89 protein-coding genes and 2 pseudogenes (1 of these 91 running past the window's edge) are annotated in these 115,343 nt (G+C 65.0%); 50 read left to right on the top strand and 41 right to left on the bottom strand.

The genetic code is table 11. The features are described 5' to 3' along the window. A protein-coding gene (locus I6F21_RS24375; RefSeq protein WP_036006206.1) for a TRAP transporter substrate-binding protein crosses the window boundary here: on the bottom strand, positions 1 to 783 show its 5' portion. 324 nt of this gene lie to the left of the window's left edge; the window shows 783 of its 1,107 coding nt (coding positions 1-783); it begins with the start codon at positions 781 to 783; its stop codon lies off the left edge, out of view. A gap of 1,232 nt (positions 784 to 2,015) precedes the next feature. Here I6F21_RS24375 and ppc point away from each other — a divergent pair. Continuing rightward, positions 2,016 to 4,814, top strand: a complete 2,799-nt coding sequence (gene ppc / locus I6F21_RS24370) for a phosphoenolpyruvate carboxylase (RefSeq protein WP_225183529.1) — start codon at positions 2,016 to 2,018, stop codon at positions 4,812 to 4,814. Between the two features lie 70 nt (positions 4,815 to 4,884). Here ppc and I6F21_RS24365 read toward each other — a convergent pair whose 3' ends face one another. The 3 genes from I6F21_RS24365 to I6F21_RS24355 form a co-directional block, all read right to left on the bottom strand. Next, on the bottom strand, positions 4,885 to 5,799 hold the full coding sequence (locus I6F21_RS24365) for an SDR family NAD(P)-dependent oxidoreductase (protein WP_036023023.1): 915 nt from the start codon (positions 5,797 to 5,799) through the stop codon (positions 4,885 to 4,887). A gap of 187 nt (positions 5,800 to 5,986) precedes the next feature. Next, positions 5,987 to 7,126 carry a thiolase gene (locus tag I6F21_RS24360; RefSeq protein WP_225139539.1) on the bottom strand — a complete coding sequence of 380 codons (1,140 nt, stop codon included), beginning with the start codon at positions 7,124 to 7,126 and terminating at the stop codon, positions 5,987 to 5,989. 4 nt (positions 7,127 to 7,130) lie between these two features. Then, positions 7,131 to 7,544 carry a Zn-ribbon domain-containing OB-fold protein gene (locus I6F21_RS24355; protein ID WP_027558650.1) on the bottom strand — a complete coding sequence of 138 codons (414 nt, stop codon included), beginning with the start codon at positions 7,542 to 7,544 and terminating at the stop codon, positions 7,131 to 7,133. Between the two features lie 176 nt (positions 7,545 to 7,720). Between I6F21_RS24355 and I6F21_RS24350 the strand changes: the two genes are divergently transcribed. The 5 genes from I6F21_RS24350 to I6F21_RS24330 all read left to right on the top strand — a co-directional run bounded on the left by I6F21_RS24350 (position 7,721) and on the right by I6F21_RS24330 (position 12,854). After that, positions 7,721 to 9,070, top strand: coding sequence for an amidase (locus I6F21_RS24350; RefSeq protein WP_225139538.1), 1,350 nt, complete (start codon positions 7,721 to 7,723; stop codon positions 9,068 to 9,070). After that, positions 9,063 to 9,749, top strand: coding sequence for a DUF2848 domain-containing protein (locus tag I6F21_RS24345; protein ID WP_036023028.1), 687 nt, complete (start codon positions 9,063 to 9,065; stop codon positions 9,747 to 9,749). Before I6F21_RS24350 ends, I6F21_RS24345 begins: the two co-directional genes overlap by 8 nt. Positions 9,750 to 10,149: 400 nt before the next feature. Continuing rightward, positions 10,150 to 10,896, top strand: a complete 747-nt coding sequence (locus I6F21_RS24340) for a 2OG-Fe(II) oxygenase (RefSeq protein WP_036023029.1) — start codon at positions 10,150 to 10,152, stop codon at positions 10,894 to 10,896. 9 nt (positions 10,897 to 10,905) lie between these two features. Beyond that, the gene (gene alkB, locus I6F21_RS24335; RefSeq protein ID WP_036023030.1) at positions 10,906 to 11,559 is read left to right on the top strand and encodes a DNA oxidative demethylase AlkB; all 654 of its coding nucleotides are present in this window, start codon (positions 10,906 to 10,908) and stop codon (positions 11,557 to 11,559) included. 53 nt (positions 11,560 to 11,612) lie between these two features. Continuing rightward, entirely contained in the window at positions 11,613 to 12,854 is a 1,242-nt protein-coding gene (locus tag I6F21_RS24330) for an MFS transporter (RefSeq protein WP_225139537.1), read from the top strand. Here the strand turns inward: I6F21_RS24330 and I6F21_RS24325 are convergent. From I6F21_RS24325 to hpaH, 6 genes are all read right to left on the bottom strand, one after another. Continuing rightward, positions 12,832 to 14,457, bottom strand: coding sequence for a thiamine pyrophosphate-dependent enzyme (locus I6F21_RS24325; RefSeq protein WP_225139536.1), 1,626 nt, complete (start codon positions 14,455 to 14,457; stop codon positions 12,832 to 12,834). The genes I6F21_RS24330 and I6F21_RS24325 overlap by 23 nt on opposite strands. Before the next feature lie 25 nt (positions 14,458 to 14,482). Next, positions 14,483 to 15,352 carry a fumarylacetoacetate hydrolase family protein gene (locus I6F21_RS24320; protein WP_225139535.1) on the bottom strand — a complete coding sequence of 290 codons (870 nt, stop codon included), beginning with the start codon at positions 15,350 to 15,352 and terminating at the stop codon, positions 14,483 to 14,485. Then, complete coding sequence (gene hpaD, locus I6F21_RS24315) at positions 15,352 to 16,335, bottom strand: 3,4-dihydroxyphenylacetate 2,3-dioxygenase (RefSeq protein ID WP_109144450.1); 984 nt, start codon at positions 16,333 to 16,335, stop codon at positions 15,352 to 15,354. Before hpaD ends, I6F21_RS24320 begins: the two co-directional genes overlap by 1 nt. A gap of 134 nt (positions 16,336 to 16,469) precedes the next feature. Next, on the bottom strand, positions 16,470 to 18,008 hold the full coding sequence (gene hpaE, locus I6F21_RS24310; protein ID WP_225113529.1) for a 5-carboxymethyl-2-hydroxymuconate semialdehyde dehydrogenase: 1,539 nt from the start codon (positions 18,006 to 18,008) through the stop codon (positions 16,470 to 16,472). Next, complete coding sequence (locus I6F21_RS24305) at positions 18,001 to 18,399, bottom strand: 5-carboxymethyl-2-hydroxymuconate Delta-isomerase (RefSeq protein WP_225139534.1); 399 nt, start codon at positions 18,397 to 18,399, stop codon at positions 18,001 to 18,003. Before I6F21_RS24305 ends, hpaE begins: the two co-directional genes overlap by 8 nt. A gap of 20 nt (positions 18,400 to 18,419) precedes the next feature. Further along, positions 18,420 to 19,226 carry a 2-oxo-hept-4-ene-1,7-dioate hydratase gene (hpaH, locus tag I6F21_RS24300; RefSeq protein WP_225139533.1) on the bottom strand — a complete coding sequence of 269 codons (807 nt, stop codon included), beginning with the start codon at positions 19,224 to 19,226 and terminating at the stop codon, positions 18,420 to 18,422. Between the two features lie 111 nt (positions 19,227 to 19,337). Between hpaH and hpaR the strand changes: the two genes are divergently transcribed. The 8 genes from hpaR (at position 19,338) to I6F21_RS24260 (ending at position 31,392) form a co-directional block, all read left to right on the top strand. Next, positions 19,338 to 19,856, top strand: coding sequence for a homoprotocatechuate degradation operon regulator HpaR (gene hpaR / locus I6F21_RS24295; protein ID WP_057027114.1), 519 nt, complete (start codon positions 19,338 to 19,340; stop codon positions 19,854 to 19,856). A 116-nt stretch (positions 19,857 to 19,972) separates the two neighbouring features. Continuing rightward, complete coding sequence (locus I6F21_RS24290; protein ID WP_100230151.1) at positions 19,973 to 20,749, top strand: aldolase/citrate lyase family protein; 777 nt, start codon at positions 19,973 to 19,975, stop codon at positions 20,747 to 20,749. Positions 20,750 to 20,846: 97 nt separating this feature from the next. Further along, on the top strand, positions 20,847 to 22,370 hold the full coding sequence (locus I6F21_RS24285; RefSeq protein WP_225139532.1) for an altronate dehydratase family protein: 1,524 nt from the start codon (positions 20,847 to 20,849) through the stop codon (positions 22,368 to 22,370). Positions 22,371 to 22,615: 245 nt separating this feature from the next. Further along, positions 22,616 to 23,134 carry a PAS domain-containing protein gene (locus tag I6F21_RS24280; protein ID WP_036006163.1) on the top strand — a complete coding sequence of 173 codons (519 nt, stop codon included), beginning with the start codon at positions 22,616 to 22,618 and terminating at the stop codon, positions 23,132 to 23,134. After that, positions 23,112 to 24,416 (top strand): methyl-accepting chemotaxis protein, encoded by a 1,305-nt coding sequence (locus tag I6F21_RS24275; protein ID WP_225139531.1) that lies wholly within the window; start codon positions 23,112 to 23,114, stop codon positions 24,414 to 24,416. Before I6F21_RS24280 ends, I6F21_RS24275 begins: the two co-directional genes overlap by 23 nt. Before the next feature lie 290 nt (positions 24,417 to 24,706). After that, positions 24,707 to 27,976, top strand: a complete 3,270-nt coding sequence (locus I6F21_RS24270; RefSeq protein ID WP_225139530.1) for a transglutaminase family protein — start codon at positions 24,707 to 24,709, stop codon at positions 27,974 to 27,976. Positions 27,977 to 28,003: 27 nt separating this feature from the next. After that, positions 28,004 to 30,517 (top strand): circularly permuted type 2 ATP-grasp protein, encoded by a 2,514-nt coding sequence (locus I6F21_RS24265; protein WP_036023056.1) that lies wholly within the window; start codon positions 28,004 to 28,006, stop codon positions 30,515 to 30,517. Beyond that, a complete protein-coding gene (locus I6F21_RS24260; protein WP_036023057.1) occupies positions 30,514 to 31,392 on the top strand; it encodes a transglutaminase family protein in 879 nt (292 codons plus the stop codon). Before I6F21_RS24265 ends, I6F21_RS24260 begins: the two co-directional genes overlap by 4 nt. Positions 31,393 to 31,550: 158 nt before the next feature. On the opposite strand, the pseudogene I6F21_RS24255 reads toward I6F21_RS24260, so the two are convergent. Next, positions 31,551 to 31,851 (bottom strand): annotated as a pseudogene (locus I6F21_RS24255) (caspase family protein); the annotation flags it as partial. Between the two features lie 225 nt (positions 31,852 to 32,076). Between I6F21_RS24255 and I6F21_RS24250 the strand changes: the two are divergent. After that, positions 32,077 to 33,306 carry a GTP-binding protein gene (locus I6F21_RS24250; RefSeq protein ID WP_036023058.1) on the top strand — a complete coding sequence of 410 codons (1,230 nt, stop codon included), beginning with the start codon at positions 32,077 to 32,079 and terminating at the stop codon, positions 33,304 to 33,306. 486 nt (positions 33,307 to 33,792) lie between these two features. Continuing rightward, positions 33,793 to 39,336, top strand: a complete 5,544-nt coding sequence (locus tag I6F21_RS24245; RefSeq protein ID WP_225139529.1) for a DUF4082 domain-containing protein — start codon at positions 33,793 to 33,795, stop codon at positions 39,334 to 39,336. A 410-nt stretch (positions 39,337 to 39,746) separates the two neighbouring features. Here the strand turns inward: I6F21_RS24245 and I6F21_RS24240 are convergent, their stop codons facing one another. The 4 genes from I6F21_RS24240 to I6F21_RS24225 are packed head-to-tail and all read right to left on the bottom strand — an operon-like array spanning position 39,747 to position 43,981. Beyond that, positions 39,747 to 41,027 (bottom strand): ABC transporter substrate-binding protein, encoded by a 1,281-nt coding sequence (locus tag I6F21_RS24240; protein WP_036023061.1) that lies wholly within the window; start codon positions 41,025 to 41,027, stop codon positions 39,747 to 39,749. Between the two features lie 29 nt (positions 41,028 to 41,056). Continuing rightward, positions 41,057 to 41,893 (bottom strand): carbohydrate ABC transporter permease, encoded by an 837-nt coding sequence (locus I6F21_RS24235; RefSeq protein WP_036023062.1) that lies wholly within the window; start codon positions 41,891 to 41,893, stop codon positions 41,057 to 41,059. Next, positions 41,890 to 42,837, bottom strand: a complete 948-nt coding sequence (locus I6F21_RS24230) for a sugar ABC transporter permease (protein WP_036006139.1) — start codon at positions 42,835 to 42,837, stop codon at positions 41,890 to 41,892. Before I6F21_RS24230 ends, I6F21_RS24235 begins: the two co-directional genes overlap by 4 nt. Continuing rightward, on the bottom strand, positions 42,830 to 43,981 hold the full coding sequence (locus I6F21_RS24225; protein WP_036023063.1) for an ABC transporter ATP-binding protein: 1,152 nt from the start codon (positions 43,979 to 43,981) through the stop codon (positions 42,830 to 42,832). Before I6F21_RS24225 ends, I6F21_RS24230 begins: the two co-directional genes overlap by 8 nt. A gap of 150 nt (positions 43,982 to 44,131) precedes the next feature. Between I6F21_RS24225 and I6F21_RS24220 the strand changes: the two genes are divergently transcribed. The 8 genes from I6F21_RS24220 (at position 44,132) to I6F21_RS24185 (ending at position 51,938) form a co-directional block, all read left to right on the top strand. Continuing rightward, positions 44,132 to 45,031, top strand: a complete 900-nt coding sequence (locus I6F21_RS24220) for a LysR family transcriptional regulator (RefSeq protein ID WP_225139527.1) — start codon at positions 44,132 to 44,134, stop codon at positions 45,029 to 45,031. A 210-nt stretch (positions 45,032 to 45,241) separates the two neighbouring features. Beyond that, positions 45,242 to 46,069, top strand: a complete 828-nt coding sequence (locus I6F21_RS24215; protein ID WP_036023069.1) for an HD domain-containing protein — start codon at positions 45,242 to 45,244, stop codon at positions 46,067 to 46,069. A 134-nt stretch (positions 46,070 to 46,203) separates the two neighbouring features. Beyond that, the gene (locus I6F21_RS24210) at positions 46,204 to 47,097 is read left to right on the top strand and encodes an alpha/beta hydrolase (protein ID WP_225139526.1); all 894 of its coding nucleotides are present in this window, start codon (positions 46,204 to 46,206) and stop codon (positions 47,095 to 47,097) included. Positions 47,098 to 47,268: 171 nt separating this feature from the next. Further along, positions 47,269 to 47,895, top strand: coding sequence for a GTP cyclohydrolase I FolE (gene folE / locus I6F21_RS24205; protein ID WP_225139525.1), 627 nt, complete (start codon positions 47,269 to 47,271; stop codon positions 47,893 to 47,895). Between the two features lie 144 nt (positions 47,896 to 48,039). Continuing rightward, complete coding sequence (locus I6F21_RS24200; RefSeq protein ID WP_036006124.1) at positions 48,040 to 48,615, top strand: HdeD family acid-resistance protein; 576 nt, start codon at positions 48,040 to 48,042, stop codon at positions 48,613 to 48,615. A gap of 223 nt (positions 48,616 to 48,838) precedes the next feature. After that, on the top strand, positions 48,839 to 50,050 hold the full coding sequence (locus I6F21_RS24195; protein WP_036006122.1) for an ABC transporter substrate-binding protein: 1,212 nt from the start codon (positions 48,839 to 48,841) through the stop codon (positions 50,048 to 50,050). Between the two features lie 223 nt (positions 50,051 to 50,273). Then, positions 50,274 to 51,488, top strand: a complete 1,215-nt coding sequence (locus tag I6F21_RS24190) for an acyl-CoA dehydrogenase family protein (RefSeq protein ID WP_225139524.1) — start codon at positions 50,274 to 50,276, stop codon at positions 51,486 to 51,488. Between the two features lie 177 nt (positions 51,489 to 51,665). Further along, a complete protein-coding gene (locus I6F21_RS24185; RefSeq protein ID WP_036023082.1) occupies positions 51,666 to 51,938 on the top strand; it encodes a hypothetical protein in 273 nt (90 codons plus the stop codon). 214 nt (positions 51,939 to 52,152) lie between these two features. Here I6F21_RS24185 and I6F21_RS24180 read toward each other — a convergent pair whose 3' ends face one another. Further along, positions 52,153 to 53,892 carry a methyl-accepting chemotaxis protein gene (locus I6F21_RS24180; RefSeq protein ID WP_225127280.1) on the bottom strand — a complete coding sequence of 580 codons (1,740 nt, stop codon included), beginning with the start codon at positions 53,890 to 53,892 and terminating at the stop codon, positions 52,153 to 52,155. A gap of 235 nt (positions 53,893 to 54,127) precedes the next feature. Here I6F21_RS24180 and I6F21_RS24175 point away from each other — a divergent pair, with 235 nt between their 5' ends. From I6F21_RS24175 to I6F21_RS24155, 5 genes are all read left to right on the top strand, one after another. Continuing rightward, positions 54,128 to 55,510 carry an ethanolamine ammonia-lyase subunit EutB gene (locus I6F21_RS24175; RefSeq protein ID WP_225133428.1) on the top strand — a complete coding sequence of 461 codons (1,383 nt, stop codon included), beginning with the start codon at positions 54,128 to 54,130 and terminating at the stop codon, positions 55,508 to 55,510. 148 nt (positions 55,511 to 55,658) lie between these two features. Further along, entirely contained in the window at positions 55,659 to 57,245 is a 1,587-nt protein-coding gene (locus tag I6F21_RS24170; protein WP_225139523.1) for a B12-binding domain-containing radical SAM protein, read from the top strand. Positions 57,246 to 57,251: 6 nt separating this feature from the next. Next, entirely contained in the window at positions 57,252 to 58,037 is a 786-nt protein-coding gene (eutC, locus tag I6F21_RS24165) for an ethanolamine ammonia-lyase subunit EutC (protein WP_225139522.1), read from the top strand. A gap of 208 nt (positions 58,038 to 58,245) precedes the next feature. Then, a complete protein-coding gene (locus I6F21_RS24160) occupies positions 58,246 to 60,612 on the top strand; it encodes an MMPL family transporter (RefSeq protein ID WP_036006102.1) in 2,367 nt (788 codons plus the stop codon). Between the two features lie 73 nt (positions 60,613 to 60,685). Further along, positions 60,686 to 61,468 carry a class I SAM-dependent methyltransferase gene (locus tag I6F21_RS24155; protein ID WP_225139521.1) on the top strand — a complete coding sequence of 261 codons (783 nt, stop codon included), beginning with the start codon at positions 60,686 to 60,688 and terminating at the stop codon, positions 61,466 to 61,468. 16 nt (positions 61,469 to 61,484) lie between these two features. Here the strand turns inward: I6F21_RS24155 and I6F21_RS24150 are convergent, their stop codons facing one another. Together I6F21_RS24150 and I6F21_RS24145 are read right to left on the bottom strand one after the other, a co-directional pair. Next, a complete protein-coding gene (locus tag I6F21_RS24150) occupies positions 61,485 to 62,318 on the bottom strand; it encodes a hypothetical protein (RefSeq protein ID WP_225139520.1) in 834 nt (277 codons plus the stop codon). Positions 62,319 to 62,409: 91 nt separating this feature from the next. After that, the gene (locus I6F21_RS24145; protein ID WP_036006098.1) at positions 62,410 to 62,907 is read right to left on the bottom strand and encodes a hypothetical protein; all 498 of its coding nucleotides are present in this window, start codon (positions 62,905 to 62,907) and stop codon (positions 62,410 to 62,412) included. Between the two features lie 458 nt (positions 62,908 to 63,365). Between I6F21_RS24145 and I6F21_RS24140 the strand changes: the two genes are divergently transcribed. The 6 genes from I6F21_RS24140 to I6F21_RS24115 all read left to right on the top strand — a co-directional run bounded on the left by I6F21_RS24140 (position 63,366) and on the right by I6F21_RS24115 (position 69,521). Further along, positions 63,366 to 63,599 carry a hypothetical protein gene (locus tag I6F21_RS24140; protein ID WP_025035011.1) on the top strand — a complete coding sequence of 78 codons (234 nt, stop codon included), beginning with the start codon at positions 63,366 to 63,368 and terminating at the stop codon, positions 63,597 to 63,599. A gap of 189 nt (positions 63,600 to 63,788) precedes the next feature. Further along, entirely contained in the window at positions 63,789 to 64,673 is an 885-nt protein-coding gene (gene hpnC, locus I6F21_RS24135; RefSeq protein ID WP_036023092.1) for a squalene synthase HpnC, read from the top strand. Then, positions 64,663 to 65,502 (top strand): presqualene diphosphate synthase HpnD, encoded by an 840-nt coding sequence (hpnD, locus tag I6F21_RS24130; protein ID WP_057027142.1) that lies wholly within the window; start codon positions 64,663 to 64,665, stop codon positions 65,500 to 65,502. Before hpnC ends, hpnD begins: the two co-directional genes overlap by 11 nt. Further along, complete coding sequence (gene hpnE, locus I6F21_RS24125; RefSeq protein ID WP_225113510.1) at positions 65,502 to 66,758, top strand: hydroxysqualene dehydroxylase HpnE; 1,257 nt, start codon at positions 65,502 to 65,504, stop codon at positions 66,756 to 66,758. Before hpnD ends, hpnE begins: the two co-directional genes overlap by 1 nt. Positions 66,759 to 66,822: 64 nt before the next feature. Beyond that, entirely contained in the window at positions 66,823 to 68,775 is a 1,953-nt protein-coding gene (shc, locus tag I6F21_RS24120) for a squalene--hopene cyclase (RefSeq protein WP_036023097.1), read from the top strand. Continuing rightward, on the top strand, positions 68,772 to 69,521 hold the full coding sequence (locus I6F21_RS24115) for a phosphorylase (RefSeq protein ID WP_225139519.1): 750 nt from the start codon (positions 68,772 to 68,774) through the stop codon (positions 69,519 to 69,521). The genes shc and I6F21_RS24115 overlap by 4 nt, the downstream gene beginning before the upstream one ends. A 165-nt stretch (positions 69,522 to 69,686) precedes the next feature. On the opposite strand, the gene hpnH is transcribed toward I6F21_RS24115, so the two are convergent. Further along, entirely contained in the window at positions 69,687 to 70,847 is a 1,161-nt protein-coding gene (gene hpnH / locus I6F21_RS24110; protein ID WP_036006086.1) for an adenosyl-hopene transferase HpnH, read from the bottom strand. Between the two features lie 36 nt (positions 70,848 to 70,883). Beyond that, on the bottom strand, positions 70,884 to 71,810 hold the full coding sequence (gene ispH / locus I6F21_RS24105; protein WP_036006084.1) for a 4-hydroxy-3-methylbut-2-enyl diphosphate reductase: 927 nt from the start codon (positions 71,808 to 71,810) through the stop codon (positions 70,884 to 70,886). A gap of 456 nt (positions 71,811 to 72,266) precedes the next feature. On the opposite strand from ispH, the gene I6F21_RS24100 reads away from it, so the two are divergent. Continuing rightward, positions 72,267 to 74,855, top strand: coding sequence for an MMPL family transporter (locus I6F21_RS24100; RefSeq protein WP_036006082.1), 2,589 nt, complete (start codon positions 72,267 to 72,269; stop codon positions 74,853 to 74,855). On the opposite strand, the gene I6F21_RS24095 is transcribed toward I6F21_RS24100, so the two are convergent. Beyond that, positions 74,823 to 75,485: a DUF2147 domain-containing protein gene (locus tag I6F21_RS24095; RefSeq protein ID WP_036006080.1), complete on the bottom strand. Its 663-nt coding sequence runs from the start codon at positions 75,483 to 75,485 to the stop codon at positions 74,823 to 74,825. The two genes, I6F21_RS24100 and I6F21_RS24095, sit on opposite strands and share 33 nt — an antisense overlap. 141 nt (positions 75,486 to 75,626) lie before the next feature. On the opposite strand from I6F21_RS24095, the gene hpnO reads away from it, so the two are divergent. After that, positions 75,627 to 77,018, top strand: a complete 1,392-nt coding sequence (hpnO, locus tag I6F21_RS24090) for an aminobacteriohopanetriol synthase HpnO (protein ID WP_036042881.1) — start codon at positions 75,627 to 75,629, stop codon at positions 77,016 to 77,018. Positions 77,019 to 77,056: 38 nt separating this feature from the next. Here the strand turns inward: hpnO and I6F21_RS24085 are convergent, their stop codons facing one another. Continuing rightward, positions 77,057 to 77,938: an alpha/beta hydrolase gene (locus I6F21_RS24085; protein WP_225139719.1), complete on the bottom strand. Its 882-nt coding sequence runs from the start codon at positions 77,936 to 77,938 to the stop codon at positions 77,057 to 77,059. 13 nt (positions 77,939 to 77,951) lie between these two features. After that, positions 77,952 to 79,571, bottom strand: coding sequence for a GMC family oxidoreductase N-terminal domain-containing protein (locus I6F21_RS24080; protein WP_036006074.1), 1,620 nt, complete (start codon positions 79,569 to 79,571; stop codon positions 77,952 to 77,954). A gap of 171 nt (positions 79,572 to 79,742) precedes the next feature. Between I6F21_RS24080 and I6F21_RS24075 the strand changes: the two genes are divergently transcribed. Beyond that, a complete protein-coding gene (locus I6F21_RS24075) occupies positions 79,743 to 80,915 on the top strand; it encodes a M20 aminoacylase family protein (RefSeq protein WP_036006072.1) in 1,173 nt (390 codons plus the stop codon). Positions 80,916 to 81,020: 105 nt separating this feature from the next. Here I6F21_RS24075 and I6F21_RS24070 read toward each other — a convergent pair whose 3' ends face one another. Then, positions 81,021 to 82,463 carry a UdgX family uracil-DNA binding protein gene (locus tag I6F21_RS24070; RefSeq protein WP_225139518.1) on the bottom strand — a complete coding sequence of 481 codons (1,443 nt, stop codon included), beginning with the start codon at positions 82,461 to 82,463 and terminating at the stop codon, positions 81,021 to 81,023. Further along, on the bottom strand, positions 82,463 to 83,698 hold the full coding sequence (locus I6F21_RS24065) for a putative DNA modification/repair radical SAM protein (protein ID WP_036023108.1): 1,236 nt from the start codon (positions 83,696 to 83,698) through the stop codon (positions 82,463 to 82,465). Before I6F21_RS24065 ends, I6F21_RS24070 begins: the two co-directional genes overlap by 1 nt. 162 nt (positions 83,699 to 83,860) lie before the next feature. On the opposite strand from I6F21_RS24065, the gene I6F21_RS24060 reads away from it, so the two are divergent. The 3 genes from I6F21_RS24060 to I6F21_RS24050 are packed head-to-tail and all read left to right on the top strand — an operon-like array spanning position 83,861 to position 89,602. Then, a complete protein-coding gene (locus I6F21_RS24060; protein WP_074447494.1) occupies positions 83,861 to 84,649 on the top strand; it encodes a DNA repair protein in 789 nt (262 codons plus the stop codon). After that, complete coding sequence (locus tag I6F21_RS24055) at positions 84,546 to 86,141, top strand: DNA polymerase Y family protein (RefSeq protein WP_225139517.1); 1,596 nt, start codon at positions 84,546 to 84,548, stop codon at positions 86,139 to 86,141. Before I6F21_RS24060 ends, I6F21_RS24055 begins: the two co-directional genes overlap by 104 nt. Continuing rightward, positions 86,138 to 89,602 (top strand): error-prone DNA polymerase, encoded by a 3,465-nt coding sequence (locus tag I6F21_RS24050; protein ID WP_225139516.1) that lies wholly within the window; start codon positions 86,138 to 86,140, stop codon positions 89,600 to 89,602. The genes I6F21_RS24055 and I6F21_RS24050 overlap by 4 nt, the downstream gene beginning before the upstream one ends. 167 nt (positions 89,603 to 89,769) lie before the next feature. Here the strand turns inward: I6F21_RS24050 and I6F21_RS24045 are convergent, their stop codons facing one another. Both I6F21_RS24045 and I6F21_RS24040 read right to left on the bottom strand, forming a co-directional pair. Continuing rightward, positions 89,770 to 90,540, bottom strand: a complete 771-nt coding sequence (locus tag I6F21_RS24045; RefSeq protein ID WP_225139515.1) for an SDR family oxidoreductase — start codon at positions 90,538 to 90,540, stop codon at positions 89,770 to 89,772. Between the two features lie 200 nt (positions 90,541 to 90,740). After that, positions 90,741 to 91,028: a hypothetical protein gene (locus tag I6F21_RS24040; RefSeq protein WP_036006055.1), complete on the bottom strand. Its 288-nt coding sequence runs from the start codon at positions 91,026 to 91,028 to the stop codon at positions 90,741 to 90,743. A 90-nt stretch (positions 91,029 to 91,118) separates the two neighbouring features. Between I6F21_RS24040 and I6F21_RS24035 the strand changes: the two are divergent. From I6F21_RS24035 to I6F21_RS24025, 3 genes and pseudogenes are all read left to right on the top strand, one after another. Continuing rightward, positions 91,119 to 91,332 (top strand): annotated as a pseudogene (locus I6F21_RS24035) (CoA transferase); the annotation flags it as partial. A 145-nt stretch (positions 91,333 to 91,477) separates the two neighbouring features. After that, the gene (locus I6F21_RS24030) at positions 91,478 to 92,728 is read left to right on the top strand and encodes an efflux RND transporter periplasmic adaptor subunit (protein WP_225139514.1); all 1,251 of its coding nucleotides are present in this window, start codon (positions 91,478 to 91,480) and stop codon (positions 92,726 to 92,728) included. 29 nt (positions 92,729 to 92,757) lie between these two features. After that, a complete protein-coding gene (locus tag I6F21_RS24025) occupies positions 92,758 to 95,874 on the top strand; it encodes a CusA/CzcA family heavy metal efflux RND transporter (RefSeq protein WP_225139513.1) in 3,117 nt (1,038 codons plus the stop codon). A gap of 3 nt (positions 95,875 to 95,877) precedes the next feature. Here I6F21_RS24025 and I6F21_RS24020 read toward each other — a convergent pair whose 3' ends face one another. The 5 genes from I6F21_RS24020 to I6F21_RS24000 form a co-directional block, all read right to left on the bottom strand. Then, the gene (locus I6F21_RS24020; RefSeq protein WP_225139512.1) at positions 95,878 to 96,840 is read right to left on the bottom strand and encodes an amidohydrolase family protein; all 963 of its coding nucleotides are present in this window, start codon (positions 96,838 to 96,840) and stop codon (positions 95,878 to 95,880) included. Positions 96,841 to 96,892: 52 nt separating this feature from the next. Continuing rightward, positions 96,893 to 97,450: a hypothetical protein gene (locus I6F21_RS24015; protein ID WP_225139511.1), complete on the bottom strand. Its 558-nt coding sequence runs from the start codon at positions 97,448 to 97,450 to the stop codon at positions 96,893 to 96,895. A 25-nt stretch (positions 97,451 to 97,475) separates the two neighbouring features. Next, on the bottom strand, positions 97,476 to 98,906 hold the full coding sequence (locus tag I6F21_RS24010) for a TolC family outer membrane protein (RefSeq protein ID WP_085972056.1): 1,431 nt from the start codon (positions 98,904 to 98,906) through the stop codon (positions 97,476 to 97,478). 187 nt (positions 98,907 to 99,093) lie between these two features. Next, positions 99,094 to 99,873, bottom strand: a complete 780-nt coding sequence (locus I6F21_RS24005; protein ID WP_036006037.1) for an enoyl-CoA hydratase — start codon at positions 99,871 to 99,873, stop codon at positions 99,094 to 99,096. Positions 99,874 to 99,982: 109 nt separating this feature from the next. After that, positions 99,983 to 100,639 carry a hypothetical protein gene (locus I6F21_RS24000; RefSeq protein WP_109144412.1) on the bottom strand — a complete coding sequence of 219 codons (657 nt, stop codon included), beginning with the start codon at positions 100,637 to 100,639 and terminating at the stop codon, positions 99,983 to 99,985. Positions 100,640 to 100,929: 290 nt separating this feature from the next. Between I6F21_RS24000 and I6F21_RS23995 the strand changes: the two genes are divergently transcribed. Both I6F21_RS23995 and I6F21_RS23990 read left to right on the top strand, forming a co-directional pair. Continuing rightward, positions 100,930 to 101,475 carry a sigma-70 family RNA polymerase sigma factor gene (locus tag I6F21_RS23995; protein ID WP_036006032.1) on the top strand — a complete coding sequence of 182 codons (546 nt, stop codon included), beginning with the start codon at positions 100,930 to 100,932 and terminating at the stop codon, positions 101,473 to 101,475. 2 nt (positions 101,476 to 101,477) lie between these two features. Further along, positions 101,478 to 102,116 carry a DUF1109 domain-containing protein gene (locus I6F21_RS23990; protein ID WP_036023131.1) on the top strand — a complete coding sequence of 213 codons (639 nt, stop codon included), beginning with the start codon at positions 101,478 to 101,480 and terminating at the stop codon, positions 102,114 to 102,116. Between the two features lie 112 nt (positions 102,117 to 102,228). Here the strand turns inward: I6F21_RS23990 and I6F21_RS23985 are convergent, their stop codons facing one another. Further along, positions 102,229 to 103,332, bottom strand: coding sequence for a DUF2336 domain-containing protein (locus I6F21_RS23985; protein ID WP_225139510.1), 1,104 nt, complete (start codon positions 103,330 to 103,332; stop codon positions 102,229 to 102,231). A gap of 63 nt (positions 103,333 to 103,395) precedes the next feature. Beyond that, positions 103,396 to 104,553 (bottom strand): GGDEF domain-containing protein, encoded by a 1,158-nt coding sequence (locus I6F21_RS23980; RefSeq protein ID WP_225139509.1) that lies wholly within the window; start codon positions 104,551 to 104,553, stop codon positions 103,396 to 103,398. 437 nt (positions 104,554 to 104,990) lie between these two features. Here I6F21_RS23980 and I6F21_RS23975 point away from each other — a divergent pair, with 437 nt between their 5' ends. The 4 genes from I6F21_RS23975 (at position 104,991) to I6F21_RS23960 (ending at position 109,284) form a co-directional block, all read left to right on the top strand. Next, the gene (locus I6F21_RS23975; RefSeq protein WP_036006024.1) at positions 104,991 to 105,560 is read left to right on the top strand and encodes a sigma-70 family RNA polymerase sigma factor; all 570 of its coding nucleotides are present in this window, start codon (positions 104,991 to 104,993) and stop codon (positions 105,558 to 105,560) included. After that, positions 105,557 to 106,252, top strand: coding sequence for a hypothetical protein (locus I6F21_RS23970; protein WP_036023136.1), 696 nt, complete (start codon positions 105,557 to 105,559; stop codon positions 106,250 to 106,252). Before I6F21_RS23975 ends, I6F21_RS23970 begins: the two co-directional genes overlap by 4 nt. Positions 106,253 to 106,268: 16 nt before the next feature. Continuing rightward, complete coding sequence (locus I6F21_RS23965; protein WP_225139508.1) at positions 106,269 to 107,978, top strand: S8 family serine peptidase; 1,710 nt, start codon at positions 106,269 to 106,271, stop codon at positions 107,976 to 107,978. 544 nt (positions 107,979 to 108,522) lie between these two features. Next, a complete protein-coding gene (locus I6F21_RS23960) occupies positions 108,523 to 109,284 on the top strand; it encodes a TIGR03809 family protein (protein WP_225139507.1) in 762 nt (253 codons plus the stop codon). Here I6F21_RS23960 and I6F21_RS23955 read toward each other — a convergent pair. The 7 genes from I6F21_RS23955 to I6F21_RS23925 form a co-directional block, all read right to left on the bottom strand. Then, on the bottom strand, positions 109,281 to 110,651 hold the full coding sequence (locus tag I6F21_RS23955) for a TIGR03808 family TAT-translocated repetitive protein (protein WP_225139506.1): 1,371 nt from the start codon (positions 110,649 to 110,651) through the stop codon (positions 109,281 to 109,283). The genes I6F21_RS23960 and I6F21_RS23955 overlap by 4 nt on opposite strands. 207 nt (positions 110,652 to 110,858) lie before the next feature. Then, the gene (locus I6F21_RS23950) at positions 110,859 to 111,506 is read right to left on the bottom strand and encodes a pyroglutamyl-peptidase I (RefSeq protein ID WP_225139505.1); all 648 of its coding nucleotides are present in this window, start codon (positions 111,504 to 111,506) and stop codon (positions 110,859 to 110,861) included. After that, entirely contained in the window at positions 111,503 to 112,489 is a 987-nt protein-coding gene (gene meaB, locus I6F21_RS23945; protein ID WP_225139718.1) for a methylmalonyl Co-A mutase-associated GTPase MeaB, read from the bottom strand. Before meaB ends, I6F21_RS23950 begins: the two co-directional genes overlap by 4 nt. A gap of 27 nt (positions 112,490 to 112,516) precedes the next feature. Beyond that, entirely contained in the window at positions 112,517 to 112,858 is a 342-nt protein-coding gene (locus I6F21_RS23940; protein ID WP_057027168.1) for a DUF86 domain-containing protein, read from the bottom strand. Further along, positions 112,859 to 113,173, bottom strand: a complete 315-nt coding sequence (locus I6F21_RS23935) for a nucleotidyltransferase domain-containing protein (protein WP_036006010.1) — start codon at positions 113,171 to 113,173, stop codon at positions 112,859 to 112,861. A gap of 94 nt (positions 113,174 to 113,267) precedes the next feature. Next, on the bottom strand, positions 113,268 to 114,779 hold the full coding sequence (locus I6F21_RS23930; RefSeq protein WP_057027170.1) for a tripartite tricarboxylate transporter permease: 1,512 nt from the start codon (positions 114,777 to 114,779) through the stop codon (positions 113,268 to 113,270). A gap of 3 nt (positions 114,780 to 114,782) precedes the next feature. Beyond that, positions 114,783 to 115,274: a tripartite tricarboxylate transporter TctB family protein gene (locus tag I6F21_RS23925; protein WP_074447490.1), complete on the bottom strand. Its 492-nt coding sequence runs from the start codon at positions 115,272 to 115,274 to the stop codon at positions 114,783 to 114,785. Between the last annotated feature and the right edge of the window lie 69 nt (positions 115,275 to 115,343).

Here is a 115,343-nt window from a genome sequence, read left to right as displayed (position 1 = left end):
GCTGAGCTCCTTCCACACATCGCCGTTGATGACGAGCTCGCCGACCGTCACGTTCTCATGCAAGCCGGGTGAATAGTGATACTTCCAGACGTTGTGGAAGCCGAGCTGCATGTCCTCGATGCCGCCGACCCATTCGGCGCAATCGATCACGCCGCGTTGCGCGGAGGGAATGATTTCTCCGCCCGGCATGTTGACCACCGTGAAGCCGAGCGCCTGCCACACTTCGCCGGCCATGCCGGTCTGGCGGCATTTCATGCCCTTCATGTCCTCGACCGTCTGGATCGGCTTCTTGAACCAGCCGAACGCCTGCGGCCCTGCAGGCAGGATTGGAAACACGACGAGGTTGAGCTTGAGCTCCTTCTGATAAAACTCGTTGTAAAGCTCGAGGCCGCCGCCGTGATAGAGCCAACCCATCACGTCCATGAAGTCCATGCCGAAGGTGCCGCCGGGACCGCCGGTGAACAGGATCGCGGTCTTGTTCTTGCCGGTCCAGTAGCCGGCCCACGCATGCGCTCCGTCGAGCACCTTCTTGTTGGTTGCGTCCAGCACCTCGAACGCCGGCACGACCTGGCCGGCGGGCATCGCCTCGATCTTCAGCGCGCCGGCTGACAGCTTGTTCACTCGATCGACGAAATAGGTGAAGTTGTCATAGAGCGTGAGCGACGCCGGCCATGTGGCCTGCATCTTCAACACCTTCGTCTGCGCCATGACTGTTGTGGTGGATACGACAAACGCCGAAGCGATCAGGGCAACGGCGACCAGTCCCAGAAACATGCGTTTCATGAGCCATCTCCTCCCTTGGACAACGTGACCGCGGCGAACTATTCTCTTCGTTGTTCTTGGTCGCCAAGTCTTCAAACCACGTCTGTCATCATTCTGCCACCATCGCCGCAAGTTGTCATCTTGCTTTCTGGCGGTAGCAAGCGCTGGAATTGGACATGGTCGAGACGTCAGCTCTTTGACCCTTCGGCGACGAACCTCCATTCGTTTGTTACGCTGGCTGTCGGTGGCAAACCAGACGCCGGGGGCGCCTTTGGCTGCGGCGGGACGCGGCCAGGCGATGCGGCGCACACCATGCCTCGCGTTGCCCGACGGGCAAAACACGCCAATGCAGGTCAAGTGGCGGGAGTGCAAATATTCTGATTGACCGAATTCGCCGTTTCGGGTAAACCGCAGCACATCCCGGCTCGTCAAAGGGACGTTTCGCGATCGTCACGATACGTAGGCCAGGATGCGATGGACGCGGCAGCGCCGGCGCGTGACGGGATGGCAGGGCGGGCAAACCCGTGAGCCATCGCGATCCGCGGCACGACACGGTGTGGTCACAACGTTGCTTTTCGGCATTGGGGGCGAGCACGCGCGAGCTTCCGACAGTCCGGGAGAGACGTCCGCGGACGGCAAAAGCGTGTGGTCCTGACGCCCGGGGTCTGTGCGTCAAGGCTTGCGGTGGTGAAGCGGCCCGACCGGGTGCGCGCATCAGTGATCCGCAAGGCGACGGGGGCAATAGTGCATCGCTCCCCGGGGAGAGCGCGCCATAAGCCGTAAAACCATTGCGCAGGGAAGGCCGGGATGTTCCGGCATCACCTGTGGTCACCCCGCGTGCGTCTTGTCGCGTGCGGACCTTGGGTGCCGGCTGGCGCCCGGCCTTCCCTGCGCCCTTGCTTCTCGATGAGGGCGAAACGGAAAGCAAAACTTCGGGCGCCTGCGCCGCGAGACCGAGAAGGCATGCTTATTATACGACTAGTATTTTCTCGTGCCCCGGACGCAGCGCAGTGCGCCGCGCCTTCGCGGCGTGGTGCGCTGCAGAGCCGGGGCCCATTGCGGCGATGTGCTCTGAGGCTCCTGGGTCCCGGCTCGGCGCAGCAACGCTCGAAGGCGTTGCTGCTTGTCGGGACACGAGGTCGTCGCACTCCGATCCACGGTGCGTCGCCCCAACTTCATCTTGCACTGCGGTAGAAAAGTATCGCACACTCCGCCGGACCGGGCCGCCAAGGGCGCGAGCAGGGGAGCGAGCCATGTCCCTCCAGACCGTACCATCCGACAGCACTGAGCAGCGCCCCAACCGCCCTGAGGATGTCCAGGCGATGGAGGCCGATGCCCGGCTGCGGGACGATATCCGCCTGCTCGGGCGCATTCTGGGCGACACCGTGCGCGACCAGGAGGGCGCCGACGTGTTCGACCTGGTCGAGCGCATCAGGCAGACCTCGATCAGGTTCCACCGCGACGAGGACCGGCTCGCCCGCCGCGAGCTCGAGCAGATCCTCGACAGCATGTCGACCTCCGAGACGGTGCGGATCGTCCGCGCCTTCAGCTATTTCTCGCACCTCGCCAACATCGCCGAGGACCAGAACAATATTCGACAGATGCGCGCACGCGCGGCGGCCAAGAATGGCAGCTCCGGCGTGCTGGCGGAGACACTGGCGCACGCCAAGGCGGCGGGCATTGGTCCCGATCAGCTCCGCACCTTCTTCAAGACCGCGCTGGTCAGCCCGGTGTTGACCGCGCATCCGACCGAGGTCCGCCGCAAGAGCACCATGGACCGCGAGATGGAGATCGCAGCCCTGCTCGATCGCCGCGAGCGTGTCGCCATGACCGCGGAGGAGGCCGATGCCGGCGACGAGCAGCTCCGCCGCGAGGTGCTGACGCTGTGGCAGACCAATCTGCTCCGCCGGACCAAGCTCACCGTGCTGGACGAGGTCGCCAACGGGCTGTCGTTCTACGACTACACCTTCCTGCGCGAGGTGCCGCGGCTCATCAACGCGCTGGAGGACAGGCTGGAGGAGGGCGGCGAGCAGGCCGCCAGCGAGCTCGCCTCGTTCCTGCGCATGGGCAGCTGGATCGGCGGCGACCGCGACGGCAATCCCTTCGTCACCGCCGACGTGATGCGTGGCACGCTGCGGCTGCAGTCGAGCCGGGTGATGCAGTTCTATCTGAACGAGCTGCACGTGCTCGGCGCGGAGCTGTCGATCGCGGCCCACCTTGCCGACGTCTCCGAAGAGCTGCGCAACTTGGCGGAGCGTTCGCCGGACACCTCGCCGCATCGGAGCGGCGAGCCTTATCGTCTGGCGGTATCAGGCATCTACGCGCGCCTGACCGCGACGGCCGAAAAGCTCGAGGTCGAGATCACGCGCCGGCCGGTCGGCAAAGCGGCGCCTTACGACAGCGTCAGGGAGCTGCAGGCCGATCTCGACGTGCTGCACCGCTCGCTGATCTCCAACAACGCCCGTGTCATCGCGCGCGGCCGGCTGCGGCTCTTGCGCCGCGCGGTGGACTGCTTCGGCTTTCACCTCGCCCGGCTCGACATCCGCCAGAACTCGGCCGTCCATGAGCGCACCATCGCCGAGTTGATCGACGCCGCCAATCCCGGCATGTCCTATCTCGCGCTTGGCGAGGACGCCCGCATCTCGCTGCTGACGAACGAGCTGCGCTCGACGCGCGCGCTGGTCTCGCCCTTCGTCAAATACAGCGACGAGACCATGGGCGAGCTCAACGTGTTCCATGCCGCCGCGGAAGCGCATGCGAAATTCGGCTCGGACGCCATTCCTCAATGCATCATCTCGATGTGCAAGGGCATGTCGGACATGCTCGAGGTCGCCGTGCTCCTGAAGGAGGTCGGCCTCGTCCATCCCTCCGGCCGCAGCGCCATCAACATCGTGCCGCTGTTCGAGACCATCGAGGATTTGCAGGCTTCGAGCAGCATCATGGACCGCATGCTGTCGTTGCACGATTACCGCCGGCTCGTCGACAGCCGCGGCAGCGTGCAGGAGGTCATGCTTGGGTACTCCGACAGCAACAAGGACGGCGGCTTCGTCACCTCGGGCTGGGAGCTCTACAAGGCCGAGATCGGCCTCGTCGAAGTGTTCGAGCGGCACCACGTGCGCTTACGCCTGTTCCACGGCCGCGGCGGCTCGGTGGGGCGCGGCGGCGGGCCGAGCTATGACGCCATCATCGCGCAGCCCGGCGGCGCGGTGAACGGCCAGATCCGCATCACCGAGCAGGGCGAGATCATCTCGTCGAAATATTCCAACACCGAGGTCGGCCGCAACAATCTGGAAATCCTCGCCGCGGCGACGCTGGAGGCAAGTCTGCTGCATCCGCGCCAGAGCGCGCCGCGCCGCGAATATCTGACCGCGATGGACGAACTCTCGAACCTCGCCTTCAAGGCCTATCGCGGCCTCGTCTACGAGACCGAAGGCTTCGTCGAGTACTTCTGGTCGTCCACCGTCATCAACGAGATCGCCACGCTCAACATCGGCAGCCGTCCGGCCTCGCGCAAGAAGACGCGCGCGATCGAGGACCTCCGCGCGATTCCCTGGGTGTTCTCCTGGGCGCAATGCCGACTGATGCTGCCGGGCTGGTACGGCTTCGGCAGCGCGGTCGAACAGTGGATCGCGGAGCATCCAGAGCAGGGCATGCCGTTCCTGAAAGAGCTCTACCAGGAATGGCCGTTCTTCCGCATGCTGCTGTCGAACATGGACATGGTGCTAGCCAAGAGCTCGATCGCGATCGCCTCGCGCTATGCCGAGCTGGTGCCGGACGAGGCCTTGCGCGAAAAAATCTTTGGCCGCATCCGCCGCGAATGGCATTCCTGCATCGAGACGCTGCTCGACATCATGGGTCAGGACCGTCTGCTCCAGGGCAACCCGCTGCTGGAGCGCTCCGTGCGCCACCGCTTCCCCTATCTCGATCCGCTCAACCACGTGCAGGTCGAGCTCTTGAGAGAGCACCGCGCGCAGAACCCCGACGAGCAGGTGCTGCGCGGGATCCAGCTGACGATCAACGGGATTTCGGCGGGCTTGCGGAATACGGGGTAGGGCGAATTGCGAATGGCGAGTGGCGAATAGAAACCCTATTCGCCATTCGCCACTCCCGATTCGCGCTACCTCACACCGGATCCCAGGTGAAGATGTCGGCCGAACGATCGAGCTTGTAGAACGAGCCCTTCAGCGCCGGCATGCCGTGTTCCGCGATCGACTGCGGAGTCCAGCCTTCGTTCCGCTGCACCGACCGGATCGGACGGTTCTGGCTGAACAGGAAGATCTCGTTCATGCGCACGCCAAAGATCTGGCCGGTGACGTCCTTGGCGGAATCGCCGAGCAGGTAGCCGCAGAGCGGCGCGATCTTCTCCGGGCCCATCTGCTTGATCTTCTCGACACGCGCCTTCTCGGCGTCGGTCTCGGTCGGGATGGTGCCGATCATGCGGGTCCAGGCGAACGGCGAGACGCAGTTGGAGCGGACGTTGAAGCGGCCCATGTCGAGCGCGATCGACTTCGACAGCCCGACGATGCCGAGCTTGGCCGCCGCGTAATTGGCTTGTCCGAAATTGCCGATCAGGCCGGAGGTCGAGGTGAAGTGCACGAACGAGCCCGACTCCTGCTCGCGGAAGATGCGCGCCGCGGCGTGGCTGACGTAGAACGAGCCCATCAGATGCACCTTGATGACGGCTTCGAACGCTTCCACGCTCATCTTGTGGAAGATCATGTCGCGCAGGATGCCGGCATTGTTGACGACGCCGTCGAGCCGGCCGAAATGATCGGTCGCGGTCTTCACGATCTTGCTGGCGGGGATCGCTTCCGCGACGCTCTCGAAATTGGCGACCGCCGTGCCGCCGCGCTTCTTGATCTCCTCGACCACCTCCTCGGCGGGCGCCGCGTTCGCGCCGGCGCCGTCGGCGGCTCCGCCGGGATCGTTGACGACGACCTTGGCGCCCTCGGCGGCGCACAGAAGCGCAATCTCGCGCCCGATGCCACGGCCTGCGCCGGTGACGATGATGACCTTGTCTTGCAGTGATTTGCTCATGTGGGTTCTCCGCTATGCGTTCCGGCGTTTCTTACCTCGCCCCGCTTGCGGGGAGAGGTCGGATCGCATCGAAGATGCGATCCGGGTGAGGGGGTACAGGTCTCGCGGCCATCTCATCCGTGGAGAGAGGCCCCTCACCCCAACCCTCTCCCCGTAAGAACGGGGAGAGGGAGAGGCGAGCGGCGCATTACCTCTCGTTCGTAAACACGATCGTGCCACTCGCGGCGAACATGCCGCCGACACCATGGCACACCGAAATCTTCGCGTTCGGCACCTGTGCCGGCGCGATGCCGCGCATCTGGCGCACGCTCTCCTGCAGCGCGTACATGCCGTACATGCCCGAATGCATGTAGGACAGGCCGCCGCCATTGGTGTTGAGCGGCAGTTTCCCGCCGGGACGCGTGTTGCCGTCGGCGATGAACTGGCCGGTCTCCTCATAGGGCATGAAGCCGAGATCGCCGAGGCCGAACAGCGGCAGATGCGCGAACGCGTCGTAGATCATGAGATGGTCGACGTCGCCGTGGGCGATGCCGGCTTCCTTGAACGCCAGCGGCCCGGCGGTCTTGAACGCACGCGAGGAGTTGAACGTCTCCATCTGGCTGACCATCGGCGTCTCGACGCTCTCGCCGGTGCCCATGATGTAGACCGGCTTGCGCGGAAAATCCCTGGCGCGGTCGGCCGAGGTCAGGATCAGCGCGCCGCCGCCGTCGGTGACGAGGCAGCACTGCAGAAGCCGGAAAGGATAGGCGATCATGCGCGAGTTGAGGACGTCGGCGACCGTGATCGGCTCCTTCATCATCGCGCGCGGATTCTTCGTCGCCCATTCCCGCTGCACCACCGCGACCGAAGCCAGCTGCTCGTGGGTGATGCCGTAGGTCTTCATGAAGCGCAGCACGGGAATAGGGAACATGCTGGGCGGGCCGTAGACGCCGAAAGGAGCCTCGAACTGGCCGTTGAGGCTATCGGCCGGCGTCGAGCGCGGCAGTTTGCCGATCATCGACTTGCCGCTCTCGGCGTGGGTGATCAGCACCGTCTTGCACAGACCCGCCTCGATCGCCGCCGCGGCGTGGCGGACATGCAGCATGAAGGAGCAGCCGCCGACCGAGGTGCCGTCCACCCAGGTCGGCTTGATGCCGACATAGTGGCAGACCTGCTGCGGCGTTTCGACCGCGGTGGCAAAGCCGTCGATGTCGGACAGTTTCAGTCCGGCGTCGGCGATGGCGTTGAGCGCGGCATCCGCGTGCAGCTGGAGCTGCGAGGCGTTGGGAATGACACCGAGCTCAGTGGTCTCGGCCGCGCCGACGACGGCAACCTGGTTCTTGCGCATGACCTTACCCCTTCGCCGGGCGGAAGACGGGGAGGGTGATCTTGTCGTCGAGCTCCTGGAACGCGACCTCGAGCTTCATGTCGAGTTCGAGCGCCTCGGGTGTCTGCGGGCAGTCGATGATGTTGCTCATCATCCGCGGGCCCTCGTCGAGCTCGACCACCGCGATGGCGTAAGGCGGCGTGAAGCCCGGCGCGGCCGGACGATGGTTGATCACGTAGCTGTAGAGAAAGCCCTTGCCGCTGGCCTTGAAGATGCTGACCTTGCGCGAGGCGCAGGAGGGGCAGAACGGGCGCGGCGGGAAGTAGACATGGGCGCAGGCATCGCAGCGCTGCAGGCGCAATTCGCCGGCCTTGGTGCCGTCCCAGAAATGCTGGGTCTCCGGCGTCGGTTTCGGTCGCGCGCGCTGCGGTTCGGCCATGTGGGCGGCTCCTCCCAAAAGCAGGCCTCGCGCCCGCCGGTTTCGAACTTGATGCGACAATCGACCATGGCGCGTCAACGGTCCAGCAATGCGCATGCATGCCATCATGCGCACAATGCTTGTGTCGAGCTGAGCCAGCGCTATAGATTGCGCGCGAAATATTCCGTGAGACAGACATGTCTGATTTTCCGACACTGGCGCAGCTTGCCGAAGACCTCGAAAGCGGCCGCATCACCTCCCGCAAATTGGTCGAGGCCTGCCTCGCCAGGATCGCCGACCCCGCGGGCGAGGGCCAGCGCGCCTTCATCCATGTCGACAAGGACGCCGCGCTCGCGGCGGCCGATGCGATGGATGGCTTGCGCAAGGCCAAGGCGGCGCCGTCGCGCTATGCGGGCATCCCGGTCTCGATCAAGGATCTGTTCGACATCAAGGGCCAGGTGACGCGCGCCGGCTCGCGCGCGCTGGATGACTCAGCCCCTGCCGAGCACGATGCCGCGACGGTGGCGCGGCTGCGCAAGGCCGGCTTCGTCGTGATCGGCCGCACCAACATGACCGAGTTCGCCTATTCCGGCATCGGCATCAATCCGCATTATGGCACGCCGAAGGGGGCCTGGAACCGCTCGGAAGGCCACGTGCCCGGTGGCTCGTCCGCCGGCGCGGCGGTGTCCGTGCTCGACGGCATGGCGCATGGCGCGCTCGGCACCGACACCGGCGGCTCCTGCCGGATTCCGGCCGCCTTCAACGGCATCGTCGGCTACAAGCCGACGCAGCGCCGCGTGCCGCTCGACGGCTCGGTGCCGCTGTCGTTCTCGCTCGATAGCATCGGGCCGCTGGCGCGATCGGTCAGTTGCTGTGCCATACTCGATGCCGTGCTCGCGGCCGAGCCGATCGTCGCCTTGAGGCCGCGGCCGACCCAGGGCATGCGCCTCGCGGTGCCCACCACGATCGCGCTCGACGATCTCGACGCAGAGGTGGCCAAGACCTTCGAGCGCGCGCTGAAGACGCTGTCCGATCACGGCGCCATCGTCGAGCGTATCGAGATGGCGGAGTTCCATGACGTCGGTCCGATGAACGCGAAGGGCGGTTTCGCGGCGTCCGAGAGCTATGCCTGGCACCGCTATCTGATCACGGCCAAGGGCGACGTCTACGATCCCAGGGTGGCGGTGCGCATCATGCGCGGCGAGGCGCAGAGCGCGGCCGACTACATCGACCTGCTCAACGAACGCCGCTCGCTGATCGCGCGCGTCAATGCGCGCATCGCGCCCTATGACGCCCTGGTGCTGCCGACCACGCCCAACACACCGCCGAAGATCGCCGACCTCGCCGACGATCAGGCGTTCACCCGCGAGAACATCCGCGCCTTGCGCAATTGCAGCCTGATCAACCTGATCGACGGTTGCGCCATCTCGCTGCCCTGTCATCGCGAGGGCGACGTTCCCGTCGGCCTGATGCTGGCGGGCGCAGGCGGCTCGGACCGCCGTATCTTCGAGCTTGCTGCCGGCATGGAGGCCGTCATTCGTGTTTGATCTCACGTTCACCGTCGATGCCCAGGACACCACCACGCCGCTGACGCTGGCGATCGACCAGCTGGTCATCGCCGGCTGGACCGGCCGCGACACGGTCGCGCGCGACAAGCACATCGCCGAGCTGGAGGAGATGGGCATCGCCCGCCCAGCCTCGACGCCGATCTACTATCGCGCCTCGGCGCGCCGGCTGACCCAGGAGGACAGCATCGAATGCACCGGTGGCGATTCCTCCGGCGAGGTCGAATTCGTGCTCATCGGCTGGCAGGGCCGCATCTTCGTCGGCTGCGGCTCCGATCACACCGACCGCAAGGTCGAGGCCTACAGCGTCACGGTCTCCAAGCAGATGTGCGACAAGCCGATCGCCTCGACGCTGTGGGAGTTCGAGGACGTCATCGGTCATTGGGACAAGATGATCCTGCGCTCCTACGCCACCATCAAAGGCGAGCGCGTGCTCTACCAGGAGGGCACGTTGGATGCGATGCTGCCGGTCGCCGACCTCATCGCGCGCGGCTTTGACGGTGGCAAGTTTCCCGACGGCTGCGCCATGTTCGGCGGCACGTTCGCCGCCAAGGGCGGCATCCGCCCGGCCGACCGCTTCGACTTCGAGCTGGAAGACCCCGTGCTGAAGCGAACGATCAGGCACGGCTACGACGTGGCGACGTTGCCGGTGAGGGGGTAACTCGCGCCACAAGCGACGGCCTTGTAGGGTGGGCAAAGCGAAGCGTGCCCACGTATTGCGAAGACGTGGGCACGGCGCAAGAGCGCCTTTGCCCACCCTACGAAACTGCCGGTGAGGGGCTGATCTCTCTCCGCGTCGGCGAGCGAAGCGAAGCAATCCAGGGTCTCCGCGGAACCAGTCTGGATTGCTTCGTCGCAAGGGCTCCTCGCAATGACGGTGGAGACGATCATCGGAAATCGGGTGGTTGTGGCGCCCGGGATCTGCGACACCCACTCCCGTCATTCCGGGGCGCGCCCACTTGGGCGCGAGCCCGGAATCCATACTCCCGATCGTGGTTATGGATTCCGGGCTCGCGACTTCGTCGCGCCCCGGAATGACGGATGTGAATGGGATGATTGCTATGGCCATCGCGAAACGCGTTTCCGCACCAGACTCCGTTCCCAACCTCGCCGACCATGTCGACGCCCTCGACTGGCCGCAGATCACCGCCGAGCTCGACACCCAGGGCTGCGCCGTCCTGAAGAACCTGCTGACGCCTGACCAATGCCGCGCCATCGCCGCGCTCTACCCGGACGATGCGCACTTCCGCAGCCGCATCGTGATGGGCCGCCACGGCTTCGGCCGCGGCGAGTACAAGTACTTCGCCTATCCGCTGCCCGATCTGATCGCGCAGCTGCGCCCGGCGCTCTACGCGCATCTTCAAGCCGTCGCCAATCGCTGGAACGAGGCGATGGGGATCGACATCCGCTATCCCGCCGCACACGCGGCGTTCCTGAAGCGCTGCCACGATGCCGGGCAGGCGCGGCCGACGCCCCTGCTGCTGCAATATGAGGCCGGTGATTACAATTGCCTGCACCAGGACCTCTATGGCGAGCACGTGTTCCCGCTCCAGGTCGCGATCCTGCTCTCCGAGCCCGGACGCGACTTCACCGGTGGCGAGTTCGTGCTGACCGAGCAGCGCCCGCGCATGCAGTCCCGCGCCGAGGTGGTGCCGCTGGCACAGGGCGATGCGGTCGCCTTCGCTGTGCATCATCGTCCGGTGCAGGGGACACGCGGCACCTACCGCGTTAATCTCCGCCACGGCGTCAGCCGGATCAGGTCCGGCCAGCGCCACACGCTGGGTGTGATTTTTCACGATGCCAAATGAGCGGAGCCGTTGACGGCTGATTTGTTCGATAGCGTCGCAGAAGCCCAACCGTCGCGCGAAAACATCGCCGATGGGGCCGTGCTGCTGCGCGGCTTCGTCAAGCCGATCGAGAGCGGGCTGATCGACGCCGTGCGCGCCATCGTGGCGCAATCGCCGTTCCGGCGGATGACGACGCCGGGCGGCCATCTGATGTCGGTGGCGATGACCAATTGCGGCGAGCGCGGCTGGATCACGGATCACACCGGCTATCGCTATGATCCCATCGATCCGCGCACCGGTGCGCCATGGCCGGCGATGCCGCCGCTGTTGGCCGATCTCGCCCGCGGCGCCGCGGAGCAGGGCGGCTTTGAAGGCTTTGCGCCCGATGCTTGCCTCGTCAACCGCTACGAGCCCGGCACGCGGCTGTCGCTGCACCAGGACAAGGACGAGCTGGACTATTCCGCGCCGATCGTCTCGGTCTCGCTCGGCCTGCCCGCGACCTTCCTGTTCGGCGGCCTCGCGCGCAATGACAAGCCGCGCCGCTTCCGCCTCGTCCATGGCGACGTGGTGGTCTGGGGCGGGGCCAGCAGGCTCGCCTATCACGGCGTCGCGCCGCTCGCCGACGGCGAGCATCCGCTGCTCGGCCGGAAGCGGATCAATCTGACCTTCCGCAGGACGCGCTGACGCGTTTCCTCGCCGCCTTCGCTCGTCTAAGCTTCGGGCGGGGAGGCGGCGACATGACCACCACACAGAACTCGACCGGCACGGGCACGGCGAACCGCACGGGGCTTTATCTCGCAGGCCTGCAATTGGTGTTCACGCTGGGCTGGACGACCTACGTTGTCTACCTGCCAAAGCTGGCCGCAGAGGTCGGCATCGCGCCGTCCGCCGTGATCCTCATCCTGATGCTGGATCAGGCGATCTTCACCATTGCGGACACCGCGATGGGAATCGCCGCCGACAAGCTCGCGCCCCATGTCGGCAGGCTCGGCCTGTTCGTCGCCCTCGTGACCGCGATCTCCTGCGGCGCCTTCGTCGCGCTTCCGTTCGTTGCCGGAGCCGGTGCGGCGGCGCAGGGCTGGTTCATCGCGCTGATCGTGATCTGGTCGATCACGTCCTCTGCGTTGCGGGCGCCGCCTCTGACCTTGCTCGGCAAGTACCGCGCCAAGCCGCAAGTGCCGTTCCTCGCCGCGCTGACCATGCTAGGCTACGGCGTCGCCGGCGCGCTCTCGCCCTATCTCGGCGTGGTGCTGCGCGAGCACGATGCGCGGTTGCCGTTCGTGATCTCCAGCGTGGTGCTGCTCCTGACCGCGCTCGGGCTGTCCAGGATCGAGCACGACGTGGCGCGCGACACCGTGCCGCCCACACCGGACGAAGCGGCAGCACCGCTCGGTCTCGTCCCGATCACCTTCATCGTCGCGATGGTCGCGCTCGCACTCGGCTACCAGCTGCACTTTGCCATGAACAGCGCGCCGTTCTATCTGCGCTTTGCAGCTCCCGGCGACCTGCAATGGCTGATGCCGGTGTTCTGGATCGGCTTCAACATCGCGATGTTTCCGGCAAGCCTCGTCGTCAAGCATCGTGGCGGCCTCGTCGTGATGGGTGCCGCGGGCTTGTTCGGTGCGGTGGCGATTGCGGCGGCCGAGTTCGCCGGCAATCTCAACATGCTGATCGCCGCGCAATTTCTCGCCGGAGCCGCGTGGGGTTGCATGCTGATGAGCGCGGTCTCGGCTGCGCTCGCGATCGGCTCGACCGGCGCTGAAGGCAAGGTCACGGGCCTCGTCTTCTCCGCGCTCGCCCTCGGCACCTTCGCGCGGATGGCGGCGGTTGCCGGCGGCCTGCAGAAGATGCCGGAATACGCGCCGCTGCTGCACTGGGCGCCGGTCGCCTGCTGGTCGGTCGCAGGCGCCGGTCTGCTGGTGATTGCAGCCGCGCGGCTACAGGGAGCGTCCGGCCTCAAGGCTTCGGCGGGTGAATGAAAGCCCACGGGCTGACTTCGGAATCCCTGGGCACCTCGACTGAAATCAGCACCGGCCCGCCGTGGCCGAGCGCCTTCTCCATCGCCGCCTTGAACTGCTCCGGCGCGGTGACGCGCGCCGCGGCGACGCCAAAGGATTCCGCGAGCTTGACGAAATCCGGATTGATGAGGTCGGACGCCACCACGCGGCCATCGAAATGCTGGCGCTGGTCGCGGCGGACATTGCCGTAGGCGTTGTTGTTGAACACCAGCGTCACCACGCCGATGTTGAACTGCACGGCGGTGGCAAGCTCCTGCACGCCGAACATGAAGCCGCCGTCCCCGGTGATGGCCACCACCGGCTTGTCGGGATTGGCGACCTTGGCGCCGAGCGCGGTCGGGAAACCCGAGCCGAGCGTGCCCTGGTAGCCCGAGGTGATGAAGGTGCGCGGCTGGTACACCGGAAAGCCGTACCAGGAGGCGAAGCCGACCTGCGATAGTTCGTCGGTGACGATCGCGTTCGCCGGCAGTACCTCGCGCAGGATGTTGAGATAGGCCATCTGCGGCTGGACCCGCTGGATCTCGGCTTGCGCGGCCGCGGTGGCCTCGCGGATCGTGGCGCGCCGTCCGGAGGTCTTGCTGTAGCCGGCCTTGCCCACGGCGGCAGCGAGATCGCGGGTCGCGGCCCTGGCGTCGGCGACGATCGCAGTGTCGGACGAGAACCGCCGCATCTCGACCGGATCGATGTCGATGCGGATGCACTTCAGGCCAGCGGGCCGATACGGCCAGCGCGACATGGTCGGCAGCTCCAGCCGCGTGCCGATGCCGATCATGAGATCGGTGTTCGGCCACAGCCTGTAGGCCGCGGCCATGGTGAGCCCGAGCTCGTGCGCATTGGAGACGATGCCGCGGCCGCTACGGAAGGCGACCACGGGCGCATCGATCATCTCGGCGAGTTCGAGGATCTCCTCACCCGCTTCGATCGCGCCGCTGCCGACGAAGATCATCGGCGCCTTGCTGGTCCTGATGAGCGCGGCGGCCTGCTTGATCATATCAGGATCGGGCTGCGGCGCCGGCAGCGGCTCCAGCACCTGCGCAGGCACTGTTGCCGCGCGCTGCGTGAAGACGTCCCAGGGCATCTCGACCGAGGCGGGGCCGCGCCGTCCCGACATCATCTCCTGGAACGCGCGTGCCACGATCGTCGGCGCATTGCCGGGATATTCGATGCGCTCGGCCCATTTCACATAGGTGCGCAAGGTTGCGAGCTGGTCCGGCATCTCATGCAGATGGCCGCGACCCTTGCCCAGGAACGAAGTCGGCACCTGGCCGGTGACGCACAGCACCGGCTCGTTGCAGCCGAACGCGGTGAGCAGCGCCGCGCTGGCATTGAGCACGCCCGGGCCGGGTACCACGCTGAACACGCCGGGCCGGCCGCTGGAGCGCGCATAGCCGAATGCCATGTAGCCGCAGGCCTGCTCGTGCCGCGCGCCGATCACCTTGAGCTGGGCCTGGTGGAAGGCGTCGAACAGGCCGTAGACCTGCGCGCCGGGCAGGCCGAACACGGTGTCGACGCCGTGGGCGACAAGCCCGCTTACGATCGCTTCGCCGCCGGTGAGGCTGGTCATTTGGCTATTCCATTTCGCTTGTTGTTCAGGCTTCGTCGACCACGCCGTTGCGCAAGCGTCCGATCCCCTCGGCCTCGACCTCGACGATGTCGCCGGGCTTCAGATATCGCGGCGGATCGAACCGCGCACCCGCGCCGGTCGGCGTGCCCGTGACGATGATATCGCCGGGGACGAGGGTTGCGAAGGTCGAGATATAGTTCAGGAGATAGCGGAACGAAAACATCAGCCGGCTGGTGCGATCATCCTGTCTGAGCTCGCCGTTGACATGCGTGGTGAGCCTGATGTCGGCGACCTGCGATTCCCGCGTGTAGGGCACGAGCCACGGGCCGAGGCTGCCGCTGGAATCGAAGTTCTTGCCTTGCGTCACGTTGAACTTGGCGTGGCGCAGCCAGTCGCGCACCGAGCCCTCGTTGCAGAGCGTCAGCGCGGCGATGTGGTCGAGCGCGCTGCTTTCGGGGATATGCCGGCCTGGCTTGCCGATCACCAGCACGATCTCGCCCTCATAGTCGAGCTGCACCGAGGCGCGCGGGCGCACCAGCGGCGTGTCGTGCCCGACGAAGGAGCGGGGCGAGCGCATGAACATGCTCGGATATTTCGGCGCCTCCTGGCCATCCCTGTATTCGGCGTTGCGGTCCGGATAGTTGACGCCGATGCAGATGATCTTCTCCGGCGCGGGTACCGGCGGCAACGAGGTAATCTCGCTGAGTGCGTGAACCGGCGTGCGACCAGCGGCTTCCTCTGCAAGGCTCACGAGCTTTCCGGACGCGATCACCTCGCGCAGCGTCGGATAGGTCTGGGCATAGCGCGCGGAGAGATCGACGATGCCGCCCTCCAGGACGGCGCCATAGCTGACATCACCCTTGACGGAATAGGTGGCGAGACGAGGCAGCTTCATCAATCCGCCACCAGCACATCGGCCACGAATTTCGGCTCGCGCACGGCCTGCCCCGTGAACGGCGAGCCCTGCTCGAACCAGGAACGCGGGGCAGGGGCGCCCCACAGCGTCTGACGGCGCGGATCGCGCAGCGACCAGCGCAGCGGCTCGTGGTCGTGGTCCCCGGTGAAATAATCGCTGGTGTAGAGCTCGAGGCGGTGTCCGTCGGGATCGCGCACATAGAGGAAGAACGCGTTCGAGATGCCGTGGCGTCCCGGACCGCGTTCGATGTTCTTCACGAAGCCCTGCGAAGCCATGACGTCGCAGAGATGGATGATGTTCATCGCCGTCGGCGTCCAATAGGCGAAATGGTGCAGCCGCGGACCCTTGCCGTTGGTGATGGCGAAATCGTGGACATTGCCCTTGCGATGCATCCAGGCCGCGGCGATGCGCCCGTCCGGCCCGTCCTCCTCGGCATATTCGGTGAGGCGAAAGCCGAGCCGGGCGTAGAATTCCATGGTGTCCTGCACTTCGGCGGCGAAGACGTTGAAATGGTCGAGCCGCTGCGGGTGGCAGCCCCGATAGAGGTCGTAGCGGCGCAAGAGATGCGGCCGCCGCTCCATCGCCGCGTAGAGCTCGATTCTAAAGCCGAAGGGATCGGTGAATTGCAGCGTGCGGCCCTGGAACGGCTGGTCGACGAAGGCGTAGGCGAGGCCGTTCTCGGACAGGAACGCGGCGGCCTTGTCGAGATCTTTGTCGTTGCCGACCTTGAAGCCGAGCCGGGCGCAAGCCGGCGCGGCGGCTTTCCGTAGCACCAGGGAGTGATGCTGGTGCTCCTCGGCCGCGCGCAGGTACACGACCTCGTCGTCCGCGTCCTCGACATGCAGGCCGACCATGCTTTCGTAGAACTCGCGGCTCAGCTTCAAATCGGTGACGTCGAGCACGACGTGGCTCGAGCGAATGATGTTGAACGGCGGCTCGAAGACGTGTTGCGGTACCGGCATGTGCGTTTCCCCTCTCTCGGCTTCGTCATTCCGGGGCGTGCGAAGCACGAACCCGGAATCCATTCATCCACCAACTCTGCTGCTCGATGGATTCCGGGTTCGGCTCTTCGGGCCGCCCCGGAATGACACCGCCGCTAAATTCCCAGCTTCTGAATCTTGTGCGTGCCCCGCGCCAGCGAGACGTGCTTGGTTTCCATGTAGAAGTCGAACGAATAATCGCCGCCGTCGCGCCCGATGCCTGAAGCCTTCATGCCGCCGAACGGCGTCGGCAGGTGGCGGACATTCTCCGAGTTCAGCCAGATCATGCCGGCCTCCAGCGCATCGGCAACGCGCAGCGCGCGTCCCATGTCATTGGTCCAGACATAGCCGGTCAGACCGTAACGGATGTCGTTGGCGATCTCGACCGCGTCCGCCTCGTCGCGGAACGGCAGCACGGTGAGGAACGGCCCGAACACCTCCTCCTGCGCCACCCGCATCTTGCCGTGCGCCCCGGTCACCAGTGTCGGCTCGACATAATGCCCGCCGCCGGGCCCGTCATAGGCCTTGCCGCCGACCGCGATCGTCGCGCCGTCCTGGCGCGCCACGTCGAAATACGAGCAGACCTTTGCCAAGTGCCGCTCGTGGATCAGCGGGCCGATCTCGGTGGCGGGATCGAGGGGATGGCCGACCTTGAGCGCCTTCACCCGCGCCGTCAGCTTCTCCACGAATTCTTTCGCGATGCTCTGCTGGATCAGCAGGCGGCTGGAAGAGGTGCAGCGCTCGCCGTTGAGCGAGTAGATCATGAACACGACGGCATCGAGCGCGCGGTCGAGATCGGCATCGTCGAACACGATCACCGGATTCTTGCCGCCGAGTTCGAAATGCACGCGTTTCAGCGTGGGCGCGCCCTGCATCATGATGGCCGAGCCGGTCGCGCTCTCGCCGACGAAGCCGATTGCCTTGATGGCGGGATGCTCGGTCAGCGCCTTGCCCGCTTCCTCGCCGAAACCGTGCACGGTGTTGAGCACGCCGTCGGGGACGCCGGCTTCCTTGACGAGCCTGGCGAGAATGGAGGCCGTCACCGGCGACCATTCGGCCGGCTTGTGCACGACCGTGCAGCCGGCCGCAAGCGCCGGGGCGATTTTCCAGGTCGAGAGCATGAATGGCGTATTCCATGGCGTGATCACGCCGACCGGGCCGATCGGCACCCGCGTCGAGACGTTCCAATGCTCGTCGCTCGGCGTGTTGAGGCCGTCGCGAGCTTCTGCGCATTTGTCGGCGAAGAAGCGGAAATTCTCGGCGGCGCGGATCGCGGCCTTGGCCATGAAGCGATAGGCCTGCCCGGTATCGATGCATTCGAGTACCGCGATGTCCTCCGCATTGTCCTCGATCGCGTCGGCCACCCGATGCAGCAGCTTCTTCCGCATGGCCGGACCCATGTCGCGCCAGGACTTGAAGGCGAGCGCAGCCGCAGTCGCCGCCGCGTCGATATCCTCGGCCTTGCCCCGCGCGACACTGGCGAGCACGGCACCATCGACCGGCGACCTGGTCTCGAACGTCTCGCCGGAGATCGAGGCGACGGTCTTTCCGTCGGTCATGTGACCGATGCCGTCCGCGCGCAGAGTCTTCAAAAGCGGCGCGAGGCGGTCACGGTTGGCCTGGAACAGATCGGCTTTCGGCGTGGGCTTATCCATGAGCGGTCTCCGCTTTCAGGGCGTCGTGAATGTTGTTGCGCTTCCAGCTGGTGTCCTTGTCGTTGATCTGCATGTCGAACGACAGGGCGAACTTGCTGGCGGCGAAGACGGGATCGAGATGTCTTGAGAGCGCCTGGAAGACGTGCTCGCCGGCCTTCTGGCGGGTAGGCAGGTCGCGGCCCTCGCCGATGCGCAGCACCATGTCGAGAAAGCCGTAATCCTGCTTTGCATCCGCAATCGCATAGTGCTCGCAGCGGATGGCACGAACGCGGATGCCGCCGAGCGGGAAGATACCGGTCTCGCTAGCTGCCTTGCGCACGACCTCGCACACCGCGGCGATGTCGAGGCGGCCGTCGAGATTGGCCGAATATTCGATGGTGAAATGCGGCATCGCGGTTTCACTCCCTGTCTTCAGGCGAAGTAGCAGCTGACCGAGCCATAGGCGCCATAATCGGCCTGGATTGTGTCGCCCTTGCGGGTCTCGATCGGACGGATGAACGAGCCGGCGAGCACGACCTGGCCCGGCTCGAGCGCCAGCCCAAGCGGGGCGATCTTGTTGGCGAGCCAGGCGACGGCAGTCGCGGGATGGTTGAGCACGCCGGCGGCAAGGCCGGTCTCTTCCAGCTGGCCGTTCTTGAAGCACAGCGCTCCGATCCAGCGCAGGTCAGCATCCAGCGGGCGGATCGGCCGCCCCCCGAGCACGATGCCGGCATTCGCCGCATTGTCGGCGATGGTGTCGAAGATCTTTCGCGTCGCCTTGGTCTTGGGATCGACGCGCTCGATCCGTGTATCCAAAATCTCCAGCGCCGGCACCACGAAGTCGGTGGCGTTGAGCACGTCGAATAGCGTGCAGTCGGGCCCAGAAAGGCGCTTGCTCATGACGAAGGCGAGCTCGGCCTCGACGCGCGTCGCGATGAAGCGCTCGGTCGGCACCAATCCGCCATCGGCGAAGAACATGTCGTCGAGCAGCACGCCGGAATCCGGCTCGTCGATGCCAAGCGCGCTCTGCATCGCCTTCGAGGTCAGGCCGATCTTGTGGCCTTTGACCATGCGCCCCTCGGCGATCTTGACGTCGACCCAGGCCTTCTGAATCGCGTAGGCCTCCGCGATGCTGATGTCCGGGAAGTCCTGCGAGAGCTGCCGGATCTGCGTGCGGGTCTTCTCCGCCTGGTGCAGACGCCTCGCACAAGCTTGGATATCGTCGTTGGAAAGCGCCATTTGTGATCTTACAAATCGTGGTGCCGCGAGATACTTAACATGTTAAGTGAATGCGTCAAACACAAATTCGGCTTGCTGCACTGCAAACGTTTTGCGGCTTGAAAGGGCGTCATGACGAAGAAATCCGCCGATCCCGTCAACGGTCACCCCCCTGCTACGCGCCAGGTGCCGATGCGCGATTTCTCGCGTTCGCTGCCGATGTCGCTGCTGCGGGCCCGGGAAGCTGTGATGCGGCAGTTTCGTCCCTCGCTGCGCGAGCACGGCCTGACCGAGCAGCAATGGCGCATCCTGCGCGCACTGGCGGCGATCGAGGCGGTCGAGGTCACGGAACTCGCGCGCACCGCGTTCCTGCTCGGGCCGAGCCTGTCGCGCATCCTGCGCGACCTCGAGGCGCGCAGCCTGATCGAGCGCAAGACGGCGAAAGCGGACCAGCGCCGCAGCATGGTCTCGATCTCGAAGGAGGGGCTGAAGCTGATGGCCTCGGTCGCGCCGACGTCGGAGGCGATCTATGCCGAGATCACGCGGCGTTTCGGCGCCCGCAAGCTCGCCGAATTGCAGGAGATGCTCGGCGAACTCGAACGGAGCCTTGCGGGGCTCGGCAGCACCGATGATACCCTCGCGGAGGGATGAACCCTGATATGCGTGCGTGCGCGGCGAGAGCCATGGACATTGACGCTTTTTTTCGCTCAAAGTGCGGCCCAACCCGATCCGCGGCGAAGTGAGAGCAACAGGGAAGGAAAGGCAACGTGGCCAATAAAGTCAAAGAGATCTGGAAGTCGGGCAAGGCGGTCGTCAACGCGTGGCTTGCCATTCCCTCCGGCTTCTCGGCCGAGATGATCGCGCAATGCGGCTTCGACAGCGTCACGGTCGACATGCAGCATGGCGTGCAGGACTATCTCTCGATGGTGCAGTGCTTCCAGGCCATGGACAAGCATCCGGTCACCCCGATGGTCCGCGTGCCCTGGAATGAGCCCGGCATCATCGGCAAGGTGCTCGACGGCGGCGCCTATGGCGTGATCTGCCCGATGGTCAACACGCCGCAGGAAGCCCGGAACCTGGTCTCCTATTCGAAATATCCGCCCAAGGGCGTGCGCTCCAACGGCCCGATCCGCGCCGGCATGTACGGCACCGCCGGCTCCTATCAGAAGACGGCCAACGACGAGATCGTGCTGCTGCCGATGATGGAGACGCGGACCGCCGTCGAGAACATGGAAGCGATCCTCGACGTCGAAGGCATCGACGGCGTCTATATCGGCCCGTCCGATCTCGGCTTCTCCTATGGCCTCGAGCCCAAGCTCGACCGCAGCGAGCCCGAGATTCTCGCGATCTACGAGAAGATCATCAAGGAGTGCGGCAAGCGCGGCCTCAACCCGGGCATCCATTGCAGCGGCGCCGAAGGCGCGGCGCGCGCGATCAACATGGGCTTCAAGCTGGTGACGCTGTCCAATGAAGTCGGCCTGATGACGACCTACGCCAAGATGCAGGTGAACGCCACCCGCAAGGAATCGGGCGGCAAGGCCTGAGAAACTCGCGAATGGCGAATGGGGAGTAGCGAATAGGGCTACTCCCTTTTCCATTCGCCACTCGCCATTCGCTATTCGCCTCCAAAGGAGACCCGCCATGACCATCAGCCCCGTCATCCGCCTGCATCCCGATGATGGTGTGGTGATCGCGCGCGCGAGCCTGCCGCCGGGAACATTGGTGGCCGACGGCGTGACTACGGTCGACCGCATCCCCTCCGGCCACAAGGTCGCGATCAAGCCGATCGCGGTGGGCGAGCCGGTCAAGCGCTACGGCCAGATCATCGGCTTTGCCACGCAAGCGATTGCGCCGGGCCAGCACGTGCACGTGCAGAATTGCGGAATGGGTGATTTCGCCAAGGACTATGCCTATTGCGCTGACGTCAAGCCGACGCCGAACTTCGACCTGCCGGCGACCTTCGAAGGCATCCGCCGTCCGGACGGCCGCGTCGCCACGCGCAATTATATCGGCATCCTCACCTCGGTGAATTGCAGCGCGCATGTCGCCAGCCTCGTCGCCGACGTCTTCAAGAAGAATCCGTTCACCGGCGACAATCCGCTCGCTGACTTCCCCAACGTCGACGGCGTGGTTGCGCTGACCCACAAGACCGGCTGCGGCATGACACAAAACGAGCCGCTGGCGTTGCTCCGCCGCACACTCGGCGGCTATGCGCGGCACGTCAATTTCTCGCACGTCATCGTGCTCGGTCTCGGCTGCGAGGTGAACCAGATCGGCGGCCTGATGGAAGAGCAGAAGCTTGCCGGCCGCCTGCGCGCGATGGATATCCAAGAGGTCGGCGGCACCCGCAAGACGGTCGAAGCCGGCATCGCCTTCGTGCGCGAGGCGCTCGCCGATGCCAACAAGGTCAAGCGCGAGACGGTGCCGGCGAGCGAGCTCACCGTGGCGCTGCAATGCGGCGGCTCGGACGGCTATTCCGGCGTGTCGGCCAATCCTGCGCTCGGCGCGGCCAGCGACCTCATCGTGCGTCACGGCGGCACCGTGATCCTGTCGGAGACGCCGGAGACCTACGGTGCCGAGCATCTGTTGACGCGCCGCGCTGTCAGCCGCGAGGTCGGCGAGAAGCTGGTCGACCTGATGCGTTGGTGGGACGAATACACGACGCGCGAAGGCGCCGAGATGAACGCCAATCCCAGCCCCGGCAACAAGGCCGGCGGCCTCACCACCATTCTGGAAAAGTCACTCGGCGCGATGGCGAAGGCCGGCACCACCAACCTCGTCGAGGTGCTGCGCTACGCCGAGCCCGTCACCAAGAAGGGGTTCGTGTTCATGGACACGCCCGGCTACGACCCCGTGGCCGCGACCGGGCAGGTCGCAGGAGGTGCCAACCTCGTCTGCTTCACCACGGGCCGCGGCAGTGTGTTCGGCTGCAAGCCGGCGCCCTCGATCAAGCTCGCCACCAACACGCCCATGTACAAGCGCATGGAAGAGGACATGGACGTCAATTGCGGCACCATCCTCGAAGGCGAGGAGAGCGTCGAACAATGCGGACAGCGCATCTTCGAACTCATCCTCAAGACGGCCTCGGGCCAGCCGACCAAGAGCGAGAGCTTTGATTTCGGTGGCGCCGAGTTCGCGCCCTGGGTGCTTGGCGCGACGATGTAGTCGCGCGTCGCGCGAGCATCGCCGCGCAGCCCAATCAAGCGCCGCCGGTATCCGATGATCGCAACCGGAATCGGAGCGCGTGTGGCGATCCGAAATGCAACGGCCGTTCGCTAAGTAATGATACGGAGGTGGGCGCCTGCCGCAAAAAGTTCCCGGCTTACACCTGGTTAATATTGTTGTCGTAGACACGAGGGTGATGCGGCTTCACAGCGTGGTGGGGCCGGCGTGATTTGAGGATCGAGCCGATGCAAGCGATACGTCCCACTGGGGTGGAAAATCTCCTCGGTGAGGAGGAGCTGATCGTATCGAAGACCGATCTCAAAGGCCGCATCACCTACGCCAACGACGTCTTCATCCGCATGGCGAAGTACTCGTGGAAGGAGCTGATGGGCGCGCCCCACAGCCTGATCCGCCATCCCGACATGCCGCGCGCCGTCTTCAAGCTGCTCTGGGACACGCTGCAGTCCAAGCAGGAGATCTTCGCCTACGTCGTCAACCTAGCGAAGGACGGCAGTCACTATTGGGTATTCGCCCACGTCACGCCGACATTCGACGAGCGCGGCAACATCGTCGGCTATCACTCCAACCGTCGCAAGCCGGATCCCGCGCAGATCGAGCGCATCAAGCCGATCTACAAGACGCTGTGCACTGAGGAGGCGCGGCATGCCAATGCCAAGGAGGGCATGCAGGCGAGCTTCGAGGCGATGGTCGGGCTGCTCAAGCAACAGGGTGTCGGTTACGATGAATTTGTGCTCTCTCTCTAAGGCGCAGGGAGCAACCGCGCTCGCGTGTGGTCTTGCCGTCCTTGCGTTCGTTCTCTCGCTTCTCGGCATGACCGGGATCGCGAGTGCCGCTTCTCTCGGCGCGACGATCGCGCTCTCCGGCTATGCCGTCTGGTGCCAGCACCGCACCGCGATTGCCGTCGACGAGGTCGCCGCTGTGTGCCGCAAGGCGGCGGGCGGCGATCTCGAGGCGCGCATCCTCAGTGAGCGGCAGGCCGGGCGCATCGGCGCCATCCAGAGATCAGTCAACGACATGCTCGACATTACCGATGCGCTCCAGCGGGAAGCTTCGGCATCGATGGAGTATGCTAGCCGCGGCAAGTATTTCCGCAAGATCCTGGCGCGCGGATTGCCCGGCTCGTTCCGCCGCTCGGCGACCGTCATCAATGCCGGCACCGACAGTCTCGGCCGCCGCGTCGTCGAGATCGCGGACCTCGCCAGGCGGTTCGGCACGCATCTCGATCAGGTTGCGGGCACGCTGATGGGCGCCGCGACCGATCTCGAATCCGATGCCGGCCAGATGGCGGCGGCGGCGGAGAAGACCAGCCTGCAAACCTCCGGCGTGCTCTCCGCGTCCGACCAGGCCTCGCGCAACGTCGCCACTGTCGCCAGCGCCGCCGAGCAGCTCGCATCGTCGATCGCCGAGATCAATCGCCAAGTGGCCGGCTCGACCGCGAGCACGGGACGGGCGGTGAACGAAGCCAATCGCGCCGGCAGCGAGATCCGGAGCCTTGCGGACGCCGCGATGCAGATCGGCGACGTCGTCAAGCTTATCAGCGAGATCGCCTCGCAGACCAACCTGCTCGCGCTCAACGCCACCATCGAGGCGTCGCGGGCAGGGGACGCCGGCCGCGGTTTCGCGGTGGTGGCCTCCGAGGTCAAGAGCCTCGCCAACCAGACCGGCAAGGCGACCGAAGAGATCAGCGCCAAGGTCGGCGAGATGCAGCAATCGACCACCAATTCGGTCGCGGCCGTCGAGGCGATCTCGCAGACCATCGCCGAGATCAACGGCATCACTGCCTCGATTGCCGCCTCGATCGAGCAGCAGGGCGCGGCGACGCGCGAGATCGCCCGCAACGTTCACGAAGCTTCCGCCGGCACCTTGCAGGTCTCCTCCAACGTGACGGGCATCAGCGAAGCCGCCGCCGACACCGGCCGCGTCGCTGCCCGCGTCAACAGCGCCTCCGAACGCGTCCACGGCGAAGTCGAGACGCTCCGCCGCGAAGTGACCCAATTCCTGCAAAGGCTGACCTCGGCGGCGTAGGGCTTTCAAACCCTCTCCCCTTGTGGGAGAGGGTGGCTTCGCTGAAAGCGAAGCCGGGTGAGGGGTCTCTATCCTCACGAGCGGTTTTGCGGGTTGAGAGAGACCCCTCATCCGGCGCTTCGCGCCACCTTTTCACAAGGGGAGAAGGGAAGAGCCTCGCCGGCGCGGCCCAATAACAACCACCATCACCCGCCCCGCACCTTACCTAGGCACCCCGTGCCCGTTGTTAGTGCTTGATCGCGTTGACCTCAGGTGTTCTGCTCAAAAAAGCTGCTGGAGCACCGCATCCCGTGTCGATCTACGTCGCGCTACACCACGTCACGCACTACAAATACGACCGCCCGATCGACCTTGGCCCGCAGACGATACGGCTGCGGCCGGCGCCGCATACGCGCACGCCGATCCTGAGCTATTCGCTCAAGGTCACGCCTTCCAATCATTTCGTGAACTGGCAGCAGGACCCGCAGGGCAACTGGCTGGCGCGCTACGTCTTTCCGGAGAAGACCACCGAGCTGAAATTCGAGGTCGACTTCACGGCGCAGATGACGGTGGTCAACCCGTTCGACTTCTTCGTCGAGCCGTATGCCGACAGCTTTCCGTTCGACTATCCCAAGGATCTGAAGACGGAGCTCGCGCCTTATCTCGAGACCATCAAGCCCGATCGCCTGTTCGCCAAGTTCCTCGATTCGATCCCGCACGAAGCCCCGAACACGGTCAATTTCCTGGTCGACCTCAATCGCGAGATCCAGAAGAAGGTCCGCTACATCATCCGCATGGAGCCGGGCGTGCAGACGCCGGAGGAGACGCTTGTCTCCGGCGCAGGCTCATGCCGCGACTCCGCCTGGCTCTTGATCCAGACCTTGCGCCATCTCGGGCTCGCCGCCCGCTTCGTCTCGGGCTATCTGGTCCAGATCCGTCCCGACATCGATCCGATCGAGGGGCCGCCGGAAGTCGAGAACGATTTTACCGATCTGCACGCCTGGGCCGAGGTCTATCTGCCCGGCGCGGGGTGGATCGGATTCGACGCGACCTCGGGCATGCTCGCAGGCGAGGGGCACATCCCGGTCGCAGCCACGCCGCACTACCGTTCGGCGGCGCCGATCTCCGGCGGGGCCGGCTTTGCCGAGGTCGAGTTCTCCTTCGACATGAGCGTGAGGCGCATCCGCGAGGCGCCGCGCATCACAAAGCCGTTCTCCGACGAATCCTGGGCGCGCCTCGACGATCTCGGCGAGCAGGTCGATGGCGATCTCGCCAGCGAGGACGTGCGCCTCACCATGGGCGGCGAGCCGACCTTCGTCTCGGTCGACGATCTCGAGGCCGGCGAGTGGAATACGGAGGCCGTCGGCCCGACCAAGCGCGCGCTCGGCGACGATCTGATCCGCCGCCTGCGCACGCGCTTCGCGCCGGGCGGGCTGCTGCATTACGGCCAGGGCAAATGGTATCCGGGCGAGAGCCTGCCGCGCTGGGCCTTCGGCCTCTATTGGCGCAAGGACGGCGTGCCGATCTGGAAGAACGCCGATCTCATCGCCAGGATCGAGAATCCCAGGAGACCGGAGGTCAAGGATGCCGAGGCCTTCATGGAAGGCACGGCGGCGCGACTCGGCGTCGACCTCGGCTACATCATGCCGGCCTATGAGGATCCCGCCTATTGGCTGCAGAAGGAAGCGGAGCTTCCGGTCAATGTCGATCCCACCGATTCCAAGCTGTCCGATCCCGAAGCGCGCGCACGCATGGCGCGGGTGTTCGACCAGGGCCTGAATACGCCGCGCGGCTTCGTGCTGCCGATCCAGCGCTGGAATGCACCTCCGCGCTGGCGCAGCGAACGCTGGCCGCTGCGGCGCAATCATCTGTTCCTGACGCCGGGCGATTCACCGCTCGGCCTGCGCCTGCCGATCGGCTCGCTCGGTCACGTCCCGCCCAACCAATATCCCTACATCGTCGAGCAGGACCCGATGGAGCCGCGGGGCAGGCTGCCGGTGTTCACCCGCATGGCGCGTCCGCCATCGCCGCCGCGTACGGCCCCCGAGCATCTCAACACCGCTATACCCGTGCGCACGGCGATGGCCGTGGAGATCCGCGACGGCCTGATCTGCGCCTTCATGCCGCCGGTCGAGCGCATCGAGGATTATCTCGAGCTGATCTCGGCGCTGGAAGACACCGCCGAGGAGATGCAGCTTCCGGTCCATATCGAGGGTTACCCGCCGCCGTTCGACCCGCGCATCGAGGTGATCAAGGTGACGCCCGACCCCGGTGTCATCGAGATCAACATCCAGCCGGCCAAGAGCTGGCGCGATGCGGTCGAGATCACCACCGGCCTCTACGAGGATGCGGCCAAGGTCCGCCTCGGCGCCAACCGTTTCTTGGTCGACGGCCGTCACACCGGCACCGGGGGCGGCAATCACGTCGTGGTCGGCGGCTCCTCACCGCAGGACTCGCCGTTCCTGCGCCGGCCCGATCTTCTGAAGAGCCTGGTGCTGTATTGGCAGCGCCATCCGGCGCTGTCCTATTTCTTCTCCGGTCTTTTTATCGGCCCGACCAGCCAGGCGCCGCGCATCGACGAGGCGCGCCACGACAGCATCTACGAGCTCGAGATCGCGCTCTCGCACGTGCCGCCGCCCAGCTACCAGACGCCGCTCTGGCTGGTGGACCGGCTGTTCCGGCATCTATTGGTCGACATCACCGGCAACACCCACCGCGCCGAGATCTGCATCGACAAGCTCTATTCGCCGGAAGGAACGACGGGCCGGCTCGGCCTCGTCGAATTCCGCGCGCTCGAAATGCCGCCGGATCCACGCATGTCGCTGGCGCAGCAGCTCCTGATCCGCGCGCTGATCGCAAAGTTCTGGCGTGAGCCGCTGAGCGGCAAGTTCGTGCGCTGGGGTACCGCGCTGCACGACCGCTTCATGCTGCCGCATTTCATCTGGGAAGATTTTCTCGACGTGCTCGGCGAGCTCAAGCAATCGGGCTATCCGTTCGAGCCGGAATGGTATCTGGCCCAGCTCGAATTCCGCTTCCCCGCTTTCGGCCGCATCCACCATGGCGGCGTGACGCTGGAGCTGCGGCAGGCGCTGGAGCCCTGGCACGTGCTCGGTGAGGAGGGCTCGGCCGGCGGCACCGTGCGCTATGTCGATAGCTCGGTCGAGCGGCTCCAGGTCAAGGCCGAAGGCTTCGTCGAGGGCCGCCATGTCGTCACCTGCAACGGCCGCCGCCTGCCGATGACCCCGACCGGCCGCTCCGGCGAGGCTGTGGCTGCCGTCCGCTTCAAGGCCTGGCAGCCGGCCTCCGGCCTGCACCCGACCATCCCCGTGCACGCGCCGCTGACCTTTGACCTGATCGATACCTGGAACGGCCGCTCGCTCGGCGGCTGCGTCTACCACGTCGCCCATCCTGGCGGGCGCAACTACGACACCAAGCCGGTCAATACCTACGAGGCCGAGGCCCGGCGGCTGGCGCGCTTCCAGGACCACGGCCACACCCCGGGTCCGATGCAGCCGCCGCCCGAGGAACGCACAAATGAATTTCCGCTGACCCTCGACTTGCGGACCCCGCTCCTGCAATGAGTATGATGGTGGGGGAGGGAAAGGCCCATGGGCGAGGGCGCAGCCGAAGACAACGACCAGGCGGGCAGGGCAAATGCCCAGCAGCGGATTGCGCAGTGGGTCCGCGACTATAGCCGCCTGCCCGGCATCCCCGACGAGTTCCTGGGGCCCGACGGTGCGCCGCGCGCGGTCTGGAGCCGCTTCTTCGACGCCTTCGGCGCGCTGGCGCCCGACGAGATCGAGCGCCGCTTCGGCATGGCCGATCGCCATCTCCGCGAGGCCGGCGTCACCTACCGCGCGCCCGGCGATAGCGCCGACCGGCCCTGGTCGATCAGCCATCTGCCGCTTTTGATCGACGAGGCCGACTGGCAGCAGCTTTGCGCCGGCATCACCCAGCGCGCCGAGCTGCTCGAGCGCGTGCTGCGCGACATTTATGGCGAGGGGCGCCTCGTGGCCGAAGGCGCGCTCCCGGCCGCGGCGATCGCCGGCAGTCCCGAATATCTCCGTCCGGTCTGCGGCGTGCCGCCGCCCGGCGGACGTTATCTCTCGATCTATGCCGCCGATGTCGGCCGCGGGCCCGACGGCCGCTGGTGGGTGCTCGGCGACCGCACCCAGGCGCCATCGGGTGCGGGCTACGCGCTGGAGAACCGCCTGGTGCTGTCGCGCGCCTTCTCCGATCTCTACAAGTCGATGAACGTGCCGCGCGTCGCGCCGTTCTTCGAGGCATTCCGCGACAGCTTGCGCGCGCGCGCCGATCGCGACGAGCCCAGGATCGGCGTGCTCACCCCCGGCAGCTTCAGCGAGACCTATTTCGAGCACGCGACGCTGGCGCGCTATCTCGGCTTCCTGCTGGTCGAGGGCGACGATCTCGCGGTCAGCGACGACCGCGTCCACATTCGCACCGTCGCCGGCCTGAAGCGGCTGGATGTGCTGTTGCGCCGGGTCGATTCCAACTCGCTCGACCCGCTCGAGCTCGATGCCTCCTCGCGGCTCGGTGTGCCCGGCCTGATCGACGTGCTGCGCAAGGACGGCGTCGTCGTCGCCAACATGCCAGGCTCGGGCGTTTTGGAGGCGCGGGCGCTGCTCGGCTTCCTGCCGGCGCTGAGCCGCCGCCTGCTCGGCGAAGACCTGAAGATGCCGCACATCGCGACCTGGTGGTGCGGCCAGCGCGTGGCGCGCGACGAGGTGCTGGCGCGGCTCGAGGAGGTCGCGATCGAAGGCGCCTATCGACGCGGCGTTCCCGGTTTCGACAGCAATGGTCCGGTGCTCGCGAGCGAGCTCGACGTCAGCGCCCGGCAGCGCTTGATCGATGCGATCAGCGCGCGCGGCATGGACTATGTCGGCCAGGAGGTGGTGCGGCTCTCGACCATGCCGGTGTGGGAGCACGGGCAGCTCACGCCGCGCCCCTTCGTGCTGCGCGTGTTCGCCGCCGCCACGCCGGACGGCTGGGCCATCATGCCCGGCGGCTTCTGCCGCATCGCCGAGCAGCCGGACGCGCGCGCGGTGTCGATGGGCGACGGCGCGCGCGCCGCCGACGTCTGGGTCGTCTCCGACAAGCAGGTCGCGACCGCGACGCTCCTGCCGGCGACCGACAAGGTGCGCATCCGCCGCATCGCTGGCGTGCTGCCCAGCCGCGCCGCCGACAATCTGTTCTGGCTCGGCCGCTATCTCGAGCGCGCCGAGGCGACGCTGCGGCTGCTGCGCGCCTTGGGCTCGCCGAGCGGGCCGAACAAGGGCACGGCGGCCTCGGTGCAATCGGCCGAACGCATCCAGCGCCTCCTTGTCGCCTGGGGCGCGGTCTCGCAATCCTCGCGCACGGCCGCGGGGCGTATCGTCGCCGAAGCGCTGCAGGGCGCGGAGCGTTTCGGCTCGGCCCTGTCGCTGGTGAGGGCGGCGCAGCGCACGGCGACCTCCTTGCGCGAGCGGCTGTCGCCCGATGCCTGGCAGGTGATCACCGAGATGGCCGAGCGCCTCGCCATCGAGGTGGAGGACGACGACAGCGTGCTGAGCGCCGCCGAGCTGACCTTGCAGGAGCTGGCGAGCTTCGCAGGCCTCGCGCAGGAGAACATGAACCGCGCCGCCGGCTGGCGCTTCCTCGACATCGGCCGCCGCATCGAGCGCGCCATCAACACCACGCGCTTCACCCGTCAGTTCGCCTATGACGAGGCCGGCGACGAGGATCTCGACATCCTGCTGACGCTGGTGGATTGCCAGATCACCTACCGCTCGCGTTATCTGCTGGCGCCCATTCTGGCCCCGGTGCGCGACCTCGCGGTGCTCGACGGCTACAATCCGCGTTCGGTGGCGTTTCAGGTCACGACGCTGAACGAGCACATTGCGGCGCTGCCGAGCCTGAAGGAGCATGGCCTGATCGAGAAACCGCAGCGTCTCGCCGTGGCGATGCAGGCGATGCTCGCGACCGCCGAGGCCGAGAAGCTCGAGGTCAAGACGCTGTTCGCCCTGGAGCAGGATCTGCTCAGCCTCGGCGAGGCGATCGGGCAGCACTACTTCCCGCACGGTCCCAATGCCAGCCGGCCGGAAAAGCTGACGGGGCTGGCGTGATCTACGACATCCGTCACGTCACCACCTACGAGTACGAGAATCCCGTCAGCTTCGCCCGCTGCACGCTGCGGCTGGAGCCCAGAAGCGGCGGCGGCCAGGAACTGATCTCGCACGAGGTCGAGATCCATCCGCGCCCGGCCGAGCGCAATGTGCGGCGCGACTTCTTCGGCACGTTGACCGAGAGCGTGACGATCGAAGCCGCGCATCGCAATCTGCGCATCGACTCGCGCTCGCGTGTCTCGGTGTCGCGCAAACCGCCGGCGCGAGATGCGGTCAGCCCGCCCTGGGAGAGCGTCCGCGACACCGCGTTCGAAGCCACCAGCCTCGGGCCGTCCTCGCCGGTCGGTTATGTCTTTGCCAGCCCCCTGGTGCCGGTGCTGCGCCCGGTCAGCGCCTATGCGGGGATGAGCTTTCCGCCCGGCGCGGGCATCCTCGCCGGCGCCGTCGACCTGATGCGACGCACCCGCGGCGAGTTCCGCTACGATCCGAAGGCGACCGTGATCTCGACACCGCTCGAGGAAGTCTTCGACAAGCGTCACGGCGTCTGCCAGGACTTTGCCCATGTGATGATTGCCGGGCTGCGCGGGCTCGGCCTGCCGGCCGCCTATGTCAGCGGCTATCTGCGCACCATTCCGCCGCCGGGCCAGCCGCGGCTGCAAGGTGCCGACGCCACCCATGCCTGGGTGTCGCTCTGGTGCGGGGCCGAGCTTGGCTGGATCGATCTCGATCCGACCAACGATCTCCTCGTCGGCAACGATCACATCGTGCTCGCAATGGGACGCGATTTTTCCGACGTCTCGCCGGTCGACGGCATCATCGTCGGCTCGCCCAAGCAGAAGCTCGGCGTCGCCGTCGACGTGCTGCTGGTGGAGTAGGGTGGGTACTCAAAGAGTCGGCTTATGACCCCGTTGCGGAAGTTGACGTGAGCTGTGCGGCCGCGCGGCTCAATCACACACTTCCGCTGTGCCCTCCCACCGCGTACTCGTACGACAGTGCCTTCTGTCCGACAACCGGACCTTACCAGCCGGCAGCCCGGGATCAGATAGTTGATGCAGTCCAGTTCGGTGCCATGCCCGGCGTAATAGACCACCGCGACCTCGGCATCGCGCGCCTTACTGCCAAAGTCGCGCAGCGTCCTGCGCATCTCCGAAACATTGAGTTCGAGCTTGATGTTAACATTATCGAACCCGGCCCTCCTGCATGCCGGCGACTAATGCGGCATCGTTCGTGGGGTTCGCCAGCTTCGCGCCGAGTTACCGATCACCAGCGCGCCGCGCTTTTCAGCGTGTGCGGAGCTATAGCCCAACCAGACTGCACAATATCAATAAGGCGATTAGCCGAAGCAGGCCCTAGCGCCGTGTCGGGAACACGGACGAACTTCTGCCGGCGGCGATTCGCTGATTTAATTGTTAGACCTGTTATTAATATTGTCATTATACTAATAACTGGCAGACTCGGAAGAGACAGATAGGTCTAAATAGTTGCGATGCGCGCCTGCAGCAGCACTACTTGCCTCCGTCAACGTTGTTTAGTTGGGACGTCATCGGCCGGGGAGACTTATGCAAGAGAGAGCAAGCGCCGCCAATCGGCTACCGGTCACCGTGCTCAGTGGATTTCTGGGTTCGGGGAAGACGACATTGCTCAACCACGTGCTGAGGAATCGCGGGGGCCTCCGAGTTGCAGTCATCGTCAATGACATGAGTCAGTTGAACGTAGATGCGGATCTGGTTCGCAACAGTGGCGCGAACCTATCGCATACCACCGAAACACTCGTGGAGCTCAGCAATGGTTGCATATGCTGCACGCTGCGCGACGATCTCCTGGTGGAGGTCAGGCGGTTGGCCGAGGAGCGGCGCTTTGACTATCTTCTGATTGAAGGGACCGGGATTTCTGAACCTCTCCCTGTCGCGGCAACTTTCTCCTTTCGCGACGAAGCCGGCGTCTCGCTCTCCGATCTTGCGAAACTCGACACGATGGTGACCGTCGTGGACGCGACGGACTTGCTCGCCAAGTATAGCAGTCGCGATCTTTTGCGCGACCACGGCGAGCTACGTGATGCCTCCGACGTTCGTACGGTCGTCGATCTCCTAGTTGAGCAGATCGAATTCGCTGATGTAGTCGTCATCAACAAGGTGTCAGAAGTGACCGAGGCGACGCGAGCGGACGTGCGCAAGGTGGTTGCCGCGCTCAATCCCCGGGCACGCACAATCGAGACCGACTTTGGCGACGTTCCTCTCCACACAATTCTTAACACCGGCCTCTTCAATGAAGCCAAGGCTGCGACACATCCTCTCTGGAACAAGGAGCTGTACAATCCCGCTTGCCATGTGCCGGAGACCGAGGAGTACGGCATATCCAGTTTCGTCTACTTGGAAAGACGTCCGTTCGATCCCGTCAGTCTCTTGTCCTTTCTCAATAAACCCTGGCCAGGCGTATTGCGCGCCAAAGGACATTTTTGGCTTGCGACCCGCCCGGATTGGGTGGGTGTTCTCTCCGTCGCAGGGATGCAGCGTCGATGCGAGCCCATGGGACATTGGTGGGCGACGGTCCCGAAGTCGACGTGGCCAAGCCATCCTCAGGTCCAACAACATCTCGATCACCAATGGGACAACACCTGGGGCGATCGCCGCCAGGAGCTTGTGTTCATCGGTTCAGGCATGGACGAAGTGTCCATCCGAGCTTCGCTGGATGCCTGCCTTGCCGATTCGGAGAATGGGTTCGATCCCCAGAGTTGGCGCAATCTCAGCGATCCCTTTCCGCCCTGGCAATATCCTGATCACGTAAGCTAGGCGGCGCCGGGCGCTTTGCATTTTAGCTACATCAAGACGGCCAGATGGCGAGTATGTGATATGAAAAATCTTGATATTTAATATTTAATAAGTTAAAATGTGCGCTTTAATTCGGCGGAATTGAATTTTGGGCAATCATGGCAGCCGCTACCAGTAACGGTGCAACCGCAGCCGAAAGGCAGATCGAGCAGTGCGGCTTCCCGCTCGCCTACTGGTTCAGAGCCCCGCCTGTCAGTCCAAAATTGGCTCGTTCGCGAACATTGGGGATGTCCCTCCGACATCCACGTCATCGTCTAGGTGACGGGCATCAGAATCTTTCATTCACACTCTCACATCTCTCGCGAGGATGTCATGAGGTCCTTGTACGAAAAGTCTGGCTTGAGCCAGTTGGCTTTCGGATTGCGGACTTGGCCACGGACCCTGCACCGGAGGAGCATTTGGGCGTCAGATCCAGAGGCTAAGGACGAGCTGCTGCCAACGCACCCCGTGCGCAATCCGCTTGAAACGGACCTGCGCGCCTCAGATGCCACTGCACTATCTTTATCCAATTTGGCTTCGAGCGCCGAATTGCCGAGGGTAACCGCAGGATGGCGAACGCCAACCTCTGCGGCAGCCGACCAAACGACCTCAAATCCGGTCGTCATTCTTGGTCGGATTCCCTCGGCGGCCTTGGCTCCGAGTATCGTTGGATCGTCGGGGATTCCAGCGGCCGCGCAGGTTTGTGGTTGCGGCTACTTCATTGCTCCAACACGATTGCTCGATCAAAGTGCAGCCCACATCGGGCAGTTGCAAGGTAATCGTTTATCTGGTGGAGCGGACTTCGTGCTGACCGGCCAGACCGGAATCATGGGAGCCTCCACCAGTGCCGACATGCCATTGCAGCAGGTTACGCCTCTTATCAACTGGAACGCGCTGCCAGGTGGAGGAGAGACCGGTACCGGGACGGCAACCAGCCCAATTGGAATTCTGTCCGGCTCGGTGACAACCGCAAAGGCTCCCCCAGCCGGCCGGCAGGCCGCCACAACGGAGTCCACCAGCAGTCTCGCGGCTGCAGCGACTTCCACAAACCCAATTGTTCTCGAGAACCAGAAGCCGGGAAACCCACAAAGCGAATGGGATATCGTTGGCGCGGGCAGTTCGAATATCGAAGGTTTCGCCACCGACATCAGCGTCAATCGGGGTAACCGGGTCGACTTCAAGATCAATACGAATTCATCAAACTACCGGATCGACATCTACCGCCTCGGCTACTATGGCGGCATGGGAGCGCGAAAGGTCGCCACCATCCAGCACACGGGCGTGCAGAACCAGCCTACGCCGCTGCGCGACGCGGCGACCGGCCTGGTCGATGCCGGCAATTGGTCCATCTCAGCCTCCTGGGATATTCCCGCCGATGCCGTGTCCGGCGTCTATATTGCAAAGCTCGTGCGCCAGGACGGAACTGCCGGCGCCAATCACATCCCCTTCATCGTTCGAGACGACAGCAGCACCAGCGATGTGATCTTCCAGACCTCGGATACAACCTGGCAGGCCTATAACGGCTGGGGTGGTGCAAATTTCTATGGCGGCAACGGTCCCGCGACCGGTCAAGGCGCCGGGCGCGCCTACGCGGTGAGCTACAACCGGCCGATCGCCACCCGCGGCAACGTCGGGACCTATGCCGGCCCGCAGGACTATTTGTTCGGCGCTGAGTATTCTGCGATCTACTGGCTGGAGCAGAATGGTTACGACGTCTCCTACATGTCGGGAGTCGATGCCGATCGTTACGGCAGTCTCCTCCTCAACCACCAGCTCTATCTCGACGTTGGTCACGACGAGTATTGGTCAGGGCAGCAACGCGCCAATGTCCAGGCGGCCCGCGATGCCGGCGTGAATCTTGCGTTCTGGAGCGGCAACGAGATGTATTGGCGCACGCGCTGGGGTAACAGCATAAGCAGCGACGCCACCGCCTACCGCACCTTGATCTCCTATAAGGAGACTTTTTCACCAGGAGCGTCGATTGATCCAAGCGACCAGTGGACAGGAACGTTCCGTGATCCGCGCCTCAGCCCGCCGGCGGTCGGCGGGGGAATCCCGGAAAATGCCCTGATCGGACAGATGTTCCAGGTCGATGATGTCGGCCAAGGCAGCGGCCTCCAGTCAATCACAATTCCCTATGACGACGCTAACCTGCGCTTCTGGCGCAATACCAGCGTTGCCAATCTTCAGCCCGGGCAAACGGCAACGCTGACCAAGAACTATCTTGGCTATGAGTGGGATGAAGCGCCTGACAACGGATTCGATCCAGCCGGCCTGGTTCGGCTTTCCTCGACAACCATTCCGGTCAATACCTATCTGCTTGACTATGGCAACACGACCGGAAGTGGCGTTTCAACCCATAACCTGACCCTCTATCGCGCTCCGAGCGGCGCATTAGTCTTCGGCGCCGGTACGGTCTACTGGGCATGGGGCCTGAGCGACAATCACGACCTAGCGCCGACGCCGACCGATCCGCGCGTGCAACAGGCTATGATCAATCTGCTCGCCGACATGGGGATTCAACCGGGAACGCTCCAACCGGGGATGGTCGCGGGTACCGGCTCGACGGACTCGACAGCTCCGACCTCCACCATCAACGCCCTGGCAAATTTCAGTGCCGGAAATACGGTCACGATTTCCGGCACGGCAGCCGATGTGGGCGGCGGCGTGATCGCCGGCGTGGAGGTCTCGACCGATGGTGGGCTGAGCTGGCAGAACGCGATTGGCGATGAGACGTGGACTTATACCTGGGCGCCGCAAGTTGCCGGGACCTACACGATCAAATCACGCGCGGTGGACGACAGCATCAATCTGGAAACGCCTTCGGCGGGCCGCACGGTGACCGTGAGCGCGCCGTCCTTCATCTCGCTCTTTCCTGGCTCGGCGACCCCCGCCACAGTCAACACCATAGATGCCAGCGCCGTCGAGCTCGGTGTGAGGTTTCAGACGTCGACTGCCGGCACCGTAAGCGGAATCCGCTTCTACAAGAGCAGCCAGGATACAGGCACCCACACGGGTGAACTCTGGACCAGCACCGGCACCTTGCTGGCAACCGCCACGTTTACAAACGAAACGACAAGCGGTTGGCAGAGCGTGACCTTCTCCAACCCGGTCCCGCTGACGGCAGGCACCACCTATGTCGCGTCTTATCACACGAACGTAGGCCACTACTCCTCCAGCGTGAACTACTTCACGAGCAATGTGACCAGCGGTCCGCTGACCGCCCTCGCCAATGGTAACGGCGTCTATACCTACAGCAGCAACAGGGCATTCCCGACCACCACGTTCCAATCGACAAATTTCTGGGTTGACGTCATGTTCAACCCTTCCACCACCAATTCCGCGCCGGTGGCTACGAACGATACCGGGCCGACCGTGACGCAAAATACGCCCATGACGATCACTGCGGCGTCGCTGATCGCCAACGACAGCGACCCCAATGGGGACGCCCTAACCATAAGCGGAGTAAGCGCAGCGACAAACGGCACCGTGGTCCTCAACACGCAACCCAATCCGCAGAATAACAACATCACATTCACGCCCGCCGCCGGCTATACCGGTCCGGCCAGCTTCAGCTACACGATTTCGGACGGGCGCGGCGGTACGGCCACTGCCAGTGTCAGCCTCACGGTGGTACCGCCCGGTGCGGCTCCCGTCAGCCTGTTCAGCGCGTCAAATATACCAGCGCAGACCAACCTCAATGACGGATCGCAGCTTGAAGTCGGGATGAAGTTCACGTCCTCCGTCGCCGGCCAGATCACGGCTCTCAAATTCTACCGCAGCGCCGGCGACACTGGTCCCGACGTGCTTGATCTCTGGACGTCAACGGGCACCCGACTTGCTACCGCCACCTTCACCAATACGTCGGTCAGCGGGTGGCAGACCGTTACCCTGCCGTCCCCAATTTCGATCGCCGCCAACACGACCTATGTTGCTTCTTATCACACCACCGGCTCCTATGTGGCCACCAGCAACTACTTCACCACGGCTGTCACCAACGGCCCATTGACCGCGCTTTCGACTACGACGGCCGGCGGCAACGGCGTCTATTCCTATGGCGGCACCAGCACGTCCGGCATCTTCCCGACCAGTACCTATAACGCCGCCAACTACTGGGTCGATGTTGTGTTCGCGCCGTCCGGCGGCGGCAACCAGCCACCGGTTGCCAACAACGATAGCGGCTACACCACCACCCAGAATACCGCACTGACGATTGCGGGCAGCGCGCTGCTCGCCAACGACTCCGATCCCAATGGCGGCACTCTCACAATCACCGGCGTGAGCGGCGCCGTCAACGGCACCGTCAGCTTCAACAGCCAAACCAATGTAGTTACCTTCACGCCGACTACCGGCTATACCGGTGCGGCATCCTTCAGCTATGCCATTGCCGACGGACAGGGCGGAACCGCAACTGCCACGGTCAGCCTGACGGTAAATACCGCAACGAACCAGCCGCCGGTAGCTAGCAACGACAGCGGCTACAGCACCACGCGGGACACGGCTCTCACGATTGCCGCGTCGGCCCTGCTTGCGAACGACACCGATCCGAATGGCGACCCGCTGACGATCACGGGCGTGAGCGGCGGCGTCAACGGTACCGTCAGCTTCAATGCCCAGACCAATCGCGTCACCTTCACGCCGACCACCGGCTACACCGGCGCTGCATCCTTCAGCTATGCCATCTCGGATGGTCGCGGCGGCACCGCAACTGCAACGGCTAATTTGACAGTGACCCCGCCGACAGTGAGCCTGTTTTCAAGTTCCGACACGCCGGCCATTCTCTCGGATCCTGACGCGGCCCAGGTCAATCTCGGGGTGCGTTTCACGTCATCCGCGGCCGGCACCATCAGCGGCATCAAGTACTACAAGGGTACCGGCGACACCGGCACCCATACGGGGTCATTATGGAGCAGCACGGGCACGCTGCTCGCGACCGCGACGTTCACGAACGAAACCAGCAGTGGATGGCAGACCGTCATCTTCAACAATCCGGTTTCGATCGCCGCCGGCACGACCTATGTGGCAAGCTACCACAGCAACGGGCACTACACGTCCACGAGCAACTACTTTACGGCCCCGCGCGTCAATGGTCCGCTCACAGCGCCCGCCGGCAACAATGGCGTCTACACCTACGGCACCGGCAATCTGTTCCCAACCAGCACCTTCGGGGCCACCAACTACTGGGTGGACGTGATGTATAGCCCCGCGAGCGGCGTCAACCGGCCACCAGTCGCGGCGAATGACTCCGGGTTCAGCGCTACTCAGAACACTGCGATCTCGATCCCGGCTTCGGCATTGTTGGCCAACGACACCGATCCCGACGGCGATGCCCTGACCATCACGGGCGTCAGCAACGGCGCCGGCGGCGTCGCGAGCTACAACGCGCAGACCAGCACCGTCACTTTCACCCCGAACTCCGGATATACGGGACCGGCGTCATTCACTTATGCAATCTCTGACGGTCGAGGTGGGACGGCAAGCGCGTCCGCCTCTCTCAACGTCAACGCAGCATCTGCGAGCATCGTAAGTCTGTTCAGCAATAATCCGACGCCGAGTGTGGTATCGGTCAATGATCCGAATTCGGTGGAGCTTGGGTTCAAATTCCGGGCGTCGAGCGCCGGCGATGTCACCGGGCTACGCTTCTACAAGGGCCCGTCGAACACCGGCACTCACACCGCCAATCTCTGGAGCAGCACCGGCACCCTGCTGGCCACCGCCACCTTCACCAACGAGACGGCGAGCGGCTGGCAGCAAGTCAACTTCGCCACACCGGTGACGATCACGCCAGGGCAGACGTATGTTGCATCCTATCATACGTCGGGAAACTACTCCGCCGATCCCAACTTGTTTAGCTCGGCGGTTAGCAACGGACCGCTGACTGCGCCATCCTCGGCTTCGAGCGGAGGCAATGGAGTGTATGCATATGGATCAAACAGCCTCTTCCCAACCGACACTTACAACTCAACGAGCTACGGTGTGGACGTTCTGTTCCGCCAGCAACTGACTGGCTAACGGGGGCAGCGCCCGTTTGCGTAGCGACTACGGTCAGATGGCAAGGACGCAATGCGGAGTACGCTCCATGACTTCAGTCGATGAATCATTACACTAGCTTATCCGAAATTCCTCCCACCGTGTCTCTACTAGAGCGCGGGTTGCGGTTGGTGCCGCAAGGGTCGCCTGAGCTCGTGTCGGCTACTGCATCGGGTTGTTTTTGCAGATTTTGAAATCAGGTCTCCTGCCCAAGCATCGCGATCGGCCTTACCCGGCGGACGGCAAAAGTTCTGGATCAAGGTGAAGAACCGCAGGAAATGGTCGGCGCCCGCCGGTCACCGCACCATGGTCTCGCGATCCATGCCTGACAGCCGCGTCAATACGGCGGCACGGGGCGCTGGTGCGTCCCGTGCCGGGGGATGTGAGGATGGTCAGCGCGCCGCGCCGGTCGTCTTCGGCAGCAGCTTCTGCACGTCAGCCGTCATGTCGGCGAGAACGGCCTCCGACTCCTTGGCGCGCGCGCCCGAGATGATCGAATTGAGATGATCCTTGATCACGTCGGTGATCTTCAGGCCGTTGTCGCCGGGGAAGGCGTACCATTTGGTGAGCAGCGCGAGTTGGCTGACCGCGGTGTAGTTGTTGGGGTTCTTGACGTAGAAATCCTTCAGATAGACCTCGTTGGCGACCTTGTTCGGCGGCATGTAGCCGGTCGTCTCCGCCATGATCGCAGCGCCCTTTGGGCCGGTCCAGAACTTCACCACCTCCCAGGCGGCGTCGCGCTTGGCCTTGTCCTTGGCGAGGATCAGCACGACGTTGCCGCCGGCCGGCAACCTGCCCTTCGGGGAGGCGACGTCCGGGAACGAAATTGTCTTCAGCGCGAACTTGCCGCCGGTCATCTGTGTGACCTTGTTGAGGTCCGAGGTCGAGGTGACGTGGAAGCCAGTCTTGCCGGCCGCGAACGCGGCGCGCATCGACGGCTGGTCGAGATTGGGCATGCCGGCCTCGTTGACGAGCCGCGCGATCGTGTTGATGGCGAACTTGCCCTCGGCTCCGTCGAAGGCGACCTTGGTCTCGTCGGCATTGAGCATGGTGCCGCCGCGCGCGAACACCGGCGCCTGCCACAGCCAGTTGCCGGTGATGTCCCAGGCATAGGTGACGCCGTTGTTGTCATTGCCGAGCGCCTTGATCTTCTTGGCCAGCGCGATCAGCTCGTCCCATGTCTTCGGCAAATTGTTCACGTCGCCGCCGGCCTGCTTCACCAGGTCAAGATTGACGTAGACGATCGGCAGCGAGATCGCGAAGGGCAGGGCGTAGACCTTGCCGCTGGCGGTGCCGATGTCGAACATCGCCTGGTGGAAGCCCTGCTTGTCGAAATCCTTTTCGGCAGCGATGTAGCCGTCGAGCTCGGCCGGGATGTTCTTGTCGACCAGGACGCGGATGCGGTTCAGGCCCTGGAAGGACACGTCCGGCATCTGGTTGGTCACGGCCTCGCGCAGCACCTTCTGGGTGCCGTCCTCGTAGGATTCGTAAGGCGCCCGCATGGTGACCTTGATCTCCGGGCGCACCTTGGCGAACTCCTCGGCGATGCGCTTGTGTGTCTCGGTGAACAGCTCCGGATAGGGATATTGCATCACGATCTCGGTCTGGGCCTGCGCGAGCGCAGATCCGGCCACGAGCGACAGAGCCGCTGCGGCGATGATGGACTTCAGCATGGATAGACTCCCTGTTTGAGGTGACGCGGTTACTTGATCCCGGTGAGGGTGATGCCTTCGATGAAGCGGCGCTGGGCAAAGAGGAAAGCGATGACGAGCGGCGCGATGATCACCATCGCGGCGGCCATCAGCGGGCCGTAGCTGGTGCCGGCCTCGCTGTTGCGGAAATGGGCGACCGCGAGCGGCGGCGTGCGCAAGTGCTCGCTGTTGAGCACGATCAGTGGCCAGAAATAATCGTTCCAATGCGCGACCACGGAGAAGATGCCGAAGGCGGTCACTGCGGGAATCGCGGCCGGCAGCATCACCCGCCAGACGATGCCGAATTCGGAGATGCCGTCCATGCGCGCGGCGTCGACGAGATCGTCGGGCACGGTCTTGAAGAACTGGCGCATCAGGAAGATGCCGAACACCGAGATCGTGAAGGGCAGCACCAGCGCGGCATAGCTGTCGAGCAGACCGATCTTGTGCAGCAGCAGGAAGACCGGGATCGCGGTCGCCTGCGGCGGGATCAGGATTCCGAACAGCACCAGGGCGAACAGCGTCTCGCGACCGAGGAAGCGGAGTTTTGCCAGCGCGTAGGCCGCCGGCAGCGCCACCATCACCTGCAGCACGAAGATCGAGACCGTGACGATGATTCCGTTGAGCAGGAAGCGCAGCAGATTGGCCTTGGCGAAGGCCTCGCGCAGATTCTCGACAAGCGCGAACTGGTGCGGGATCAGGTGCAATTCGCTGGAGAAGATCTCGGTCTGCGGCTTGGACGCGGTCGAGATCATCCAGATGAAGGGGGCCAGCATGAGCGCGGCGCCCGCGATCAGCAGCACGTGGCGGAGGATCGCCCGGAATGGGATGGGATGCGCGTTGGTCATGTGTAGTGCACGCCGCGATCGGCGAGCCTCGACTTGATCAGGGTGAGCGCGAGGACGAAGACCAGGAAGACCACGGTGATCGCCGCGGCGTAGCCCGAGCGGAAGAACTCGAATCCTTCCGTGTACATCGTGTGGATCAGGACCTCGGTGGATTTCGACGGGCCGCCCTTGGTCAAGACGTGCACGGTGTCGAACACCTGGAACGAGCGAATGCCGGAGATCACGACGACGAAGGTCGTGACCGGCCCCAGCATTGGCCAGGTCACGAGGCGGAAGCGCGCCCAGCCGCTCGAGGCGCCGTCGATTTCGGCCGCCTCGTAGAGCTGCTTGGGGATGGAGACGAGGCCGGCCAGGAACAGCACCATGTTGAAGCCGACGGCCTGCCAGATGCCGATCGCGCACAGCGCATAGAGCGCCGTGCTGCGGTCCTGCAGCCAGGCGAAGGCCGGCAGGCCGGCGCCGCGCAACAGCCCGTTCACCAGGCCGAACTGCGGATGCAGCATGAATTCCCACACCACCGCCATCGCGATCAGGGTCGCCATGACGGGCAGGAAATAGATCGTCCGGTAGAGGCTGCGCAGGCTGGTGCCGCTCTGGATCAAAAGCGCGATCGCAAGGCCGGCGATCACGGCGCCGGGCACCACGATCACGACGTAAGTCAGCGTGTTGCGCAGCGCGGTCCAGAACACCTTGTCGGCGAACAGGTCCTGGTAGTTGGCGAGCCCGATCCAGGAGAAATGCGGCGCGCCGAGCTGATAGTCGGTGAAGGAGAGGGCGATCACGCCGGCGAGCGGACCGAGCAGCATGACCAGCATGAGCGCGGCGGCCGGCGTCACCAGCGCGTAGGCGGCATGGCTCCGCCTGCTGCCATGGGCCGGCAGCGTGCGCCTCGTCGTGCCCGCGGGAGCAACAGTCGCCCCGATGGTGATGGAGCCGTCAGACATGGGCGGGCTCACGGATGCGCTCGGCCTGCTCCATTCTGAGCTCGATCCGTTTCCCGGCCGGATCGAACATCCGCACCGCGTCTGGTGCGAAGCCGAAGGCGACGGAGCTTGCCATCGCCGGCAAATGCTTGACGTCCGCGAGCCGCGCGATCAGGCGCGACCCGATGCCTTCGACCGCCAGATGCACGAAGGCCTCGGCGCCGAGATTCTCCAGATGGACGACGGTTCCGGAGAACGGCCCGGTGCCGAGCTCGATCCGCTCCGGACGGACCCCGATGCGGCAATCGCCGGCCGCCGCATTGCACGTAAGTTTCAAGGCGGTCCCCAGCACATCGACGCCGCCGTCCTTTCGGATCCGGCCGGGGAGAACGTTGATCTTGGGGCTGCCGATGAATTCGGCAACGCGGATGTCGCCGGGCTCGTTGTAGATCTCGGCCGGCGTGCCGGCCTGGATCAGCTCACCGCCCATCATGACGGCGATCCGGCTCGACATCGTCATCGCCTCGGCCTGGTCGTGCGTGACGTAGACGAACGTTGCCTTGAGGCGGCGATGCAGCTCGGCGAGCTCTGCGCGCATGTGGACGCGCAGCTTGGCGTCGAGATTGGAGAGCGGTTCGTCGAACAGGAAGGCCACCGGCTCGCGCACCATGGCGCGTCCGACCGCGACGCGTTGCCGCTGTCCGCCGGACAATTGTCCGGGCTTGCGCCGCAGCAATGGGCTGATGTCGAGCTGCTCGGCGATGCCTTCGATGTCGGCGCGAATGTGCCGTTCCTTGGCGCGCCGGCCCGGCAGCAGCGCACCCAGCAGTGGCAGTCGCTCGATCGCGGAGAGGCGCCGCATCCGCAGCGGCACCGCGATATTGTCGAAGGCGCTCAAATGCGGATAAAGCGCATAGGATTGGAACACCATCGCGAGGTTTCGCGCGCTCGGGCGAATGCCGTCCACGGGGCGGCCGTCGATGTGGACCTCGCCGGAATCTTGCGGCTCGAGCCCGGCAATGATGCGAAGCAGGGTCGACTTGCCGCAGCCGGACGGGCCGACCAGCGAGATGAATTCGCCGTCGGCGATGCGGAAATCGATGCCTTTCAGGACGTCGGTGCCGTCAAAGGACTTGCGGATTGCGGATAGTTCGATTTGCGCCATGCGCGCTGATCCCCTGCTGGTCCGTTTGCGGCGCACGAGGAGTAGGAAGCGCGTCTGACATTCACATAACGGTCAATGGCCTTCCTTATGGTCATCCCAGGTTTTGCTTTCGCCCCGTCCGACGGGGAATATCATCTTGGGGTTGTCGTCGTGGCGTTGACGTCGTCGCGCGTTCGGGCGGTCAATGCGGTGTTCGATACCGGCAGCTTTGCCGCTGCGGCAAGGCGGCTCGGGGTGTCGCAGCCGGCCGTTGCGCAGCTGGTGCGGGATCTGGAGGCCGAGTTCGGGGTGGCGCTGTTCGACCGGCACGGCCAGACCCTGATCGCGACATCGCTGTGCCGGCGGCTCTATGCCGCGACGAGCCGCATGCAGGCGGTCGAAGCCGATGCGCTCGCCATCCTGCAGCAGCGCGACGAGCTCACGGGAGGTGAGCTTCGCATCGGGCTCGGCAACGCCATGCCCGGCATGGCGTTGATCGCGGCGTTCCGCAATCTCTATCCGAAGATCCAGATCAACATCGAGATCGGCAGCTGGTCGGCGATCATGGCCGCGGTGGTCGACCAGCGCGTCGACGTCGCCGTACTGCCGGAGGTGCCGCAGGACAACCGCTTCCGGCGCGAGCCCTGCGTGCAGCAACGCGTCGTTGCGATCTGCCATCCCGTTCACGACCTCAGCCGTCAAGCGCGGATATCCATTGCGGGCCTCGTGCAGTATCCGCTGGTGTTTCGGACCCGGGATTCCGCGACCCAGCGCGCCGTGGACAGGGCGTTTCGCGCCGTCAACCTGCGCGCCAATCCGGCGATCATCGTCAACACGCGCGAGGGGATGCTGGAGGCCGTCGCCAACCGGCTTGGTGTCGGCTTTGTCTGGGAGCACGGCTCGAGCCGCATCGACCGGATCGCGAAGGTGGCGATCGCGGAAATCGAGGCGGAGTCGCCCGAATACATCTTCTCGCTGGCGGGCAAGCGCGGCAAGCTGGTCGAGCTGTTCTATCTCGCCAGAAGCCTTTCGCGCCCGGCCGACGGCGCCGATATCCTGGCCGCGCCCTGAGCGGCGGCCGCCTTCCCGCCGCTTTGGGTTGTGCTGAACTGTGACGGCAACCGTGATGTTGCGCAGCGGGACGGTAAGGTATTTGCGTATTTTCCGTCCCCGAAGTTTGGTTACCCGGCCCAAGATGGGCTATGCTCCCCGCTGCGTCGACGACAAGAATGAGACGTCGGGAGATGGCATGGGATACCAGCGGCGGACGGGGCTGCGTCCATGATAACCTTACCCAGACTGGCAGCTGAATCGCTGGAGCAGTTCCTCGGCAACTTCATGCGCCGCCGGTACGATGAGACTTCCGCAAGCATCGTTGCCAGCGCAACCCGTACCGCGATGGAATGCATCGGCAACAGCGATGCGCTCTACCACAATATCGAGCATACGATGCTGGTGACCCTGGCCGCCCAGGCGATCCTCCGCGGCCGAAGCCTTCATACCCATCTTTCGGCGGAAGATTACGTTCATGTCCTGATCGCCTGCCTCGCCCACGACATCGGCTATGTCCGCGGCCTGTTCGAGGAGGATGACGCCGACGGCTTCGTCATCGACGCCGCCGACAACAAGATCTCGCTGCCGCGCGGTGCATCGGACGCGAGCCTGATGATGTATCACGTCGACCGCTCGAAGCTGTATGTGACGCGGCGGCTGCGCCATATCCCGGGAGTCGATCCGGAGCGCGTTGCCCGCGCCATCGAGGGGACGCGCTTTCCCGCCCGTGAAGGCCAGGAATACGACGACGAAGCCTCGATCCTGCGTGCGGCCGACTTCATCGGCCAGCTCGGCGATCCCAACTATCTGCGCAAGGCCAACGCGCTCTATTACGAGTTCGAGGAGGTCGGCATCAACCGCCAGCTCGGCTACGACTCGCCCGCCGACATCGTGAACCGCTACCCGCAATTCTATTGGAACAGCGTTGCTCCGCACATCCAGACCGAGATCGGCTATCTCAACAAGACCGAGATCGGCCGGCAATGGATCGCCAACCTCTACAGCAACGTGTTCCGCGCCGAACGTGACATCTCGCTGTCCGGTCCGCAGAAATAGGCGCCTTGTAGCCTCGTAGCCCGGACGGAGCGTAAGCGAAATCCGGGATTCGCGGATACAGGCGTCCCCGCATTGCGCTTCGCTCCATGCGGGCTACAAGAGCTCTGCGCAACGAGATCATCCGTGAGCAAATCATGCAACAAAAAACCATCACCGCTGATATCCTCGACATCGGTTATCGCGAATACGGTGCGCCGGACGGCTGGCCCTGCATCATGGGGCATGGCTTTCCCTATGACGCGAACGCCTATGCCGAGACCGCGCCGATCCTCGCCGAGGCCGGCGCACGCGTGCTGGTGCCCTGGCTGCGCGGGTACGGGCCGACGCGGTTTCGCTTCGCTGAGACGCTGCGCTCCGGCGAGCAGGCGGCGTTAGGTGCCGATCTCCTGGCCTTCATGGATGCGCTCGGTATCAGGCGCGCCGTCGTCGGCGGCTACGATTGGGGCGGGCGTGCCGCCTGTGTGGTCTCGGCGCTCTATCCGGAGCGCGTGGTCGGTCTCGTCTCCGGCAATTCCTACAATATCCAGAACATCGCCCTCGCCATGGAGCCGGCTTCGCCGCCGGAGGAGGCGGCGTTCTGGTATCAATATTTATTCCACAACGAGCGCGGCCGCCGCGCGCTGCAGCGCAACCGCCGCGGCTTTGCCCGTCAGCTCTGGACGATGTGGTCGCCGAAATGGGTCTTCGACGACGCAACGTTCGAGACGAGCGCCGTGTCGTTCGACAATCCTGATTTCGTCGACGTCGTGATCCATTCCTACCGCCATCGCTACGCGCTCGTGGCCGGCGATCCCGCCTATGCGGGGATCGAGGCAAAGCTCGCCGCGCAGCCGACGATCCGCGTCCCGACGATCGCGATCGACGGCGACAGCGACGGCGTCAATTCCGGCACCGCCCACCACGCGCGCAAGTTCGAGGGATTTTTCGAGCGGCGCGTCTTCACCGATGCCGGTCACAATTTGCCGCAGGAGCGGCCGGCCGAATGGGCACAGGCCGTGATCGACGTGCGGAAAGCGGCTGCGTCATAGGCGGCCCCGAGGCGCCCTCGGCGCACCTCATCATGAGGGGATTGGCGGGTCGGCACTAGGCCATCCATCCGTTCCCCAAATTTCCCCGACTTTCGGGAACCTTTTCCGATTGCGGCCGTCCAAGCTGTGGGCCCGCTTCCATATGCGGGCTCGTTGCAGGGGAGAAGCTTGATGAAGTCACAAGTGCGCAAGCTGGAACGTGTCGCCGTGGCGCAGACGCCGAGCGATCGGCCTGACAGGGCGGAGGTCGAAGAGGCGATCCGGACCATGATCCGCTGGGCCGGCGATGATCCCGCGCGCGACGGTCTGCGCGAGACACCTGATCGCGTCGCACGCGCTTTCGAGGAGTATTTTTCGGGGTACGCGCAGGACCCGACCGAAATTCTGCAGAAGACTTTCGAGGAAATCGAAGGCTATGACGAGATGATCGTGCTGCGCGGCGTTCGCTTCGAGAGCCATTGCGAGCACCACATGGCGCCGATCGTCGGCCGCGCCTGGGTCGCCTATATTCCGCAGGGGCGCGTCGTCGGCATCTCCAAGCTCGCACGCGTGGTGGACGTCTACGCAAAACGGCTCCAGATCCAGGAGAAGATGACCGCACAGATCGCCAACACCATCAACGACGTGCTCAAGCCCGAAGGCGTCGGCGTCATCATCAAGGCGACGCATCACTGCATGACCACGCGCGGCGCGCACAAGCCCGGGACCGATCTCGTCACCAGCCGTATGCTGGGTGTGTTCCGCGACAATGCGCTGACGCGCCAGGAACTGCTGGGGCTCGCCAGTTCGGACGATTGACCTGCGCTCGGCGCTGACCCGCCGCATTCGATCTTGATTTGCGTCAAGGTTGCGGCAGGCGAGGTCTGCTCTGCTGGGTGTTGTCTCGGTCGGGTGCGTGCTATCATGGCGTGTGCCCGGGGGCTTCGCATGCAGGAGTGGCCCATGACAACTGCGTCAGATACGTCTCATCCGTCCGGTCTCGGCTCGGGAATGGCTGCGCTACACGCCAAATGGGGCTGGATCGTCGCGCTCGGCGTCGTCTACCTGATTGCCGGCTTCGTCGCGCTCGGCAGCATGGTGATGGCAACGGTGGCGAGCGTGATCGTGGTCGGCGCAATGATGATCGTCGCCGGCGTCACCGAGGTGATCGGCGCATTCCAGATGAAGAGCTGGGGAAAGTTCCTGATCTGGGCCTTGCTCGGTGTGCTCTACATCGTTGCCGGCTTCCTCACCTTCGCGAACCCGCTCTTCGCCGCGGTTCTGCTCACGCTGTTCCTCGGCGCCTCGCTGCTGGCCTCCGGCGCGGTCAGGCTGTTTCTCGCCTTCAGCATGAAGCGCGAAAGCCCGTGGGGCTGGGTGGCGGTGTCGGCCGTCGTCACGCTGCTGCTCGGGCTGCTGATCCTGGTGCGCTGGCCGGTGAACAGCGTCTACATCCTCGGCCTGTTCCTCGGCATCGACCTGATCATGGCCGGTGCCGGATGGGTCAGCTTGGGCTTCGCCTTGAAGCGGCGCGGCTAAAGCATGATCCGGAAAAGTGCCGAAGCGGTTTTCCGGAAAGCTCATGCGTCAAGAACAACCTGACGCACGATGACGATTCATCAAAATCTCGTCGCGCTTCAGGCGATGCCATCAGCAACTCGACGCAAGACCATCTTGATGAACTCCGCTGATCTGACGCGCTGACAAGAAGCAGCGCGCCGCGCGGTCGTTTCGCCGCGGCGACAATCATTGGGGAGAAACCATGAAAGCCGCTTTGGCCCTGGCCGCAGCGCTGGCTGCCGCCTGCTTGTCCGCTCCTGTCTCCGCGCAAAAATCCTACGGTCCTGGAGTTAGCGACACCGAGATCAAGATCGGCAACACCATGCCCTATAGCGGCCCGGCATCGCCGCTCAGCATCACGGGACGGGTGATCTCCGCCTATTTCGACGAGATCAACGAGAAGGGCGGCGTTGGCGGCCGCAAGCTCAACCTGATCTCGCTCGACGATGCCTTCTCGCCGCCCAAGACCATGGAAGCCGCGCGGCGCCTCGTCGAAGGCGACGGCGTCGCCTTCATCTTCGCCACCATGGGCACGGCGCCGAGCTCGGCGATCGCAAAATATCTCAACAGCAACAAGGTGCCGCAGATCTTCCTGATCAGCTCGGCCTCGAAGTGGAACGATCCCGCCAACATGCCTTGGTCGATCGCGCTGCCCTGGGCGCCGAACTACACCAGCGAGGCTGCGATCGACGTCGCCTATGCCCGCGCCAGGAACCCGAATGCGCGCTTTGCGGTGCTCTACCAGAACGACGACGCCGGCAAGGAATATCTTCGCGGCGTCAAGGAGGCGCTCGGTGCCGACGCCGACAAGGCGATCGCGATGGCCTCGAGCTTCGAGGTCGCCGATCCCACCGTCGATTCCCAGGTCCTGACGCTCGCCAATACCAAGGCCGACGTCTTCATGATCTATTCGGTGACGCCGCGCGCCTGCGCGCAGGCGATCCGCAAGGCGCACGAGGTCGGCTGGCAGCCGACGCGCTTTCTGGCCTCCGGCTGCGCCAACAAGGCTACCGTGATGGCGCCCGCTGGCCTGGAGGCCGGCAAGGGTGTGCTGTCGCTCGGCGCGCTCAAGCCGTTCGTCGAGGCGCCGAAGGACGATCCGGCGATGACGGCCTATATCGACTTCATGAAGAAGCGCCTGCCCAATGCCGACATCAACAACGTCGCGGGCCTCTATGGCTACACCGTCGCCGAGGCGCTGGTGGCGCTGCTGAAGCAGTGCAAGGACAATCTGACGCGCGAGAACATCATGGCGCAGGCCGCGAATCTGAAGAACGTGCCGCTGTCGCTCCTGATGCCCGGCATCACCCTCAACACCACGCCGCAGGATTTCCGCCCGATCAAGGACGGCTACATGCTCCAGTTCGACGGCAACGACTGGGTGGTGGCAAGCGAGCTGTTGCGCGGGACGTGAGAGATGAAATAGCGGTCACACGGCGGTGCACCCTCTCCCCTTGTGGGAGAGGGTGGATGCGCGAAGCGCAGCCGGGTGAGGGGTTTCTCTCCGCGTGCGAAGCTGTCTGTTGTGTTGCGGAGACAACCCCTCATCCGGCGCTTCGCGCCACCTTCTCCCACAAGGGGAGAAGGGAAGAAGCGCCCTCATCGAGCGCAATATACTTGGCGAACAGGAGACCACCATGGACTTTCACCACTCCGCCCGTTCGCTGGAGCTCCAGGACCGCGTTCGCCAGTTCATGCAGGCCCATGTCGAGCCGGTCGAGGAGCTCTATTACGAGCAGGTCAAGCCGGAAGCTTCACGCTACAAGACTCCGCAAATCCTTCAGGATCTGAAGCGGCGGGCGCGCGAGCAGGGGCTCTGGAACCTGTTCCTGTCCGGCGAGCACGGGCCGGGTCTGACCAATCTCGAATACGCGCCGGTGAAGGAGATCATGGGCCGCATCCTCTGGGCGCCCGAGGTCTTCAACTGCTCCGCGCCCGATGTCGGCAACATGGAGGTGCTCGCAAACTACGGCACCAAGGCGCAGCAGGAGCGCTGGCTGAAGCCGCTCCTCGAGGGGCGCATCCGCTCCGGCTTCTCGATGACGGAGCCGCAGGTCGCCTCCAGCGACGCCACCAACATCCAGTGCGAGATCCGGCGTGACGGCGACGACTACGTGATCAACGGCCGCAAATGGTTCACCTCGGGCGCGATGAACGAGGATTGCGAGATCCTGATCGTGATGGGCAAGACCGCGCCCGACCATCCCGACCGCCATCGCCAGCAATCCATGATCCTGGTGCCGAAGAATACGCGTGGGGTGCGCATCGTCCGCGACATGCTCACCTACGGCTATGACGATGCGCCGGTCGGCCATCCCGAGATCGTCTATGACAACGTCCGCGTGCCCGCCGAGAACATTTTGCTCGGCGAGGGCCGCGGCTTCGAGATCGCGCAAGGCCGTCTCGGCCCCGGCCGCATCCACCATTGCATGCGCCTGATCGGCTGCGCCCAGCGTGCGCTCGAACTGATGTGCCAGCGCGCGGTCTCGCGCGTCGCCTTCGGTAAGCCGCTCGCAGAGCAGGGCTCGGTGCGCGAGGACATCGCGCATTCCTTCTGCGAGATCGCGCAAGCCCGCCTGCTTACCTTGCAGGCCGCCGACAAGATGGACCGCGAGGGCAACAAGGCCGCGCGCGACCTGATCGCCGCGGCCAAGATCGTGGTCCCCAGCATGGCCGCCCGCGTCATCGACCGCGCCATCCAGATTCACGGCGCCGCCGGGGTCTCGCAGGACACGTTCCTCGCGCGCGCTTACGTCTACGCCCGCTTCATCCGCATCGGCGACGGGCCGGACCAGGTGCATCTCGCGGCCGTCGGGAAGGAGCTGATCAGGCGCGGCGGGGTGATGGGGTAGCGCCGTGGCCCTTGGCCGGATTGCGCATCGGCGGCGCTTCGAAGCGCCGCGACGGGCAAGTCTTTTGGCCGCGATGCAGTATGGCCTCAGATCAGTGTAGTACGATAGTAACTGCTGACCGAGAGTGACCCTGCACGCCATGGCGGGTTCACCCAGGTGAAAGAGCATAGATCGCTTTTGCGCGAGAAAACGTCCGATGCCGAAGGCGAGCGCGCAAGACTGGACAGCATCATCGATTTCGAGCGGCGGCACTTGCTCGCGGACCTGCGCGCCGGTCGTCCGGATGTGATCCTCGTGGATACCCGGCTGCTCAGCGCGGTCCCGTTCGACTGGCTGGCCTGGGCAAGGTCCGATCCGGAGCTCCAGGCCGAACTAAGTCGTTACCGCGAGCTCGAGGATGCCGGCGGCCGCGTCCGGATCTTGGTCGCTCGATCGGGTTCGGAGCGGTAACCCCGTTCGGTTGCCAGCCGCGGCACAGGCGCCACGCTCGGCATGCTGACATCATGCCCCTGTTTTGCCCGACGAGTCAAAATCGGTCCGTAAAAACAGCAGGGCTTCGCGCCGGGCCGCCAAGCCATTGAAAAAGCTGACCCCCGTCTACTGTGCATGGGGTTGTTTTTCCGTTTTTGCTGGAGCGACCGTTTTCGCGGCGCCAGGCGGGCCGCTACCCCGCCTTGGCGATGCGACCGTCCGCCGACCCCGCGCGCAGATTCTGGAAGAACGTCTCCACCTCCCGCGACAGCGTCTGCGCCGTCTCGGTCAGGCTGCTGGCGGCGGTGAACACCGAAGCCGCCGCAGTATCGGTCTCGCCGATGGCATCGCGCAGCGAGGTGATGTTCGCCACCAGCGTCTCGTTGCCTTGGGCAGCGCTTTGCGCGTTGGAGGAGATCTCGCGCGTGGCCTGGTCCTGCTGACTGACGGCGCCGGCAATCGCGGACGTGACCTCGTTGATCTCGCGCACCGCCCCGCCGATCTCGCGCACGGCGTCGACGGCGTTCCGCGTCGAGGCCTGGATCATCGCGACGTTCTCGCTGATCTCGGCGGTGGCCTTGGCGGTCTGGCCCGCGAGCGCCTTCACCTCGTGGGCGACGACGGCAAAGCCGCGGCCGGCATCGCCGGCGCGCGCCGCCTCGATGGTGGCGTTCAGCGCGAGCAGGTTGGTCTGCTCGGCGATCGCCTGGATCAGGTTGAGCACGCCGTCGATGCGTTGCGTGGCTGCAGCGAGGCTCTCGATCTCGGAGATCGACTTCTCGGTGCGCTGGCCGGTCTGCTCGACCGCGCCGGCGCTCTGCCGCACCTGGCGGCCGATCTCCACCACCGAGGCCGAAAGCTCCTCGGCCGCGCCCGCCACCGCGGTGACGTTGTGCGAGGCCTGCTCGGTGGCGTTCGCCGCGGTGCCGGCGCGGCTGCTCGCATCCGCTGTGACCCGCGTGATGGTCTGCGCCGTCTCGCGCATGACGGAGGCGTTGTCGCTGAGGCCGCGCATGATCGCGCCGATCGCCTCGCGAAATTGCTCGACGGACCGCTCGACGTGACGGGCGCGCTCCTCGCGCGCGGCGGCGTCTTGCGACACTTGCGAGGCGAGATTGCGGTTGCGCCCCATCGAGTCCTGGAACACCTGGATGGCGCGGGCCAGCGCGCCGATCTCGTCGGCGCGGTCGGAGTGCGGCACCACGACATCGGCGGCGCCGTCGGCGACCTGCTTGATGGTTGCGGTGATCGCGGCGAGCGGCCGGGCGATCGAGCGGGCAATGATGACGATGCCAGCGACGACGAGGGCCAGCGCCACGCCGCCGAGGCAGGTGAGGATGAACGACAATGTGCGGGCGGTCTCGGTCTGCTGCGCGATCTGCCTGCCGCGCTCGGCATAGACCTTGGACAGCGCCTCGAGGTCCTTGTTCAGCGCCGAGCGGACGCTGCGGTTGGCGTCGTTGTCGCCCCATTCGCGGCCCGCTGCCGCGTTGATCTCGACGCCGCGCCGCACCAGCTCCTTGCGGAACTCGACGAACTGCTCGATGCGCTTCTTGAAGGTCGCGAACTGCTCGGCATCGTCGGCCTTGACGATGGTCTCCCAGCGCTTCACGACGTCGAGGATCTGGGCGTTGAACTTGAGCAGGCCGTCGCCGTATTTCTTCACCACGGCCGGCTCGGTCGACATGTAGATGCCGCGCGATTCCATCACCACCGCATAGACGAGGGAGTTGACCCGCTCGACGTTCAGCGCGGCGGCATTGGCCGTCTCAATCGCGACTGCGAGGTCCGCGCTGCGGCGGCTGTTGTAGTCGGACAAGATCGCGATCGCTGCCGTGAGCAGCGCGAACAGCGCGAAGATCGCATAGAGCTTGCTGGCAAGCGTGAAGCGGCCTGCCGGCTTTGCGGCATTCCCAGATCGGTCGGATGTCATGATGTTCAAGGAGCCCGGATTGGCCTGACCGGCCGGTGAACGGGGTCAGGCAAATTGTTGCAAAACTATGCAGAACGAAGATGGACGCCTCGTTAACGCGCGGCCTGGCCGCCTCCGTCCTTGGTCGAAGGAAAGGCAAGTCATTTCAGCGTCTTGATCCGAAGGTTTAGTTTCAGGATAGTCTTTTGGGATAGTCTTGGAGTCGGCCGTTGGCCGAGCAACCCCGGAGAGACCCTTGGTCTACCGCCACAGCATCGACGCCACGACCTACAGCTTCCCTGACCTGCGCGACCTGCTCGCCAAGGCGACACCCCCGCGCTCCGGCGACCGGCTGGCCGGCATTGCCGCTGCCAGCTCCGAGCAGATGATCGCCGCGCGGATGGCGCTCGCCGATGTGCCGCTCGGCCAGTTCCTGCAGGAAGCCGTCGTTCCCTACGAGGCCGACGAGGTCACCCGCCTCGTCATCGACAGCCATGACGCCAAGGCGTTCGCGCCGGTGGCATCGCTGACGGTCGGCGCCTTCCGCGACTGGCTGCTGTCGGACGCCGCAACGCCCGAGATCCTGCGCAAGCTGGCGCCCGGCATCACGCCGGAGATGGCGGCCGCGGTGTCGAAGCTGATGCGCAACCAGGATCTGATCCTGGCGGCGCGGAAATGCGAGGTCACCACCGCCTTTCGCAACACTATCGGCCTGAGGGGGCGGATGAGCACACGCCTGCAGCCGAACCATCCCTTCGACGATGCAAGGGGCATCACCGCCTCAATCCTCGACGGCATCCTGCTGGGGGCGGGCGATGCCTGCATCGGCATCAATCCCGCCAGCGATGACCCCGCCGTCATCGCGCAATTGCTGCGGCTGCTCGACGAGATCATCGCGCGGCTACAGATCCCGACGCAAGGCTGCGTCCTGACCCATGTCACGACGACGCTGTCGCTGATCGGGCAGGGCGTGCCGGTCGACCTCGTCTTCCAGTCGGTCGCGGGCACCGAGGCCGCCAACCGCAGCTTCGGCATCGACCTCGCACTGTTGAAGGAGGCGCAAGAGGCCGGGCTGTCGCAGTCGCGCGGCACGGTCGGGCGGAACCTGATGTATTTCGAGACCGGCCAGGGCTCGGCGCTGTCAGCGGGCGCCCATCACGGCGTCGACCAGCAGACCTGCGAGGCGCGCGCCTATGCGGTCGCCCGCGCCTTCGCTCCGCTGCTGGTCAACAGCGTGGTCGGCTTCATCGGCCCGGAATATCTCTATGACGGCAAGGAAATCATCCGCGCGGGGCTGGAGGATCATTTCTGTGGCAAGCTGCTCGGCCTGCCGCTCGGGGTCGACATCTGCTACACCAACCACGCCGAGGCAGATCAGGACGACATGGACAATCTCCTGACGCTGCTCGCCGCCGCCGGCGTCACCTTCATCATGGGTGTTCCCGGTGCCGACGACGTCATGCTGAACTACCAGTCGACGTCTTTTCACGACGCGCTCTATGTCAGGGACGTCTTCGCGCTGCGCCGCGCGCCGGAATTCGACGACTGGCTGGCGCGCTCGGGCATTGCAGGTGCCGATTTCCGGATTGCCGGCGATGCAGGCCTGCTGCCCGATTTTGCCGCGCGGCTGATCGCATGAGGCGGAAGGTCAACTCGGTTGGGAAACCATCGGCGCCTCTCGGAATTATGCTTACGCCACAATATTGAGAAATTCCGGCGACAGCATTACGCTATGTGTCGGGCTGGCAATTTCCGTACCATCGGTTGAGTGTGGCGGGGGAGCTTTGATGCGAGCTGAAAGTAACGGAACGTCCCGGCGGATTCTCTGCGTGTTTCCGCGCTACACCTCGTCCTTCGGCACGTTCGAGCATTCCTATCCCCTGACCGATGGCGTCCGCGCCTTCATGCCGCCGCAAGGGCTGCTGCTGATCTCCGCCTATCTTCCGAAGGAATGGCAGGTCAAATTCGTCGACGAGAACCTGCGCCGCACGACGAGGGAGGAGTTCGAATGGGCGGAAGCCGTCTTCGTCAGCGGCATGCACATCCAGCGCCAGCAGATGACCGACATCTGCCGCCGCGCCCATGAGTTCGATCTGCCGGTCGCGCTCGGCGGGCCTTCTGTCAGCGCCTGTCCCGACTATTACCCGTCCTTCGATTATCTGCATGTCGGCGAGCTCGGCGATGCCACCAACCAGCTGATCGAGATCCTGTCGCGCGGCACCTCGCGGCCCGAACAGCAGGTCGTGCTCACGACCAAGGACCGCGTGCCGATGACGGAGTTTCCGATCCCGGCCTACGAGCTCGCCGACGTGAAGAAGTACTTCCTCGGCAGCATCCAATATTCCAGCGGCTGTCCCTACCAGTGCGAGTTCTGCGACATCCCCGGCCTTTACGGCCGCAATCCGCGCATCAAGACGCCGCAGCAGATCATCGCCGAGCTCGACCGCCTGCGCGAATGCGGCATGACCGACACGGTCTATTTCGTCGACGACAATTTCATCGGCAACCGCAAGGCGGCCATGGACCTGCTGCCGCACCTGATCGAGTGGCAGAAGCGGACCGGCTACGTGGTGCGGCTCGCTTGCGAGGCGACGCTCAACATCGCCAAGCGCCCCGAGATCCTCGAGAAGATGCGCGAGGCCTATTTCATCACCATCTTCTGCGGCATCGAGACGCCGGATCCCGACGCGTTGAAGGCGATGCAGAAGGACCACAACATGATGGTCCCGATCCTGGAGGGCGTGCGCACCATTAACTCCTATGGCATGGAGGTGGTCTCGGGCATCATCATGGGGCTCGACACCGACAAGCCGAACACCTCGGAGGCGCTGCTCGCCTTCGTCGAGGAGTCCCGGATTCCGCTGCTCACCATCAATCTGCTGCAGGCGCTGCCGAAGACGCCGCTATGGGACCGGCTTGAGCGCGAGGGGCGGCTGGTCGAGGACGATGGCCGCGATTCCAACGTCGACTTCCTGCTGCCCTATGACGAGGTCGTCGCGTCCTGGAAGCACGCCATGGCAGTCGCTTACGCGCCCGACAAGGTCTACGCGCGCTATCAGCACCAATGCGACCACGTCTATGTGAACCGGCTCAAGGTACCGGTGCCGGACGAGATGAAGACCTGGCGCAGCATCCGGCGCGGCCTCGTCATACTGCGCAACATCTTCTGGAAGGTCGGCGTGCTCGGCGACTATAGGCGCGTGTTCTGGAAGTTCGCGCTGGGCCGCATCAAGCGCGGCGACATCGAAGGCCTGATCGGCTGCACGCTGGTCGCGCACCATCTCATCACCTTTGCGCGCGCGGCCTCCAGCGGCAAGCAGAACGCCTCGAACTATTCGATCCGGCTGCGCGAGGCCGCCGTGCCCGCCGAATGATGCCACATGTCTGACCCGGCCCTGCCGCGCCGTCCGACCCTCGATTTGCGCTCGTTTACGCCTGCGCGCGTCGCGCTGGGGCGCAGCGGCGCGAGCCTGCCGACGAGAGCGTTGCTCGATTTCACGCTGGACCATGCCCGCGCGCGCGATGCTGTGCATGCGGCCTTCGACACGCCGCGTCTCATCGCCGATCTCGACGCACTCGGTGTTGCGGTGACCGAGGTCAGGAGCCGGGCGGTCGATCGCAGCGACTATCTGCGGCGGCCGGATTTGGGACGACAGCTCGACCAAGACTCGGCGCAGCGTCTGGCACGAAGCATCTCGGCGCCGTGCCAGCTCGCGGTCGTGATCGGAGACGGCCTGTCCGCGGCGGCGGTCCATAGCCATGCGGCGATCGTGGTAAGGCGCCTGTTGCAATCGCTTGCGCAGGGGGATGCCGTCGCGATCGGCCATGTCGTCGTCGCATCGGGCGCGCGCGTCGCGCTCGGCGACGAGATCGGCGCCATTCTCGGCGCGCGCATGGTCATGATGCTGATCGGCGAGCGGCCCGGCCTGTCCGCGCCCGACAGCCTCGGCGCCTATCTGACCTTTGCGCCGAGGCCCGGCCGCACCGATGCCGAGCGCAATTGCGTCTCCAACATCCACCACGCCGGGTTGAGCCACGAGGAGGCGGCGTTCAAGATCGCCTGGCTGGTCCGCGAGGGGCTGGCCCGGGAGATCACCGGCGTGGCGCTGAAGGACGAGAGTGCGGACCGCGCGCCGCGCCAGATTGGCACATCCTCGCCGGGATGAGGGTCATTCCACGCCCGGATCGCCACTTTTCTGATCGATTCGGCCGCGCCGGGCCTGCTTGCGAAAAGACCTGTTGACCTGCTAAACCGCTGCCGGCGATTTTCCGCGCATTTTCAAAGGGCAAGCCTCCCATTGGTATGGCGTTTTCAAGCCGTTCGCGCGGCGCGATAAGCTCACAGCCCGAGCCGATTTAGGAACTGGACAAGGCATGCTCGAAAAGCACAGCGAGAGTGAGGTTCATGTCGACAAGGTCGAGCAGGGATCTACGTCCTCCATCGCCTTCGGGCTGGAGCGTCTCGGGCTGATCGCCGTTCGGGCCCCAATCGTCTCCTGCATCGTCCTGCTCGCGCTGATCGTCGGCGCGGTGTTCGGCATCTACCGGATCAAGATCGACGATTCGCTGTCGCAGCTGTTCCGCTCCGACACTCGCGAATTCAAACAATATGAAGAGGTGACCAAGAAGTTCCCGGCCGAAGAGTTCGACGTACTTGTCGTGGTCGAGGGCAAGACCCTCCTGGAACGCAGCAACCTCGAGAAGCTGCGCGACTTCGTCACCGACCTGCAGCTGGTCGAAGGCACGCGCGGGCTGGTCTCGCTGTTCTCGGCGCGCCAGGCGCCGGCCCCCGGCAAGCTGCCGGCGGCCCTGTTCCCGCCCGAGCTACCGGAGGGCGCGGCCTATGACAAGTTCATCGAGACCGTCAAGAACAACGAGATCATCCGCGGCAAGCTGCTGTCGGAGGACGGCACATTGGCGCTGGTTGTGCTGTCGCTCGATCCGGAGGTGGTCGCTTCCAACAAGTTGACCAAGACCGTCGCCGACATCCGTGCGCTGATGAAGGAGACGCTCGGGGACACCGGCCTCAACGTGCAGCTCTCCGGCGTCCCGGTGATGCAGCTCGAGATCCGCAACGCGGTCGAGCGCGACGGGCTGACCTACAACATCCTCGGCATCCTCGCCGGCTGCATCATCGCCATCATCTTCTTCCGCAAGATCTCGTTCATGATCGCGGCGGCATTCCCGCCGATGATCGCTATCCTGCTGGCGCTCGGCGCGCTCGGCTGGGCCAATTTCAACCTCAACATGTTCCTGAACGTGATGACGCCGCTCATCATGGTGATCAGCTTCTCGGACTCGATGCAGCTGACCTTCGCCGCGCGCGACCGGCTGATCGCGGGCCAGGACAAGTTCACCGCGTTCAAGAACGCGGTGCTGGTGGTGGGCCCGGCCTGCGTGCTGACGCATGGCACCGCCGGCATCTCCTTCATCGCGCTGCAATTCTCCGACTCCGACCTGATCCGCAAGTTCGGCGAGGCGGGCCTTGCCGCCACCATCATCGCGCTGGTCGCGGTGCTGTCGCTGGTGCCTGTCTTCGGCGTGCTGTTCGTGCGCAACGAGAAGGTCTTTGCAGTCAAGTTCCAGGGCGCTGATGCCGGCGTACAGGCGCTGCGCAATTTCTGCTACTGGATTGCGGTGCGCATGGTCGGCCGGCCCGGCCTGTTCAGCCTGCTGGCGGTGCTGTTCGTCGGCGGCCTCGGCGTCATCTATGCCAATCTGGAGCCGCGCTACCGGCTCGCCGACCAGGTGCCGGACAAGCGCCAGGCGGTTGCCGCCAGCGACCGGTTAGACGCCAAGCTGACCGGCGCCAATCCCGTCAACGTGCTGATCGTGTTCCCGAAGGGTGAATCGCTTTATTCGCCGCAGACGCTCCAGACCATCGCCGAGGTGCACGCGACAGTCGAGAAATCCGCAGGGGTCGGCAACGTGTGGTCGCTGGAGACGCTGCGCCGCTGGCTGGCGGAGAAGGCCGGCAGTGCCGACGTCGCGACGCTGAAGGAATATGTCAGCGTCATCCCCGAGCACCTGGTGCGCCGCTTCATCGACGCCGAGCAGGACGCTGTCGTAGTGGCCGGCCGCGTGCCGGACAAGGATTCCAGCCAGCTCCTGCCGATCGTCGACAAGCTCGATTCGGAGCTCGACGCCGTCCGCAAGAAGCATCCGGGCTATGAGATCGCCGTGACGGGTCTCGCCGCTATCGCCGCGCGTAACTCGGCCAACATGATCGAGAAGCTGAACCACGGCCTCACGATCGAATTCGCGCTGGTCGCGATCTTCATCGGCCTCGCCTTCCGCTCCTGGGTGGTGACACTCGCCTGCATCCTGCCGGGCATCTTCCCGGTGGTGATGTCGGGCACGGTGCTGTGGGCGATGGGCGAGGGGCTGCAATTCGCCAGCGTCGTTGCGCTCACGGTCTCGTTCGGCCTCGGCCTTTCCGCTACCATCCACTTCCTCAACCGCCTGCGGCTGGAGAACAAGCCGGGTGTCGGCTCGGCGCTCGCGGTGGAGCGGGCCACCGTGCTGGTGGGACCTGCGCTGATCCTGACCACGGTGGTGCTCGCCTGCGGCCTCGTCGTCACCGTGTTCTCCGACCTGCCATCGCTGCGTCTGTTCGGCTGGCTCAGCGCCTTCTCGATGGTGATGGCATTGGTCGCTGATCTCTTCATCCTCCGGCCGACGGCGATGTGGCTGATCAATCTGCACGCCAAGCTGCATGGCGCGGACAAGCAGGCGATCTGAGGGGCTTCATCCACCGGACATGGAATCGGCGCAGTCTGAATGACTGCGCCGGAGTTCCGGTCGGGGACGAATCATGCAGCACGACGGCGCGATCGTGGCGTTTCAGCAGAAGCGAGGCGGCGATTCAGCCGCCTTTTTCGTCCCGTTCCTGACATCGGGTATGACCCTGCTCGACGCCGGCTGCGGGCCCGGCACCATTACGGCAGCGCTGGCGGGGCACGTCGAAAGGGCCGTCGGCCTCGATATCGAGCCGACGGCCATTACCGCCGCCAATCGGCTCGTGTCGGCGGCGGGCTCGACCAATCTGGCCTTTGTCGAAGCCGACATGACGGCGCTGCCGTTCGACGATGGAACGTTCGATGCCGTGTTCTTTCACGCGGTGCTCTACCATCAGAGCCGAGAGATATTGGTGCGAACGCTGGCCGAAGCGCGACGTGTGCTGAAGCCGGGCGGCCTCGTCGCAACGCGCGATGCCGACGTCGGCGGCAACGTTCTTCACCCTGAAATCGACGGCGTGCGGCTCGCGCTCGATCTTTGGCAACGCTGGTACCAGCACGACGATTTGGAGGCGCTTCGCTTCGGGCGCCGGCAGGGCTCCATCCTCCGAGCCCACGGCTTCGCGCCGGTCTGGGCCGGTGCGAGCTACGTCAACCACAGTGCCGATGCGCAGAGCCGCAGCGAGGCCGTTGCCGATGCGCAGCGGAGCCTGCTGGGGCTCGGACCGCAACTCGTGGCCAGGCGGCTCGCGACAGACGATGAGATCCGGGCCGCGCTTGCCGGCTGGGAGGCCTGGGAACGCGATCCGGACGCGGTCTATTTCCGATGCCGCTGCGAATGCATCGCGCGAAAGGACTGATCCGGCGCGGTTCGGCTCACGCCTCGACGCGGACGATTCCATAGGGATTGAACTTGAAGTCGCCCTCGGCGTAGTCCTGCTCCCGCGACAGCGCGAGCTTGCGGTCGCGCAGCGTTGCCTCGATGCCGCGCTCGGCCATTGCGTCCGCGATTTCGTCCATCAGATTCGCTGCGTTCCGGTCGCTGCCGCGCGATCGCGCGACATAGATTTCCGGCAGTCCGACGAGGTGGAAGCCGACGCTTTCGTTGTAGGTGTCGCCGGCAAGCGGACGCTTGGCGAAGGCGAGGCGACAGGATCGGCCCATCGCTGGCGTGACGGTAAGGCCCTGGTTCGTGTTTGCGGCGGCCTTGCACTCGCGGGCCAGTTGCCGCCATCGCGTGAGTCCGTGGGCAACGCCCGCGCTTTCTCCTTTCACGGCCGTGGCGCCGGCCTCGATCATCTCCTCGACAATTCGCAAGGCGGCAGCTGAATAGGCGACCGTCTTGTGCTGCTCCATCGGCGGGCTCAGCACGTAGAGGACCGCTTTGTGATTGAGTACGGCCATTTCGTCCGCCTCGGACCACGCTTTCGGAAAGACGCGGTCCCAGCACACACCGAAAGAGCGCTCCATGTGCGGATCGGGTTTGGCTTGCGAATAGGTGCGGTCGATCTCGAAGCCGAAGTCGGCGATCGTCTTCGCCACCGCCTTGGGCGGATGCAGCAGGCTTTCATTCCTGCCGAGGAAGCAGAGCACGTGACGCGGCTTCACGGACGAAGGCTGCATGTTCGCTCCCTGCTGATCGCTGGCGAAGGCGCGGCTGGCCACGAAGAGCCCGGCGGCCTTCAGCAGATGTCTGCGGATCGGGTCCATCTCAGCAAATCCAGCCGGTCAGTTCGTGTCAGCAAAAAGCCCCCGGCTCGCGAGAACCGGGGGCATGTTCCTCATTGCGTGCGAAAGGCCTTCAGCCCTTCGTCATCGTGATGTTGACGCCGCGGATCTCGCCCTTGGACGAGATCTGCACCGTCTGCTTGGTGCCGTTGGTGCGCAGCGACAGGTTGGCGGCAAAGCCGTTGGCCTCGACGAAGACCTCGATCTGGCCGCCGCCGGCGGTGCCCTGGAGATTGCCGAAGATGTTGCGGCTGGACTCGCTCCAGTTGCCGGAGATGCGGTCGCCCTGGCTCGTCACGTCGCTGGTGAGGTTGAACTTGTAGCTGTCGGAGGCGCAGCTCAGCGCCTGCTTCAGGTTGAGGCCGCTGCCGGCGACCTTATAGTCCGCTTTGCAGCGAATGCGCTCGGTGGAGCCGTCGGACAGCGACACCGTGCCGGTTCCGGTCCACGCGCCGTCGAAACCGGCAAACGGTCCGGACGACTGCGCGTGGCTTGCCGATGCCGAGAAGAGCAGCGCCACCCCGATGCCGGCCGCCCTGATTGCCAGTCCAGATCGCCAAAAGAATGTCATCTCGAATATCCCGCTTTGGAACGACGTTCGCTTCGATCGAGAACGTCTCGCCACATCGAAAGTTTAGTGCTCCGAGCAAGTCGCAGGTTCAAAGCCCTGCGGCCAGAGACGGCGGTTCACGCGGCCGCGCCGTGCTTCCAGGGGCCGCGATTTGCCGCGCTTCGTCATGTTTCCGGCAGCCGAGGACGGGCGAAGAGATGCAGCGCGGCAACAGGTCTGCATTAAAACGCAATGCTCCCGAATTATGATGTAGTATCAATCCCTTACATCTGTCAATGAAGGCGCGGGGAAGACCTGATTCGGCGGGGGCGGCGCCAATTTGGCCGCATTTGCCAGTGCTTGTGCCTTCCCTGAGGCCGCTACAAGCGGCGACTTGCCATCAGAACCAATCCGTTCCGGCCATCCGCCCTGCGCAGTCCGGGATCGGTGCGATTCTGCCGTCAGAATGAAGGAATACAATGCGCAATCTTCTCGTCGCTCTCACCCTGCTGTCGGCCTCCCTTTCGACGGCAGCGTTCGCCCAACAAGGGCGTGGCACGGACGCCGAGCAGAAGGCCTGCACCCGCGATGTGCAGAAGTTCTGCCGCCCGGTCATCGACCAGGGCGATTTCACCATCCTGGCCTGCCTCAAGGAGAACCGGGCCAAGATCTCGCAGGCCTGCGACCAGGTGCTGAAGAACCACAATCAATAAACTCGGCCATTGGCCTAGAAAGGCGGCCCTCGGCCGCTTTTCCGGGCCCAATTCGAAGGGGCAGCCATCGACGGACAGGATTGGTTTTGCGGCCGTATTCCCCTATATGGGGGCCGCGGCGGCGTCGCGGCGTGAGCCCGCCCGAGCGAAAAAGCCCTTCCTGTCCAAACGATTGTAAACCAGCCCTCGATGACCTCTGCGAGCGAATTGCGATCCGGCAAGGGTGACCGCGACGAGAATTTTCCCGTCGCGTCCTGGATCATTCATCCGCGTCATCGCGCCCTGATCCTGGCCTATTACAATTTCGTCCGCACCGCGGACGACATCGCCGATCACGCCACGCTCCCCCCCGACCAGAAGCTCGCTTATCTCGATCTGCTCGAGGCGGAACTGCTCGGCAAGGGTGACACCCAGCCTGAGGCCGTCAGCTTGCGCCGCGCGCTGGCCGAGCGCGGCATGGCGCCACGTCATGCGCTCGACGTGCTGATCGCCTTCCGCATGGACGTGACCAAGCTGCGCTATGAGACCTGGGACGAGGTCATCCATTATTGCCGCTACTCGGCGATGCCGGTCGGCCGCTTCATGCTCGACGTTCACGGCGAGAGCACCTCGACATGGGCCGCCTCGGACGCGCTCTGCGCGGGCCTTCAGATCAACAATCACCTGCAGGATTGCGGCAAGGATTATCGCGAGCTCAACCGCGTCTATCTGCCGCGCGATGCGCTAGCAGCACACGGCGCCACCGTCGAGCAGCTCGGTCTCGCGCAGTCGCCGCCGGCGATGCTGGCCTGCCTGCAGTCGCTCGCCGCACGCAACGAGGCGCTGCTCGGAGAGGGCAGGTCGCTCGCAGCCGAGATCCGGGATTTCCGTCTCGGCGTCGACGTCTCCGTCATCCAGGCCTATGCCGACCGCATCGTGCGCCTGCTCAAGGTACGCGATCCCTTGCGGGAGCGCGTACATCTGAACAAATTCGAGCTGCTCGCCTTCAGCCTCGCCGGGATCATCGGCGAAGTTGGCCGCCGTGCGATCCGTCGCAAGGCCATTTCCAGACCGGGGACTGCCCATGACGCTTGAGGCGACCACGCCCGGCGCCAATTACGGCTCGACCGCATCCGGCAGCTCGTTCTATGCCGCGATGCGCATCCTGCCGCGTGATCAGCGCGAAGCGATGTTTCAGATCTACAGCTTCTGCCGCCAGGTCGACGACATCGCCGATTCCGACGGCCCGCGCGACGAGCGGCTCGCCGCACTTCAGGAATGGCGCAACGATATTGACGCGCTCTATCAGGGCCATCCGCCGCCGCGGCTGAAGGACTACGTCGCCTCGGTGAAGACCTTCGGGCTCAAGCGCGAGGATTTCCTCGCCATCGTCGACGGCATGGAGATGGACGTGCCGCAGGACATCCGTGCGCCCGACATGGCGACGCTGGATCTGTATTGCGACCGCGTCGCCAGCGCCGTGGGGCGGCTGTCGGTGCGCGTGTTCGGCATGCCCGAGGAAGACGGCATCCTGCTCGCGCACCACCTCGGCCGCGCGCTGCAGCTCACCAACATCCTGCGCGACATCGACGAGGACGCCGGCCTTGGCCGGCTCTATCTGCCGCGCGAGGCGCTGCTGCATGCCGGCATCACCTCTGATGATCCGAACCGCGTGATCGCCGAGCGCGCGCTGCCGAAGGTCTGCATGCCGCTGGCGCAGCGCGCCAAGGTGCACTTCGAGAAGTCGGACGAGATCATGAACCGCAACAGGCGCCGCGCCGTGCGCGCGCCGCGGATCATGTCGAAATACTACCATTCCATTCTGGACCTCCTGATCGCGCGCGGCTTCACCGCGCCGCGCGAGCCGGTCCGTGTGTCGAAGATCACGCGCATCCTGATCCTGCTCCGTTACGCTTTCATCTGATGCAAAACACAGCTCACATCATCGGCGCTGGAATTTCCGGCCTCTCCGCCGCCGTGCGGCTCGCCAATGCCGGCTTCAAGGTCGCCGTGCACGAGGCGACGCACCAGGCCGGCGGCCGCTGCCGGTCCTATTTCGACGGCGCCACCAATCTCACCATCGACAACGGCAATCATCTGCTGCTGTCGGGCAACAGCCATGCGCGCGCCTATGCGCGCGCGATCGGCACCGAGGCGGGCCTGGTCGGCCCCGAGCGGGCGCAATTTCCGTTCGTCGATGTCAAAACCGGGCAGCGCTGGCAGATCGATCTCGGCGATGGCCGGTGGCCGACCTGGGTGCTCGACGAAAGCCGCCGCGTGCCCGACACCGGCCTTTCCGATTATCTCAAGCTGGCGCCACTGATCTGGGCGTCGGAGGAGACGCTGGTCGGCAAGTCGATTCCGACCGAGGGCATCCTCTATCAGCGCCTGGTGCAGCCGCTGCTGCTGGCAGCTCTCAACGTCGATCCGCCCGAGGGCTCGGCCGGGCTCGCCGGCGCGATCGTGCGGGAGACGCTGCTTGCGGGCGGGCAGGCCTGTCGTCCGCTGATCGCGCGCGACGGTCTCAGCGCGGTTCTGATCGAACCCGCCGTGAAGTTTCTGCAGGAGCGTGGTCACAGCGTTCAGCTCGGCCACGAGCTGCGCTCGTTCGTCAGCACGGACGGCAAGGTGACCGCGCTGAATTTCGGCGGCGAGGATTTGATCCAGCTCGGTGCGGGCGATGTCGTCGTGATGGCGGTGCCGCCGCGCGCGGCCGCTAGCCTGCTCCCGGGGCTGAAGACGCCGACCGAATTCCGCGCCATTGTGAACGCGCATTTCCGCTTTGAGCCGCCGCCGGGCTCGGCGCCCATCCTCGGCGTGATCGGCGGCGTGGTGGAATGGCTGTTCGCGTTCCCGAACCGGCTCTCGGTGACCATCAGCAATGGCGACCGCCTGGTCGACATGCCGCGCGAGGAACTGGCGCAGACGATCTGGAACGAGGTCTGCGAGGCGGGCGGTGTCTCCGGTGAGCTGCCTCCTTGGCAGATCGTGCGCGAGCGCCGCGCCACATTTGCGGCGACGCCGGCCCAGAACGCCCTGCGTCCCGGGCCGGTCACTGCGCTGAAAAACCTGTTCCTCGCCGGCGACTGGACTGCTACGGGATTGCCAGCAACCATCGAGGGATCGGTCCGGTCGGGTGACCGCGCCGCCGATCTGGTTCTGGCCGCCAAAGGATCCTGAAAGGCGGCCCGACGGGCAATTCTCCCGGTCAACTTTCAATCGACTATCGGAGCAATCGAGCGACATGGATTCCGTGACCGCGACCAGCCGCGAAGCTTTGGAATCGAGCATTGCGTCGGCCACCCAGGGCCTCCTCGGCTTCCAGCAAGCCGACGGCCATTGGGTGTTCGAGCTCGAGGCCGACTGCACGATTCCGGCCGAATACGTTCTGCTGCGCCATTATCTCGCCGAGCCCGTCGACACCGTGCTCGAGGCCAAGATCGGCAACTATCTGCGCCGCATCCAGGGTACCCATGGCGGCTGGCCGCTGGTGCATGACGGCGAGTTCGACATGAGCGCCAGCGTGAAGGCGTACTTCGCGCTGAAGATGATCGGCGACTCCATCGACGCGCCGCATATGGTGCGGGCGCGCGAGGCAATCCATGCCCGCGGCGGCGCGATCAACAGCAACGTCTTCACCCGCTTCCTTCTCGCGACCTTCGGTGTCGTGACCTGGCGCGCGGTGCCGGTGCTGCCGATCGAGATCGTATTGCTGCCGTTCTGGTCGCCGTTCCACCTCAACAAGATCTCCTACTGGGCGCGCACCACGATGGTGCCGCTGATGGTGATCGCCGCGCTGAAGCCGCGCGCGAGGAATCCGAAGGGCGTCGGCATCGACGAATTGTTCCTGCAGGATCCGCGCTCGATCGGCATGACCGCCAAGGCGCCGCACCAGAGCATGGCCTGGTTTCTGTTGTTTCGTTCGCTCGATGCGATCCTGCGCGTGATCGAGCCGCTGTTTCCGAAGAGTCTGCGCAAGCGCGCGATCGACGCCGCGCTCGCCTTCACCGAGGAACGGCTCAACGGCGAGGACGGCATGGGCGCGATCTACCCGCCCATGGCCAACATCGTCATGATGTACGACGCCCTCGGCAAGGACGAGAACTTCCCGCCACGCGCGATCACGCGCCGGGGCATCGACAAGTTGCTCGTCATCAAGGACGACGAAGCTTATTGCCAGCCCTGCGTCTCTCCGGTGTGGGACACGACGCTCACCGCGCATGCGCTGCTGGAGGCCGGCGGTGACAAGGCGGTGCCGGCCGCCAAGCAGGGCCTCGACTGGCTGATCCCGAGGCAGGAGCTCGAGGTGAAGGGCGACTGGGCGGTGAAGCGGCCCGACGTGCGCCCGGGCGGCTGGGCCTTCCAATACAACAATGCCCATTACCCCGATCTCGACGACACCGCCGTCGTGGTGATGTCGATGGACCGCATGCGCCGGGAGCACGGTGCGGCCGGCTATGACGACGCGATCGCCCGCGGCCGGGAGTGGATCGAGGGCATGCAGAGCGACGACGGTGGCTGGGCCGCCTTCGACGTCAACAACCTCGAATATTACCTCAACAACATCCCGTTCTCGGACCATGGCGCGCTGCTCGATCCGCCGACTGAGGACGTCACGGCGCGATGCATCTCGATGCTGGCCCAGCTCGGTGAGACCGCCAAGACCAGCAAGCAGGTGGCCGCCGGGGTCGCCTATCTGCGGAAGACCCAGCACCCGGAGGGGTCCTGGTACGGCCGCTGGGGTATGAACTTCATCTATGGAACCTGGTCGGTGCTGTGCGCCCTCAACATGGCCGGGGTCGACCACAAGGACCCCATGATCCGCAAGGCGGCGGCCTGGCTGACCTCGATCCAGAACGACGACGGCGGCTGGGGCGAGGACGCCGTCAGCTACCGCCTCGACTACAAGGGCTGGGAGGCCGCTCCCTCGACCGCCTCGCAAACGGCATGGGCCTTGCTTGCCCTGATGGCGGCAGGCGAGGTTGATCACCCGGCCGTTGCCCGCGGGGTGGAGTACCTGATTGCAACACAAGACAAAAAAGGACTGTGGGACGAGCAGCGGTACACCGCCACAGGCTTCCCCCGCGTGTTCTATCTACGTTATCATGGTTACCCAAAGTTCTTTCCGCTGTGGGCGTTGGCGCGGTATCGGAACTTACGGAACACCAACAGCAGGGTGGTAGGGGTCGGAATGTGACTTTGGGGACGGGGGACTATGTTACCGCGGGTCAGGCCATCGACCCGCGGCCGATACTGATCGTGACCGGATTGGTTCAGGAGGCCCGCATCGCGGCTGGGCCCGGAATGGCGGTCATCTGTTCATCCAGCAGCCCGCCCCAGTTGCGGGCGCTTCTGACGGTGGTGGATCCTGAGACGATTCGCGGTGTGATCTCGTTCGGCGTGGCCGGCGGGCTCGACCCGAGCTTGCGCTCCGGCGACGTCGTGCTGGCGACCGAGGTGCTCTCCGGCGACACCCGCTGGGCCGCCGGCCTGTCGCTCGGCGACGATCTGATCGATCGCCTGACGTCCGGCCGCCGCCGCGTCGTGCGCGGTAGTCTCGCCGGTGCCGAGGAAGTGGTCACGAAGCGCTCCTGCAAGGCGGCCCTGCACTCCGAGACGGGGGCCGCCGCGGTCGACATGGAAAGCCACATCGCCGCGGCCTACGCCGCCGACGCCGGGCTGCCCTTCGCCGCCGTCCGCGTCATCAGCGACCCCGCCCACCGCGCGCTGCCGGCGCTGGCCCGCGCCGCGATCAAGCCGAACGGCCAGATCGACCTCGGAGCCGTGCTGCGCGGCATCGTGCGCAATCCGGCAACGCTGCATGCCCTGGTCTCGACCGGCATCGACTTCAACCGCGCCCTGCGGTCGTTGCGCGGCTGCCGCGATTATCTGATCGGGACGGAGTTCGTCGAGAGCGAGGCCTTGGTGTCGAAGGCGGCGTGAGCGGGGGCTTCGATCTGAGAATAAAGAAAGGGCCCGGTCGCCATTGGCGTCCGGGCCTTTTTGTTTCGACGTTCGTAGCCCGGACGGAGCGAAGCGTAATCCGGGGCCTTGGAGAGACCATCCCGGATTTCGCTTGCGCTCCATCCGGGCTACGGGCTCTGCGCTTTACGCCGCCGTCGACGCCTTCTGCGCTGCTTTCGCCTGCGCAGCCGCAGCTTCGTCCTTGCGGATCTCCGAGAGCTTCTTCTGGACCTGCTCGGAGAAGATGTACTGCGCCGGGCGCTGCTTGGAGAGGTCGATCTCCGGCGCCATCGGGCCGCTCGTCCGCACGCCGCGCAGCGCCACCCACATCGCCTTCAGCGGGTTGTTGAGCGCTGCGGTCGCAGCCGTGGGCTCGTAGCCGCAATGGGCCATGCAGTCGGCACACTTCTCGTACTTGCCGGTGCCGTAGGAATCCCAGTCGGTGGTCTCCATCAGCTCCTTGAAGGTCTTCGCGTAGCCTTCACCGAGCAGGTAGCAGGGCTTCTGCCAGCCGAAGATGTTGCGCGCGGGCATGCCCCACGGGGTGCATTCGTATTCCTGGTTGCCGGCGAGGAAGTCCAGGAACAGTCCGGAATGCATGAAATTCCACTTCTTGCCCTTGCCCATCGCAAAGACGTCGCGGAATAGCTTCTTGGTCTTGGTGCGGTTGAGGAAGTGCTCCTGGTCCGGCGCGCGCTCATAGGCGTAGCCCGGGGACATCGAGACGCCGACGCCGAGCTCGGTGGTGAGGTCGAGGAATTTGGCGATCTCCTCGGCCGGGTGGCCGTCGAAGATGGTGGCGTTGACGTTGACGGTGAAGCCGCGCGCCTTGGCCGCCTTGATCGCCGACACCGCGCGGTCGAACACGCCCTTCTGCGACACGGCCTTGTCGTGGTGGTCGCGCAGGCCGTCGAGATGCACCGAGAAGAACAGATAGGGCGAGGGCTCGAACAGATCGAGCTTCTTCTCCAGCAGCAGCGCGTTGGTGCAGAGCGAGACGAACTTCTTGCGCGCGACGAGGCCGCGCACGATCTCGCCGATCTCCTTGTGGATCAGCGGCTCGCCGCCGGGAATGGCGACCATCGGCGCGCCGCACTCGTCGGCGGCGTCCCAGCACTCCTGCGCCGTCATGCGGCGGTTGAGGATCGCATCGGGATAATCGATCTTGCCGCAGCCGACGCAGGCGAGGTTGCAGCGGAACAGCGGCTCCAGCATCAGCACGAGCGGATAGCGCTTGCGGCCAAGCAGTTTCTGCTTGAGCAAATAGCCGCCGATACGCATTTCCTTGAAGAACGGGATAGCCATTACAGGTTTCTTTCTGGGCTTTTCAATTCGGGTGGGTCAGCTCGCGGCCAGTTGGGCCGGAAGCCGGAATTCGATGTTTTCCTCGCGGCCCGGCAACACCGAGACCTTTACCGGTCCGATCCGCCGCATCGCTTCGATCACGTCATCCACGAGTACCTCGGGCGCCGAAGCGCCGGCCGTGACGCCGACGGTCCTGGCATCCTTCAACCACTCCGGATTGAGCTCGCTGCCGTCGGCAATCAAATAACTCGCGACGCCGGCCTCAGTGCCGATTTCGCGGAGCCGGTTCGAGTTCGAGCTGTTGGCAGCGCCCACCACCAAGATCACGTCGACCAGCTTGCTCAAGTCCCTTACCGCAGATTGGCGGTTCTGTGTCGCATAGCAGATATCCCGGATATCCGGACCTTGAATGTCTGTAAAGCGGGCCTGAAGGGCCGCGATGATGTCCTTGGTGTCGTCGACCGACAGGGTGGTCTGGGTGATGTAGGCCACTGGCGTATCCGCCGGCAGGGTCAGCGCCTTAACCTCTTCAACGCTCTGGACAAGCTGCACCGGCCCCGGGACCTGGCCCATCGTGCCCTCGACCTCGGGATGGCCGGCGTGGCCGATCAGGATCAGGGTGCGGCCCTTGCCGATGTAGCGCTTCCCCTGATTGTGAACTTTCGTGACCAGCGGGCAGGTGGCATTGAGCACCGGAAGGTCGCGCGCGACGGCCTCTTCCTCGACGCTGCGGGCGACGCCATGCGCGCTGAACACCGTCACCGCCTTCGGCGGTACCTCGGAGAGTTCCTCGACGAAGATGGCTCCTTTGGCCTTCAGGCTCTCGACGACGTATTTGTTGTGCACGATCTCATGGCGCACGTAGACGGGCGGGCCGTACTTCTCCAGCGCCCGCTCCACGATTTCGATTGCTCGTACCACCCCCGCGCAGAAGCCGCGCGGTTGCGCCAGATAAACTTCCATTGGACGCCCATCACGCAAGTTGCACCAATCCGCTCTTTGCAGTCCCCAAGCGGCACTCCGATACTGACCAATGAGTTGCAATATCCGCACCATTGGTTCGCGCCTGCGGTAGCCACCCACCCGTGTGGACGGCTCCGGCGCATGGAGGCGCAATACTTTGTGTCAAAAAATCGGCGGTAGGGGAAGGTGGAACCGCTGAGGGAGGCGTCTGTGAGGTATTTTAGTAGGGATTGCGGTGTGCCTGCGTGCGCGACATTCCTGCATAGTCCTTCGTCACGTTCCCGCCTCAACTCCCTGCCTATACCGGCCGCCCCGCATGATTTTGCCACGGTCTCCCGCCGTTTACCTCGAACCTTCTGGCGGCGAGAACCACCCAAAACAGCAATAGGTTTCGGCCGGGAACTCCGATAAACAGCGGGCGTTTCCGGCAAGCTGTTAACCGCAGAAAGAAAAGAAGTGCTGCAAAGCGTCGTCGTTGCCATCGTCAGGGCCTGCACCCGGTTTGCCTCCCTCGTCGTCGTTCTCGGGCTCCTGCTGTCGGTAGGGGCGGGCTATTACGCTGCGCGCCACTTTGCCATCAACACCGATATCAACTCGCTGATTGCCCAGAATCTGGACTGGCGGCAGCGTGACCAGCAATTCGACAAGGCGTTCGATCAGAACGAAATGATCCTCGCTGTGGTCGAGGCCAGGACGCCGGAAATGGCGAGCGCCGCGGCAGACGCGCTCTATGCCAGGCTGAAGGACGACAGGACCAACTTCCACTCGATGCAGCAGCTCGGCAGCGGCGCGTTCTTCGAGCGGAACGGCCTGTTGTTCCTGCCGACCGAGGAGGTCGGCAAGATCACCGGCCAGTTCGAAGCCGCCGCGCCGCTGATCGAGATCATGGCCGGCGATCCCTCGATCCGCGGCCTGACCGGGGCGCTGGAGACCGGCCTTGCCGGCGTCAAGCGGGGCCAGGTCAAGCTCGACAGCACCGAGCGGCCCTTCAACCTGATCGCGCAGACAGTCGAGACCGTGCTCAACAAGGGCAACGCCAGCTTCTCCTGGCGCGAACTCGTCAGCGACGAGCCGCTCAAGGATTCCGACAAGCGCACCTTCATCGAGTTCAAGCCGATTCTCGACTACAACGCGCTGGAGCCCGGCAAGGATGCGACCGACGCGATCCGGAAAGCGGCGGCGGATCTGGATTTTACCGGCAAATACCAGGCGCGGGTGCGGCTGACCGGTCCGGTGCCGATCGCCAATGAGGAATACGCCACCGTTCAGGAGGGCGCGGTCGTCAACGCCGTCGGCACGATTCTCGTCGTGCTGGTCATCCTTTGGCTCGCACTGCATTCGTCGAAGATCATCTTCGCGGTGTTCGTCAATCTGTTCGTCGGCCTGGCGATCACGACAGCGGCCGGCCTGATGATGGTCGGATCGTTCAACCTGCTGTCGATTGCGTTCGCGGTGCTGTTCGTCGGCTTAGGGGTCGACTTCGGCATCCAGTACAGCGTCCGCTACCGCTCGGAGCGCTACAAGCACGATGATCTCGCGGGCGCGCTGGTGCTGGCAGCCAAGCGCTCGGCGGTGCCGCTGTCGCTGGCGGCGATGGCGACGGCCGCGGGCTTCCTTTGCTTCATGCCGACCGACTACAAGGGCATCGCAGAGCTCGGCCAGATCGCCGGCGTCGGCATGCTGGTGGCGTTCATCTCGTCGATCACCGTTCTGCCGGCACTGCTCAAGCTTCTGAACCCGCCCGGCGAGCCGGAGCCTGTCGGGTACGCCTTCCTGGCGCCGCTCGATCACTTCCTGGAAAAGCATCGGGTGCTGATCGTCGGCGGCACGCTGCTGCTCGCGCTCGGCGGCCTGCCGCTGCTCTACTTCATGAAGTTCGACTTCAACCCGATGAACCTGCGCAATCCGCACGCCGAGTCGATCGCCACCTTCCTCGATCTGCGCAAGGACCCCAATACTGGTGCCAATGCCATCAACGTGATGACCACTTCCGAGGAGCAGGCAAGGCAGGTCGAGGCGAAGCTGGAGAAGGTGCCCGAGGTGCTCAGGGTGATGTCGCTCGACAGCTTTGTGCCGCAGGACCAGCCGCCGAAGCTGAAGCTCATCGCGCAGGGCGCCAAGGTGTTGAATCCGGCGCTCAACCCCGATCAGATCGACGCGGCGCCGACGGACCAGGAGAATGTCGAATCGCTGAAATCGTCGGTCGACAATCTGCGCCGGACCGCGGGCGACGCGAAGGGCCCGGGCGCTGTTGCCTCGCGCCGTCTTGCCGACGCGCTCGAGAAGCTCGCCAACGGCGACGAGGCCACGCGCAACAAGGCGCAGGACGTGTTCGTCGCGCCATTGAAGATCGTGTTCGACCAGCTCAGGAACGCGATGCAGGCAGGTCCCGTCACCCTGAGCTCGCTGCCGCCCGATCTCGTCAGCGCCTGGAAGAGCAAGGACGGCATCATCCGCGTCGAGGCGCTGCCCAAGGGCGATCCCAACGACAACGATACGCTGCGCAAATTCGCGGCGGCGGTTCTCCAGGCCGAGCCGACTGCGATCGGCGGTCCGGTCTCGATCCTGAAATCCGGTGACACCGTTGTGAAGGCGTTCATCCACGCCGGCATCTATGCGCTGCTGGTGATCGGGCTGCTGCTGTGGATCACGCTGCGCCGCTTCGTCGACGTGCTGATGACGCTGGTGCCGCTGCTGGTTGCCGGCGCGGTGACGCTCGAGATCTGCGTGTTGATCGGCCTGCCGCTCAACTTCGCCAACATCGTCGCGCTTCCGCTGCTGCTCGGCGTCGGCGTCGCCTTCAAGATCTATTATGTCGTGGCCTGGCGCTCGGGCAGGACGAACCTGCTCCAGACCAGCCTGACGCGCGCGATCTTTTTCAGCGCGCTGACGACCGCGACCGCGTTCGGCAGCCTGTGGCTGTCGAGCCATCCCGGCACGTCCAGCATGGGCAAGCTGCTGGCACTGTCGCTGGTGACGACGCTCGCCGCCGTGCTGCTGTTCCAGCCGGCCCTAATGGGCAAACCCCGCAATCTCAGCGAGTAGGCAGATGTCGCCGACCGGGTCGGCGGCGCCCTTCTGACCGGGCTTGGCTGCGCCGGCGGCCTTGGGAGCTGCGGGCGCAGGCGTGGTGGTGCCGCTCCCGGCTTGGGCTGCTTGGGCCCCTTGCCCCGCTTGCCCCCCTTGGGGCTTCGGCGCAGTGCCGCTGGATTTCGCTGCGCCCTTGGCCATGGCGTTGGCAGGGCTCGAAGGGATCGGCGGGCCGACCCGGGTCCAGGTTTCGCCGCCGCAGAGGAAGCCCATGACGCAGCCCTTGATCTCGAGCTGGTCGGGACCGGCCGGCGTGATGGTCGCGCTGTAGAGCTGGCCGTCCTTGGCGTTGTAGACCTGTCCTTCCCACTGATCGACGCCGGGCTTCTTCTTCATGTCGATCAGGGTTGCCATGCCGAGCGTCGGCCTGTTCTTTTTCGAGGCGTCCGGATTGTTCTCGTCGCGTCCGCCGGGCTGTTTTTCCCAGGAAACCGCGCCCCACATGCTGCCATAGCATTGGGCGACGCGAATGTTGGCAACGCCGTCGGCGACCCGCCAGTCGCCGGTCGGATCCGCGGCGAGCGCGGGCGTCAGGCCGGCGTAACCGCCAGCCAGTATTAGTCCGGTGTAAAGGGCCAAACGCATGTGTGTTCCTTGGCAGTGCAACATGGTCTAAAGCTGTGCTTGCGAAGATGGTCCGAAAAAGGGCAAAAGGCCGCACAGACCGTTTTCAGTAACGGTCCGTTTTCAGTTGACGAGACGGCCCTCAACCGAAGTATGTAGCGGATGCACAGCCCAAATCCAGACATGTCTCAGCTATTCGCGGACCGTCAGGCCCAGCGCAGCACCCTGCATAACCGGTATCTGAACGAGCAGTTCGTCCGGGTTCTCAAGACCATCGGCTACGATGTCGGCTTTCAGAAGGGGCATGGGCAGTATCTCTACGACCGTGAGGGCGCGCGCTATCTCGACCTGTTGTCCGGCTTCGGCGTGTTTGCGATCGGGCGCAATCATCCGGTCATGCGCGAGGCGCTCAAGAGCGTGCTCGATGCCGACCTGCCCAACCTCGTCCAATTCGACGTCTCGACGCTCGCAGGTGTGCTGGCTGAGCGCCTCCTGAAATACGTTCCCTATCTCGACAAGGCGTTCTTCGCCAATTCCGGCGCCGAATGCGTCGAGGCCGCGATCAAGTTCGCGCGCGGCGCGACGGGGCGTCCCGGCATCGTCTATTGCGCGCACGGCTATCACGGACTGACCTACGGCGCGCTGTCGCTGACCGGCGATGCCAATTTCCGCACCGGCTTCGAGCCGCTGCTGCCGGGCTGCACCGCGATCCCGTTCAACGACCTGGCGGCGCTGGAAAAGGCGCTGGCCTCGCGCGAGGTCGCAGCCTTCGTGGTCGAGCCGATCCAGGGCAAGGGCGTCAACATGCCCACCGACGAGTTCCTGCCCGGCGCGGCCGCGCTCTGCAAGAAATACGGCACGCTGTTCGTCGCCGACGAGATCCAGACCGGCATGGGCCGCACCGGCCGCTTCCTCGCGGTCGAGCACTGGAACGTCGAGCCCGACATGGTGCTGCTGTCGAAGTCGCTGTCGGGCGGCCACGTGCCGGTCGGCGCCGTGCTGACGCGCAAGAGCATCTTCGACAAGATCTTCAACCAGATGGACCGCGCGGTGGTGCACGGCTCCACCTTCTCCAAGAACGACCTCGCGATGGCCGCGGGCATAGCCACGCTCGACGTCATGGAATCGGAGAAGCTGATCGATGCGGCCGCCAAGCGCGGCGCCGAGCTGCGCCTCGCGCTGACGCGCATGGTGCCAGGCTACGAGCTGCTCAAGGAAGTCCGCGGCAAGGGCTTGATGATCGGCATCGAATTCGGTCCCCCGAAGTCGCTGCGCCTGCGGGCCTCCTGGAACGTGCTGGAGACCGCCAACAAGGGCTTATTCTGCCAGCTCATCACCGTGCCGCTGTTCAAAGATCACAAGATCCTCACGCAAGTCGCCGGCCACGGCAGCCACACCATCAAGCTCTTGCCGCCACTCACGATCACCGAGGAAGACTGCGCCTGGATCGAGAAGGCGTTCGACGACGTCATCGCCGGCAGCCACAAGGTGCCCGGCGCGATCTGGTCGCTCGGTAAGACACTGGTGGACAACGCGGTGCGCAGGTCGGCTTAGAGACGTTCGCTCAGGCCGCCTCGGTCCGCGGCCGAACCTTATTTGGCAAACTCGCGCACGGCTTCCACCACGTGCTCCGGCACTTCCTGCGCGACGCAGTGGCCGGCATTCTCGAAAACCCGTGTGGTCACACCCGGGATCAGCGACACAGCGCGTTGCGCCATCTCCTTGTAGATTGGACCCGACTTCGCCGCTGTCGTGACGCGCACCGGGCAGTCGATCTCGCTGAGCATCGCGAACGGATTGCCGCGGGCATCCCCAATGTAGACCTGCTCCATCGCCTCGTAGATGGGAAGCAAGATCGCGGCTTCGATTTTGGGCGTGCAGCAGAGCCGGACGCGGCCGTCATCCAGGGGCGCGAAGCCGTGGCGCACATACGTCCGTAGCGAGGTTTCGGTCCAATCCGCAAACGCCGGTGCTGCGCGGTAACGTTCGAACACTGCGTCGGGACTGTCGAACTCGGCGCGTCGGCGTAGCGTGCCCTGCACGCGGGCGAGCGATTCTTCGCTCAATCCTCCGGAGCGCGCCGCGCGCGGGTCCATGACGGTCGGCTCCATCACGAACAGGCGTGCGAAGCGACCGGGCAGGAGTTTCGCCGCGAGAAGGAGATCGGTCGCACCCGCGCTGTGGCCGATCCCGTAGATGTCGCGGAGATCGAGCGTATCGACCACCCGGCAGATGTCGTCGGCGTAATCAAGGAAGTGATAGGCGCCGGGTTTGTGGCTTGCGCCATGACCGCGTCGGTCGAGGGCATAGACGGTGTAGGTCGATGCGAGCTCGCGCGCGACCTCGTGCCAGACGTCGGCGACGAAGCCGGTGCCGTGTACGAGCAGGGCAGGCGGCTTGCCGCTGTCGCCCCATTGCAGCATGGCGATCTCTGCGTCGGCGGGACCGATTGAGAAACGGTGCGGATCGATCATGAGCGATGGGATGCTACTTCGCATCCTCCAGAATCATCGTGGCGCCCTTCTCAGCGATCATCGCGGTCGGCGTGTTGGTGTTGCCCGAGGTGATCGTCGGCATGATCGAGGCATCGACGATGCGCAGGCCGTCGAGGCCGTAGAATCGCAACCGCTCGTCCACCACCGCCATTGGATCGTTCGCCGTGCCCATCTTCGCGGTGCCGACGGGATGGAAGATGGTGGTGCCGATGTCGCCGGCGGCTTTTGCGAGGGAGGCATCGTCGTCGCCGACGGAGGGGCCGGGCAGATATTCGCTGGGGCGATATTTGGCCAGCGCTTTCTGCTGCATCAGGCGCCGCGTGGTGCGAATGGCGTCGGCGGCGACCTGGCGGTCGTCGTCGGTCGACAGGTAATTTGGCGCGATGATCGGCTTCTCGTCAGGCGTTGTCGCGCGCAACCGCACAGTGCCGCGCGAGGTCGGTTGCAGATTGCACGCGCTCACCGTGATCGCAGGGAAACGGTGCAGGGGATCGCCGAACTTGTCGAGCGAGAGCGGCTGCACGTGGAATTGGATGTTGGCGCGGGCGCGCGTCGCATCGGAGCGCGTGAAGATGCCGAGCTGCGACGGCGCCATGGTGAGCGGGCCGCGGCGGCGGACAGCGTAGTCGAGCCCCATCAGGCCGCGGCGCAACAGATTGTAATAGGTCTCGTTCAGCGTGCGCACGCCCTCGACCTTGTAGATCGCGCGCTGCTGCAGGTGATCCTGCAGATTGCGCCCGACGCCGGGCTTGTCCATGACGATGTCGATGCCGAGCGGCGACAGCCAGTCGGCCGGTCCAATGCCGGAGCGATGCAGCACCTGCACCGAGCCGATCGAGCCTGCCGAGAGCACCACCTCGCGCTTTGCGCGCGCCTCGATGATCTCGCCGTTCTGGATGAAGCGCACGCCGACGGCGCGGCCCTGCTCGATGATGAGGCGGTCGACCAGCACGTGCTTCTCGAGCCGCAGATTGGGGCGCCTCAAGGCCGGCTTGAGGAAGCCGCGCGCCGAGGACCAGCGCCGGCCGCGCTTCTGGTTGACGTGGAAATAGCTGGTGCCTTCGTTGTCGCCGGTGTTGAAATCCGGGATGCGCTTGATGCCCATCTCCTCGGCGGCGTCACCGACCGCGTCGAGAATGGCCCATGACAGCCGCGGTGCCTCGATGCGCCAGCCACCGCCGGCGCCGTGATGCTCGCTGGCGCCGAGGAAGTGGTCCTCGAGGCGCTTGAACAACGGCAGCACGTCGTCATAGCCCCAGCCGGTCAGGCCAAGCTGGCGCCAATGATCGTAGTCGGCAGCCTGTCCGCGCATCGAGATCATGGCGTTGATTGCCGAGCAGCCGCCGATCACCTTGCCGCGCGGATAGGCCAGCGAGCGGCCGTTCAGGCCGGGCTCGGCCTCGGTCTTGAACATCCAGTCCGAACGCGGATTGCCGATGGCGAAGAGATAGCCGACCGGGATATGGAACCAGATCCAGTTGTCGTCGCCGCCGGCTTCAAGGATGAGAACGCGGTTGCCTGGGACAGCCGACAGCCGGTTGGCGACGATGCAGCCCGCGGTGCCGGCTCCGACGACAATGTAGTCAAACTCACCTTCAAGCCGCCTCGGCATTCTGCTTCCACCCGGATGGTCTCTTTGCTTTCCGTTAATAGGCAGACGCAGCCGACCTGGACAAGCCCGGCCATGCCGGGTGAACAGGGCTAGACCCCGATTGCCGGCGGTTGGGTGGACCGATGCTTGCATGGTAGACAGACCTGCATTTCCAACAGTTCGAGACCTTCCATGCCCATCGTGAACCGCGTCGCCGACCTTCAACCCGATATCCAGGCCTGGCGGCGGGACATCCATCAGCACCCCGAGCTGTTGTACGATGTCCACCGCACCGCAGCATTCGTTGCTGACCGGTTGCGGGAGTTCGGCTGCGACGAAGTCGTGACCGGTCTCGGCCAGACCGGCGTCGTCGGCGTAATCAAGGGCAACAAGCCAACCGGCGAGGGGCTCAAGGTGATCGGCATGCGTGCCGACATGGACGCGCTGCCGGTCGAGGAGCAGACCAATCTGCCTTACGCCTCCAAGATCCCCGGCAAGATGCACGCCTGCGGCCATGACGGCCACACCGCGATGCTGCTCGGCGCGGCCCGCTATCTCGCCGAGACGCGCAATTTCGCCGGCGATGCCGTGGTGATCTTCCAGCCCGCCGAGGAGGGTGGCGCCGGCGGCGCGGCCATGGTCAAGGACGGCCTGATGGAGCGGTTCGGCATCGAACAGGTCTATGGCATGCACAACGGCCCGGGCATCCCGGTCGGCTCGTTCGCGATCAGGCCAGGCCCCATCATGGCGGCGACCGACGAGGTCGACATCATGATCGAGGGCGTCGGCGGCCACGCCGCGCGTCCACACAAATGCATCGATTCCGTGCTGGTCGGCGCGCAGGTGATCACGGCCCTGCAGTCGATCGTCTCGCGCAGCGTCGATCCCCTGGAATCGGCGGTTGTATCGATTTGCGAATTCCACGCCGGCAATGCCCGCAACGTCATTCCGCAGACCGCGACCCTGAGAGGCACCATCCGCACGCTGTCGCCTGAGGTGCGCAAGCTGGTCGAGAAGCGCGTGCATGAGGTCGTGGCGGGCATGGCGCAGATCACGGGCGCCAAGATCGACCTGCACTACAAGCGCAATTACCCGGTCGTGAACAATCATGCGGCGGAAACCGAAGTGGCACGGCGCGTCGCCACGCAGGTCGCGGGCGAGGCCCATGTCCACGAGATGGCGCCGCTGATGGGCGGCGAGGATTTCGCCTACATGCTGGAAGCGCGGCCCGGGGCCTTCATCTTCTGCGGCAACGGCGACAGCGCCGGCCTGCATCACCCCGCCTACAATTTCAACGACGAGGCGATCGTCTACGGCACGTCCTATTGGGTGAAGCTGGTCGAGGAGCAGCTCGCGGCGTCGTAGGACCGGGTCCGAAGCACAGATGAAAGGGCCCGTGCATTCCACAGGCACTTGTCTATTTAAGAGATCGGATCGTCAACAACGGCGTGAAGCCATTTCCCGCTGTATTCACGCAGCCCGTGCGGCCTTCTTCTGCAGGCCGGCGGCGATCTTCAGATCCTCGACGAAGCGCCGATATTCCAGAACCTTGGCTTCGGGATCCGGCAGCCGCAGCAGATAGGACGGATGCACCGTCACGAGCGCTTTGCGGCCTTCGGGAAGATCGATCAACCGGCCGCGGTTCTTCCCGATGGGGGTGATCTTGCCGAACACGCTTTGCGCGGCGGTGGCGCCCATCGCCACGATGAGATCCGGTTGGATTGTCGAAACTTCCCGCTCATACCATTGCCGGCACGCCCGGATCTCAGGTGTGTTCGGCTTCTGGTGCAGGCGGATCTTTCCGCGCGGCACGAATTTGAAGTGCTTCACCGCGTTGGTGACATAGACCTTCTTGCGGTCGACGCCGGCCTCCTCCAGTGCGCGATCGAGCATTTGCCCGGCCGGGCCGACGAAGGGATGGCCGGCGAGGTCTTCCTTGTCGCCGGGCTGCTCGCCGACCAGCATGATGTTGGCATTCTCAGGCCCTTCGCCGAACACGGTCTGTGTCGCGTCCTTGTAGAGATGGCAGGCGCGGCAATGCGCGGCCTCCTCGCGGAGCGTTTCGAGATCGTCGGCAGCTGACTTGCGTTTCATCGGAGCCTCCGGCCGCTTCTGAGGCTTGTGCGGATCGGTTGCGGCATTGGCGATCATGGCGCCGGTCATGCGCTCGGCGTCCTCGATCAAGGGCTTAATGATCGAAGCCTCGGGCAGGTTCCTCCAATATTTCTTCGGCATCTCGGCCTGCATCGCCTTCACCTTGAGCCGGGCCGGATTGAAGATGCTGGCATAGTAGCGCCGCCAGGTTTCCTCCAGCCGGTCTTCGCCCGGCGCCTCGCTCTTGCTGACGCCCGGCGTGAACGAGAGCGCATGGCCGTCCCAATGCGCGCAGAGGTCCGGCGTCAGGATCGACCAGGGCATGTCGGCAAAGCGCTTGGCGAAGAACGGCGCGGCGAGCTCGACGACGTGATGCTCCGGCTCGAACCAGGCGACGTAGTGCGCCTGGCGTTCCCGGCCGATCTCGCGGAAGCGCACGAAGGCATGCATCTTGTGCTCGTCGCGATAGACCGCTTTCGCCATGGCCGTGACAAGCGCGACATCGGGGTCGGTCGCGACCTCGATGAGATCGTGATTTTCCTTCAGCCGGAACAGCAAGCGATAGAGGATCGCAAAGCGCTCGCCGTCGCGATGCAGGATCGCCGCCTTGGCAAGCTCGACGAATTTTGCCGAGACGGTGAACGTGCCGTCGTTCACCTCGAGGATCGGAGACGGCGAGGACGGTGCGAACAGCTCGGCTTCGTGGCCCTGCACGGTCCAGGTGACCGCGCCGGGCGGCACGTGATGGAGCACGAGGCTGCGCGCGGCTTTGCGCCAGCCGTCGAAATCGGTTTCGGTGTCGAGCATGATGTACTGCATCAGAAGCCAAATCCCAGTTGCGTTGCTTTCGGCTTGAACCGTTCGATCAACCCGGCGGCATCGAGACGATGCGGTGAGGGACGGTGATCGCTGAGGACGATGAACGGCAGCGCCTTGTTGCGGGGCACATGCAGCCGCGCGAGATCGGCGAGGCGGATCGTGGTGGTGCGCCGCGTCGCGAGGATGCGTTCGACCGTCCTGGTGCCGAAGCCCGGAACGCGCAGCAGCTCCTCGCGGCTGGCGCGGTTGACGTCGAGCGGGAAGCGGTCGCGGTGGCGCAGCGCCCAGGCCAGCTTGGGATCGATGTCGAGCGGCAGCATCGCGCTGTCGTCGACGATCTCGCCGACATCGAAGCCGTAGAACCGCATCAGCCAGTCGGCCTGGTAGAGCCGGTGCTCGCGCAGCAGCGGCGGCGCGCGCAGGGGTAGCGCGCGGCTGGCATCGGGGATCGGGCTGAAGGCGGAGTAATAGACGCGCCGCAGCCGGTAGGCGCCGTAGAGATTGGCGCTGGTGTGGAGAATGGTGTGATCGGAGGCGCTATCTGCGCCGACGATCATCTGCGTGCTTTGTCCGGCGGGCGCGAAGCGCTGCGGTTTGGCCTTCGTCTTGGCGCTGCGGCTCTCCTCGGCCTCGTCCAGCTTCAGCCGCAGCCGGCCCATGGTGCGGCGGATCGCGCGCACGTCCTTCTCCGGCGCGAATTGCTGCAGGCTCGTCTCCTCAGGCATCTCGATGTTGATCGAAAGGCGGTCGGCATATTTGCCGGCCTCGGCGATCAGCGCGTCGTCGGCCTCGGGAATGGTCTTCAGATGGATGTAGCCGCGGAAATGATGCTCCTCGCGCAGTTTTCGCGCGACGCTCACCACTTGCTCCATCGTGTAATCAGGGCTGCGGATGATGCCGGAGGAGAGAAACAGGCCCTCGATGTAATTGCGCCGGTAGAAGTCGAGCGTGAGCCTGACCAATTCGTCGATGGTGAAGCGGGCGCGTGGGACATTCGAGGAGGCGCGGTTGACGCAATAAAGGCAATCGTAATTGCAGGCGTTGGTCAGCAGCACCTTGAGCAGGGAGATGCAGCGTCCGTCCGGCGCGTAGGAATGGCAGATGCCCATGCCCGGCGCGGTCGAGCCCATGCCCTTGCCGTCGCTGGAATCCCGCTTCTCGGTACCGCTGGAGGCGCAGGATGCGTCGTATTTGGCGGCATCCGCCAGAATCTCCAGCTTGCGTTGTACGTCCATGTTTGAATCTCTTTGATTCCGCTCATGAATCTTTGGATGCGCCAATTCGATTGACTCTGCCGGCGCCGTTAGCTTTATATTAGAACATATCATGAACAAATGAGCCAGCCGCTGGTTCTCTTTTTGAGAGCCATCGGCAATCACCTCTGAGGAGCGGCGAGCATGAGCGGCGCACGTATGAGCGCGCTTGCGATCCTGCGCGGCCAGATCGAGCGCATCGAGACGGCGGAAGTCGTGCATCCGCGCGATCGCATCGTACTCGGCCATGGCGCGGCCGACGCCGCGCTGAAGGGCGGGCTCGCGCGCGCGGCGATCCACGAGGTGTTTTGCGAGGGGCGACAGGGCGCGGCCGCGACGGGGTTTGTCATGGGCCTTGCGGGACGCGTGAGCGCACGCCGGCCGCTATTGTGGGTGCGGCAGGATTTTTCGGAGCTCGAAACCGGCGCGCTGTCGATGAGCGGGCTATCCGAGCTCGGCCTCGATCCGCGCTGTGTGGTGATGGTGCGCGCCGCCGATGTCGAGAGCGCGCTACGCACCTCGGCCGACGCGCTCGCCTGCGATGCGCTGGGCGCCGTCGTGCTCGAGCTCTGGGGCGAGACCAGGCAGTTCGATCTGGTGGCGAGCCGCAAGCTGACGCTGGCCGCGCAAGGCTCGGGCGTGACCGGCCTCTTGCTGCGGATGGCCGCGCAGCCGCTGCCCTCGACCGCGGAGACACGATGGATGCTGCGTGCGGCGCCTTCGCCGCCGGGCTCGGTGTGGAGTGCCTGGGGCGCGCCGGTGTTCGATGCCGAGCTCTTGCGCAATCGTCATGGCCCCTGCGGCCGGTGGATCATGGAATGGAATTGTGATGAGTGCCAGTTCAGTGAACCGTCGACGTATCCTCAGCCTGTGGCTGCCGCGCCTGCCCATCGACAGGATCCAGCGGTTCTTCAGCAGCGCCGGGCTGGGTAAAACCAACCATGAGCCGAGCATTGTCGTCATCAAGGACAACAATGCGCTGGTGATCCATGCGCTGGACGAGGCCGCCGAGCGCCTCGGCCTGTATATCGGCCAACCGCTGGCCAATGCGCGGGCGATGTGCCCGGATTTGCGTGTGTTCGACGCCGATACCGTGGCCGATACGAAGACGATCAGCGACATCGCCGATTGGTGCGACCGCTTCACGCCGCTGGTGGCGCTCGATCCGCCGCACGGGCTGTTCCTGGACATCACCGGTTGCGCGCATCTGTTCGGCGGCGAGGCCGCGCTGTTGCGGACATTGGTCCGGGCGCTCGACTGGCAAGGCTTTGCCGTCAGCGCGGCGATCGCGGGCACCTCGGTCTGCGCCCGCACGCTGACGCGGCAGGTATCCGGCACCATTGTGGCCGATGGCGGCGAGGCGGAGGCGATCAGGTCGTTTCCAGTCTCCGCTCTCGGTGCGGGTGAAGCCATCACCACCGGCCTGCGCCGCGCCGGGCTGAAGACCATCGGCGACGTCGCCTCGCGCAGCGCCTCCGAGATCACGGCGCGGTTCGGCGCGCGCTTCTCCACGCTGCTCGCCCATGCGCTGGGGCAGGGCGATGCGCCGATCAGCCCGCGCAAACCGCCGCCCGACTACATCGTGGAAAAACGCTTTGCCGAGCCGATCGCGACCGACACCATGATCGCGATGACGCTGTCGCGGCTCGCCGACACGTTGATCGCGTCCATGGAGAAGCAGGGCAAAGGCGCGCGGCGGCTTGAAGCCGCGTTCTTCCGCACCGACGGCGTGGTGCGCACGATCACGGTCGAGACCGGACGTCCCGTGACCAGAAGCGCCGTGGTCGACCGCTTGTTCCGCGAGCGGCTCGATGCACTCGCTGATCCCCTCGATCCCGGCTTCGGCTTCGACATGGTGCGATTGTCGGCGAGCCGCACCGAGATCGTGGTGCAGGAGCAGCGCGATCTCGATGCCCATGTCCACGACAATGACGAACTCGCGGCGCTGATCGACCGCATCGCCGCGCGGATCGGCGGCAGGCGTGTCGTCGTGCACCTGCCGCAGGATACCCACATCCCCGAAAGCGCGGTGCTGGCCGCATCGGCGCAGCATCATCTCGCTGCTGCCATGCAGGCCGAATGGCCGGCGCGCGTCGCGAGCGAGCCGCCGCTGCGTCCCTTGCGGCTGTTCGACAAGCCGGAGCCGATCAAGGTGCCGTTCGCGACCGTGCCAGACGGTCCGCCGCATCAATTCACCTGGCGGCGCGCGCTGCATGCGGTGGTGCGGGTAGAGGGGCCCGAGCGCATCGCGATGGAATGGTGGCGGCAGGACGGCAAGCAGCTGACGCGGGATTATTTCCGCATCGAGGATGCCGAAGGCCTGCGCTTCTGGATCTTTCGCGACGGTCTCTATGAAGGCGAGGTGTTCGACGGTGACGGCAAGCCTGCGTCTCCCGGCTGGTATGTGCACGGTCTCTTCGCATGAATACGCTTAGCTATGCCGAGATCGGCATCACCACCAATTTCTCCTTCCTGCGCGGCGGCTCGGATCCGCGCGCCTATGTGCATCAGGCGAGCGCTTTAGGAATTCCGGTGATCGGCATTGCCGATCACAACACGCTCGCCGGCGTGGTGCGCGCCTGGAACGAGCTCGACAATGACGAGGTGCTGCACAAGCCGAAACTGTTGATCGGCGCCCGCATCGTCTTCATCGACGGCACGCCCGACATCCTGGTCTATCCACGCGATCGCGCCGCCTATGGCCGGCTGTGCCAGCTCCTCACGAGGGGCAAGCGCGGCGACGACATCACGCGGATCGAAAAGGGCGAGTGTCATCTCAGGCTTGACGATCTCCTGGAATTCTCGGAAGGCCAGCTCCTGGTGTTGACGCTGCCGCATCGTCTCGAGCTGTCGCGGGCGCTGGATGTCCTCGCAAAGCTGAAGGCGAGCCGTGCCGAGGGCGTGTGGCTGGCGGCGAGCCTGCTCTATCGCGGCGACGACAAGCGTCGCCTCTTGCGGCTCGATGATCTCGCCGCAAAGGCAAAGGTGCCGCTGCTCGCAACCAATGAGGTGCTGTATCACGATCCCCGCCGCCGTCCGCTCCAGGACGTGCTGACCTGCATCCGGGAAAAGACCACGATCGAGGCGATTGGGCGGAAGTTAGAGGCCAATGCCGAGCGCTTCCTGAAGACGCCGCGTGAAATGGCGCGGCTGTTCCGCGATTTTCCCGAGGCGATTGCGCAGACCATGCGCTTTGCGGACGCAATCGAGTTCTCGCTCGATCAGCTGAAGTATCAATATCCCGACGAGCCGGTACCGCCGGGCAAGACCGCGCAGGGGCATCTGGAGGACCTGACCTGGGCGGGCGTCGACAAATATTTCGGCGGCAAGATCGACGACAAGCTGCGCGCCACCTTGAACAAGGAGCTCGCGCTGATCGCCGAGCTGAAATACGCGCATTACTTCCTCACCGTGCATGACATCGTCCACTACGCGCGCAGCCAGAACATTTTGTGCCAAGGGCGCGGCTCGGCGGCGAATTCGGCCGTGTGCTACGTGCTCGGCATCACCTCGGTCGATCCGACCAAGGTGGACCTCTTGTTCGAGCGCTTCATCTCCAAGGAGCGGCTGGAGCCGCCCGATATCGACGTCGATTTCGAGCATTCGCGCCGTGAGGAGGTGATGCAATATGTCTATCGCCGCTACGGCCGCCACCGCGCCGCGATCATCGCCACCGTCATCCACTACCGCCCGCGCAGCGCCATCCGCGACGTCGGCAAGGCGCTCGGCCTGACCGAGGACGTCACTGCCGCGCTCGCCGACACCGTTTGGGGCAGCTGGGGCAAGGGCCTCAACGACATGCAGGTCCGGCAGGCCGGGCTCGATCCGAACAATCCCATGATCAACCTCGCGGTCGAGCTTGCGACCGAGTTGATCGAATTCCCGCGCCATCTGTCCCAGCATGTCGGCGGCTATGTGCTGACACAGGACCGGCTCGACACCTATGTGCCGATCGGCAATGCCGCGATGGACGACCGCACCTTCATCGAATGGGACAAAGATGACGTCGATGCACTGAGCATGATGAAGGTCGACGTGCTGGCGCTGGGCATGCTGACCTGCATCAGGAAATGTTTCGATCTGATCGACCAGCACAAGGGCGAGCGTTTTATGCTGGCGAGCGTCCCGCAGGACGACCCCAGGGTTTACGACATGCTGTGCCGCGGGGAATCGCTCGGCGTGTTCCAGGTCGAGAGCCGCGCCCAGATGAACATGCTGCCGCGGCTGAAGCCGCGCACCTTCTACGATCTCGTCATCGAGGTCGCGATCGTGCGCCCCGGGCCGATCCAGGGCGACATGGTGCATCCTTATTTGCGGCGGCGGAACGGGCTGGAAAAGGTGAGCTATCCGTCTCCGTCGCCGGAGCATGGCGACAAGGACGAACTCTACAAGGTGCTGCACAAGACGCTCGGTGTCCCGCTGTTCCAGGAGCAGGCGATGCGCATTGCGATCGAGGCCGCGCATTTCACCTCCGAGGAAGCCAACGGCCTGCGCCGCTCGATGGCGACCTTCCGCAATGTCGGCACCATCGGCCAATATGAGGAGAAGCTGATCGGCAACATGGTGGCGCGCGGCTACGATCCCAACTTCGCCAAAAGCTGCTTTGACCAGATCAAGGGATTTGGCTCTTACGGCTTTCCGGAGAGCCATGCCGCGAGCTTTGCACAGCTGGTCTACATTTCGTCGTGGCTGAAACACTACCATCCCGACGCCTTCTGCTGCGGTCTGTTGAATTCGCAACCGATGGGCTTTTATGCGCCGGCGCAGATCGTCAGCGACGCCCGCAAGAACGGCGTCGAGGTGCGCGACATCGACGTGTCCTACAGCTTTGCGCAGAACACACTGGAGGAGGGAAGCGGCAAATTCTGCGCCGTGCGCCTCGGCTTTCGCCAGATCGATGGATTCCACTGGCTGGACGAGGATGAAGAGAGGCTGAAACGCTCTCAGCTGTCATTCCGGGGCGCGCGTAGCGCGAACCCGGAATCCATCGCGCCGCATACGCCTGGCGGAGGAATGGATTCCGGGCTCGACGCTGACGCGTCGCCCCGGAATGACGGTGTGGAGAGAGTACCCGATTGGGCCGACCGCATCGTCGCCGCGCGCAACCGTCGTCCCTTCACGTCGCTGGAGGATTTCGCCCGCGACACCGGTCTGCCCAAGCGCGCGCTGATCCTCTTGGCGGATGCCGATGCGTTCCGCTCGCTCGGGCTCGATCGCCGCGAAGCGCTGTGGCAGGTGCGGCGGCTGCCCGACGACGTGCCGCTACCGCTGTTCGAGGCGGCGACCGCGCGCGAGCAGCCGGACGAAGGCGCAAAACCGCTTCCGGTGATGCCGCGCGCCGAGCAGGTGGTCGCGGACTACCAGACCATCCGGCTGTCGCTGAAGGGCCATCCGATGGAATTCCTGCGCGAGATGTTTACGCGCGAGCGCATCGTGGCCTGCAAGGAGATCAGCCATGAGAACGAGCGGCGCCGCGTCCGCTGCGCCGGTGTGGTCCTGGTGCGGCAGCGGCCGGGCAGCGCCAGCGGCGTCGTGTTCATGACGCTGGAGGACGAAACCGGCATCGCCAATGTCGTGGTCTGGCCCAAGATCATGGAGCAGTACCGGAAAGAGGTGATGGGCGCGCGCCTCATCCTGGTCGAAGGCTACATCCAGAGCAGCCCGGAGAAGGTGACGCATCTCATCGCCCAGCGCATGATCGATCGCTCGCACGATCTGGTCGGATTGGCCAACGATGCGCTCGGCCGCAAGCATCCGCTGCCCGCAGGCGCCACCGTGGTCGAACCGCTGAACGAAGACCCTCGCGCGCTTACGGACATGCCCGCGCAAAAAATCCGTCACCCCCGCAACGTCCGTATCCTGCCGCCCTCGCGGGATTTTCATTGAGCGAGCGCGGGCTACTGCCGACGTTTGTTGCGATGATTGCGCCTCATTCTCAGTCGTCATGCCCGGGCTTGACCCGGGCATCCACGTCTTTCGGAGTGCGCAGCAGTGCGTGGATGGCCGGGTCAAGCCCGGCCATGACGGAGGAGAGAGAGCTCGGCAAGCTGCCCTCAAAAATTCACCCTGTTCGAAATCGCGCCGTCCACGACGAAATTCGAACCCGTCGTGAATCCCGACACCGGGCTGGCCAGAAACACCGCCGCGCTCGCGATGTCCTGCGGCGTTGCCATGCGGCCGGTCGGGTTGCGCTTCATCGCGTCCTGGTACCGCTCCGGCATGTTCTTCTCGATCATCTCCCAGACGCCGCCTTTGAAATAGACGGTGCCGGGCGACACGACATTCACGCGGATCTTCTTCTTCGCGTATTGCCGCGCCAGTCCCTTGGCCATGTGGATCAGCGCGGCCTTGATCGGGCCGTAGGAGCTGGCCGTGTCCGCCTGCGCCGCGGAGATCGACGAGATGATCACGAAGGCCGCATCGCCGCTGCCGGCGCCGCTTGTCTCGAGGAATGGCCGGGCGGCGTCGAAGGCATGCACGGCGCCGAGCAGGTCGAGGCGGAAATTCTGCTCCCAGGACGCCGGATCGTGCCCTTGCGCCATTGCGCCGGCATTGGAGAATAGCAGGTCGATGCCGCCGAGCTCTTTTGCTGCAGCCTCGATCCAGCTTTTGAGCGCCGCGCCGTCGGTGACGTCGACCGCGCCGCCGGTGGCGCGGATGCCGCTCGCCTTCAACTCCCCGACGGTGGCCGCAACCTGATCGGCGTTGCGCGCGCACACCGCGACATTGGCACCTTCGCCGGCCAGCGTCGCCGCAATCGCCCGCCCGATGCCACGCGTGCCGCCGAGCACCACAGCGTTCTTGCCTTTGAGACCGAGATCCATTGTTGGCTCCTTTTTGTTGGTGCTGCGAGTGTAGCTGTTTCGCGAGGCGCCCAGAAGCCTCCACGTCGTCGTTGCGAGCCACCGGGTCCGCGCAAAGCGCGGCCCGATGACAGGCTCCGCGAAGCAATCCAGAAATGCATCCGCGGAAGGATCCTGGATTCCTTCGTCGCAAGGGCTCCTCGCAATGACGCGGAGAGACTTCACTCCGGCGCCGCTCCCACCGGCGGGCCGCCGGGCGGGCGGTGCAGGAAGGTCAACGAGGCATAGGCGCCGGCCCAGGAGCCGATTGCGGCAAAGGCAACGTAGAAGACGTTCTCGGTGTAGCTGATCACGGCGTAAGAGGAGAGCAGGTACCAGACCGCGCTCCAGTTCGCCGCCGGGATGCGCTTGCGCGCGATCACGGCCGAGGTGAACATGACATAGACGGCGTCGGTGGCCGCAGTCGCGATGAACACGGCACCTGCGATGAGGGGATCGATGGCGGCCATTGCAATCCTTTCTGCGATCATGACACGGTCGCGAAAAGTACAGCAAATGAGCGGGGAGAGAAGCAGCCATGCAGAGCCCCGCCGACATTCTGGCTGTGGAATCTCGGCCGGCTCGAGGGCGGATTGAATACCCGGATGTTACGGGAGAGGCTGTACATGCTGCGTTCATAGAGCACATGCAATTTGGCTTCGGCACGTTGAAGGCGGTGCAGCATTCCGCTCGGCTGTCGAAGACGCCGACGCCTGGAGCCGTCCGGCGATGCCGCTCGGCAGTCATCCGGCACAATGGCCGGGCCGAAGCTGACATGAAGCTGACATGTCGCAAAATTTTAACGCAGACGGAAAGGGCCGACGCGTTTTTTAGGTTGTTTGAAATCCCAATTCGGCACTATTAGCGCGAGCGATGAGGCAATCATTTGCCGAGATCGTCGCAGACACGACCGGGCCCCATGGCAGTTGAGATTACCAAGCGATTGCACGTGATTGCAAAACAACGGGTGATCGCATCCGTAGTTTTACTAGCCCTCGCCGGCGCCGGTGTCGGAGCGTACGGCTTGTTCTCTTCGGGCCCGAAGGCAAAGAAGCACTCCGAGATCTCCAGCCAGTCGCGCAGGAATGCGCAGACCTTCACGCCGACACCGTCCGAATGGGCGACGCTGACGATCGAGCCGGTCGCCGCCAGGAGCTTCCGGGCCGAGTATGTCACCGAGGGCAAGGTCGCGGTCGACGAGGATCGTTCGACGCCGGTGTTCTCGCCCTATGCAGGCCGTGTCACCAAGCTGCTCGCCAAGCCCGGCGAGACGCTGAAGCAAGGTCAACCGCTGTTTACGATCGAGGCCGCCGACACCGTGCAGGCCCAGAACGATTTCATCGCGGCGATGACCTCGCAGAATAAGGCGAAGTCGGCGCTCGAGCTTTCCGACATCCAATTCAAGCGCGCCAAGGACCTCTACGAGGGCCATGCCATTCCGCTCAAGGATTACCAGCAGGCGGAAGCGGCCCAGGTGCAGGCGCGCAATGACATGCGCTCCTCTGTGGCGGCGCTGGAAGCCGCGCGCAACAAGCTGCGCATCCTCGGCTTCACCGACGAGGCCATCAAGACGTTCCAGGAAAAGGGCGTCATCGATCGGGAGATCACGATCTACTCGCCGATCTCCGGCACCGTCGTGCAACGCAAGATCGGCCCGGGGCAATACGTCAATTCCGGCGCTAGCGATCCTGTCTTCGTGGTCGGCGACCTCTCCACGGTCTGGCTCACCGCCTTCGTGCGCGAGAGCGATGCGGCCGCGGTGTGCATCGGGCAGGACATCACCGTCAACGTGATGGCGCTGCCGGGCCGTCCGTTCAGCGCCAAGATCAACTACGTTGCCGCCGCGATCGACCCCGCCACCCGCCGCCTGCAGGTCCGCGCCACGATCGACAACAAGGACGGGCTGCTCAAGCCGGAAATGTTCGCGAACGTCACGATCTATTCGGCCGGCGACCGCGCCGCGCCGGCGGTGCCGAAGCAGGCGCTGATCTACGAGGCCGACAAGGTCCGCCTCTGGGTCGCGCGCGAGGACAAGTCGGTCGAGCTGCGCCAGATCAAGATCGGTCTCATCAACGGCAACCTCGTCGAGGTCACCAGCAATCTGAAACCCGGCGAGCAGATCGTCACCAAAGGCAGTCTGTTCATCGACCGCGCGGCCTCCGGCAGCTGATCGACGACCCAAGAAAATTGAAGACCTGAATGGATCGTCTCGTTGCCCTTGCCGTCAACCGGCGTTTCCTGATGGTTGGCATGTTCGTCGCCGTGCTGATCGGCGGCTTGATCGCGTTCAACCGGCTCAACATCGAGGCCTATCCCGACCCGACCCCGCCGATGGTCGACATCGTGACGCAGAGCCCGGGCCTGTCGGCGGAGGAGATCGAGCGCTACATCACGATCCCGATCGAAACCCAGGTCGCCGGCCTGAAGAACATCAAGACCATCCGCACCATCTCGCTCTACGGTTTGTCCGACGTCAAAATCCAGTTCTCCTTCGCCTACACCTATGACGAGGCGCTGCAGCAGGTACTGAATCGCCTGGCGCAGCTTGCGCCGTTGCCGGGCAATGTGCAGCCGCAGATCTCTCCGCTCAGCCCGATCGGCGAGATCTTCCGCTATCGCCTCGTCGGTCCGCCGAACTACAGCGTGCTCGACCTCAAGACCATCCAGGACTGGATGCTGCAGCGCCGCTTCCGCGCGGTGCCCGGCGTAATCGACGTCACCGGCTGGGGCGGCAGGAGCAAGACCTACGAGATCCAGGTCGATTTCAACAAGCTGGTCGCCAATGGCCTGACGCTGCCGCAACTGCTCCAGGCGGTCGGCAATTCCAACGTCAATGTCGGCGGCAACACCGTTGATATCGGCCAGCAATCCGCCGTGGTGCGCGGCGTCGGCCTGATCCGCTCGATCGACGACCTCGCCAACACCATGGTGGCGCAGACCGGCGGCAATCCGGTGCTGGTGAAGGACGTCGCCACCGTCACCGTCGGTCAGAAGCCACGTCTCGGCATTGCCGGCCTCGACGATTCCGACGACATCGTGCAGGGCATCGTCCTGATGCGGCGCGGCGAGCAGAGCTCGCCGACCATCAGGCGCGTCCACGAGCTCGTTCAATCCATCAACAACTCCAGCATCCTGCCGCCCGGCGTGCGCATCGAGCGCATCTACGACCGCGGCGACCTGATCGAGCTCACCACCCACACCGTGCTGCACAACATGGTGGTGGGCATCCTGCTGATCGTGCTGTTGCAGTGGATCTTCCTCGGCGATCTCCGGAGCGCGCTGATCGTCGGCGCCACCATCCCGTTCGCGCTTTTTTTTGCGGTCATCATCCTGGTGCTGCGCGGGGAATCGGCCAACCTTTTGTCGGTCGGCGCGATCGATTTCGGCCTGATCGTGGATGCAACCGTCATCATGGTGGAGGCGATCTTCCGCCGCCTCACGCAAACGACGCCGATCTCGGAATCCGAGCACAGGTCGCCCGAGACTCTGTTCGGCATGAAGAGCCATGCCATTCTCAGCGCGGCCGCCGACGTCTCGCGATCGATCTTCTTTGCCGCGGCGATCATCATCGCGGCGTTCCTGCCGCTGTTCACGCTTTCAGGCGTCGAGGGCAACATCTTCGGGCCGATGGCGCGCACCTATGCCTATGCGCTGGCCGGAGGCCTGCTTGCCACCTTTACCGTGACTCCGGCGCTGTCCGCCATCATCCTGCCGGTGCACGTCCAGGAGACCGAGACCAAGGTGATGCTGATCCTGCACCGGCTCTACATGCCTGTGCTGAATTGGGCGGTCGCCAACCGTAACATTGTTCTCGGCGCCGCGGTCGGTTTGGTGCTGATGACGGTCGCGCTCGCCCGGCTGCTCGGCCTCGAATTCCTGCCGAAGCTGGAGGAGGGTAACCTCTGGATCCGCGCCACGCTGCCGCCGACCATCTCGCTGCAGGAAGGCAACAGCTACGTCAATGAGATGCGCAAGGTGATCCGCGCCCGGCCCGAGGTGGAGTCGGTCGTGTCGCAGCACGGCCGCCCGGACGACGGCACCGACGCCGCAGGCTTTTTCAACGCCGAGTTCTTTGCGCCGCTCAAGCCCGTGAACCAGTGGCCCGGCACCCGCGACAAGGAAGAGCTGACCGCGCAGCTGCTCAAGCAGCTCGACGATCGCTTTCCCGGCGTCGAGTTCAACTTCTCGCAATATCTTCAGGACAACGTTTCCGAAGCCGTCTCCGGGGTGAAGGGCGAGAATTCGATCAAGCTGTTCGGCAGCGACCTCCAGGCGCTCACCGATACCGCCAACAAGATCAAACAGGTGCTGTCGACCGTGCAAGGCGTCACCGACCTTGCGGTGTTCACCTCGCTGGGCCAGCCGACCGTGCAGATCGACATCGACCGCGCCAAGGCGGCGCGCTACGGCCTCGCGCCGGGCGACATCAACGCCACCATCAAGGTTGCGATCGGCGGCGACACCGCCGGCGACCTCTATGAGCCCGGAAGCGACCGCCACTTCCCGATTATCGTGCGCCTCGCGCCGGAATACCGCCGCAGCGCCGAGGCGATCCAGAATTTGCGGATCGGTGCGCCCGGGCCGAACGGCACCGTCACGCAGATCCCCTTAAGCGAGGTCGCGACCATCAGCCTCGTCTCGGGTGCGGCCTACATCTATCGCGAGCAGCAGGAGCGTTATCTGCCGATCAAGTTCTCGGTGCGCGAACGCGATCTCGGCAGCGCGATCCGCGAGGCGCAGGACAAAATCGCCGCGCAGGTGCAGCTGCCGCCGGGCTCGCACATGGAATGGGTCGGCGAGTTCGGCAACCTCCAGGACGCGATCCGGCGGCTCTCGATCGTGGTGCCGATCTCGCTGGCGCTGATCGGCGTGCTGCTCTGGTTTAATTTCGGCTCGATGACCGACACACTGCTCGCGATGAGCGTGATCCCGATGGCGATCTTCGGCGGCGTGCTCGGCCTCCTGATCTCGGGCACCGCGTTCAGCGTCTCCGCGGCGATCGGCTTCATCGCGCTGTTCGGCATCGCGGTGATGGACGGCATCATCATCCTGTCGCAGTTCAACCAGCTGATCGAAGAGGGCATGGACCGCATGAGCGCGGTGGTACGCACCGGCGAGCTGCAGCTCCGGCCGGTGCTGATGACCTGTGTCGTCGCAGGCGTCGGCCTCCTGCCGGCAGCGCTGTCCGAAGGCATCGGCTCGCAGGTGCAGAAGCCGCTCGCGGTTGTCGTCGTCACCGGCATGATGCTGGCGCCGGTCGTGATTCTGGTGACCTTGCCGGTGCTGATCTCCTTCTTCTCCCGCCGCGCGCGCTGACCGTCAGAACCCGTAGAGCCGCGCCGGATTGTCGACCAGGATCTTCTTGCGCACCTCGGCATCCGGCGCCCACACCGGAAGCTGGTTGAGCAGGCGGCCGTCGTCGATCTGATAGAGCGGCGCGATGTCGGTGGGCTTGCGGCCCTCGACGCGGCTCGAATCCGGATGCGGCCAGTCGGTGCCCCAGACGATGCGGTCAACATTGGCCGCGATCAGCGCGCGGGCATAGGGCACCATGTCCTGATAGTCGGGCGCCAGCTTCGACGAGCGATAGGCGCCCGAGATCTTCACATAGGCCTTGCCGGACTTCACCAGCGCGACGAGGTCGGAGAAGCCCGGCTGCTCCAGCCCGAGCGAAGCGTGAAGGCCGCCGAAATGGTCGAACACGACCGGCACCGGCGCCGTCTCAACGAGGTCCTTGATCGCGGAGATCATGGCCAACGTGGTGTAGAGCTGCACGTGCCAGCCGCGCGCCTTCATGCGCTCGACGGCGGCGGTGAAGCGCGGCCGGCCGATATTCGGGTCATTGACGCCGCCGGTCGCCAGATTGAGGCGGATGCCGCGGAAGCCGTCCTGGTGCATCGTATCGAGCGCGCTCTCCGGCGTCTTGTCGTCGATTACGGCGACGCCGCGCGCGGTCTCGCCGCGCGCCTTCATGCCGAACAGTGTGGAGGAATTGTCGGTGCCGTAGACGCTCGGCGTCACGATCACCACGCGCTCGATATGCAGCGCCTTGTGCAGCGCCGCCATTTCTTCCGGCGAAGCCGGCTCCGGCGTATAGACGCGGCCCGTGAAGAACGGAAACTTTTCGACATCGCCATGAATGTGGGTGTGGCAGTCGCAGGCATGCGCCGGCACATCGAAATTGATCGGCGTCGCAGGCTGCGCCGCGCGGGCATGGGCTTTGCTGGTCATGGCTACTCCGGCCGCAAGGGAGGCAAGCAGGACGCTGCGTCGGCTGAGCACGGTTTCTCTCCCGGTTTGTTTTTTTATCGGCGAGTGGGAGGAGAATATCACATCAACCGGGCAACCGCTCCGCTTCGCTGCATAGCTGCTCGACAAGCTCCGCAAGCGGACGTGAGCCGTCCACGCGCACGACCGGGCAGGGCAGGCCCGAGAGCCACGCTTCGTGCTTGGCGAGACTGCGGCCTTCGCGATCGCCGGCTTCGTAATGGGAGGCCCATTCGACGAAGTCTTCGGTCTCGCCATGGCGCCAGCCGCCCGGCGCGACGGCATCAGCGCCGAAATGGGCGGCTTCGCGGGCGCGCAGTCGCATCATCCGGATCTCGCGCGGCACGCTCACGAAGACGACCAGGTCGAAGTACGAAACGAGCTCTTCGCCCCAGCCGGTGACGGACCCGCTCAGCACCCAGTCGAGACGCGGCAAGAACATCTCGCGCATCAGGCGCAGGCGGTCGGCGGCCGGGCGGGTCGTCCGATAGGGCGGCACGGTGGGCAGCCAGAAATAGTCGTCGCTGTCGTGATGCGGCAGCGCAAGCTGCCCGGCGAGCGCACGACCGATCGTGGTCACGCCGCAGCCCGAGGCTCCCATCAGATGGATGCGGCGGCTTTTCATCGGCCTCCACCAGAGAGATTTGAGGCTACTGCCCCGACGGCGTGCGCAGGCCGTGCCAAGCGTCGCGGACCTGGTGGTAGTGCACCTCGGGCAGATAATCCGGCGTGTTCAGGTTAAGCGTCTTGACGTCGAGATGGCCGATGGCGCTGAGCAGCGTGTAGGAGGCGATCACGCGGTCGCGTTGCGCGCCGATCAGGCGGGCCTTGGCCTGGATCAGGTCGGCCTGCGAGTTCAAGACGTCCACCGTCGTGCGCTGGCCGCCGGCGGCCTCGCGCTGCACGCCCTGCAGCGCGACGGTGGCCGCCTTCACCTCGGACTCCGAGGCCGACACCGTGATCTTGGCGCCTTCGTTGGCAACCCAGGCGCTGACCGCCGCCGTACGCGCTTGATTGCGCACCTGGTCGAGCACGAGCCGGCTCTGTGCCGTGATCTCCTTGGCCTGCCGAGTCTGCGCCGCGGCCTGGCCGCCGTCGTAGATCGGCGCGGTGACATTGGCGACGATCGAAGCCTGGTCCTCGGCGAGGGTGCTGAGCGCCGGGTCGTTGTTGCGGCTTTTGCTGGCGCTGCCCTGGATCGTCGCGCTCGGCAGCAGCGTGCCTTCGGCGATGCGGATGTTGGTGGAGGCGACATCGACGTCGAAGCTGGCGGCCATCACCGCCGGATGCTGGCGGATCGCCATCGTCATGGCATCCTCGCGGCTCTTCGGCAGATAGCGGTCGACGGCCTCGGCAGGCCTGAGCTGCGAGGGCGCATTGCCGATCACCTGCGCATAGGTGGCCTGGCTGACCGCAAGCGCGACCTCGGCCGCGTTGAGATCGGCAAGGCCACGATTGAGGCGGGCCTCGGCCTGCGCGGTGTCGGTCGGCGTGACGTCGCCGGCATTGAGCCTGCGCTGGGTGACGGAGAGCGTCTCGCGCAGGAAGGCGACGTTGGAGCGCTGCGCCTCGACCAGCGACTGGTTGGCGAGAACATTGGTGTAGGCGGTGACCGCATCGAGCAGCACGCCCTGGCCGACATTGCGGAGCGCTTCGCGGCCCGACTGCACCTGGAGCTCGGCGGCCCGCACGCCGTTGGCGGTGCGGAAGCCGTTGAACAGGCTCTGCGTCACGGTGACGCCGATGATCCAGGGCTTCAGATTGCCGGTCTGGATGGTGTTGTCCGGCAACAGATTGCGCACCGATTGCAGGCCGGCGCTGAGGCTCGCCACGATCTGCGGCCGGTAGCCGGCCAGCGCCTGCGGCACGTTCTCATCGGTGGCGCGCTGGCGCGCACGCTCGGCATTGAGCTGCGGATTGGTCTGATATGCTTTTGCCAAGGCGTCCGGCAGGGCTTCGGCCCATGCCGCGGAGGGAAGGGCGCACGAGAACGCCAGCGTGGTCCATGTCGCAAGCGCATGACCCGCGCTCGATCGACGTCGCGTCACCCCGCGACCAGCTCTGGCGGTACGCCCAATCATGTAATCTCGCTTAACCCCGGCTGTCCGCCCCCGCCGACGATGGCCTCTTAACTGTTTAGCCAGCCGAGGTCCCGCAGGCAAACTGCCGCGGGCAAAACTCCCATGTATTCCGTGCTTGTTGCAGGCGCGTCACAGGCTGTGCGCGGGAAAGCGCCAGAGCCTTACACCGGCCTGACCGGCTCGTGCGCTACCGGTTCTTGTTCACAGGCTTGCGCTTCTCGATGAACGCCGCCATGCCCTCCGAGCGGTCCTCGAGCGCGAAGGTCGAATGGAACAGGTTGCGTTCGACGCTCATGCCTTCGGAGAGCGTGGTCTCGAAGGCGCGGTTCACCGCTTCCTTGGCCATCGCGGCCGCAGGGCGCGACATCGCGGCGATCTTCTCGGCGGCCGCCATGACCTCGTCCATCAGCTTGTCGGCGGGTACGATACGGCTGACCAGGCCGGAGCGCTCGGCTTCGGCGGCGTCCATCATCCGGCCGGTGAGGCAGAGGTCCATGGCCTTGGACTTGCCGATCGCGCGCGTCAGCCGCTGGGTGCCGCCGATGCCGGGAATGGTGCCGAGCGTGATCTCGGGCTGGCCGAACTTCGCGGTGTCGGCGGCGATGATGAAATCGCACATCATGGCGAGCTCGCAGCCGCCGCCGAGCGCGTAGCCGGCGACCGCGGCGATGGTTGGCTTGCGACAGCGCGCGATGCGGTCGCCCCCGATCGCGGCGAAATCCTCGGAGAACATGTCGATGAAGCCCTTGGGCTGCATCTCCTTGATGTCGGCGCCGGCGGCAAAGGCCTTCTCGTTGCCGGTCACGACGATGCAGCCGATGGCGTCATCGGCCTCGAGATCGTCGACCGCAGCTGCGATCTCGCGGAAGACGCCGAACGAGAGCGCGTTGAGCATCTTCGGCCGGTTCAGCTTGACGATGCCGACCGCGCCGACGCTCTCGACGATGATGTGTTCGAACGTGCTCATGCTCCACCCACGCTTTCGATTGAGCGGGCAATGTGCCCGCTGGCGCGGATGCCTTCAAGGGGGCCGGACGCGGGACGCGCGCGGGGTCGCGTCCCGGCGGAACCGGCCATCAGGCCATGAACATGCGCGCGGCGGAGGCCAGGGTCAGCAATGTGCCGACGCCGATGAAGATCTTGCCGATCAGGGAGCTCTGGTCCCAGGCCGAGCTCTGCTGGCTGCTGGCCATCACCGGCGCCGGCCGCGGCTGCGCCTCGGTTGCGGCGATCACCGCCTTCTGCGGCGGCCGGGTCTCCTGCAAGGCCCGATCGATGTCGTTGAGTTGATCGGGCGCGACGACCTGGCTTTCGGGGCTCTCGGCGCTGGTATTATCGGCGGCTGCCTGGACGTTGTCGTTGGCGCGGTTCGTCATCGCGGAGGCTGCCGCGGCAGTCGGCGTGTCGGCGGCGAGCTGCGCATTGGCGTTGGCGACCTCCGGAGCCAGCTGGCTCGAGGCCGGGACCTGACTGTCGGCCTTGTCGTTCTTGGCTTCGTCGGGCTTGGCCGCCGTGTCCTTCTTGTCGGCCTTGTCCTCGGATTTCTGCCCCGTCTTCCTGCTGTCGGTGCGGCGCGAGTCTTGGCGCCGGTGCTTGGCCGTATCGGCCCCTTTGTCGGCGCTCTCCGATTTGTTGCCTGCGGCCGAGTTCGGCGCCGCCTGTGCGAGGCCCCCGGATAGCAAGACAAGCCCGGCCAAAACGATCAGGGCCGCGCGCGCGCTGGTTTTCATCATGTCGACGATCTCCCCAATTCCGCCCGTCCCGGCAGCGAACAGAGACCCCGGGGCGTGACGACAGCGGGGCAGAAAATGGGAATCTTCGGGCTACACCGGGCAAAAACGCGGCAGACCCCTCCCGCAGCCGCCCGCCCGATGCAGGACGCACCGATCGGTGTTAAGAGCCGTCGCAGATGTTTGCGGCCGCATCGGTCGCGCGGCCCGGATCTTGATCACGAATTCGTGATATGTTTGGCGCCCGCGTAACAAATTGAAAGAGCGGCCGAATTGCATGGTGAGGGGCGCGCGTGCGCGGACGTGAGGACGAGTGGACCGGCCTGATGCGGTCGGCCATGGCTGGCGATGATGCGGCGTATCATCGTCTGTTGAAGGCAGTCGCGCCGGTGCTGCGGGCCGCCGCGAGGCGTGGCTTGGCGCGGGCGGGTCAGCCGCCCGACCAGGCCGAGGATATCGTGCAGGAGATTCTGTTGGCGGTACATCTGAAGCGGCATACCTGGGACAGCGAAGCCCCCTTCGCGCCCTGGCTGTTTGCGATCGGCCGCAACAAGCTGATCGATGCGCTCCGGCGGCGCGGCAGGCGCGTGTTCGTCAACATCGACGATTTCGCCGAGACGCTGCCGGGCGAGGCGCCGCAGGACACCGCTTCAGCCGGCGAGGTCGCCGCCCAGCTCGGAACCCTGCCGCAGCGTCAGCGTGACGTGCTGCAATCGATCGCGGTCGAGGCCGCCTCGATCAAGGATACGGCGGCAAGGTTGTCGATGAGCGAGGGTGCGGTCCGGGTCGCGCTGCATCGCGGACTTGCGGCGCTGACCGCCAAATTGCGGGACCATTGATCATGGACACCGATCAACTCATTCGCTCGCTCGCCGCCGACAATCCGCACCGCGCGCCCCGCGTCGGCGCCGTGCTGAGCATGGCGCTGCTGGTGGCTGCGCCGTTGTCGATCCTGATCTTTGTGACGTTCTTCGGCGTGCGCGCCGACGTCATGAGCGCCATGCGCAACCCGTTCTTCGACATGAAGTTCGCGGTGACGTTGTCGCTCGCGATCCCCGCCATCATCGTCAGCCTTCATTTGTCGCGTCCCGAAGCCCTGCTGCGCGGCTGGGGCTGGCTGCTGCTGCTTCCCGTCGGGCTGCTCGCCGTGGCGATTGGCAGCGAGGCGATGATGGCGCCGGCGATGCCGATGACGATGCGCCTGGTGGGTAAGAACTCCAGGGTCTGCATGGTCGCGATCCCCGCAATGGCGCTGCCGCTGCTTGCGGGGGCGCTGTTCGGCCTGCGCCACGGCGCGCCGTCTAGTCCCGCGCTCGCCGGAGCGCTCGCAGGGCTGGTGTCGGCGGGACTTGCGGCGACCCTCTATGCCTCGCACTGCACCGACGATTCCCCGCTGTTCGTCGCGACCTGGTACACGCTCGCGACCGCGCTGGTGACGGCGATCGGCGCGGCGGTCGGATCGAGGGTCTTGCGGTATTAAAGCATGATCCGGAAAAGTGCGAAGCGGTTTTCCGGAAAGATCACGCGCAACCAACAACCTAAAGCGCGATGACGATCCATCGAAATCTCATCGCGCTTTAGTCGCGCCGGCTTCATGCCGCCGGCGTCGCGTGCAACTGCATGCGGTGGAAGCGCAGCACCTGTTGCGCGGTCGATGGGCGCAGCGCCTCATAGGTGTCGCGCAGCTTCAGCATGTCGGTCTGCGACCCGCCGGAGAGCTTCTCGCGCAAGGCGATGATGGCGCGCACGCTCGACCATTGCATGCCCGCGGCCTTGGCGAGGATCATCACGCCTTCGGTGCGGCTCTCGATCATCATGGTCTCCGCCGTCTCGACCGCGATCCCCGCGAGCGCGGCCAGCGCCGCGTTCGTCTCGTCGAACTTGCCCTGCTCGGCGAAGGTGGCGACCTGGAGCTCGTTGAGGCGGCCGTCCTCGTGCAGCGACTTCACCAGCGCGCGAGCCATCTCCGTCTGTTTCGTCCTGGCGACGGCGCGAACCCGTTGGGCCGCTTCCTCGACGGCCCTCGACACCTCGTCCGCGAGCTCGGGATGCGCAGTCGCGAGCTTCCTGCGCACGCTCGAGGATGCCTTGGCGACCAGCCTCAGATAGTGATGGCGCGGCAGGTCGGGCCGCAGGCCGATGCAGCCGGCGAGGTCGTCGTCGCGCTCGGCGCGGACGACGAGGTCGGCGAGACTCTCCTCCGAGAACCGCGCGCCCGGATTGCCGGCCGTCGACTGCACCACGTCCTCATTGCCCCGCGCCACCAGCACGTCGGTCAGCGCTTCCGACAGCGTCCGCCGCAGCGAGATCGCCTTGAGATGCGCCTGGTCCCTGGTGCGCGCAATCTCGACCAATGTTGCCTCATCCAGCCGCTCCGACTTCGACAGCACGGGGCCGGAGACTTCGATCACCTCGTCGAGCGCGAGCGTGCGGATGATCTGCGGCGGCGCAGCCGCGATCGGCGCGAGCCGCTCGGCGAGCAGCGCCTTGGCCGACGTCTCGATCTGCTCGATCAGGCACTGGAACACGTCGTCGAACACGCGGATATGGTCGTCGGAATAGTCGACCGCGTTGCCCACGAAGAGATCGGTGACGCGGCGGAGCGTCTCCACCCGGCGCGCGACGGTGCCGTGCGAGAGGGCAGCCTGCAACTCCTCGAGCAGGCTTTCGGATGGTCTTGCGGAATTGGATCTCATTGCTCTGTCCTGGAGCGGTCGGTCCGGCAGCGGCTTCTGTCGCGCCGGAGCAAAAAGGATCGGTCAGCTCGCTGCAATGCAGTTGCGCCCTTGCGCCTTGGCGGAATAGAGCGCGCTGTCGGCGCGCGCGAGAAACGTGTCGGCAGTATCGACGTCGCGCAGCGTCACGACGCCCGCGGAAATGGTCACCCGCATGCTGGGGGAGAACGCGCCCCAGTCGAGATCGGCGACGATGCCGCGCAGGCGCTCGAGCGTGCGGAGCGCGACGTCACCCGACGTATCCGGCAGCAGCAGCAGAAACTCCTCGCCGCCGTAGCGGCCGAAACTGTCGGCCGGGCGGATGTTGGCGAAAATGGTGATCGCGAAGGTGCGCAGCACCTCATCGCCAATGGGATGGCCGTAAGCGTCGTTGATGCGCTTGAACCAGTCGAGATCGATCAGCGCGATCGCGAAGGGCGTGGATCCCCGCCGCGACTTTTCGATCTCGGTGTCGAGAAGCCGCATGATGCAGCGGCGGTTGTAGGAGCCGGTGAGCTCGTCGAGCTCGGCCAGTTCCTCGATGCGTCGATAGGCGGCCTTCAATTCGATGCTGCGCTTGTACAGGATCTTGCGTAACGTGGCGCCGAACAGGCCGAGGAAGGCGCACTGCCCGATCACCAGCACGAAGCAGAGCATCGAGGCGGTCCGCTGCAGCCGGGTCGCGACCGGCAGTCCGATCGGCAGGTCCGACCCCAGGAACACCACGGTGAGCCCGCAGGTGGCGAGGCCCCAGGTGAGCATGGCCTGGCTCGACGTCATCCGCAGCGTGCCGAACGCGAAGATCAGAAACAATACGGCAAGGAACGCGACCCCGATGGTGGGCACCGCGAGCAGGAACACCAGTTGCAGCGCCATATGCGCCGAGATCTGATAGACGGTGAGGTAATGATCGTCGAAACGGTCGCCGAAACCGGCCTCCGACAGCACCGTGAAAGTCCCGATGATCAGAAGGCCGCCGACCCAGAACAGCGTCGGAACGGCCATGGAGACCGCGCCGTCATAGGCGTAGAGCAGCAGGACCGCGCCGCCCAGCGAGTAGCTCGCGACCTGGCCGATATACATCTGGCGACGCTGCCAGACGCGGCGCGCCCTGACCTCGGGCGCCGTCGTCTCGGGCGCAAGGACGAGATCCGCGACCTCTGCGGCATTCCTCTCTGGAAAGGACGTCGCGGCCGTACCCATGGTCCCGCCAATGGTGGATGTCAGCGTAAAAACCTACGTGGCAAGCCTTTAGGTTTGGTATCCTTTGAAATCGAATCCGAACCGTGCAGCAGGGAACAAGGCGATCATCTAGCGTGAGAATTTTACCAATGATCACGCATCGTGTGCGCTGCGGTCGAGCCGAAGCGAGGCTTGGCGCGACAAAGGTGGTGCGGGGCTGCTATGGAACCGGATGAGGCCGGGCTGCCTATGTCCGGGCAGGCATTCCGCAGGGAATATCGCAGTATTATGGTACCGATCCGGATGAGCGACGCTGACCACCACGGGTGGGACAAGAAAAATGCCCGGATGTGGGGTAGCTCACACAAGCCCCCGTATGACTGCGGTAGGTTCAACAATTTTGCCCCCCACATCGAACCGGCCACCGCATCGACCCGACCAACCTTGCGAGACGGCCATTGAGCGCGACACAGGCGGCTTCAGACGAGATCCTGATCGCCAGGATCGCTCAAGGTGACCGGCTCGCCATGCAGGTGCTGTACGGGCGGCACCATGTCAGGGTTTACCGGTTCGGGCTGAGGCTCGTGCGGGACGAGCAGGCGGCGGAAGACCTCATCAGCGAGGTGTTTCTCGACGTCTGGCGTCAAGCGGGCAAATTCGAGGGCCGATCTGCCGTTTCCACCTGGCTGCTGGCAATCACCCGATTCAAGGCCCTGTCTGCGCTCCGGCGCAGGAAGGATTTCGAGCTGGACGAAGACGCCGCCAACGCGATCGAGGATACGTCCGACGATCCGGAAACGGTGGTGCAGAAGAAGGATACCAGTGAGGCGTTGCGGGAGTGTCTGACGGGCCTCTCGCCGGATCATCGGGAAATCGTCGATCTCGTCTACTACCACGAGAAGTCCGTGGAAGAGGTGGCCGAAATCGTCGGGATACCAGAGAACACTGTGAAGACGCGCTTGTTCTATGCGCGCAAGAAACTGGCCGAACTGCTGAAGGCAGCCGGCGTCGAGCGAGGCTGGCCATGATGGCTTTGAGCAAGAAGATGCTGGAGCAAGAGCCCAGTGAAATTGAACTGCTGCTGCCCTGGCACGCTGCCGGCACGCTGAACGCGCGCGATGCGCGCCGTGTCGAGGAAGCGCTGGCGCGCGATCCGGACCTGGCGAAGCAATATGCGGCGATCCGCGGCGAGTACGAAGAGACCATTCATCTGAACGAGAGCTTGGGCGCTCCGTCGGCGCGCGCGATGCAGAAGCTGTTCGCCGCGATCGATGCCGAGCCGGCGAGGGCGAGCGGCTCGCTGCCGCTGTCGGCGCGTATCTCGACCTTCTTCGCGAGCTTGTCGCCGCGCACGCTGGCGTGGTCGGCGAGCCTCGGTGCCGTCGCGCTCGTGCTGCAGGCCGGCATCATCGGCGCCGTGCTGATGAAGAACCAGCCGGCGACCTTCCAAACCGCTTCGCTCTCGACCAGCGCACCGATCACGCGCGAGCTTGGTAGCGCCGCCGCGCCGGCGCGCGCGCTGGTGCGCTTCACCCCTGAGGCGCGCGTCGCCGACATCACCGCGCTGCTCGACAGCTACCAGGCTTCGATCATCGGCGATGCCAAGGGCGGCATGTTCCGCCTCCAGTTCGACAAGGCGATGGGCCAGGACGAACTCGCTTCGCTGCTCGGCAGGATGCAGCGCGAGAAGTTCGTCAACCTCGCCGTCGCGGCGCCCTAGGCGCGCCGCCGAGCCAATGACGGGCAAATCCGAGAGCAGGGTGCGCACTGGGGCTCGCGCTTCATCCGTCGGCGTTGCGCTTCTGGTCGCCTTCTGTTTCGGCGTGGAGCTTGCGCAGGCGCAGGCGATCATGCGCACGCCGACGATCAGCGTTCCCTCGCGCACGCCGACCGTCTCTCCAAACATCACCCCGCGGGTCAGCCCGAACATCGCTGCGCGCGCGGTGAGCGTTGGCCGCGGCCCGCGGACGATGGCGAGCATTCCCACGACGTCGCGCATCCGGCCGACGACGCCGGTGCTGCCCCATGCGCGTTACTCGCCGAATCTCTATCCGGCCTGCACCGCAGCCTATCGCAGTGCCGACGGCGAATGTCTGGCGCAGCCGAACGCGGGCGGCGAGGGCACCGGAAAATCCGGCAAGAAGAGCGCCGGCAAAGGGCGTGGGAACAACACGCCGGTGGTGCTGACCTCGCGCAGCTTCGCAGGCGAATTCGTCGCCGAGATCGACGGCGCGCTGTCGACGGCCGAGGCCGACGAGCTGGCGCGTCGCCACGGCCTGACCCGCCTCGCTTCCGAGAATTTCCCGCTGATCGGAGCCACGTTCGGCCTGTTCCGCATCGCCGACGGCCGGCCCTATGAGACCGTGCGGCGCGAATTCGCGGCCGACGGCAGCGTGCGCTCGCTGCAGCCGAACTTCCGCTACGTGCTCCAGGACCAGAAATCGTCGGCCGCCACCGAGGGCGATCCTGCGCAATACGCGCTGGCAAAGCTGCGCCTGCCGCAGGCGCATACGTTGGCGCATGGGGCCAACGTCACGATCGCGGTAATCGATTCCGGCATCGACGCCCGGCATCCAGAGCTCGCCAATTCCATCGCCGACAATTTCGACGCGCTCGGCAGTGCCGAAGGGCCGCACGTCCATGGCACCGGCATCGCCGGGGCGATCGCGGCCCATGCCCGTCTGATGGGCAGCGCCCCCGAGGCCCGCATCATCGCCATCCGCGCCTTCGGCGGTGCCAATGGCGGTGCAGAGAGCTCGTCCTATATCATCCTGCGTTCCCTGAATTACGCCGCCGAGCACGGCGCGCAGATCGTCAACATGAGCTTTGCCGGTCCGAAGGACGCGGTGATCGAGCGCGCGATCGCGGCGACGGCCGCGCGTGGTCTCATTCTGATCGCCGCCGCCGGCAATGCCGGGGCGAAATCGCCGCCGCTCTATCCGGCGGCCAACCCCAACGTGATTGCGGTCAGTGCGACGGATCGGCAGGACAGGCTGTTCTCCGCCTCCAACCGCGGCAACTACATCGCCGTCGCGGCCCCCGGCGTCGACATCTTCCTGCCGGCACCCGACGGCAAATACCAGGTGACGTCGGGAACCTCGTTCTCGGCCGCCTATGTCTCAGGCGTCGCGGCGCTGCTGCTCGAGCGCAACCACACACTCAAGCCGGAAGCGCTGCGCATGACGCTGGTCAAGACCGCACGCGACCTCGGCTCTCCCGGGCGCGACGACCTCTTCGGCGACGGCCAGGCCGACGCGTTTGCCGCCGTCATGGCTGTTCCTGCCGACAGCGCGACGCCGGTCGCTGCTGCCCCCGGTACAACAAAACGTGAAGATGCTCCGAAGCGTCGCGAGGAGCCCGGCGCACGCGCGATCGAGCAAACCTCGCTGTCGAGCGCGGAGGATAAATCCGCGGTTTCTCAGGCAGATAGGCCGGCGGCGCGATAGCGGTCGCGACAAATCTGCGCGACGGGACGGCGTCAAAAAAGCGAACCCCGGATTGAACGTTCAGCCCGCTGCCCCGACCAACTGATGTGGGAGCGGTCATCCCTCCCCATCAGTCATATCAGGCGCGAGCGCCCATCCACCCCAAGCGCCCATATGGCTCGACCCGTCCGGTTGTCCCCCCGGACGGGTCTCTTCTTTTCAGAGCGTTTTCGAGCGAAGTGGGTGCCGGTTCGCGTGAAGAAAACGCGTCAAGACAAGATTCTGGCGTCCGTTTTTCGAAGCTTCGCATCCGTTCAGCTTGCAGTTGAAGGTCGCCGTGGCCTCGGTCGCCGTCGCGAGCGAGTCCCGCCGCAACTCCGTCATGCTTGTGCGAAGCTTGACTCGAAAACACGGAAAATCACCGCACGACTACGGTGTTTGACGACGAATGCCGCGTCGTTGCTGGACAAGTCAAAACTTTTCCACAAAATATTCATGTCGCGTCTAAATTGATTCGTGTGCGTTGCGTCCCCCGCGTCCGTGTTTTCTCCTGACGGGCTGGTTCATGACACATCGCCAAGAATTTGCTCGCGAAGAGTTCGTTCGCGACGCGGCCGGCAGCCGCCAAATCGCAGCGCGCTGGTGCGCTCTCGCCGAGCAGCGCCTGCAACATCTCTCCGAGATGTTTGAGACCGGCCGCTGGCGCCGCTATCATTCTGAGATCGCCTTCCTCGAAAACATCCAGGAAGCCAAGCGCGCCGTCCAGACTTGGCGCGCGCTTGCGACCGGCGCGGATGTCGCCGAGGCGGCTGCGAGCGTGACGCCGGCATTCGGTTGGTCGCCGGCGACGATGCCTCGCATGGCGCCGCGCGAGCAGCAGGCGCAAACGATGCAGCCCAAGGCCGTTCACATCGTCCCCGAGACCACCACGCCGGTCAGGCTCGATCCGAAGCCCGACGTGCTCGCGGAGATCACCGAAGCCCCGATCGCGCCGCTTGCTATGCCCGTAGCTTGGCCGTCGTTCACCGCGCCTGCCGAGATGCCGCCGCTGAGGGCACCCGCTGCGAAGGCACCGTTCACTGCGCCTGCCGTGAGATCGCCGCTCGCGGAGCCGGCCGCAACACGGCCATTCGCCGCGCCGGAAGTGAGGCCGCCGGTGCCTGCCGCGAAGCCGCCGAAGACCGCGCCCGCAGCGATGGCGGCGCTCCTGCCGCAGTTCGCCCCGCCCGCCGAGGAAATCGTCGCCGCCCCCGAGCGCGTCGTCGAATTCACTTTCAGCCTCGACGGCCTGGAAGCGAAGTACCCGCTGCTGCGGAACGCCTTCTAGCGCCGCACCGCATTGCCGCCGACCACCAGCTGCGCAAAACGTTGTGCGCCTTCGGCCGATAGATCCGACGTCACCGCGCGGGCGTGATCGAGGCCGACCACGGCGCCGCGCGGCGTCTCGGAGATCATGTTGTTGTTGACCAGCGCGGTGCCGGCGCCCGGCACGACGGAGACGCCGACGCCGGCCAGCGCCTTACGGATCACGTTGCCCGTGATCGCGACGTCGCGCAGATATCTGCCCCAGCCGGCGACGATGCCGTAGGACGGCGCGTTCTCGATCACGTTGCCGGTCACCGAAGAATCCGCCTCGATGTAGATGCCGACGCCGGCATCATCGTCGGGCACGGTGCCGATCGGCCGCTTCGGGATCAGGTTGCGGATGATGTTGCCCTGGACCACCGCGATGCGGCCGCCCTCGTTGAAATTACAGACCGAGACGCCGACGGCCGCGCCGTCCACGATGTTGTTGGCGATCACCGCGGCCTCGAATGCGAACTCGGAATAGAGCGCGACCTCGCGCACGTCGCTGACGCTGTTGCCACTGATGTGGATGTTCGAAGCCGAGTTGCCGCGCACCGCCGAATAGTCGCAATTCCTGATACGGTTGCCGCGCACGATCACGTTGCTGGCGCGAAAGGCGTTGATGGCATTGCCGAACTGGCCCGAGCCGCCGGGGCCGGCCTTGATGTTCTCGATGCGGTTGTCGGCGACCAGCGTGCCGTCATCGCCGATCGCGGTGCGCAGGATCTCGATCCCGTTGTCGTTGGTGCCGAGAATCGTGTTGCGGCAGACGCTGAGGCCCCTGGCGTCGAACGACACGACCGCTGTCACCGCGATGTCGGTGAAGATATTGCCGGAGATGTCGCCCGCGACCTGCTCGAGCCAGATGCCGCTGCCGCCCGAGCTCGTGATAGCGCATTCGCTGATGCGCACGTCGCGCCCGCCGAGGGCGTGGATCAGGCCGCGCCGTGTCGGCAGCGGGATGCCGCCGCCGTCGAAGGTGATGCCGGTGAGGCCGATCGCATCGGAGCCGTCGCTCTGGATCGCCGAGGCGCCGCCGGTGAAGACGAGCTTGGTCGCGCCGCGCACGCCGATCAGCTGCGCGCCGTTCGGCAGCCGCAACAGACCGGTCCTGTACACGCCGGGTGGCAAGGCGAGTGGCAATTGCGCCCGCGCGGCCTCGTCGATGGCACGCTGCAGCGCGCGGGTCTGGTCCTCGCTGCTGCCGGGCCGCACACCATATTGCGTAGCATCGCGGCCGAGCAGCGACGTTAGCGGCGCGGCGCGCGCGGCATCGGCCGGCATGGCCAGCGCACCGGCAATGCCCGCGGTCGAAGCCCCGATGAGATGACGGCGATTGAGGTTCATGACGCGTCCTCCGGCGGACGCGGGAGGTGTCCGCAGCGGTTTCGTAGCGCAGCAGGGCGAGGACCGTGAGGATTGTTCGCGGTAGGGTTAAATGTTTACGCAAAAGACGGTGCGTAGGGTGGGTTAGCCGTAGGCATAACCCACCATGTCACCGCGAGTACGGAACCGTTGATGGAGATGAGGTGGATTACGCTTTGCTAATCCACCCTACGAAGCGCGCGCCTTGCGTGCCAACTGCACCATCTCCATCAGCATCGCTTCCCCCGCATCCACCAGTTCCTCCAGCGTGATGCGGGATGCGCCCTTGCGGCGCACGCCGCCGCTGCGCGCGAGCAGCGGAATGTGGATGAACGCCGCAAGCCTGGGTCCCCCCGCCTTCACGCGCTCGATCGCGCGCCAGCTTAAGTAGTTGCAGAGATAGGCGCCGGCGTCGCGCGAGGGACGCGCGTCGATGCCGGTGAGTCGCGCGGCGCGCAGCAGCCTTGCGGTGTGCGGGCCGAACATCATCGCGTCGGCATGGCCGGCGATGCCGCGCTTGGTCGAGCGGGTGTTGGCGGCGTCGGGCCAGAGCATGGTGACGGCGTTGCGCGCCCGCGTCTCGATGCGCAGATAAGGCGTGCGGGCGGCGAGGCCGAACATCAGCAGCGCGTCGGGCTTTTGCCTAGCGAGCACGTCGGGCAATTGGCAGTCGACCGCGGCATAAGTGACCGGGAAGATGTGGCTCGAGAGCACGACATCGTCGAGCGCGGGCCGGCGCAATTGCGCCAGCCGCGCCACCAGCGGCTGGGTCGGATTATAGGGCGCACCGGGAAACGGGCCGAAGCCGGTGAGAAGAATGCGGAGCTTGTCGCTCATTGCAGCAACTCCAGAATCTGATCAGCGGCGAGCGCCGGCGTGAGATGGCCATCGGCGACCTCGGCCTCGATCTTGCGAACCTTGGTCCGCACCGAGGCCTCGCTGCGCAGCCGTGCCAGCATGCGCTGCTCCAGCATCGACCACATCCACTTCACCTGCTGCTCGCGCCGCCGCGCGGCGAAATCGCCGGAGGCGTTCATCGCCTTGCGGTGATCCAGAACCTTCTGCCAGATCTTTGCGATGCCGTCGCCGGTCAGCGCCGAATAGGTCTCGACCGGCGGATGCCAATGCTCGGACCGCGGCGCCAAGATATGCAGCGCGCCGCGATAATCGGCCGCGGTGATCTTGGCGCGCTTCAAATTGTCGCCGTCGGCCTTGTTGATCGCGATCATGTCGGCGAGCTCGACCAGGCCCTTTTTGATGCCCTGCAGCTCGTCGCCGCCGCCCGGCAGCATCAGGGCAAGGAAGAAGTCGGTCATGTCGCACACGGCGGTCTCGGACTGGCCGATGCCGACGGTTTCCACCAGCACGACGCCGAAGCCCGCGGCCTCGCACAACAGCATCGCCTCGCGCGTCTTCGCCGCGACACCGCCAAGCGTGCCCGAGGACGGCGAGGGTCGGATGAAGGCGTCGTTCGAGGCTGACAGCCGCGCCATGCGGGTCTTGTCGCCGAGAATCGAGCCGCCGCTGCGCGCCGAGGACGGATCGACCGCGAGCACCGCGACCTTGTGGCCCTGCTCGATGAGATACGTACCCAACGCATCGATCGTGGTGGATTTGCCGACGCCGGGCGAGCCGGTGATGCCGACGCGATATGCCTTGCCGGTGTCGGGCAGCAGCATCTGCACCAGCTCCCGGGCCAGCGCCTGATGGTCGGCGCGCCGGCTCTCCGCCAGCGTGATCGCCCGGGCGAGGGCCGCACGACTGCCGGCGCGAAGGTCACGGGCGAGGGATCTGATGTCGGTGGATTTGGGAACAGTCATCATTGCTTATGGGCGCGCGAGTCCACGTCAACTCGACGGTCGCACGCGCCCTTCGACGAAAGATTTCAATGGAGAGAGATGATCTTGAACGATCGCCCATACAATCCCAACATCCGTTGCATGATAGGCGTGACGCAAACGATTGCCGAAATTCACCATTGCTTGCCAATCTATGCTCGACGCATCTTTCTTCATCTCGTCGGGCAACCGCCGTGCGGCCTCGCAAATGACTTCCAAATAGCGTTCAGTGGCCATACGGCTGGTCTTGTCGGCGGTGAATCGCGCGAAGTCATAGCCCGCAAGCAACGCCTCGATCTCGACAATGGCCTCGAGAATGTCTCGCAACCGGTCCTCGACGGTGGGCGGCATTCAGAATACCTCGACCAAATCGTCGGCGATGCGTTCTGCCATGCGGGGCTTCAGTAAGTTTCGCATCGATATTTGAGTTTCGAGGCCGATGTGATCCTCGATCAGTTTTACAGCCTTGAAGTAATCGAAACGTGGCTCTTGCCCATGCGGGGTCGTCTCGACCAGAACATCGAGGTCGCTGTCGGGGCGCGCGTCGCCGCGCGCTCGGGACCCAAACAGGAACAGGCGATTGATGCCCGCAGCCCTCAAGGCGGGAGCAAGCTCTCGGAGCTTTCCGACAATCGTCTGGAGTGGAATGTCTGCGACCTCGGTCATGGCCGGACATTAGCACAGGGCGAGGGCCCGGCCCAGCGATAGCGGGCCTGCTCGGCCTGCCCCGGCGGGGCAGGCGAGGCCCGCCCGCCCGATATCACCGGGTCGTTGCCGCGGCGGTCTGCGGCTGTTTCACCTTGCGCCAGATCCACACCATGACCGGCCAGAGCAGCGCGCCGATCGCCATCGCGGCGAGGATGGCCGCGACCGGACGCTCGAAGAACGGCAAGATGCTGCCGTCCGACTTGATCAGCGAGGTGACGAAGGCCTGCTCCACCATGGTGCCCATGACGATGCCGAGCACCATGGCGGCGACGGGATAGCCGTTCGTCTCCATGACATAGCCGATCACGCCGAAGGCGGCGACGGTGACGACGCCGAACATGTTGTTGCCGATCGCGAACGAGCCAACCGCGCAGCACAGCATGATGATCGGCATGATCGCCGAGCGCGGTGCCAGCAGGATGTAGGTGGCGACGCGGATCATCGCGATGCCGAGCGGGATCATCAAGATATTCGCGATGATGAACATCAGGTAGATCGCATACATGCTCGACGCCTTCTCGGTGAACAGCGTCGGGCCGGGATTGAGGCCCTTCATGTAGAGCACGCCGATCGCGATCGCGGCGATGGTGTCGCCGGGGATGCCGAACAGCAGCGAAGGCACCCAGCCGGAGGCGATGCTGGCATTGTTGCTGGCGCCGGCCTCGACCAGGCCCTCGACATGGCCGGTGCCGAACTTTTCCGGCTCCTTGGAGAAACGCTTCGACATCGCATAGGAGACCCAGGCGGCCATGTCGGCGCCGGCGCCGGGCAGCACGCCGATGATGATGCCGACGATGTTCCCGCGCGTCATCTGCCAGCGATAGAGCTTGGTCAGCTTCCATTGGCCGGCCATGATGCTTCCGAATTTGCGCCGCGGCAGCGGCGGCGGCTCGGGCGTCAGCATCGCGCGCATCACCTGCGCCACCGCGAACACGCCAACGAGGGCCGGGATCGGCTCGATGCCGCCGAACAGGTCCGTAAGCCCAAAGGTGAAGCGCGGGACGCCGCCGGGATTCTCGATGCCGATGCAGGCGACGAGCAGGCCGATGAACATGCCGGCGATCGCCTTCACCGGGGAGGAACGCGCCACCAGGGTGGCGCACATCAGGCCGAGCAGCGCCAGCCAGAAATACTCGAAGGTCGAGAACGACAGCGCGATCTCGGCCAACGGCGGCGCCAGGATCATCAGCGACAGCACGCCGGCGATGCCGCCGACCGCGGAGAACCAGACGCCGGCCCCTAGCGCCAGCTCGGCCTGGCCCTTGCGCGTCATGGCGTAGGCTTCATCCGCGTAAGCCGCGGATGCGGGCGTGCCCGGGATACGCAGCAGCGCGCCGGGAATGTCGCCGGAGAAGATCGCCATCGAGGACGCCGCGACGATAGTCGCGATCGCCGCGATCGGTGACAGATAGAAGGTGACCGGGACGAGCAGGGCGGTCGCCATCGTCGCCGACAGGCCCGGCAGCGAGCCGATCACCAGCCCATACACGGAGGCTGCGAACATGGAGATGATGACCTCCCAGGTGGAGATCAGCGCGAACGCATCAATCAGGGTCTTCAACATCGATCACCAGGGCGTCGGCAGCAGGCCAACCGGCAGCGGCACGCGGAGCAGCTTGCCGAAGATGAGATGAATGGCGAACGGCGAGAGCACCGCGAGCGGCAGCGCCAGCTTCCATTTCGCCCCGAGCGCGGTCGAGGTCACGTAAACCATGATCGCCGCGGTGATGACGAATCCGAGCCGGTCGGCGGCAAGAACGTAGAACAGCAGCAGCGCCGGCGGCAGCAGCGCGCGCAGGCCGTAGAGCTTGCCCTGCGGTGGCGGAGCAGCCGCCTGGCCGTCCTCGAACGGGACCAGCTCTTCCTCCTCCTCGAAGGAGCGCCCGATGCCGAACACGATCGCGAGCCCGCACAGTGCAAGGCCGCAGCCGATCACCAGCGGAAATACATTGGGGCCGACCGGCTGCCCCGGCACCGGCGGCAGAATGTAGCCGCCGTAGGCGGCAGCCGCGCCGAGCGCGACGAGAAACGATCCCGTGACGGAGTCGGGAAGACGCATAGGGGAGTCCTACAGGAGGTGCGCTCCCTCTCCCCGCTTGCGGGGAGAGGGTTGGGGTGAGGGGAAGTC

Source organism: Bradyrhizobium sp. NBAIM03, assembly GCF_020194055.1.
GTDB lineage: Bacteria > Pseudomonadota > Alphaproteobacteria > Rhizobiales > Xanthobacteraceae > Bradyrhizobium > Bradyrhizobium yuanmingense.
Note: the sequence above shows the minus strand (reverse complement) of the source record. Positions and strands in the feature narration are given on the sequence as shown.

Coding starts and splice junctions, on each gene's coding strand:
- ppc (WP_225183529.1), top strand. CDS start 2,016: ATGTCCCTCCAGACCGTACCATCCGACAGCACTGAGCAGCGCCCCAAC.
- I6F21_RS24365 (WP_036023023.1), bottom strand. CDS start 5,799: ATGAGCAAATCACTGCAAGACAAGGTCATCATCGTCACCGGCGCAGGC.
- I6F21_RS24360 (WP_225139539.1), bottom strand. CDS start 7,126: ATGCGCAAGAACCAGGTTGCCGTCGTCGGCGCGGCCGAGACCACTGAG.
- I6F21_RS24355 (WP_027558650.1), bottom strand. CDS start 7,544: ATGGCCGAACCGCAGCGCGCGCGACCGAAACCGACGCCGGAGACCCAG.
- I6F21_RS24350 (WP_225139538.1), top strand. CDS start 7,721: ATGTCTGATTTTCCGACACTGGCGCAGCTTGCCGAAGACCTCGAAAGC.
- I6F21_RS24340 (WP_036023029.1), top strand. CDS start 10,150: ATGGCCATCGCGAAACGCGTTTCCGCACCAGACTCCGTTCCCAACCTC.
- I6F21_RS24330 (WP_225139537.1), top strand. CDS start 11,613: ATGACCACCACACAGAACTCGACCGGCACGGGCACGGCGAACCGCACG.
- I6F21_RS24325 (WP_225139536.1), bottom strand. CDS start 14,457: ATGACCAGCCTCACCGGCGGCGAAGCGATCGTAAGCGGGCTTGTCGCC.
- I6F21_RS24320 (WP_225139535.1), bottom strand. CDS start 15,352: ATGAAGCTGCCTCGTCTCGCCACCTATTCCGTCAAGGGTGATGTCAGC.
- hpaD (WP_109144450.1), bottom strand. CDS start 16,335: ATGCCGGTACCGCAACACGTCTTCGAGCCGCCGTTCAACATCATTCGC.
- hpaE (WP_225113529.1), bottom strand. CDS start 18,008: ATGGATAAGCCCACGCCGAAAGCCGATCTGTTCCAGGCCAACCGTGAC.
- I6F21_RS24305 (WP_225139534.1), bottom strand. CDS start 18,399: ATGCCGCATTTCACCATCGAATATTCGGCCAATCTCGACGGCCGCCTC.
- hpaH (WP_225139533.1), bottom strand. CDS start 19,226: ATGGCGCTTTCCAACGACGATATCCAAGCTTGTGCGAGGCGTCTGCAC.
- hpaR (WP_057027114.1), top strand. CDS start 19,338: ATGACGAAGAAATCCGCCGATCCCGTCAACGGTCACCCCCCTGCTACG.
- I6F21_RS24285 (WP_225139532.1), top strand. CDS start 20,847: ATGACCATCAGCCCCGTCATCCGCCTGCATCCCGATGATGGTGTGGTG.
- I6F21_RS24280 (WP_036006163.1), top strand. CDS start 22,616: ATGCAAGCGATACGTCCCACTGGGGTGGAAAATCTCCTCGGTGAGGAG.
- I6F21_RS24275 (WP_225139531.1), top strand. CDS start 23,112: ATGAATTTGTGCTCTCTCTCTAAGGCGCAGGGAGCAACCGCGCTCGCG.
- I6F21_RS24265 (WP_036023056.1), top strand. CDS start 28,004: ATGGGCGAGGGCGCAGCCGAAGACAACGACCAGGCGGGCAGGGCAAAT.
- I6F21_RS24250 (WP_036023058.1), top strand. CDS start 32,077: ATGCAAGAGAGAGCAAGCGCCGCCAATCGGCTACCGGTCACCGTGCTC.
- I6F21_RS24240 (WP_036023061.1), bottom strand. CDS start 41,027: ATGCTGAAGTCCATCATCGCCGCAGCGGCTCTGTCGCTCGTGGCCGGA.
- I6F21_RS24235 (WP_036023062.1), bottom strand. CDS start 41,893: ATGACCAACGCGCATCCCATCCCATTCCGGGCGATCCTCCGCCACGTG.
- I6F21_RS24230 (WP_036006139.1), bottom strand. CDS start 42,837: ATGTCTGACGGCTCCATCACCATCGGGGCGACTGTTGCTCCCGCGGGC.
- I6F21_RS24225 (WP_036023063.1), bottom strand. CDS start 43,981: ATGGCGCAAATCGAACTATCCGCAATCCGCAAGTCCTTTGACGGCACC.
- I6F21_RS24215 (WP_036023069.1), top strand. CDS start 45,242: ATGATAACCTTACCCAGACTGGCAGCTGAATCGCTGGAGCAGTTCCTC.
- I6F21_RS24210 (WP_225139526.1), top strand. CDS start 46,204: ATGCAACAAAAAACCATCACCGCTGATATCCTCGACATCGGTTATCGC.
- folE (WP_225139525.1), top strand. CDS start 47,269: ATGAAGTCACAAGTGCGCAAGCTGGAACGTGTCGCCGTGGCGCAGACG.
- I6F21_RS24200 (WP_036006124.1), top strand. CDS start 48,040: ATGACAACTGCGTCAGATACGTCTCATCCGTCCGGTCTCGGCTCGGGA.
- I6F21_RS24195 (WP_036006122.1), top strand. CDS start 48,839: ATGAAAGCCGCTTTGGCCCTGGCCGCAGCGCTGGCTGCCGCCTGCTTG.
- I6F21_RS24190 (WP_225139524.1), top strand. CDS start 50,274: ATGGACTTTCACCACTCCGCCCGTTCGCTGGAGCTCCAGGACCGCGTT.
- I6F21_RS24180 (WP_225127280.1), bottom strand. CDS start 53,892: ATGACATCCGACCGATCTGGGAATGCCGCAAAGCCGGCAGGCCGCTTC.
- I6F21_RS24170 (WP_225139523.1), top strand. CDS start 55,659: ATGCGAGCTGAAAGTAACGGAACGTCCCGGCGGATTCTCTGCGTGTTT.
- eutC (WP_225139522.1), top strand. CDS start 57,252: ATGTCTGACCCGGCCCTGCCGCGCCGTCCGACCCTCGATTTGCGCTCG.
- I6F21_RS24160 (WP_036006102.1), top strand. CDS start 58,246: ATGCTCGAAAAGCACAGCGAGAGTGAGGTTCATGTCGACAAGGTCGAG.
- I6F21_RS24155 (WP_225139521.1), top strand. CDS start 60,686: ATGCAGCACGACGGCGCGATCGTGGCGTTTCAGCAGAAGCGAGGCGGC.
- I6F21_RS24150 (WP_225139520.1), bottom strand. CDS start 62,318: ATGGACCCGATCCGCAGACATCTGCTGAAGGCCGCCGGGCTCTTCGTG.
- I6F21_RS24145 (WP_036006098.1), bottom strand. CDS start 62,907: ATGACATTCTTTTGGCGATCTGGACTGGCAATCAGGGCGGCCGGCATC.
- I6F21_RS24140 (WP_025035011.1), top strand. CDS start 63,366: ATGCGCAATCTTCTCGTCGCTCTCACCCTGCTGTCGGCCTCCCTTTCG.
- hpnC (WP_036023092.1), top strand. CDS start 63,789: ATGACCTCTGCGAGCGAATTGCGATCCGGCAAGGGTGACCGCGACGAG.
- hpnD (WP_057027142.1), top strand. CDS start 64,663: ATGACGCTTGAGGCGACCACGCCCGGCGCCAATTACGGCTCGACCGCA.
- hpnE (WP_225113510.1), top strand. CDS start 65,502: ATGCAAAACACAGCTCACATCATCGGCGCTGGAATTTCCGGCCTCTCC.
- shc (WP_036023097.1), top strand. CDS start 66,823: ATGGATTCCGTGACCGCGACCAGCCGCGAAGCTTTGGAATCGAGCATT.
- hpnH (WP_036006086.1), bottom strand. CDS start 70,847: ATGGCTATCCCGTTCTTCAAGGAAATGCGTATCGGCGGCTATTTGCTC.
- ispH (WP_036006084.1), bottom strand. CDS start 71,810: ATGGAAGTTTATCTGGCGCAACCGCGCGGCTTCTGCGCGGGGGTGGTA.
- I6F21_RS24095 (WP_036006080.1), bottom strand. CDS start 75,485: ATGCGTTTGGCCCTTTACACCGGACTAATACTGGCTGGCGGTTACGCC.
- hpnO (WP_036042881.1), top strand. CDS start 75,627: ATGCACAGCCCAAATCCAGACATGTCTCAGCTATTCGCGGACCGTCAG.
- I6F21_RS24085 (WP_225139719.1), bottom strand. CDS start 77,938: ATGATCGATCCGCACCGTTTCTCAATCGGTCCCGCCGACGCAGAGATC.
- I6F21_RS24080 (WP_036006074.1), bottom strand. CDS start 79,571: ATGCCGAGGCGGCTTGAAGGTGAGTTTGACTACATTGTCGTCGGAGCC.
- I6F21_RS24075 (WP_036006072.1), top strand. CDS start 79,743: ATGCCCATCGTGAACCGCGTCGCCGACCTTCAACCCGATATCCAGGCC.
- I6F21_RS24070 (WP_225139518.1), bottom strand. CDS start 82,463: ATGCAGTACATCATGCTCGACACCGAAACCGATTTCGACGGCTGGCGC.
- I6F21_RS24065 (WP_036023108.1), bottom strand. CDS start 83,698: ATGGACGTACAACGCAAGCTGGAGATTCTGGCGGATGCCGCCAAATAC.
- I6F21_RS24060 (WP_074447494.1), top strand. CDS start 83,861: ATGAGCGGCGCACGTATGAGCGCGCTTGCGATCCTGCGCGGCCAGATC.
- I6F21_RS24055 (WP_225139517.1), top strand. CDS start 84,546: ATGAGTGCCAGTTCAGTGAACCGTCGACGTATCCTCAGCCTGTGGCTG.
- I6F21_RS24050 (WP_225139516.1), top strand. CDS start 86,138: ATGAATACGCTTAGCTATGCCGAGATCGGCATCACCACCAATTTCTCC.
- I6F21_RS24045 (WP_225139515.1), bottom strand. CDS start 90,540: ATGGATCTCGGTCTCAAAGGCAAGAACGCTGTGGTGCTCGGCGGCACG.
- I6F21_RS24040 (WP_036006055.1), bottom strand. CDS start 91,028: ATGGCCGCCATCGATCCCCTCATCGCAGGTGCCGTGTTCATCGCGACT.
- I6F21_RS24030 (WP_225139514.1), top strand. CDS start 91,478: ATGGCAGTTGAGATTACCAAGCGATTGCACGTGATTGCAAAACAACGG.
- I6F21_RS24025 (WP_225139513.1), top strand. CDS start 92,758: ATGGATCGTCTCGTTGCCCTTGCCGTCAACCGGCGTTTCCTGATGGTT.
- I6F21_RS24015 (WP_225139511.1), bottom strand. CDS start 97,450: ATGAAAAGCCGCCGCATCCATCTGATGGGAGCCTCGGGCTGCGGCGTG.
- I6F21_RS24010 (WP_085972056.1), bottom strand. CDS start 98,906: ATGATTGGGCGTACCGCCAGAGCTGGTCGCGGGGTGACGCGACGTCGA.
- I6F21_RS24005 (WP_036006037.1), bottom strand. CDS start 99,873: ATGAGCACGTTCGAACACATCATCGTCGAGAGCGTCGGCGCGGTCGGC.
- I6F21_RS24000 (WP_109144412.1), bottom strand. CDS start 100,639: ATGATGAAAACCAGCGCGCGCGCGGCCCTGATCGTTTTGGCCGGGCTT.
- I6F21_RS23990 (WP_036023131.1), top strand. CDS start 101,478: ATGGACACCGATCAACTCATTCGCTCGCTCGCCGCCGACAATCCGCAC.
- I6F21_RS23985 (WP_225139510.1), bottom strand. CDS start 103,332: ATGAGATCCAATTCCGCAAGACCATCCGAAAGCCTGCTCGAGGAGTTG.
- I6F21_RS23980 (WP_225139509.1), bottom strand. CDS start 104,553: ATGGGTACGGCCGCGACGTCCTTTCCAGAGAGGAATGCCGCAGAGGTC.
- I6F21_RS23970 (WP_036023136.1), top strand. CDS start 105,557: ATGATGGCTTTGAGCAAGAAGATGCTGGAGCAAGAGCCCAGTGAAATT.
- I6F21_RS23965 (WP_225139508.1), top strand. CDS start 106,269: ATGACGGGCAAATCCGAGAGCAGGGTGCGCACTGGGGCTCGCGCTTCA.
- I6F21_RS23960 (WP_225139507.1), top strand. CDS start 108,523: ATGACACATCGCCAAGAATTTGCTCGCGAAGAGTTCGTTCGCGACGCG.
- I6F21_RS23955 (WP_225139506.1), bottom strand. CDS start 110,651: ATGAACCTCAATCGCCGTCATCTCATCGGGGCTTCGACCGCGGGCATT.
- I6F21_RS23950 (WP_225139505.1), bottom strand. CDS start 111,506: ATGAGCGACAAGCTCCGCATTCTTCTCACCGGCTTCGGCCCGTTTCCC.
- meaB (WP_225139718.1), bottom strand. CDS start 112,489: ATGACTGTTCCCAAATCCACCGACATCAGATCCCTCGCCCGTGACCTT.
- I6F21_RS23940 (WP_057027168.1), bottom strand. CDS start 112,858: ATGCCGCCCACCGTCGAGGACCGGTTGCGAGACATTCTCGAGGCCATT.
- I6F21_RS23935 (WP_036006010.1), bottom strand. CDS start 113,173: ATGACCGAGGTCGCAGACATTCCACTCCAGACGATTGTCGGAAAGCTC.
- I6F21_RS23930 (WP_057027170.1), bottom strand. CDS start 114,779: ATGTTGAAGACCCTGATTGATGCGTTCGCGCTGATCTCCACCTGGGAG.
- I6F21_RS23925 (WP_074447490.1), bottom strand. CDS start 115,274: ATGCGTCTTCCCGACTCCGTCACGGGATCGTTTCTCGTCGCGCTCGGC.